At 40.6% G+C, this 113332-nt stretch carries 100 protein-coding genes and 1 pseudogene; 47 read left to right on the top strand and 54 right to left on the bottom strand.

Features of this window, described 5'->3' with window-relative positions; all coding sequences use genetic code 11:
* Positions 1 to 276, top strand: a pseudogene (locus CWB62_RS14745) (alpha/beta hydrolase); the annotation flags it as partial.
* 2 nt (positions 277 to 278) lie between these two features.
* Here CWB62_RS14745 and CWB62_RS14740 read toward each other — a convergent pair.
* The 5 genes from CWB62_RS14740 to CWB62_RS14720 all read right to left on the bottom strand — a co-directional run bounded on the left by CWB62_RS14740 (position 279) and on the right by CWB62_RS14720 (position 3530).
* The gene (locus CWB62_RS14740) at positions 279 to 1196 is read right to left on the bottom strand and encodes a homocysteine S-methyltransferase family protein (RefSeq protein ID WP_138528166.1); all 918 of its coding nucleotides are present in this window, start codon (positions 1194 to 1196) and stop codon (positions 279 to 281) included.
* Between the two features lie 166 nt (positions 1197 to 1362).
* A complete protein-coding gene (locus CWB62_RS14735) occupies positions 1363 to 1608 on the bottom strand; it encodes a DUF3297 family protein (protein WP_006792550.1) in 246 nt (81 codons plus the stop codon).
* A 161-nt stretch (positions 1609 to 1769) separates the two neighbouring features.
* Positions 1770 to 1979: a cold-shock protein gene (locus tag CWB62_RS14730; RefSeq protein WP_006792549.1), complete on the bottom strand. Its 210-nt coding sequence runs from the start codon at positions 1977 to 1979 to the stop codon at positions 1770 to 1772.
* Between the two features lie 187 nt (positions 1980 to 2166).
* Positions 2167 to 2376, bottom strand: coding sequence for a cold-shock protein (locus CWB62_RS14725; RefSeq protein WP_006792548.1), 210 nt, complete (start codon positions 2374 to 2376; stop codon positions 2167 to 2169).
* Positions 2377 to 2780: 404 nt separating this feature from the next.
* Entirely contained in the window at positions 2781 to 3530 is a 750-nt protein-coding gene (locus CWB62_RS14720) for a GntR family transcriptional regulator (RefSeq protein ID WP_058403665.1), read from the bottom strand.
* A gap of 170 nt (positions 3531 to 3700) precedes the next feature.
* Between CWB62_RS14720 and CWB62_RS14715 the strand changes: the two genes are divergently transcribed.
* The 9 genes from CWB62_RS14715 to CWB62_RS14675 all read left to right on the top strand — a co-directional run bounded on the left by CWB62_RS14715 (position 3701) and on the right by CWB62_RS14675 (position 12107).
* Positions 3701 to 4468: a sulfite exporter TauE/SafE family protein gene (locus tag CWB62_RS14715; protein ID WP_235591406.1), complete on the top strand. Its 768-nt coding sequence runs from the start codon at positions 3701 to 3703 to the stop codon at positions 4466 to 4468.
* Between the two features lie 516 nt (positions 4469 to 4984).
* Positions 4985 to 6568 (top strand): alkaline phosphatase, encoded by a 1584-nt coding sequence (locus tag CWB62_RS14710; protein ID WP_058403666.1) that lies wholly within the window; start codon positions 4985 to 4987, stop codon positions 6566 to 6568.
* An 11-nt stretch (positions 6569 to 6579) separates the two neighbouring features.
* Positions 6580 to 8370 carry an alkaline phosphatase gene (locus CWB62_RS14705; protein ID WP_138528164.1) on the top strand — a complete coding sequence of 597 codons (1791 nt, stop codon included), beginning with the start codon at positions 6580 to 6582 and terminating at the stop codon, positions 8368 to 8370.
* Positions 8371 to 8482: 112 nt separating this feature from the next.
* The gene (locus tag CWB62_RS14700; RefSeq protein WP_138528162.1) at positions 8483 to 9220 is read left to right on the top strand and encodes a hypothetical protein; all 738 of its coding nucleotides are present in this window, start codon (positions 8483 to 8485) and stop codon (positions 9218 to 9220) included.
* Positions 9221 to 9509: 289 nt separating this feature from the next.
* A complete protein-coding gene (locus CWB62_RS14695; RefSeq protein WP_138528160.1) occupies positions 9510 to 9944 on the top strand; it encodes a hypothetical protein in 435 nt (144 codons plus the stop codon).
* Positions 9945 to 10060: 116 nt separating this feature from the next.
* Positions 10061 to 10411, top strand: coding sequence for a hypothetical protein (locus CWB62_RS14690; protein WP_138528158.1), 351 nt, complete (start codon positions 10061 to 10063; stop codon positions 10409 to 10411).
* Positions 10412 to 10455: 44 nt separating this feature from the next.
* The gene (locus CWB62_RS14685; protein WP_138528156.1) at positions 10456 to 11136 is read left to right on the top strand and encodes a hypothetical protein; all 681 of its coding nucleotides are present in this window, start codon (positions 10456 to 10458) and stop codon (positions 11134 to 11136) included.
* A 63-nt stretch (positions 11137 to 11199) separates the two neighbouring features.
* Positions 11200 to 11721 carry a YcxB family protein gene (locus CWB62_RS14680; RefSeq protein WP_058403744.1) on the top strand — a complete coding sequence of 174 codons (522 nt, stop codon included), beginning with the start codon at positions 11200 to 11202 and terminating at the stop codon, positions 11719 to 11721.
* A gap of 14 nt (positions 11722 to 11735) precedes the next feature.
* Complete coding sequence (locus CWB62_RS14675; protein WP_082653589.1) at positions 11736 to 12107, top strand: hypothetical protein; 372 nt, start codon at positions 11736 to 11738, stop codon at positions 12105 to 12107.
* 97 nt (positions 12108 to 12204) lie between these two features.
* Here CWB62_RS14675 and CWB62_RS14670 read toward each other — a convergent pair whose 3' ends face one another.
* A complete protein-coding gene (locus CWB62_RS14670; RefSeq protein ID WP_138528154.1) occupies positions 12205 to 14094 on the bottom strand; it encodes a monovalent cation:proton antiporter-2 (CPA2) family protein in 1890 nt (629 codons plus the stop codon).
* A gap of 201 nt (positions 14095 to 14295) precedes the next feature.
* Between CWB62_RS14670 and CWB62_RS14665 the strand changes: the two genes are divergently transcribed.
* The 3 genes from CWB62_RS14665 to CWB62_RS14655 are packed head-to-tail and all read left to right on the top strand — an operon-like array spanning position 14296 to position 18482.
* On the top strand, positions 14296 to 14952 hold the full coding sequence (locus tag CWB62_RS14665; RefSeq protein WP_058403672.1) for an ABC transporter ATP-binding protein: 657 nt from the start codon (positions 14296 to 14298) through the stop codon (positions 14950 to 14952).
* Positions 14945 to 17374, top strand: coding sequence for an FtsX-like permease family protein (locus CWB62_RS14660; protein ID WP_138528152.1), 2430 nt, complete (start codon positions 14945 to 14947; stop codon positions 17372 to 17374). Before CWB62_RS14665 ends, CWB62_RS14660 begins: the two co-directional genes overlap by 8 nt.
* Positions 17375 to 17381: 7 nt before the next feature.
* Positions 17382 to 18482 (top strand): lipocalin-like domain-containing protein, encoded by a 1101-nt coding sequence (locus CWB62_RS14655; protein ID WP_138528150.1) that lies wholly within the window; start codon positions 17382 to 17384, stop codon positions 18480 to 18482.
* A gap of 106 nt (positions 18483 to 18588) precedes the next feature.
* On the opposite strand, the gene CWB62_RS14650 is transcribed toward CWB62_RS14655, so the two are convergent.
* The 8 genes from CWB62_RS14650 to CWB62_RS14615 all read right to left on the bottom strand — a co-directional run bounded on the left by CWB62_RS14650 (position 18589) and on the right by CWB62_RS14615 (position 27275).
* Entirely contained in the window at positions 18589 to 19482 is an 894-nt protein-coding gene (locus tag CWB62_RS14650; protein WP_138528148.1) for a DUF4097 family beta strand repeat-containing protein, read from the bottom strand.
* Positions 19483 to 19678: 196 nt separating this feature from the next.
* A complete protein-coding gene (locus CWB62_RS14645) occupies positions 19679 to 22210 on the bottom strand; it encodes a TonB-dependent receptor plug domain-containing protein (protein WP_138528146.1) in 2532 nt (843 codons plus the stop codon).
* Positions 22211 to 22500: 290 nt separating this feature from the next.
* On the bottom strand, positions 22501 to 23346 hold the full coding sequence (locus CWB62_RS14640) for a DUF4198 domain-containing protein (RefSeq protein ID WP_138528144.1): 846 nt from the start codon (positions 23344 to 23346) through the stop codon (positions 22501 to 22503).
* A 35-nt stretch (positions 23347 to 23381) separates the two neighbouring features.
* On the bottom strand, positions 23382 to 23891 hold the full coding sequence (locus CWB62_RS14635; RefSeq protein WP_138528142.1) for a DUF2271 domain-containing protein: 510 nt from the start codon (positions 23889 to 23891) through the stop codon (positions 23382 to 23384).
* The gene (locus tag CWB62_RS14630; protein ID WP_058403679.1) at positions 23891 to 24523 is read right to left on the bottom strand and encodes a PepSY-associated TM helix domain-containing protein; all 633 of its coding nucleotides are present in this window, start codon (positions 24521 to 24523) and stop codon (positions 23891 to 23893) included. Before CWB62_RS14630 ends, CWB62_RS14635 begins: the two co-directional genes overlap by 1 nt.
* A 328-nt stretch (positions 24524 to 24851) precedes the next feature.
* Positions 24852 to 25247, bottom strand: a complete 396-nt coding sequence (locus CWB62_RS14625; RefSeq protein ID WP_138528140.1) for a YbaN family protein — start codon at positions 25245 to 25247, stop codon at positions 24852 to 24854.
* Between the two features lie 126 nt (positions 25248 to 25373).
* Positions 25374 to 26687 carry a porin gene (locus tag CWB62_RS14620; protein WP_058403681.1) on the bottom strand — a complete coding sequence of 438 codons (1314 nt, stop codon included), beginning with the start codon at positions 26685 to 26687 and terminating at the stop codon, positions 25374 to 25376.
* Positions 26688 to 26792: 105 nt separating this feature from the next.
* Positions 26793 to 27275, bottom strand: coding sequence for a MarR family winged helix-turn-helix transcriptional regulator (locus tag CWB62_RS14615; protein ID WP_006792516.1), 483 nt, complete (start codon positions 27273 to 27275; stop codon positions 26793 to 26795).
* A 429-nt stretch (positions 27276 to 27704) separates the two neighbouring features.
* Here CWB62_RS14615 and CWB62_RS14610 point away from each other — a divergent pair, with 429 nt between their 5' ends.
* The 4 genes from CWB62_RS14610 (at position 27705) to CWB62_RS14595 (ending at position 33656) form a co-directional block, all read left to right on the top strand.
* Positions 27705 to 28556, top strand: a complete 852-nt coding sequence (locus CWB62_RS14610; RefSeq protein ID WP_138528138.1) for a D-hexose-6-phosphate mutarotase — start codon at positions 27705 to 27707, stop codon at positions 28554 to 28556.
* A 62-nt stretch (positions 28557 to 28618) separates the two neighbouring features.
* A complete protein-coding gene (locus tag CWB62_RS14605) occupies positions 28619 to 29152 on the top strand; it encodes a PH domain-containing protein (protein ID WP_058551203.1) in 534 nt (177 codons plus the stop codon).
* Positions 29145 to 30704 carry a PH domain-containing protein gene (locus tag CWB62_RS14600; RefSeq protein ID WP_138528136.1) on the top strand — a complete coding sequence of 520 codons (1560 nt, stop codon included), beginning with the start codon at positions 29145 to 29147 and terminating at the stop codon, positions 30702 to 30704. Before CWB62_RS14605 ends, CWB62_RS14600 begins: the two co-directional genes overlap by 8 nt.
* Positions 30705 to 30830: 126 nt before the next feature.
* Positions 30831 to 33656 carry a TolB family protein gene (locus tag CWB62_RS14595; RefSeq protein ID WP_138528134.1) on the top strand — a complete coding sequence of 942 codons (2826 nt, stop codon included), beginning with the start codon at positions 30831 to 30833 and terminating at the stop codon, positions 33654 to 33656.
* Positions 33657 to 33719: 63 nt separating this feature from the next.
* Here CWB62_RS14595 and CWB62_RS14590 read toward each other — a convergent pair whose 3' ends face one another.
* Together CWB62_RS14590 and CWB62_RS14585 are read right to left on the bottom strand one after the other, a co-directional pair.
* On the bottom strand, positions 33720 to 34874 hold the full coding sequence (locus tag CWB62_RS14590; RefSeq protein WP_138528132.1) for a tetratricopeptide repeat protein: 1155 nt from the start codon (positions 34872 to 34874) through the stop codon (positions 33720 to 33722).
* A gap of 48 nt (positions 34875 to 34922) precedes the next feature.
* Positions 34923 to 36056 carry a PepSY-associated TM helix domain-containing protein gene (locus CWB62_RS14585; RefSeq protein WP_058403687.1) on the bottom strand — a complete coding sequence of 378 codons (1134 nt, stop codon included), beginning with the start codon at positions 36054 to 36056 and terminating at the stop codon, positions 34923 to 34925.
* A gap of 284 nt (positions 36057 to 36340) precedes the next feature.
* On the opposite strand from CWB62_RS14585, the gene CWB62_RS14580 reads away from it, so the two are divergent.
* From CWB62_RS14580 to CWB62_RS14565, 4 genes are all read left to right on the top strand, one after another.
* Complete coding sequence (locus CWB62_RS14580; protein WP_058403688.1) at positions 36341 to 36955, top strand: SemiSWEET family transporter; 615 nt, start codon at positions 36341 to 36343, stop codon at positions 36953 to 36955.
* A gap of 64 nt (positions 36956 to 37019) precedes the next feature.
* The gene (locus CWB62_RS14575) at positions 37020 to 37841 is read left to right on the top strand and encodes a hypothetical protein (protein WP_058403689.1); all 822 of its coding nucleotides are present in this window, start codon (positions 37020 to 37022) and stop codon (positions 37839 to 37841) included.
* Positions 37838 to 38311, top strand: a complete 474-nt coding sequence (locus CWB62_RS14570) for a pilin (RefSeq protein ID WP_058403690.1) — start codon at positions 37838 to 37840, stop codon at positions 38309 to 38311. Before CWB62_RS14575 ends, CWB62_RS14570 begins: the two co-directional genes overlap by 4 nt.
* A 16-nt stretch (positions 38312 to 38327) precedes the next feature.
* Positions 38328 to 39125 (top strand): PhzF family phenazine biosynthesis protein, encoded by a 798-nt coding sequence (locus CWB62_RS14565; protein ID WP_058403691.1) that lies wholly within the window; start codon positions 38328 to 38330, stop codon positions 39123 to 39125.
* Here the strand turns inward: CWB62_RS14565 and CWB62_RS14560 are convergent.
* Both CWB62_RS14560 and CWB62_RS14555 read right to left on the bottom strand, forming a co-directional pair.
* Positions 39077 to 39694, bottom strand: coding sequence for a replication initiation protein (locus CWB62_RS14560; protein WP_201020855.1), 618 nt, complete (start codon positions 39692 to 39694; stop codon positions 39077 to 39079). The two genes, CWB62_RS14565 and CWB62_RS14560, sit on opposite strands and share 49 nt — an antisense overlap.
* Positions 39695 to 40117: 423 nt before the next feature.
* The gene (locus tag CWB62_RS14555; protein ID WP_058403692.1) at positions 40118 to 40315 is read right to left on the bottom strand and encodes a hypothetical protein; all 198 of its coding nucleotides are present in this window, start codon (positions 40313 to 40315) and stop codon (positions 40118 to 40120) included.
* 881 nt (positions 40316 to 41196) lie between these two features.
* Here CWB62_RS14555 and CWB62_RS14550 point away from each other — a divergent pair.
* Entirely contained in the window at positions 41197 to 41616 is a 420-nt protein-coding gene (locus CWB62_RS14550) for a hypothetical protein (RefSeq protein WP_058403693.1), read from the top strand.
* A gap of 136 nt (positions 41617 to 41752) precedes the next feature.
* Here the strand turns inward: CWB62_RS14550 and CWB62_RS14545 are convergent, their stop codons facing one another.
* On the bottom strand, positions 41753 to 44260 hold the full coding sequence (locus CWB62_RS14545; protein WP_058403694.1) for a zinc-dependent metalloprotease: 2508 nt from the start codon (positions 44258 to 44260) through the stop codon (positions 41753 to 41755).
* A gap of 288 nt (positions 44261 to 44548) precedes the next feature.
* On the opposite strand from CWB62_RS14545, the gene CWB62_RS14540 reads away from it, so the two are divergent.
* Together CWB62_RS14540 and CWB62_RS14535 are read left to right on the top strand one after the other, a co-directional pair.
* On the top strand, positions 44549 to 45727 hold the full coding sequence (locus tag CWB62_RS14540) for an efflux RND transporter periplasmic adaptor subunit (protein WP_138528130.1): 1179 nt from the start codon (positions 44549 to 44551) through the stop codon (positions 45725 to 45727).
* Positions 45728 to 45738: 11 nt separating this feature from the next.
* Complete coding sequence (locus CWB62_RS14535; protein WP_058403696.1) at positions 45739 to 48882, top strand: efflux RND transporter permease subunit; 3144 nt, start codon at positions 45739 to 45741, stop codon at positions 48880 to 48882.
* A gap of 70 nt (positions 48883 to 48952) precedes the next feature.
* Here CWB62_RS14535 and CWB62_RS14530 read toward each other — a convergent pair whose 3' ends face one another.
* Positions 48953 to 49405 carry a c-type cytochrome gene (locus CWB62_RS14530; RefSeq protein WP_058403697.1) on the bottom strand — a complete coding sequence of 151 codons (453 nt, stop codon included), beginning with the start codon at positions 49403 to 49405 and terminating at the stop codon, positions 48953 to 48955.
* 90 nt (positions 49406 to 49495) lie between these two features.
* Positions 49496 to 49966, bottom strand: a complete 471-nt coding sequence (locus CWB62_RS14525) for a DUF2721 domain-containing protein (RefSeq protein WP_006792500.1) — start codon at positions 49964 to 49966, stop codon at positions 49496 to 49498.
* A 236-nt stretch (positions 49967 to 50202) separates the two neighbouring features.
* Here CWB62_RS14525 and CWB62_RS14520 point away from each other — a divergent pair, with 236 nt between their 5' ends.
* Together CWB62_RS14520 and CWB62_RS14515 are read left to right on the top strand one after the other, a co-directional pair.
* On the top strand, positions 50203 to 53670 hold the full coding sequence (locus CWB62_RS14520; RefSeq protein WP_058403698.1) for a S8 family serine peptidase: 3468 nt from the start codon (positions 50203 to 50205) through the stop codon (positions 53668 to 53670).
* A 129-nt stretch (positions 53671 to 53799) separates the two neighbouring features.
* Positions 53800 to 55974 carry a S9 family peptidase gene (locus CWB62_RS14515; protein WP_138528128.1) on the top strand — a complete coding sequence of 725 codons (2175 nt, stop codon included), beginning with the start codon at positions 53800 to 53802 and terminating at the stop codon, positions 55972 to 55974.
* Positions 55975 to 56020: 46 nt separating this feature from the next.
* On the opposite strand, the gene CWB62_RS14510 is transcribed toward CWB62_RS14515, so the two are convergent.
* The 4 genes from CWB62_RS14510 to CWB62_RS14495 form a co-directional block, all read right to left on the bottom strand.
* Entirely contained in the window at positions 56021 to 57502 is a 1482-nt protein-coding gene (locus tag CWB62_RS14510; protein ID WP_138528126.1) for a sensor histidine kinase, read from the bottom strand.
* 10 nt (positions 57503 to 57512) lie between these two features.
* Entirely contained in the window at positions 57513 to 58238 is a 726-nt protein-coding gene (locus CWB62_RS14505) for a response regulator transcription factor (protein ID WP_138528124.1), read from the bottom strand.
* An 86-nt stretch (positions 58239 to 58324) separates the two neighbouring features.
* Positions 58325 to 59047 (bottom strand): spondin domain-containing protein, encoded by a 723-nt coding sequence (locus CWB62_RS14500; protein ID WP_058403702.1) that lies wholly within the window; start codon positions 59045 to 59047, stop codon positions 58325 to 58327.
* Between the two features lie 10 nt (positions 59048 to 59057).
* On the bottom strand, positions 59058 to 59759 hold the full coding sequence (locus CWB62_RS14495; protein ID WP_138528122.1) for a spondin domain-containing protein: 702 nt from the start codon (positions 59757 to 59759) through the stop codon (positions 59058 to 59060).
* 181 nt (positions 59760 to 59940) lie between these two features.
* On the opposite strand from CWB62_RS14495, the gene CWB62_RS14490 reads away from it, so the two are divergent.
* On the top strand, positions 59941 to 60306 hold the full coding sequence (locus CWB62_RS14490) for a DUF4870 domain-containing protein (protein ID WP_058403704.1): 366 nt from the start codon (positions 59941 to 59943) through the stop codon (positions 60304 to 60306).
* A 65-nt stretch (positions 60307 to 60371) separates the two neighbouring features.
* Positions 60372 to 60806 carry a YqaA family protein gene (locus tag CWB62_RS14485; RefSeq protein ID WP_058403705.1) on the top strand — a complete coding sequence of 145 codons (435 nt, stop codon included), beginning with the start codon at positions 60372 to 60374 and terminating at the stop codon, positions 60804 to 60806.
* Between the two features lie 12 nt (positions 60807 to 60818).
* Here the strand turns inward: CWB62_RS14485 and folX are convergent, their stop codons facing one another.
* The 7 genes from folX to ycaO all read right to left on the bottom strand — a co-directional run bounded on the left by folX (position 60819) and on the right by ycaO (position 69412).
* Positions 60819 to 61175 (bottom strand): dihydroneopterin triphosphate 2'-epimerase, encoded by a 357-nt coding sequence (folX, locus tag CWB62_RS14480; RefSeq protein WP_008129424.1) that lies wholly within the window; start codon positions 61173 to 61175, stop codon positions 60819 to 60821.
* Positions 61176 to 61178: 3 nt separating this feature from the next.
* Positions 61179 to 61733, bottom strand: coding sequence for a GTP cyclohydrolase I FolE (gene folE / locus CWB62_RS14475; protein ID WP_010557916.1), 555 nt, complete (start codon positions 61731 to 61733; stop codon positions 61179 to 61181).
* A gap of 17 nt (positions 61734 to 61750) precedes the next feature.
* The gene (folM, locus tag CWB62_RS14470; RefSeq protein ID WP_058403746.1) at positions 61751 to 62470 is read right to left on the bottom strand and encodes a dihydromonapterin reductase; all 720 of its coding nucleotides are present in this window, start codon (positions 62468 to 62470) and stop codon (positions 61751 to 61753) included.
* A 135-nt stretch (positions 62471 to 62605) separates the two neighbouring features.
* Positions 62606 to 63436 carry an NAD(+) synthase gene (gene nadE, locus CWB62_RS14465; RefSeq protein WP_058403706.1) on the bottom strand — a complete coding sequence of 277 codons (831 nt, stop codon included), beginning with the start codon at positions 63434 to 63436 and terminating at the stop codon, positions 62606 to 62608.
* A gap of 68 nt (positions 63437 to 63504) precedes the next feature.
* Entirely contained in the window at positions 63505 to 64134 is a 630-nt protein-coding gene (locus CWB62_RS14460) for a YceH family protein (RefSeq protein WP_058403707.1), read from the bottom strand.
* 51 nt (positions 64135 to 64185) lie between these two features.
* Positions 64186 to 67542 carry an ATP-binding protein gene (locus CWB62_RS14455; RefSeq protein WP_138528120.1) on the bottom strand — a complete coding sequence of 1119 codons (3357 nt, stop codon included), beginning with the start codon at positions 67540 to 67542 and terminating at the stop codon, positions 64186 to 64188.
* A gap of 109 nt (positions 67543 to 67651) precedes the next feature.
* Positions 67652 to 69412, bottom strand: a complete 1761-nt coding sequence (ycaO, locus tag CWB62_RS14450) for a 30S ribosomal protein S12 methylthiotransferase accessory factor YcaO (RefSeq protein WP_138528117.1) — start codon at positions 69410 to 69412, stop codon at positions 67652 to 67654.
* A gap of 147 nt (positions 69413 to 69559) precedes the next feature.
* On the opposite strand from ycaO, the gene CWB62_RS14445 reads away from it, so the two are divergent.
* The 4 genes from CWB62_RS14445 to CWB62_RS14430 all read left to right on the top strand — a co-directional run bounded on the left by CWB62_RS14445 (position 69560) and on the right by CWB62_RS14430 (position 74686).
* Entirely contained in the window at positions 69560 to 71842 is a 2283-nt protein-coding gene (locus CWB62_RS14445; protein WP_138528115.1) for a penicillin acylase family protein, read from the top strand.
* A gap of 57 nt (positions 71843 to 71899) precedes the next feature.
* Positions 71900 to 72748 carry an MBL fold metallo-hydrolase gene (locus CWB62_RS14440; protein WP_058403711.1) on the top strand — a complete coding sequence of 283 codons (849 nt, stop codon included), beginning with the start codon at positions 71900 to 71902 and terminating at the stop codon, positions 72746 to 72748.
* 88 nt (positions 72749 to 72836) lie between these two features.
* Positions 72837 to 74369 (top strand): bifunctional GNAT family N-acetyltransferase/carbon-nitrogen hydrolase family protein, encoded by a 1533-nt coding sequence (locus CWB62_RS14435; RefSeq protein ID WP_058403712.1) that lies wholly within the window; start codon positions 72837 to 72839, stop codon positions 74367 to 74369.
* Positions 74369 to 74686, top strand: coding sequence for a DMT family transporter (locus CWB62_RS14430; RefSeq protein WP_058403713.1), 318 nt, complete (start codon positions 74369 to 74371; stop codon positions 74684 to 74686). The genes CWB62_RS14435 and CWB62_RS14430 overlap by 1 nt, the downstream gene beginning before the upstream one ends.
* An 81-nt stretch (positions 74687 to 74767) precedes the next feature.
* Here the strand turns inward: CWB62_RS14430 and CWB62_RS14425 are convergent, their stop codons facing one another.
* On the bottom strand, positions 74768 to 75646 hold the full coding sequence (locus CWB62_RS14425) for an EamA family transporter (protein WP_171034598.1): 879 nt from the start codon (positions 75644 to 75646) through the stop codon (positions 74768 to 74770).
* A 250-nt stretch (positions 75647 to 75896) separates the two neighbouring features.
* Between CWB62_RS14425 and CWB62_RS14420 the strand changes: the two genes are divergently transcribed.
* Entirely contained in the window at positions 75897 to 76280 is a 384-nt protein-coding gene (locus tag CWB62_RS14420) for an MAPEG family protein (RefSeq protein WP_058403714.1), read from the top strand.
* Between the two features lie 86 nt (positions 76281 to 76366).
* Here CWB62_RS14420 and CWB62_RS14415 read toward each other — a convergent pair whose 3' ends face one another.
* From CWB62_RS14415 to CWB62_RS14405, 3 genes are all read right to left on the bottom strand, one after another.
* Positions 76367 to 77578 carry a M56 family metallopeptidase gene (locus CWB62_RS14415; RefSeq protein WP_058403715.1) on the bottom strand — a complete coding sequence of 404 codons (1212 nt, stop codon included), beginning with the start codon at positions 77576 to 77578 and terminating at the stop codon, positions 76367 to 76369.
* Positions 77579 to 77587: 9 nt separating this feature from the next.
* Entirely contained in the window at positions 77588 to 77962 is a 375-nt protein-coding gene (locus CWB62_RS14410) for a BlaI/MecI/CopY family transcriptional regulator (RefSeq protein WP_058403716.1), read from the bottom strand.
* Positions 77963 to 78061: 99 nt separating this feature from the next.
* Positions 78062 to 78754 carry a pseudouridine synthase gene (locus CWB62_RS14405; protein ID WP_058403717.1) on the bottom strand — a complete coding sequence of 231 codons (693 nt, stop codon included), beginning with the start codon at positions 78752 to 78754 and terminating at the stop codon, positions 78062 to 78064.
* A gap of 91 nt (positions 78755 to 78845) precedes the next feature.
* On the opposite strand from CWB62_RS14405, the gene CWB62_RS14400 reads away from it, so the two are divergent.
* Positions 78846 to 79151, top strand: coding sequence for a DUF6482 family protein (locus CWB62_RS14400; RefSeq protein ID WP_006792473.1), 306 nt, complete (start codon positions 78846 to 78848; stop codon positions 79149 to 79151).
* A 41-nt stretch (positions 79152 to 79192) separates the two neighbouring features.
* Positions 79193 to 79600, top strand: a complete 408-nt coding sequence (locus tag CWB62_RS14395) for a GNAT family N-acetyltransferase (RefSeq protein WP_058403718.1) — start codon at positions 79193 to 79195, stop codon at positions 79598 to 79600.
* Positions 79601 to 79637: 37 nt separating this feature from the next.
* Here the strand turns inward: CWB62_RS14395 and CWB62_RS14390 are convergent, their stop codons facing one another.
* The 7 genes from CWB62_RS14390 to lptM all read right to left on the bottom strand — a co-directional run bounded on the left by CWB62_RS14390 (position 79638) and on the right by lptM (position 84654).
* Positions 79638 to 79994 carry a HopJ type III effector protein gene (locus tag CWB62_RS14390; RefSeq protein ID WP_058403719.1) on the bottom strand — a complete coding sequence of 119 codons (357 nt, stop codon included), beginning with the start codon at positions 79992 to 79994 and terminating at the stop codon, positions 79638 to 79640.
* A 47-nt stretch (positions 79995 to 80041) separates the two neighbouring features.
* The gene (locus CWB62_RS14385; RefSeq protein WP_058403720.1) at positions 80042 to 80752 is read right to left on the bottom strand and encodes an HAD-IA family hydrolase; all 711 of its coding nucleotides are present in this window, start codon (positions 80750 to 80752) and stop codon (positions 80042 to 80044) included.
* A 9-nt stretch (positions 80753 to 80761) separates the two neighbouring features.
* Positions 80762 to 81706, bottom strand: a complete 945-nt coding sequence (locus CWB62_RS14380; protein ID WP_138528113.1) for a tyrosine recombinase XerC — start codon at positions 81704 to 81706, stop codon at positions 80762 to 80764.
* Positions 81703 to 82314: a DUF484 family protein gene (locus tag CWB62_RS14375; RefSeq protein WP_058403722.1), complete on the bottom strand. Its 612-nt coding sequence runs from the start codon at positions 82312 to 82314 to the stop codon at positions 81703 to 81705. The genes CWB62_RS14380 and CWB62_RS14375 overlap by 4 nt, the downstream gene beginning before the upstream one ends.
* Positions 82311 to 83141 carry a diaminopimelate epimerase gene (dapF, locus tag CWB62_RS14370; protein ID WP_010557932.1) on the bottom strand — a complete coding sequence of 277 codons (831 nt, stop codon included), beginning with the start codon at positions 83139 to 83141 and terminating at the stop codon, positions 82311 to 82313. Before dapF ends, CWB62_RS14375 begins: the two co-directional genes overlap by 4 nt.
* Before the next feature lie 64 nt (positions 83142 to 83205).
* On the bottom strand, positions 83206 to 84459 hold the full coding sequence (gene lysA, locus CWB62_RS14365; protein ID WP_058403723.1) for a diaminopimelate decarboxylase: 1254 nt from the start codon (positions 84457 to 84459) through the stop codon (positions 83206 to 83208).
* Positions 84460 to 84654 carry an LPS translocon maturation chaperone LptM gene (lptM, locus tag CWB62_RS14360; protein WP_058403724.1) on the bottom strand — a complete coding sequence of 65 codons (195 nt, stop codon included), beginning with the start codon at positions 84652 to 84654 and terminating at the stop codon, positions 84460 to 84462.
* 157 nt (positions 84655 to 84811) lie between these two features.
* Between lptM and cyaY the strand changes: the two genes are divergently transcribed.
* The 7 genes from cyaY to add all read left to right on the top strand — a co-directional run bounded on the left by cyaY (position 84812) and on the right by add (position 91966).
* Entirely contained in the window at positions 84812 to 85135 is a 324-nt protein-coding gene (gene cyaY, locus CWB62_RS14355) for an iron donor protein CyaY (RefSeq protein WP_058403725.1), read from the top strand.
* Positions 85132 to 85788, top strand: a complete 657-nt coding sequence (locus tag CWB62_RS14350) for an alpha/beta hydrolase (protein ID WP_138528111.1) — start codon at positions 85132 to 85134, stop codon at positions 85786 to 85788. Before cyaY ends, CWB62_RS14350 begins: the two co-directional genes overlap by 4 nt.
* A 22-nt stretch (positions 85789 to 85810) precedes the next feature.
* Positions 85811 to 86776 (top strand): DUF2914 domain-containing protein, encoded by a 966-nt coding sequence (locus tag CWB62_RS14345; RefSeq protein ID WP_058403727.1) that lies wholly within the window; start codon positions 85811 to 85813, stop codon positions 86774 to 86776.
* A 35-nt stretch (positions 86777 to 86811) separates the two neighbouring features.
* A complete protein-coding gene (hemC, locus tag CWB62_RS14340; RefSeq protein ID WP_058403728.1) occupies positions 86812 to 87750 on the top strand; it encodes a hydroxymethylbilane synthase in 939 nt (312 codons plus the stop codon).
* A complete protein-coding gene (locus CWB62_RS14335; RefSeq protein ID WP_138528109.1) occupies positions 87751 to 89583 on the top strand; it encodes a uroporphyrinogen-III synthase in 1833 nt (610 codons plus the stop codon).
* Positions 89580 to 90692, top strand: a complete 1113-nt coding sequence (locus tag CWB62_RS14330; protein ID WP_058403730.1) for a heme biosynthesis HemY N-terminal domain-containing protein — start codon at positions 89580 to 89582, stop codon at positions 90690 to 90692. Before CWB62_RS14335 ends, CWB62_RS14330 begins: the two co-directional genes overlap by 4 nt.
* Before the next feature lie 272 nt (positions 90693 to 90964).
* Positions 90965 to 91966, top strand: a complete 1002-nt coding sequence (gene add, locus CWB62_RS14325; protein ID WP_058403748.1) for an adenosine deaminase — start codon at positions 90965 to 90967, stop codon at positions 91964 to 91966.
* A 92-nt stretch (positions 91967 to 92058) separates the two neighbouring features.
* On the opposite strand, the gene CWB62_RS14320 is transcribed toward add, so the two are convergent.
* The 5 genes from CWB62_RS14320 to CWB62_RS14300 form a co-directional block, all read right to left on the bottom strand.
* Positions 92059 to 92469, bottom strand: a complete 411-nt coding sequence (locus CWB62_RS14320; protein WP_006792457.1) for a CBS domain-containing protein — start codon at positions 92467 to 92469, stop codon at positions 92059 to 92061.
* Positions 92470 to 92628: 159 nt separating this feature from the next.
* A complete protein-coding gene (gene fre, locus CWB62_RS14315; protein WP_058403731.1) occupies positions 92629 to 93342 on the bottom strand; it encodes an NAD(P)H-flavin reductase in 714 nt (237 codons plus the stop codon).
* A 148-nt stretch (positions 93343 to 93490) separates the two neighbouring features.
* A complete protein-coding gene (gene ubiD, locus CWB62_RS14310; RefSeq protein WP_058403732.1) occupies positions 93491 to 94957 on the bottom strand; it encodes a 4-hydroxy-3-polyprenylbenzoate decarboxylase in 1467 nt (488 codons plus the stop codon).
* Positions 94958 to 95030: 73 nt separating this feature from the next.
* Positions 95031 to 97061, bottom strand: coding sequence for a methyl-accepting chemotaxis protein (locus tag CWB62_RS14305; protein ID WP_058403733.1), 2031 nt, complete (start codon positions 97059 to 97061; stop codon positions 95031 to 95033).
* A 28-nt stretch (positions 97062 to 97089) separates the two neighbouring features.
* Positions 97090 to 97410 carry an MliC family protein gene (locus CWB62_RS14300; protein WP_058403734.1) on the bottom strand — a complete coding sequence of 107 codons (321 nt, stop codon included), beginning with the start codon at positions 97408 to 97410 and terminating at the stop codon, positions 97090 to 97092.
* Between the two features lie 388 nt (positions 97411 to 97798).
* Here CWB62_RS14300 and CWB62_RS14295 point away from each other — a divergent pair, with 388 nt between their 5' ends.
* Positions 97799 to 98710 (top strand): DUF808 domain-containing protein, encoded by a 912-nt coding sequence (locus CWB62_RS14295; RefSeq protein ID WP_138528107.1) that lies wholly within the window; start codon positions 97799 to 97801, stop codon positions 98708 to 98710.
* A 16-nt stretch (positions 98711 to 98726) separates the two neighbouring features.
* Here CWB62_RS14295 and CWB62_RS14290 read toward each other — a convergent pair whose 3' ends face one another.
* From CWB62_RS14290 to CWB62_RS14280, 3 genes are all read right to left on the bottom strand, one after another.
* Positions 98727 to 99677 carry a tetratricopeptide repeat protein gene (locus CWB62_RS14290; RefSeq protein WP_138528105.1) on the bottom strand — a complete coding sequence of 317 codons (951 nt, stop codon included), beginning with the start codon at positions 99675 to 99677 and terminating at the stop codon, positions 98727 to 98729.
* Positions 99678 to 99763: 86 nt separating this feature from the next.
* A complete protein-coding gene (locus CWB62_RS14285) occupies positions 99764 to 101167 on the bottom strand; it encodes a M20/M25/M40 family metallo-hydrolase (protein ID WP_058403736.1) in 1404 nt (467 codons plus the stop codon).
* 139 nt (positions 101168 to 101306) lie between these two features.
* Positions 101307 to 103385, bottom strand: a complete 2079-nt coding sequence (locus CWB62_RS14280; RefSeq protein WP_138528103.1) for a TonB-dependent siderophore receptor — start codon at positions 103383 to 103385, stop codon at positions 101307 to 101309.
* A gap of 196 nt (positions 103386 to 103581) precedes the next feature.
* On the opposite strand from CWB62_RS14280, the gene dbpA reads away from it, so the two are divergent.
* Complete coding sequence (gene dbpA / locus CWB62_RS14275; protein ID WP_171034597.1) at positions 103582 to 104970, top strand: ATP-dependent RNA helicase DbpA; 1389 nt, start codon at positions 103582 to 103584, stop codon at positions 104968 to 104970.
* Positions 104971 to 104975: 5 nt separating this feature from the next.
* On the opposite strand, the gene CWB62_RS14270 is transcribed toward dbpA, so the two are convergent.
* Positions 104976 to 105551, bottom strand: coding sequence for a DNA-J related domain-containing protein (locus CWB62_RS14270; RefSeq protein WP_058403738.1), 576 nt, complete (start codon positions 105549 to 105551; stop codon positions 104976 to 104978).
* Between the two features lie 76 nt (positions 105552 to 105627).
* Here CWB62_RS14270 and CWB62_RS14265 point away from each other — a divergent pair, with 76 nt between their 5' ends.
* Positions 105628 to 108438, top strand: coding sequence for a tetratricopeptide repeat-containing hybrid sensor histidine kinase/response regulator (locus tag CWB62_RS14265; RefSeq protein ID WP_058403739.1), 2811 nt, complete (start codon positions 105628 to 105630; stop codon positions 108436 to 108438).
* Between the two features lie 64 nt (positions 108439 to 108502).
* Here CWB62_RS14265 and rho read toward each other — a convergent pair whose 3' ends face one another.
* Both rho and trxA read right to left on the bottom strand, forming a co-directional pair.
* A complete protein-coding gene (gene rho / locus CWB62_RS14260) occupies positions 108503 to 109762 on the bottom strand; it encodes a transcription termination factor Rho (RefSeq protein ID WP_006792445.1) in 1260 nt (419 codons plus the stop codon).
* A 182-nt stretch (positions 109763 to 109944) separates the two neighbouring features.
* Positions 109945 to 110271, bottom strand: a complete 327-nt coding sequence (gene trxA / locus CWB62_RS14255; protein ID WP_006792444.1) for a thioredoxin TrxA — start codon at positions 110269 to 110271, stop codon at positions 109945 to 109947.
* Between the two features lie 91 nt (positions 110272 to 110362).
* On the opposite strand from trxA, the gene rhlB reads away from it, so the two are divergent.
* Both rhlB and gppA read left to right on the top strand, forming a co-directional pair.
* Entirely contained in the window at positions 110363 to 111640 is a 1278-nt protein-coding gene (gene rhlB, locus CWB62_RS14250; RefSeq protein WP_006792443.1) for an ATP-dependent RNA helicase RhlB, read from the top strand.
* A gap of 43 nt (positions 111641 to 111683) precedes the next feature.
* Positions 111684 to 113177 (top strand): guanosine-5'-triphosphate,3'-diphosphate diphosphatase, encoded by a 1494-nt coding sequence (gene gppA / locus CWB62_RS14245; protein WP_058403740.1) that lies wholly within the window; start codon positions 111684 to 111686, stop codon positions 113175 to 113177.
* The last annotated feature ends 155 nt before the right edge of the window (positions 113178 to 113332 follow it).

The following is a 113332-nucleotide window of genomic DNA, read 5'->3' as shown; positions in this document are numbered from 1 at the left end:
GGTAGCCCGTCTGTTTGGTTTAACAGCAACGCAGTCTTAGCGCCACAAGCAAATAAGCCTAAAGTGCCTATAAAAGTTTATATATCGGTGGGAGCAAAGGAAACCCCAGCCTTTGGTGAAGGACAAAATATGGTTGAGGGTGCCAAGCAATTGGTACAAAAAATTAATGCACTTAACAGTGACAATATACAATTAAAAAGTGTGGTTATTGAGGGCGCTAGCCATGCAACAGCATTTCCTACTACAGCAATACAAGGGCTTGATTGGTTGCAATAAAATCACAACCAATAACGCTGAGTGTTTTTGAGTTCATTTTTCCAGCTTACCAGTACTTCAATAAATTCTGGGCCTATACCACAGCAGCCGCCAATAATACTTGCGCCTAGGTTGTGCCATTTTTTTGCAAAGTCTAGGTATTCTGAAGGTGAAATATCGCGATACGCTTGCGAGCCTTGATTGGCTTGATAGTCATGGGCAATAGGTGTAAAGCCGTTTGCAAAGGCGCCCAACACCACGGTTTTATTAAGTTTCGACACGACCTTATTAGTATCTACCAAGGCTTGTTCTATTACTTCGGGGATCGAGCAATTAAATAAAATACCAGCAATATTGTATTCAAGTAGTTCTGTTATGGCGTCAGTTACTAATTCACCTGAGCGCAGGGTTGCTTGTTCGCTAACTTCATCATTTAAAGTAAATGCGTAATAGCATGGCTTGTTTGAATTTTTAAGTACACTTGCCATTACATGTGCTTCTTCAATGCTTGAAATAGTTTCGCCAATCCATAAATCTACATGCTCGTTTTGTGCGTCATAAAGTGTATTTAAAATAGTAAAACCACGTTTAGGTTCAAATAGCTCCGGGCGGTAAGAGCCAAATACCGGCGGAAGCGAACCTGCTACCATTACATTTTGCTGTGCACTTTGAGCTGCTTTTTTTGCAATGATTGCAGCTTGATTGGCAAGCGCGGCACCTTGTGAATTATAAAGCGCTTCGCCCAAATGAAACGGTACACATGCGTAACTATTTACAGTAATTACTTCAGCACCAGCGTCTATAAACCCAGTGTGTGCTTGAGTGACAAAGTGTGGCGCTTCTATAAGTGCTTGTGCACTCCAAAGGGGTTGCGTAAACGGAGCACCAATGCGCTTAAGTTCGCGCCCCATGCCACCATCTAAAATAATTACTTTATTCATAATAAGCTTCCGCTGTTCTATATAATATGGCGTCATTCAAACATGTTTTGCTTAAAAATATAGTGAAACTTCATCAGGTTTAACATAAAAAAAGCTCAATACTTTTTAATAGACACAAAAAAAGCGACTGCCCAAGGGAGTCGCTTACTTTTAAATAAGGTTTAACTTATTTGTAAAACGCTTCTACCTTGCCTTTTACTTTCATAAGTAATGGCTGGCCGCGGCGATCTAACGCTTTAGGTGCTGCTACTTTAATCCAACCTTCGCTAATGCTGTACTCTTCAACGTCAAAGCGTTCTTTGCCGTTAAGTGTAATACCAATTTCATGTTCAAAAACTTCTTCTACATAAAATTTGCTGCGTGGATTAATAGAAAGTTGATCAGGTAATTCAGGTTTATTTGTATCAGTCATAATAGGGATCTGCATAGAATATATTGTGCGCTATTGTAGGCAATACAGGAGTTATGCTCAAGCAAGACTGAAATAAATGTTTGAAGGGGCTTTAGTAATACTGATAGAAGGTAATTAAGGGAGTAATAAATGCGTTAAAAAACGCATTTATTTAAAACATGTTAAATGCTAACAATGTTCTCAGCTTGTGGGCCTTTTTGACCTTGAGTAACAGTAAACTGTACACGTTGGCCTTCAGCAAGGGTTTTAAAACCGTCACCAGAGATTGCGCTAAAATGTGCAAACACATCAGGGCCAGACTCTTGCTCGATAAAACCAAAACCTTTTGCTTCGTTAAACCATTTTACTGAACCAGTAGTTGTAGTAGACATAATATGTATCCTAAAAAATTAATATAAGTGTGCCTGAAAAGAGGCGATTGAGCCGGAAAAAATAGTTAACTTGAGGATAACGCGCAGGATTATTACTAAAACAACGGGGTACTAACAAATAAAACAAAACTTCTTTCAAACTAGTATTCAAAATGGGTTATTGCTAACCCATTTAATTGTTTAGCAATTAGATGCTAACAATGTTCTCAGCCTGTGGGCCTTTTTGACCTTGAGTAACAGTAAACTGTACACGTTGGCCTTCAGCAAGGGTTTTAAAACCGTCGCCAGAGATTGCGCTGAAATGTGCAAACACATCAGGGCCAGACTCTTGCTCGATAAAACCAAAACCTTTTGCTTCATTAAAAAATTTAACTGTACCAGTTGTTGTATTAGACATAATAGATCCTAAAAATAAATAAAAGTGTGCCCTAAATAGGCAATTTAACAGGAAGAAAACGTGCATTTAACTGAGGATAACGCGAAGGATTATTACTAATATCAACGAGGTACTTACAAATAAACTGGGTTTTCATCAACCCGATGCCGAGCAGGATAACAGCATGTTTGATAATACACCAAGCTTTATTGTTATTTTATTTTTTAGCTTAGGGTAGTTTACTCTTTAGTTTCGCCGTTCTTATTTATTATATGGGTATGAGTCAGTAGATTAATTAAATATCAGTTATCGATATTACTAGGTTAAAAACCTCACGACGCCATTAAATCTCGCCGTTAGATTCAACAAACTTTAATTCATACAGGGCAAAAGGCCCTAGTTATTAGCGGTTAAAGCGCGGTTTTTTAATCAAGTTCAATTTGGTAGTGGTAATGATCGCTTCTGCACTTGCTTTGGCGATATTCAATACGTTTACCTTCAATCGATTCTGTAATGCGCGACACCAGTAACAGTGGATCGCCAGTGTTAATTGCGAGCATTTTTGCATCGGTTTCATCCGCTAATACCGCTTTAATACTGTCTTGGGTTTTATGTACGGTTTGATTAAATTTGGTTTGATAGTAATGGTACAATGTATGCGGAATATCACTACTTTGATGTATATTAGGAAAGTAGCTTTGTGGAAGGTATATAGTTTCGCTCATACAAAATTCGTTATCAATAATACGCCTACGCACAAGCTTAGCGACTTTGTCTTTTTTATTAAGTTGCAGGGCTTCAATTACATCGAGTGGTGCAGGGCAAAGCTCAACCGATAACAGCTCTGCTTTGGGTAAATCAGTACCTTTACCGTCGGCTTGCAGTGGGAAAAACCTAAAAAGTGCGTCTTGCGGGGTATGCTCAGATACAAAGGTACCAACACCTTGGCGGCGGGTGACTATTTTATCGTCGGTTAATAAATTAAGTGCTTTACGAACAGTGCCTTGGCTTACATTAAATTCTTCAGCAAGGCGAAATTCGCTTGGTAATGCTTCGCCAGGCACCCAGCGTCTTCCAACAATGAGCTGTTTAATATAATCAGCCACTTGTAAGTAAAGCGGTTGAAAAGCCAAGCTTGGGCCACTTAATTTGTGATCAAACAAAGAGTTACTCATCGTTATTTACCGTTAAATTTAATCCACCTGTAGTTATAACATAGGTGGTACTTTTTGCGCACCTTGGCGTAAGCCCAATTAATTATGAGCAATTGCAATACAGCTTACATTTACTTTGTTCTTAAAAACAAATCGTTACGCTACAATAGCGCATATCTAGGAAATTTAAAGTGCTCAGTATCTCGTTAGAACTCATATTGCTTATGGCGCTTTGTCTAGGCATTGCCACCATAATGCAAACGCTTAGTGGGTTTGGTTTTGGGTTGCTGGTGGTTGCCAGTTTTACGCTCTTAGATGTATTGCCATTAACAGCAACCACGTTTTTAGTAAGTTTGTTAGGGCTTGTTAACTCAACCACTGTGGTGGTTAAAAACCGTAATGCAGTAAAAGTACCTGAACTAAAACTCATGCTGTATACGGGTATCCCGCTAATGTTGCTAGGGTTTGGTTTACTTGAGTATATGTCGGCGCATTTAACGCAGCTTTTAAACTTTATTTTAGGAGTTAGTATTTTGCTGTGTTGTGGCTTAATGCTAGTTGGCCGTGCAAAAGTAAATAAGAAAAGCGGGCGTGGATCATTTTTAATCGCAGGCGGCTTAAGTGGATTGTTGGGCGGGCTGTTTTCAACCTCGGGACCACCGTTGGTTTTTCAGTGCTATAAACAAAGTTGGTCTATTGAGGCTATACGCAGCACATTACTTGCTGTATTTACCATTAGCGGCTTTGTGCGTGTAGGTATTGCAACATTTGGTACCTTACCTGAGCCCGACATTATGTTTTTAATTGCAGCGGCAATACCTCTTGTGCTCTTAGTTACACATTTTGCCCGTAAATTAACCCATTACGTCGATGCAAAATGGGTTTATATAATGGCAATTACATTGCTCGGCTTAAGTGGTGTATCGCTGGTGGCCACATCAGCAGCGAGTATATTGTAAGTTAGTGGGTAACTTAAGTTTATTTACGTTGATATGGGAATTACAGTAGTTTAACTAGTATCTTATGAACAGTGAGTGGTTGGTTAAGAAGCCTCTTAAATGCATTGGAATGACGCAAGCCAGACTTTGAAGCCACGGCCTGTTAGTACATCAATCAGCATCAAGACGATGCCTTCAGAGTATCGCTTATTGCTAAAAACCTAACTGACGAAAGCTATGCAACAACCTACAGTGGCGATAACTTCCGTTACCAAATCCCGCGTGATGCAGAGCGCTACTTTGGGGTGTCGTTTAAGGCGCGCTTTTAATAATTAAAAATATTTTCCCTTGTATAACAACAAGCGCAGCGTTAAACCGCTGCGCTTTTTTGTGTCTTATTTTTGTCAATCTTTGGTCACTTTTTCTTCATTAAAACGTCCTTTATTAGTCATATGTATTTTCTATAGTGCAGCGGTTACTTATTTGAGGTTTTAGCTTCAAGCAAAAATAACCACTACATAATGGGAATAATAAAGGATGAAAATTAAAAAAGTCGCTGCGGCGGTTGGGCTAACATTTATGTTAAGCGCCGCTAGCCATGCCAATGTGTTACCACAAAGCCAAACAGATAATAACTGGTATACAAACGCACAAACTACGTTAGCTACTAAAAATACTCAGGCACAAAGTGCACAAGTTACAAAAGCAAAAAACGTGATTTTATTTGTGGGTGACGGCATGGGTATTTCTACCCTAACGGCAGCACGTATTTTAAAAGGCCAACGAGCAGGTAACCCAGGTGAAGAAGGCTATTTAAGCTTTGAAAAATTTCCATACTCTGCGCAAGTTAAAACCTACAACGTAGATGCGCAAACCCCCGATTCTGCAGGCACAATGACCGCAATGATCTCAGGTGTTAAAACCGATGTAGGTGTAATCGGTGTAGACGAAGACATTGAACGTGGTGTGTGTTCAACGGTTGCAGGTAACGAGCTTTTAACGGCAACAGAACTGGCTGAAATTAAAGGCCTAGCAACAGGTGTTATTTCTACAGCGCGTATTACCCATGCAACGCCAGCGGCAACGTATGCTAAATCGGCAGACCGCAACTGGGAAGATATTTCAGATATGCCAGAGGGCTCAGAAGGCTGTGAAGATATTGCCTCACAGCTAGTTAATTTTGAAAAAAATCTAGAAGCGCGCTTTTTAGGCACCGACGTAGACGGCCTTGATTTTGTAATGGGCGGCGGTCGTCGTCACTTTTTACCAAAAGATGCTGCGGCTAATTCAAGTGACGCAGTAAGTGCTGTTGAAGGCGACCGCACCGATGAGCGTAACCTAGTTACCGAGTGGCAAGCACAATACCCAGATGCAACGTATGTGATGGACCAAGCAGGGTTTGATGCCATTGCTGATGACGCTACTAAAGTATTTGGTTTATTTAACGAATCGCACATGCAATACGAAGCTGACCGCGCAAATGACGTGGCAGGCGAGCCGTCACTTACCGAAATGACCACAAAAGCGATTGATGTACTGGGTAAAAACGATAATGGCTTTTTCTTAACGGTTGAGTCGGGCCGAATTGACCACGCACATCATGCGGGTAACGCTTACAACGCACTTAACGACACCATTGAATTTGCCAATGCAGTGCAAGCGGCAATCGATAATACCAACCCAGAAGAAACCCTTATTTTAGTGACTGCCGATCACAGCCATGTATTTACTATTGCAGGTTACCCTAAACGCGGTAACCCAATTTTAGGCCAAGTAGTAGCCGTAGGCCAAACAGCGCCAAGCCTTGCTGCCGATGACATGCCATACACTACAGTAGGTTATGCAAATGGTTTAGGTTTTAGAGACCTAGGTGATGAAACAAACGCTGATGCAACCTACTTAAGCGGCCCAGTCGCAGGGCGTGTTGAGTTAAATGGTGTTGATACAACAACCCCAGGTTTTCACCAAGAAACAACCGTGCCACTCGGTTCTGAAACACATGCTGGTGAAGATATTTCACTGCACGCTAAAGGCCCGGGTGCGCAACTTGCTCAAGGTGTAATTGAGCAAAACGTTGTATTTCATCTAATTAACCAAGCTCTTGAATTAACTCAGCAATAATGGCGGCGAACATGAAAAAATTAACAGTACTTTCTTTAGCAGTAATGGTCGCGCTAGCGGGTTGTTCAAGTGATGATGATAAAAGTGATAACAACATTATCGCAGTAGACAACGCCATAGCCGTGGGCTCAGCGCAATGTATTAATGGCGGTGTAGAAACCCAAGTGGGCGTAGATACAAACGAAAATGGCGTGCTTGATAGCGACGAAGTTAATTCATCTAACCTAGTGTGTAATGCGCCGGCAACGTCGCTAACTACAGAGCAATTAGCTAACCTTACAGGTAACGCATGGTATAGCGACGCACAAACAAAGTTATCAGCAACACAGCAAGCTAATACCGAGGCGGTTACTGAGTCGGGTAAAGCTAAAAACGTAATTTTATTTGTAGGCGACGGTATGGGTATTTCTACCGTTACGGCTGCACGAATTTTAGCAGGCCAGCTTGAAGGCGGCATGGGTGAAGACTACCAACTTAGCTTTGAAACCATGCCTTACTCAGGCTTTGTTAAAACGTACAATGTAGATGCACAAACGCCCGATTCAGCAGGCACAATGACGGCTATGGTGTCAGGTGTTAAAACCGATGTAGGCGTCATTGGTGTAGACGAAGACATTGAGCGCGGTATTTGTTCAACCGTTGCAGGTAACGAACTGGTCACCTCGCTTGAGCTTGCTGAAATAGCAGGTAAAGCAACCGGCCTTATTTCAACGGCACGTATTACTCACGCAACCCCTGCGGCAACGTATGCTAAATCAGCTGATCGTAACTGGGAAGATAACTCAGATATGCCAGCAGGTTCAGATGCTTGTGAAGATATTGCATCGCAACTCGTAAACTTTGAAGCTAACCTAGAAGCACGTTTTGCAGGTATTGATGTAGATGGCATAGACGTAGTAATGGGCGGCGGTCGTCGTCACTTTTTACCAAAAGATGCCGCGGCTAATTCAAGCGATGCAATCAGCGCGGTTGAAGGGGATCGTACCGATGGTCGTAACCTAGTCACCGAGTGGCAAGCTACTTACCCAAGCGGCAACTACGTAATGGACCAAGCAGGGTTTGATGCTATTAGCAACGATGCTACCAAGGTATTTGGTTTATTTAACGAATCCCACATGCAATACGAAGCCGATCGAGCAAACGATGTAGCGGGCGAACCGTCGCTTTCGCAAATGACCGAAAAAGCAATTAACGTGCTTAATAACAACGATAAGGGCTTTTTCTTATCGGTAGAGGCCGGGCGAATAGACCACGCGCACCACGCAGGCAATGCATACAACGCGCTTAACGATACTATTGAATTTGCTAAAGCCGTTAAGGCCGCAATGGACAACACTAACCCAGAAGAAACCTTAATTGTGGTGACTGCTGATCACAGCCATGTATTTACCATTGCAGGCTACCCAAAACGTGGTAACCCAATACTAGGTAAAGTAGTTGCAGTAGGTCAAACCGAGCCAAGTCTTGCCGCCGACGACATGCCCTACACCACAGTAGGTTACACTAATGGTTTAGGCTACAGAGACTTAGGTGATGAAACCAATGCCGACGCCTCATACTTAGCTGCACCAGTTACAGGACGTGTTGATTTAACAAATGTTGATACAACCACTCCGGGTTTCCACCAAGAGTCATTAGTACCACTTAGTTCAGAAACTCACGCAGGTGAAGATGTAGGTGTATACGCAATGGGCCCAGGTGCACATTTAGTTACAGGCACAAACGAGCAAAGCTTTTTATTCCACGTAATGGACTTTGCCGCTGACCTAGTTAAAACAGCTGACGAAACAGTGGCTCAGTAAGTAGAGCCCATTAAAAGCCCGCATTATTTTGCGGGCTTTTTTGTGTCATAAAAATGCCACTGTTAGTGGGTATGTTATGGCAATAACAGTGACGTTAAATACAGAGAACTCCATGAAAACAGCATTATCACTATTCGCAACCATGTTGCTTACAACACTTACAACACTTACAAGCACCAGCGCACTTGCCACGCAGTGCAACCTAAATAGCCAGTATTTAAAAGCAGACTACACAATTACCAATACCCACAAAAACAAGCAAAGTAGTCAGATACTTACACTTTGGCGTAATAACAAGCAAGTAGCACATCAGAGCGATGTAACCACTGAGCTGTGGCAGCATTTAGCCAATAAACAAATTCGCCCAATACGTTATTTTAATGCCCAACAACGCGGAATTGAGTATCAGCCATCAGAGGTACGTGGCGTACAAAATTGGAGTGCTAAAAACCAGCTGGTGGATAATCAGTTAATTGAAAAAATGACTCTTAAAAAAACGCAAGGCACAGGCTGTGATGAAGTAAAAAACTACACCTACCAAGAGGGTGAAAATACCTATTCACTTGCTTTTTATAGCCAAACTCAGCTTGTTAAATCATTTACTGTAAACAACACAAAAAACCAAACAATGACGTTATTAAGCTTAAATAAGGTCAGCTACAACAAGCAGCAAGTTACTTCGCAATTTGCGCAGTGGGACCGCTTTCAAACTACTGACTACGCCGACATTGGCGATAACGAAAACGACCCGTTTTTAGCAAAAATGATCAACCTAGGTTTTATAGAACACGGCGCAACAGGGTTTTATAACCAACAAGGTGAAGCTATTCAAGGTGGGCACCACCACTAGGTTTTGGTGAGTTTTAATATGGTGTAAAACGAGCTTGCTGTGTTGGGGATAAATTTATACTTCAATCAGCAAGCTGTGGTGAGCTACCAAACACCCTGTAAAATAAAGTGCATTTAAAATATTTCTGCCCAGAAGACCTCGAATAATCACCTCTTCTTATAAATAAGCAGCCACTTACAGCCAAATATTTTTAGTTGGCAATAACTTAAGCTATTTGATATTAATAGAAGTCTACGCAATAGGGACGTTACATAAATGCCTCTCAACAAAGCTGTTATATTGGACTTAAATGCGAGCACTTTTAGTTATATGTTTTTTCTGGACTAACTCATTATTCGCCTGCGGCGATGATGAACTAGGTCAACTCGCATCTTTTGCAAAAATAAATGAAGACTATAGCGTAGGTAACGTTGCAGGCTATGATGTATATGTACCTGAAATATTTAAGAGCTATTATTTAACGTCATTCACTCTAGTGATAAAAGATACTTTTTTAGCAGACTTAAACTTTACTGAAGCTAATAGTTATGAAGGTTATTACAACGTTTTTTTTCAAGTTAATCCTGAAGAATTAGATTTACTAAATATAGTACTCGGTTACTCAACAACACAAGACAAAAAAGGAATAGTGATGTGTGGTGAAAGAATACAGTTAAATTTAAAAGAGTTGCTCAGAGCAAATCGGCCAGAAGCGATCATAGCAATCCCACCGCCGTTAAAATAAAAATTATTGTTCTTTTTTTTGCAACGTCGCTCAGAAAGTTTGAAGTAGCTTGGTTGAGTTTTTTTAAGGCGCTTTAATTGTTCGCAATGTTTGAACAAAGTTAGGAGTTATTCTTAATGGCAAAGTATATGTTTAGTCTTTTATTTGTTTTATTACTATCTGGTTGTGATTTTGAAGTACCTGGAGCCGATGAAAGGTTTGGTACGCAAAACTTTGTATCTGCTATTTCTCTCATTGAACTACATAAAACCCGCAATGGCGAATATCCAAACACTTTAGCCGAACTGGATTTTTTAGGTGATTGGGATGGTATTTGGTTGTCCGCTGTTAAATATGAAAAAAATGATGACGGCTACAATTTATACCTTGAGAGAGGATGGGCTGGTAAGCCCTCATTAGAGTTTTCTGAGAGGTTCAAGCAAGGCTTAGGTATTAAAGAAACCAATATTAAATGGGTAAAAAACTAATTACCAAAGCTTAAACAGTTGCTTATAAGGAGTTTGCATCAAATATGCGCATTATGAATTTTATTGAAAAAGCTAATAAGGTATTACTATTTATTGCTGCGTTAGTTGTAATTTTTGCTATTGGTAAGAGCCTTATTAGTGGTCTTTTTAAAAGTGGCTACTCTGCGCCTAAGGTTCAGGTGATTGAACATAGCGCAGCCTTTGATGAAGAACCAAAGTTACAAAAAAATTATATTGGTCAAATCAAAGATGTTCACATTTTAGAAATCACATCTGACAAAATAATAAATCAAAAGCCTTACAGGGCTAATGCTGAGATTATTGTTACCTCAGCACTGAGCTTGAGTCGTAATGCAGTAAATTTAATGTTTACTAAAACTGGCCAGAAAAATAAAGTGTTATTCAAGAATAACGGATTGATCGTAGGCTTTTCTCCGGTTCAATTAAAAGAAACCAGTTACCAAAGCGTTTTAAGTAAAAATATTTACTCAGTTGTTCAAAACGATACAAACAAAGATGGCTTTTTAAATAGTGAAGATAAAAAAGAGCTATTCGTTTCTGAATACGATGGCTCAGGCTTAAAATCCATTATGGATAATATTGAGGGCTATCAGTTGATTAGTAATAATACGGCCTTAATTTATACCAAGGCGGAGAGTGAAACACTTTATTATATTTTTGATGTACTATCAGGTGAGTTAGTTAAGCTTGATACACGCTTGTAGTTAGTAATTAACTTAAACACACAACCTAATTATGCGCTAAAGGCGTTCTATATGGACATGACAATGCTCAAATCTTTTACTGTTACTAAAAAGAATTATACCGACTATGCTGATTTTATAATAAAAAAGTTGTGTGCGCCTAAAGATAATAAAAGTTTAGGGTTTATAAAAAATGTGATTGCATGGTTTGTGCTAACCGTTGTTTTTATGACTTTTTTTCAGGTTGAGTCTATTCGCCTTTCTGACTTTCATTGGCCAAGTGGGTTAATTGTAGCAGTGCCATTTTTAATATTGATTATTGTATTTTTATACAATAATCATAAGTTAAAAAAGCAATCAATCCCCAATGAAAATGGCGTAATGATTGGTAATAAAACAATTGAGTTTCAGGCTGATGGCATTTGCGAAACTAATCATCTAGGACGTTACTTTTATAAATGGCAAGCCGTTGAAGCAATAGAAGAAAATAAAGGCGACTTATATATATTTGTAGACAAGCTATTGGCTTTAATAATCCCCGCGAGTGCTTTTACAAGCGAAGCCGAAAAAGAAGAACTAAAAGCTTTAATTAAAGCCCATATCTAGTCATGCGTTACTTTATGAATACTTGCAAAGCTTTAGCGCTTATTTTAATGCTTATACCTATTTCATCAATAGGAAGTGAAAAACAAGCTAACACTACCGATGAACAACGAGATAAGTATCTTGAGCATAGAGCTGCTTGGGAGAAAATGCTAAAAGAGCGCTATGAGAATGAGTTAAAGCACAACCCACCAATACCGCCTTGGATTAAATTTCCAGATTACCACCCAAGCGAAATTTTTTGGAGAATGGGGGAAGGCGAAAGCTACATAAATGACTATGTCTCTACCTATTTTCAATACGCCTCTAAGGCTGAAATAAATGCTTATAAGATTAAATATCCTGAACACTCAGATTGGCTAGGAATATATAAGCGTTTTGAACATTAGCTAAAGTAAGGCTATTTTTTTAGATAGCTTATTTGAGTGCGGTATCTATTAAAAGTGCTATTAACTCATGCTAATAGCACATATCAATTTATAGACACTACTCTAAATGAGTATCATCAGGCTTCTTAGGCCTATCGGCGAGCTCTGTAAGGCCGTCTTCACAGTCGCCGTGTTCACAGGTATTTAAATCGCTTTGTGCTTGCCTGTCTTGTTGTAATACCTGTTTTAAATCTTCCATACGTTGGCGCACAGCTACGCCGTAGCTTGCATCGTCGCCCCACAGTTCAGCAAGTTGCACAACCGCAGCGCGATCGTGTTCTCTAAACAGCTTACCAGCACGCTCAGCGTCTTGTTTGTTGTTTCCAAGTAGTTCGAGTGCTTCTACGGCTAAGTTAATAGCTGAGTCGACGGTTTCGCGGTTAAACGCATCTACTTTTAAATTAAGTAATTTGTATGCGTGGCGACGGTCTATTGCGCGGGCAACAATTTTTAATTGTGGGTAGTTTTTGTGGGCAAGCTCAATTATTTCAATGGTTTTGTCTGGATCATCAATGGCAACAACCAGCATTTGTGCGGTGTGTGCGCCTGCGGCTTCAAGGAGTTCTTGGCGGGCGGCGTCACCATAAAATACGGTATTACCAAAGCGGCGTAGTAATTCTATTTGGCTAGGACTGTGATCGAGTACCGTTATTTCGTAGCCTTGGGCGTGCAATAAACGCCCCATAATTTGTCCAAAACGTCCGTAGCCCGCAATAATAACGTGCTTAGCTGTGCTAATTTGCTCTGGCTTGTCGAACTCTGGTGCACTGGTATGGCTGCGTTTTTCGAGTTGTTCGTACACCATTAACAATAGCGGAGCCACTAACATTGATACAGCAACAACAAGGGTCACTAAGCCTGTTTGTGCTGGCGTTAAAATAGCCAGTGTTGTGGTTACGCTTAACAATACAAAAGCAAATTCGCCGCCTTGTGCAAGGGCTAATGCAAACAGTAATCGCTGTTTTTTACTAATATTAAAGGTGATGGCAAGGGCATATAAAATACAGGCTTTTACCACAATAAGTAACGCAACAAGTGCGATAACAGTTGAAAACTCATTAGCCAATAACTCAAAGTTGATAGAGGCGCCCACGGTTATAAAAAACAACCCCAAAAGTAGCCCTTTAAAAGGTTCTATATCGGCTTCGAGCTCGTGTCTAAATTCACTTTCGGCAAGGACTACACCCGCTAAAAATGTACCTAATGCAGGTGAAAGCCCAATACTTTGCATAACAAGGGCAATAGCCACCACTAAAAATAGCGCAAAAATAGTGAATATTTCACGCATGTGAGTTTTAGCTATGTACCTAAATAACGGGGCCGATACGTATTTACCACCGGCAATAATGGCAGCAATCACACCTATCGATACAGCGACTTGTTGCCACACAGGCCAGTTGGCAATGATAGAATGGCTTATTTCTTTAGAGCTACTTGGTGGGGCAAAGGCGAGTAATGGCAACAGCGCCAAAATTGGAATAATGGCAATGTCTTGAAATAATAACACCGAGAATGCATTTTGGCCGGCTTCGCGCTTTAGCCAGCCTTTTTCCTCAAGGCTTTGCAGCACAATAGCGGTTGAAGACAACGCAAGCATTAATCCAATAGCGAGGGCTGTTTGCCACTGCATGGTAAACACCCAATAACAAAATGCAAAAATAACGGCGGCAGTTAGCACTACTTGTAGGCCACCGAGCCCTAAAATAGAGTGGCGAAGTTTCCATAAGCGAGAGGGTTGTAGTTCAAGGCCAACTAAAAATAGCATCATTACTACGCCAAACTCAGCGAAATGCATTACATCGGTTTGATCTCCCACCACCCCTAATGCAAAGGGGCCAATGAGTATGCCGGCAATTAAGTAACCCAGTACCGAACCAAGACCAACTCGCTTGGCAATAGGAACTGCCACAATAGCCGCAGCTAAGTATATTAACGCTATTTCTAACACATGCTTACCTTATTAAAGTTTAGACAATTAGCATGGCTTAGGTACGTATAAAATACAATAAGTTACTCAGTCAAATTGCTTTAACTGAATGATAAAATTTATTGCAATGTGCTTAAATAAAGCACTTAAATGACCGAATTGCTGTTACTGTAACGTTTAAAACAAAACTAAAAACTTTGCTACTAGGACGAGCTACATTTTATGATTTCGCTAAATAATGTGTTTTTTACACGCCAAGATGGTGGCTTGAAACGACAAATAATTAATGATTTATCGTTAACTATTTCACCTGCTGCGCACATTGCCTTACTCGGTGATAGTGGCTCGGGTAAAACAACATTATTAAATTTATTAGCCGGTCTACTGTCTCCTGATGGAGGAACTATTACGGTTAATGAGCAAAAAATTAGTGAACTGAGTGCTAGTGAGCTTGCTCTTTATCGGCGTAAAATAGGGATTATTTTTCAGCACTATCAATTACTCAGCCCGTTAAATGTGAAAGACAATATGTGTTTTCAAGCAAGGCTTAATGGGTTATCGCCGAGCGACGATGAAGTAAATACAATGGCTAAAAAACTGGGTTTAGAAGGCAAGCTTACAGCAATGCCTGAGCAACTCTCTGGTGGCGAGCAGCAACGAGTAGGCATAGGTCGTGCGCTATTAAATAAACCCAAGCTACTATTGGCTGATGAACCTACGGGTAACCTTGATGCCGCTCGCTCACTCGATATAGTTACGCTATTAAAAAGCTTATGTGAAGAAGAGCAAATAATACTAATTATGGTCACGCATAGTCAGCGATTGGCCGACCAATTTGCTACGCAATTGTTTTTAAAAGATGGCCAAATTAATGGCTGAACTTAAACTTATTTTAATAACGTATATGCGGTTTTATCGCCGTCATGTTGGGCTGTTATTACTGTTTTTTATTGGTTTTAGTTTAGGCGCGGCGCTACTTACTGCAATACAGGGCTTAAATTTAGAGGCCGGTAAACGCTATCAACAAACCACAGCATTAATTGCAAACCCCGTGACGCATTTTGTACGCCCTGTGCTAGGTGAAAACAGGTTGCCCAACAGTATGTGGTCGCGTATTAGGGCAGCTGGCTTTACGCAGGTTCAACCGGTTTTAGAAGGCGTAATTGAAACCGATACGCAGCAAAAACTCGCGCTTAGGGGCGTCAATTTATTACAGTGGCTTACACAAAATACCAGCGGCTCAGCATCAACAACCAACAATCGTTATTCTGGGTTAGAACAGCTACTAAATACTGTTTATATCGATCCTAAATTAATGCAGCGGCTAAATTTAAAAAATAGCCGTATTAATATAAACATGGGCGATGCCACACGCACGTTAGCGGTAAGCGAGTTACAAGGTTTAGGCATGACCATGCTGGTGGATATTAGCCTTGCTGATAAACTACTGCGCGCAAATGGGGTAATTAGTTACTTTGAAGTAAGTGGCTTAAATAACAAACAAGCAGCCCAATTAAACGTATTGATAGGCGATCAAGCACGCCTTGAAGCTGCGCAAGAGCAGGCTTTTGATGCGCTCTCTGAGGCTTTTTTCTTTAATTTACAAGCGCTGGCTTTGTTAGGTTATGTGGTGGGTGCGTTTTTAAGTTTTAATGCAATTAAGCTGGCGTACAATGCGCGCGCTCACTTGCAGCAGCAAATGTGGGTGCTGGGTTGTCAAAGGTCGGTGTTAATTAAAGCGCTGGTTATTGAATTATCGGTGCTTAGTTTTTTTGCTGCGTTATTAGGTGCGTTATTAGGCGCGGCACTGGCAAATGCCTTAGTTATGGATGTATCGGCGACTCTTCGAGGGCTTTACCAGCTAGATAGAAGCTTTGTAGTAAGCCTTGATAGCAGCATGATTGCCAGCGGTTTTACACTTAATATTGTTGTTTTGTTGGGGTTTTTAGCCAGTCAATCGGCTCGATTAAGTGCTTTTTTAACGCGTATTAAATGGCTAATGTTTGCGTTAGCTATTTTTTCAGCCAGCTACTTAGCGTTAACGGCAAATACCAAAATAAGTGCCTTATTGCTGTGTGTTTGTGTGCTACTCCTCTTTTTTGTAATTACGCCACCGGTAGTTAAAGGCGTTTTTAAACTGCCATGGCCAACACAAAACCCTATTATTCAGTGGTTAAAAGCCGACAGCCTAGTGCAATTACCCGCATTACTAAGCTCGGTGCTCGCTATTTTAATGGCGATGGGGGCCGCCGTAGGTATGCAAATTATGGTTGGCAGTTTTAGCGACACCTTAGATACACACCTTGAAAAACGCCTAAGCGCCGATTTATACGTAAGGCCCGATCAAAACATTCAAGCGTTAGGGGCTAAATTGCGTGAACTCCCAGAGGTTGAAAAAGTAGGCGTATATTGGTCAGCTAACAGTGAGCTTAACACACCTAAAAATACGATAGCTGTTGATGTTATGGCATTTGGTGCAACGGCCAGCAATAACCAACACCTTACTTTGTTAAACAATAAAGCACCTACATCTGCAGTATTTGAAAAAAACAAAAACGGGGTGGTGGGTTGCTTAGTGAACGAACCCGCCTTGCTGCAGTATTCGCTTACAGTCGGTGATGTAATAACCCTAAAACAGCATATTAATACACTAACGTGCCAAGTACGCGCTGCCTATTTTGATTACGGCGAGCAAGGGTTAAATGTAGTAGTCACTACAGCAGCATTATTGAGTAGCAGCTTAAACTACACTGAGTATGGTTTATCGCTTTGGTTAAAGCCTAATACTGACGTTGACGCCATGGCCGAATATATTCAAAAGCAGCACCAATTAGATAGCCAACAAGTCATTGCTAATCAGCAGTTTAAACGCTTTGCAAAACAGTTATTTGGTAAAACTTTTTATGTTACTCAGGCGCTTAATATTTTCATTATGCTGATTGCATTATTTGGCATGTGGGTGAGCTTTTTAACTTTAGGGCGGGGGCAATTACAGCCCATGGCGGTATTGCAAACGCTGGGTGTCACCCAGCAGCAATTATTGGGGGCAAAAGTACTGCAAGCTGCACTTATTATTTTAACCACCTTGTTATTAGCTATACCACTGGGGCTTAGCCTTGGATGGGTACTATTAACTTACGTCATGCCAATTGCCTTTGGTTGGACCATGGCCATGACCGTTAATTGGCTACAGTTAGGTGGCTTTACGGTGCTTATGTTTATGTTAGCTTTATTTGTGAGCGCGTTACCGCTAATAAAATTAACGCGAAGCGCCGTTGCCGATAATGTTGCCAAGCACTAGGACTTACATGAATAGACTAAAAGCATCCGTTACCTTTATTTTTATTAGCGCATTAAGCGCATGTCAGCCCGAAGTAGAGCAAGTAAATCAAAATAAAAAAATGCATAGCGGGTTTGCGCAACAATATGGTGAACCTGTAAACAAAAAACAAGGGCTGAGCTTTCCACGCGATCATGGGGCGCATCATCAGCAAGGAATTGAATGGTGGTACGTAACTGCTAATTTAAAAGCAGATAATGGCGATACCTTTGGTGTGCAATGGACTTTATTTAGGCTCTCGGTTGATGAGCAAAACACACAAACAGAACCATCACCTTGGTGGAATGGGCAGCTTTACTTTGCTCACTTTGCAATACAAACCGATTCACAGCATCAAGCGTTCGAAAAGTATGGCCGATCGGGACAAGTAAATATAACAGCGCAGCCATTTGAAGCTCGCCTAGATGATTGGCAGCTAGCAAGTAAGGAGGTAACATTTTTACCGCTTAGCTTAAAGGCGCAGCAGGAAAATTACAGTGCTAACCTTGTGCTGGCTAATAGCCCGCTTGTAAAACATGGCGAGCAAGGTTACAGCCAAAAAACCCACCAGGGGCATGCCTCTTATTATTACAGCTATCCGTTTTTACACGCTAAAGGCGATATCACATTTGCGGGTAAAACTTTTAAAGTAACTGGAGATGCTTGGTTAGACAGAGAGTGGTCTTCGGCGCTAATCGATCCTACCCAAAATGGTTGGGACTGGTTTAGCATTCAGGCTGATGATAAAAAACAGGGGGGCTTAATGGCATTTTGTATTCGTAATGGTCAACAAAGTTATGATTACTGTAGTGCATCGCACATTACACAAAATGGACAAGTGCGCGCCATTGCAAATAACGACGTGACTTTACAGGTATTAAAAACATCAGAGCTCACAACCCAATCGGCGCAAAGTAGTAAAACCTACCCAGTTAAATGGCACCTCAAGGTTAAAGGGTTTGAACCTATTATAATCGAAGCACGTAACCCCGATTCACGAAATCAATTGAGCATTCCCTACTGGGAGGGGCGAATTAAAACCCAAGGCGGTTTTAAAGGTAAAGGTTATGCAGAGTTAGTTGGTTATTAGCGGGCTATAAAATGGCTTTCAAAAAGAAATGCACTTCAGCCAAGGCTAAGTGCATTTTATTATTCACAGTTCAGGTTATTTAAACCTGAGGTTGATATACTCGCGTTTATTGGTCGAATTTTACAGGGCCGTTAATATTATCAATACTTACATCGCCCGAGCCCGCTTCTGTAATTGTTAACCCTTTAGCATGATTAACGCGAATACTACCCGAACCATCTTCAATGGTAACGCTTGCATCAACATGTTCAATGGTTAAGTCGCCCGAGTTATCTTCAACGTCTACAGGGCCATTAATATGTTGTATTGTTATGCTGCCCGAGCCGTCTTCAACGGTTAATGTACCACGTACATTGCTTACACTCATATCGCCTGAGCCATCATCAATATTTGCATTGCCATTGACGTTATTAATAGTAATGCTGCCCGAACCATCGTTAAGGTCTAGGTTACCAGTGATGCTTTGAAGCGAAATATCGCCCGAGCCGTCGTCTATGTTTAGGTTTTTAGCGCCATTGATTGATAAGCTGCCAGAGCCATCTTTTACATCAATATTATTTTTCATGGCGTTAATAGTGATGTCGCCCGAGCCGTCATCAATATCTAGCATAAGGTTGTTAGGTACGGTGACCACTAAATCAATACTTGGCGATTGACCGCTGTAAAAGCTAACTCCATTATTGCTTTTTTTTTGTGCAACAAGCTTTGCTTTAGTGCCACTTTGATCAAGGGTGAGTTCGTATTCATCGTCTATGTCGGCTGTATAAATAGTGGCGTTAACACTAATACTGGTTGCTGTTGATGAACCTGTTATTTTAAGTGAACCCGCGCCGCTAAGTACGTCTAGGTATTCAAGGTTATTGCTAGGTAATGTTAGTTGTTGTGTTTGTTTTACCGACGCAACGCTTGGCGAAATATGAAACACGCAGCCACTTAATAATAAAATACCACTAATTAGTGAAAGTGGTTTAGCAATGGTAGATACAGTTGATGAGCTCATGGTTAGTCCTTTTAATGTGACAGTATTAGTTAATATAACAAGACTAGAGCAAAAATGGGGCCTAAATTTAAGTGTTTGTTTTATAATGAATTTAGTTTTTTGTTGAAAATTAAAAGACTAATTAGTGGTTAAAATTACTAATTATTAATAAAAAGGATGCATAAAGCATCCTTTTCGTTTTAAACGTCAGTTTTAATTAAAAACTGTAGGTAATGTTACCGTATAAAAAGCGGCCATCTAAACTGTATGGTGCATACGGTGTGTACGGAAATATTTGGCTAAAGGTAGAGTAACCAATATTATCGACCGTGGCTTGCGGGTATTGGTCAAATAAGTTGTTGGCACCGAGTGCAAATTTCCATTCATCATTAGGGCGATACGCAACTTCTAAATCGGTTATCCATTTAGCGTCTAGGTATTCATCACGATCGGCGGTAGTAGAAATATCGGCAACTTCACCATAACGTGTTGCACGCAAAGTTGTTTGCCATTCGTTAAAGTTCCACACTGCCGATAGGTTCCATTTGTTGTCTGGTGTGCCTTGCTCAAAACGACCCACTTCACGACGTGCAAATACAACATAGTCGTCACCTAATGAGTTTAATTGCTCAGGGTTATCGTCAACGTGTGTTACTTCGGTGTCGTTAAAGTTAGCCGCTGCGTTTAAGCGCACGTCGCCAAAGTTATCTAGCTGTAGTAGGTAAGTTGCAACAATGTCTACGCCTTGTGTGCGCGAGTCGATGGCGTTGGTAAAGTATCGTACGCTTTCGGTATTTAACTCACCAGCATCCGCTAAAATTTGTTGTACTGCGGCACCGCTTAAGTTTTCCGAGAGCACAATACGGTCATCAATATCAATACGGTAGGCATCAACCGTTAAGCTAAAGTTACCTTGGGTGTATACAAAGCCAGCTGTTAAATTAACTGAGTCTTCAGCGTCTAATTGTTTTGCGCCAAGGGCTTGTGCTGCTGGTGCATCTGTTGGGAATAAGCCCACTTCAAACGCTTGGTTGTTCTCAAGTACAGTAGAAATTTGACGGTACGAGCTCTGTGCAAGCGATGGCGCACGGAAACCTGTGCTAATTGCCCCACGTAGCGACAGGTTTTCGTTAACGCTGTAACGTGTTGCAAGCTTTGAGGTAAAAGTGTTACCAAAGTCGCTGTAATCTTCGTAGCGGCTTGCTAAAACCATGTTCCAATTTTCAGTTAGGTAGGTGTCAAACTCAACAAATAGTGCAACGTTATGGCGGCTTTCATCGGTTACGCTTTCTGGGCCAAAACCCGAAAGCACTTGTGCGCCACCGGCTGCAATTGGGTTGCCATTGCTATCAAGGGCAGTAATGTATGAGGCTTCTTCACCTTGTTCTATTTTATAGCTTTCGTGGCGGTATTCAGCACCTAGAGTAAAAAATACGTCGTCAGGTAACCCTAAATCAAGGGTTGTGCTGGCATCACCATTGACTATAAATTGGTCATAAACTAATGCGCCGTTATCAAATTCGGTGGGGCTGGTGGCGCCCAGAGACGTATTTAAGCTATTTACAACACCTAGTGCAAAATCGTTTCGACCGTAGTTGGTACTTACATCCCATGTCCAGTCACCCGTTTCACCTTCTAAGCCTAGGGCTAATGAGTAGTCTTCAACATCGGTTTCAATTTGCGGTAAAAAGCCATCTGGGTAAAGTGCTAATACGTTACGGCTGTCTTGTGAACGACGGTAAAAACCACCTGAGTTACCTTCTCGTTTTGAGTAGCTACCAAAAGAATACAGGTTTAGGCTGTTATCTAGCTCGTAACCCATATTGTAAAATAAAGCGTAATCTTCTAAGTCTGCTTTACCAAAACGATGGTTGTAACGATCAATAGTAAATTCGCGCGGATCTAGGCTGCCATCGTCAAGGCGGCTGTATTGTTCACGAGGGTCAAAGCCAGAGCGTTGTGTTGGGCTGTTATCGCGGTATTCAATCGATACGTTTACAAAACCGCTGTCTGATAATGCAAATCCAGAGTTAGCGCTAATAGTGCGTGTTGTGCCATCGCTAATTTCGCGGTCATCACCTAGGTTAAATGCAAGATCGCCGTTTGCATCTGCGTAGGTGCTTTCTAAGTTAGGTGCGCCTGCCATTTGTGTGTCGTATTCACCATAGGTTACGCTTACACTGCCGCCTTCAGAGGCGTCTTTTAAAACAATATTAATCACCCCGGCAATGGCATCTGAGCCGTATTGCGCTGCGGCACCATCGCGTAGTACTTCTACGCGCTTAATGGCTGATGTAGGGATCATGTTTAAATCTACCGCGGTAGAGCCTCTGCCTACAACACCTGCTAAGTTTAAAAGCGCACCAGAGTGACGACGTTTACCATTGATAAGTACTAAAGTATGATCGGGCGCTAAGCCGCGCAGTACAGCAGGTTTTGCGTGATCTGTTCCATCACCTAAAGTGGCGCTTGGAAAGTTAAAGCTGGGTACTTGGTTAGCAAGAACCTGGCTGATTTCAAGTTGACCTGTGCTTGCCATGTCGCTGCTAGTAATAATATCTACTGGCACTGAGCTTTCAGCAATACTTCGCAAACTACGGCGAGTCCCTGTTACTGAGATTACTTCTATATTCTCTTGTGCTTGGGTATCTTGTTCTGCCGCATTAGCTGTAACGAAAGAGCTGCTAAGTGCAGAGGTTACGACCAAGCTAAGTGCTAATTTATTGGCTGATAAACGCTTAAAAGTCATGAATGTTCCTTAAGAACGTCGTTGTTTTGGTGAGTTTGAAAAAGGAGAGAATCATATAGAAGCGCTCAACTACGTGCAAAGATAAAAACCATCTATGTTATTCACGTTTTTAATAAGTAAGGCCACTGTTTACGTACGTTATAGACGATTAGATCGTTACTGTTGTAATCTTGTAGCGAATGGTGACGAAATCAATAAAAGTAAAAGAGAGATTGCAAAAAAGTGATAGGCAGAAAAAAGCCAAGTTAAAAACTTGGCTTAAAAATATGTTTAAATGAGTGCCTAAATACTTACTCAGGCGCTACTTCAAGCGTTGTAAATAAAGCATAACGACCCGAATCTACGCCTTCTTCCTTCACATCAACTTCGGTTGCGGTTTCTATTAAATAAACACCAGGTGCGTTCCATGTTGTTGTAAAAAAGCCGTTTTTATCGGTGATTACTTTTACTTCGCCACGTTCGTTACGGTAGCGAGTATCGCCTCTTAAAATATTAACTTCAATGCCTTCGTCTGCTGGTTTTCCGTCTTGTAGTAATTGAAAACGTGCTTGCTCACCAACAAATAAGTCATTTGGGTGTGTAGGGCCACTTAGCTCTAAGCCTAAACCTAATAGGGCTGGCTTAGATGTACCGTTGCGGCTTACAAAGGTATCGACTGTTGAAATAACTTTAGTGGTGCGCACGCCTTGAGCGTTGTTAGGTAATTTAGCGTCTGTTTTTTTACCAAATACACGGTTACGCTTACCTTCTTCGTCTTTATAGAAGGTCATGTACATTGGCTTTTGTGTCATTGCAATGTGGTAGGTGCCTTGCTCAGTTAAGCTTATTGCTGCTGAACTTTTACGTTTTAAGTAATAAGCACGAATAGTGTCGCTAACAGGCTCGCCATTTGGCATAAGTGCCATTAGTAATGTGTCGTCCCATTGGGCGTCTTTTTCTTTTGGCTTAAAGGCTTTGTCGGGTGCAAACATTTCGTTAGAAATGCTGGCATCAATCATTACGTAATGCGCTTTATCGCCAGAAAGTGAGGTGTGTGATGGCAATAACCAACGGCCATGTGCGCTGGCTGAAGTAGATACCAGCGCTGATAAACTAAGTGCGCCAATTAATGCTGTTTTTAATAAATTAATTTTCATTTTTCTTTCCTTTAAATTCGTATTATAAATAGCTACTACTTAGCGTTTACGGTAACAAAACTGGTTGAAAACTCTTTTTTCCCATCGATGGTAATTTTACCTGGGTTTGTTAAATCGAGTTCAAGGCGTTGGTAATCACGGCCGCCTTCTTCACGAACTACTTCAATATTTAACAGGTATTTACCCGGCGCTACGGCATTGCCGTCTAAATCTTTACCTTGCCAGTCAATTGTATAAGTACCAGGTCGCTTAGTTGCACCACTTATGCCGTCAAAATTAATATCGGTTTTGCCTGCTTTACGCCACCATTGGCGTAAGTCTTTAAACCATTCTGCTTTTTGAACCCATAGTGCAAGCGTTGTTACGTGCTTGCGCTCTGGTGTTTCTAGCCATACGGCAACGTACGGTCGGTGGTAAGGTTGTACATCAAGCTCGGGTAGGGTGAGTTCAATTTCTAGCTGTGGCGCTTGTGCCTGAGCCGTTGTTTGAAATAACGCGGCAACTATTAATAATGCTGCGCTAACTACAGTACTTACTTTTAACATTAAGACACTCCTTTAATTTGAGGTACCCAGCACAAGTAAATAACCATAGGCGTGGCGATGCCTAAAACGGTTATCCATATACCTGCTAAGCGTTTTTTTCTGTTTTGAAATAAAATAATCATGCCGGTGATGGCAAAAATAATCATCAACACCGCTGAAATATCAATTACCCAGCTCCACACTGCACCGCTATGTCGGCCTTTATGCAAATCGCCTATTAGGCTTAAAAACCCACCTGTTTGGTACTCGAGGTTTAGCTCGCCAGTTGTAAAGTCAAGCTCAGCGTAAGCAAAACCCGCCGGAAGGGGGTAGTCGAGCATGACAAGTGCATCTTCTTTTTCCCACTCAATACTTTTCACTTTAGTAAGTGCATACTGCGTTGCTAAATAGGCTTCTATTTCTGGGTAAAGCGTAGGTAATGTGTTTAGCTGCGAGTTTGCCTTTGTTACAAGCTCAGCTGGAATAGTTGCGGTTACTTGCCCATTACTTTTATCGTTTTTAAGCCAGTCAACATGGTTAAGTACAATGCCACTAACGCAAAATAGAATGAGTAAAAAAAACAAAGCGGTAGAAATATAAATATGTAGGGCACGGCTTGTACTATACAAAGCTCGCTTATTAATAAACGGCATAAATAATTTAATGTAATGAAATTTGTCACATGATAATGATTTGCATTACTTATTACAAATTTACTTACGTAACTTTACATTATTACTTTAAATAACCTGAACCCTAGTTAAGAGACTTACTAAAATATTGAATTATAGTGGTACTTAAATTTGTTTTTTCTAGCCAGAGATTTTCAATGAAAATAAGGCAAATTTACGCGTCTATAGCTGGCCTATTGCAAGTATATTCAACGTAGTTAGCGCTGAAAATAGCGGCTAGAGACAGGTTTATTATACCGAGTTCAGGTCAAAGACGTTTTTTAACCTAGTTCGTGCGTTTAAACGAGGTTTAATGCTTAGGGGGTTGTGAGGGTCTTAAAATAAGGTAAATCATGACTGTAATTTCTATTGCTGCTACAAGGTATACAACCCAAATAGGCGCTGTAGAGTGCAGTAAAAATATAAATCCAATAAGCATACCGATAGCGGCATAGCACTTCGCTTTGGTTGGCACCACTTTGTGAGCCTGCCATTGTTGCAGGGTTATGCCATAACGAGGGTGGTTAAGTAACCAGTGTGCGAGCGCGGGGGACGATCGAGTAAAGCAGGTTAGCGCCAAAATAAAAAATATAGTGGTAGGCATGACTGGTAGCATAATTCCCACAATGCCTAGCGCCACTAAGGTTAAGCCTAGCATTTTTAACCCTACGTTTTTATAACAAATAAGTGACGATTTTATATTCATTGACGACGCTATAGTGAGTGGCGACTAATTTAAAGTGTAGGCCAATTTTACATGTATTATAAAACTAAAACGCTATTTCAATAAAAAAGGACATACCCAGTATGTCCTTTTTTGTAGACTTGGTTATTAAAAATAATAACCAATGTTTATATTAAAGCGTCTTTCTGTTTCGCTACTGTCCCCGGCAATCGATCCACCAACGAAAGGTTGGTTTTTGGCGTGAACTAAATCAAAGTAAGTAAACAAGCCCCCAGCCGCTACCGAAACACCGGTCACGTTCATCCACGTATCTGCGCTGTTGTCAGATTTATCGTAAATAACACCGTAATCGTTATAAAATTGTAGGTCTGTCACCGGACCCCATTCTACTGGCATGCTGTAAGCGATGTTTGCATTGGTCATGGTTGCTTCTGCGGCAATACTGTCGTAAAAAGAGTAAGCACCTACGGCCATACGATCAATATTATCTATGTCGTAGTTGTATTCACCATGTTGAAGTTGAAAGTTCCATGCATCAATATTGCTATTTAGGTGCATAGCCCATGCATAATAGTCGCCTGCGCGGTCATTACCATCATGCAACCCGCCAGATAACGCAGAAAAACCTAACTCGGTTGTGCCGCCCTCGTGTTCAAAGTGGTAACCGTAACGACCCGAGAACGTGTTGTATTCGCCTATTTGCGTTGCAGGCTCTGCGTAAATACCATCTTCGGCGGCTCTTACGCCAACTACATCGTATGAATAGCGATCGCTGCGGTTGTCAACGTAGCCATCTACGCCACCAAGCTCATCGTTTTTGAAAAAGCCAAGATCTAGTTGCCAGTTATCTGCAATTTTACGTTTAAACATAATGCCTAAATCGTGATCATCTTCTAAACCGATGTAATAGGTGGTGTTAAAAAACCAGTTATGTGAATTGTAAGGCCAGTTACCAAAAGGTACTTTGGTAATACCTGCTTGTACTTGCCAATCGTCTGCAAAGTCGTACGCTGCATAAGCATATTTTACTGCGGTCATGTAATCAAAAAAGCGAATTTCTGCGTTAAGAATAACGTCGCCTACATCACCAGAAAAATTAAGTCTAAAAACGTCAAAATCAAAGTCGCCGCCGCGATCTTCGTTATCGTCATCATACGATGCATAACTAAAGTTAGTACGAATAGCACCGCCTACCTTTATGCCGCTGCTTTTTTCTTTCGGTGCTTCTGCCACCACAACGTTTTGGTCAGCTTTTTTCTCGATAAGTGCAACTTGCTCTTGGTGTTGTTCGTTGATTTTTTGCTGTTTAGATTTTTCTTCAACTAGTTTTTGTTCAAGCAGCTTCATTTGCTGCTGTAGTTGTTTTAATTGACTTTGAAGCGTATCGATATCAGTGGCGTAAGAAGTACTCGAAACACTACCTAAAATAAATGCGAGCGATAATTTTGAGAGTTTGGTCATATTAGCTGCTTCTTTTTGTTTGGTTAAAAATTAAAACCCAAGATATTAATAACACCTTGGGTTAAGAGCTTAGTACAAAACCTTTATATTTTTATTGTTCGTTTTTTATTCTTTAGGCGCTTGTGTTAGTGCACCCACTTCAAGTAGTGGTGAGGCGTCTAATTTGTCTGCATCCATCATGGCTGCAATGCGCTGCATAGAGGAAAGTAATAAAGACTGCTCCCATTCGGCCAAACCAGAAAACTTTTCTATAAAGTGTTCTTGTAATGGTTGAGGGGCTTTAAGTAGTAATTCTTTCCCTTTTTCAGTGAGGTGTAAGCTCACTCGACGTTTATCCATTTGGCTTCGAACGCGCGTAACCAGCTCTCTGCTTTCAATTCTGTCGAGAATATTAGTTACGGTTGCTGGACTTAAATTTACATTTTGCGCAATGCGGCTAGCAGTGATGCCATCAGTTTGAGACACTTCGTGCATTATAAGCAACTGTGGGCCAGTTAAACCGGCTGTTTTATTAAGTTGCTTAGAATGTAAATCAATCGCTCGGATCACTTTACGTAAAGATACCAGTAACTCGTCATATTTTTGCATGTGTTTATCTCGTCGAAAAGCAATGCTTTGCCATAATCGCGAAATGTTACACATCAAATAAATTGAATTCAAATTAAAAATTTAATTTTTTACTGCAGTTACTCGTCTTTATTAATTAGAGTAGAAACTAATTTACCTTAAAGCAAGTGCACTTTAATTAAGTGTTTTTAATAGGTGGGGCGTTTAATTAAGCGTTTTAGCGCTGTTTTAAGTAATAGGTACACCGCTAAAATTGTCTTTTTTTAAAGTGTATTTTATGTGTTTGGTATGCAATTAATCAAAGTGTAGATTAAGTAAGCTTATGATATACAACTATCAATATGCTCACAATGATTACCTTAGTGAGCAAAAATTTATTTGATTGGTTTATACTTTACGTTATATGTAAGAGTATTGAACGTTGTGATTATTAACATTAAAGGGAAAGGCATGAAGTTATCGCCATCAGTGAGTATTGAACACACCGAAACAGGTCTTGAGTTTATTAACGTTGAAAGTGATTTATGCAATGCAAAAATATTTTTGCAAGGTGGCCAAATTACGCAATTTACACCGAAGGGTAAGCAACCTCTTATTTGGGTGTCGGGTAATGAAACGTTCTCAGAAGGCACGAGTATTCGCGGTGGTATTCCTATTTGTTGGCCATGGTTTGGCGCGCATGTAAATACTGGCTGGCCCGCACATGGTTTTGCTCGCACTAGTGTATGGCGAGCCGACGAGGTGCATGAATCTGACGAGTGTATTACGGTTAGTTTAAAGCTCCCTGTGAAGCTTATTAACTCTGAATATTGGCCGCACGAGTCGGCATTAAAAGTGGAATTTGTTTTAAGTGATTCTCTTGAAGTAAAATTAACCACAACAAATTTAGGCAGCAAGGCGTTTAGCTATACACAAGCGCTGCACACATATTTCCCAACATCAGATATTACTAATACACACGTTGAAGGCTTGCAAGGCGCGCAATATATTGAATTTGCTGAAGGGCCTTTTACGCAACAAGCGGTTGTTGGCTTTGAACGCGAAACCGATATGGTTTACACCCAAGCTGCACCTGTGCAATACATTAATACACCCGAAGGTGTTATCAAGGTTGGGCGAGCAAACTCTAGTTCGTGTGTGCTTTGGAATCCGTGGATTGAAAAATCAAAGCGCTTGTCTAATTTTGCTGACGATGAATACAAAACCATGTTATGCCTAGAAGCCGCTAATGTATTAGATGATGCGGTTACCCTTGAACCACAGCAAAGCCATACGTTGGTAACATCTATAGAATGGGCATAATAAGGTATGCTTGATTAGGATTCTTAAATTTTAAAATAATAAAAAACAATATAGGAAATAGTGTGTTTAATAATCAGCAAATAACGGATTTACCACAACACAAAAGCATTGAGTTTAAAGCGCTTGCCGATAAAGCACTGCTCCATGCTCAGCTTAACTGGTTAGTATTTTATATTCCTTTTAGCGCAATATTAGCCGCTATTTGTTACTTCAACGAAAACTTCGCCAATAATATGCAAACGTATTTATTAATTGGTATGCCTATTTTAATACTCATCTCTATGCTTTACAGCGTTGCGAGTATTAAATTGCAGGGTGTGGCTATGCGCCAGCACGACATTGCGTTTAAAAAAGGAATTATTTGGCAGCGGGTTACTATTTTACCGTTAGCACGCGTGCAGCACATTGAAATACACCGTGGCCCCATTGAGCGAAAGCTGGGTTTAGCTAGTTTAAAACTGTATAGCGCCGGTGGCATGAGTGCCGATTTGCAAGTAAGTGGGCTTACGCACACTGATTGTAAAAATATGCGCCAGTTTGTTCAAGATTACCGCCAAGAACACACGTCTACACAGGCTGTACCAGCCGATGAGTGATTTAACACCTCACCCCACACAAACGGATGCTGCTCACGCGCAACTGTGGCAAAAAGTATCGCCTTGGGCGCTTGTGTATTTTGTTGTCCATTTTGGTGTGCGTTTTGTGCGCGACGGCATATTTAACTTATTACCGCTTGGTTTTGTATTTGTTACACAAGTAGAAAATAAACTTTTTTGGGGGCAAATTGCAGCAGCATTGGCTGTAAGTGCGTTGCTTTTATACTCTATTTTATATTACAGAAACTTTAGGTTTTGTATTTCAAGCGATAACGAAATACTGCTTAATAAAGGCGTTTTTAAAAAAGAACGTTTAACGCTTAAATTTGAGCGAGTTCAAAATGTAAATATTGCTGAGCCTTTTTACTTTAAACCAGTAACGCTGGTTAATTGTATTTTTGATGCGGCAGGTAGTGCGGCTCAAGAAGCTGTATTGCCTGGAGTAACCCAAAGTTATGCAGAGCAAATGCGAAAGCAAATATTTGCTTACAAGGCCCAACAGCAGCTTGAGCCAGATACGGAAGTAGAAACCGACGAGACTGCAGAGCAAAGTAGTTTGTTTATTTCTAACAAAGAAATAGCCAAGTTTGGTTTAATGTCGAACATGGCTATTTTAGCGCTAGCAGCCATTGCACCGCTTATAAATGTGGTGGCCGATGTGCTTGAAAAGCAGCTAATCACAAAAGTAGAAGGCTTTTATGAGCAAGAACTTGGCCTTGTAGCCAGTGCGGCGTTATTTGCCATATTCACATTATTTGTATTTGTGGTACTTATTGCTGTTTTGCTGTCGGTAGGGATGTCGCTGATCCGCTTTTATAATTATCAGCTTTATTTTAAAGGTAAAAAGTTTAAACGCATTGCCGGTTTATTAGAGCGCCATCAGTTATCTATGAGCTTAGATAAAGTGCAGTCGATTGTCATAAAACAAAATATTATTGCCCGATTACTCAAGCGCTTTACCGTTGAATTTTTACAAGCGAGTAGCGGTGGTGCAATGGCGGGCATGGCCGCTAAAAAAAATAAACAAACCTTAGTACTACCTGTATTAAATAACGAGCAAGTTAACAGTGTATGCCAGTGGATTTACCCGTGGTTTAACAATAGCGCTCTGGCATTTAAGCAGGCAGAGCGCGCTCTTTGGTATAAAAACTTAGTTTTGTATGCATTGTTACCTAGCTTACTTGTGGCTGTTTTTTGTTATTTTAATGAGCTAAATTACTTTATTAGCTTGGGTGTACTTGGTGTATTTGCGGGCTTGGTTACTCTGTCGTATCAGCGTTATGGCTACTATTTACATGAAGATAATGGCCGATTTTATATGGTTGTACGCAAGGGCATGATTGGCGTACATTACCGCGTGTTTGAACTTTATAAAGTACAAAGTGCTAGCAGCGAAAGTACCTATTTAATGCGAAGATCAGGACTGAAAAGCCTGTATATACAACTTGCTCACGGCTTTGCGTTTATGCCATACATAAAAGAGCAAGATGCTGATTTTGTGATTGATTTTACGCTTAAGCAGGCTGAATCAGATACTCGTAGTTGGATGTAACTTCTGCAAACTATAAAGTATGTGCAAAAACACATTTGCACATGCTTTATTACACTTTTTTACTGCAAACCCAGTTAGTTTAATAATACTCTAAGCATTATTAAAGATACTACTTAAGGGATTATTGTGAAAAAGTCACTCATTGCCTCTGCTTTGTTGCTTACTACCCCCGCATTCGCTGCCGACTGGCAAACCATTCATACCGAACATTTTAATGTGCACTACAGCATTGAGCATATTGATTTTGCTAAATCGACCGCTGTTGAACTTGAAATAATACGCACCAAAGTGCTTGAGCAGCAAAATCGTGCACTCGATAAAGTAGTCGACGTTGTCGTGTTTGACCCCTTAAATGCAGCGAACGGATTCGCCTTGCCTACATCGAACAACCCTGTGATGGCACTTTTTACTACGCCACCGCAGTCTGACACGGTGATTTCGAATAGCCCCGGCTGGCAGCAATTACTGGTGTTGCATGAATATATTCATTTAGTGCATTTAGCGCAGCCTACACGTAACCACTGGCAACAAAAAGTGCGCGGTTTATGGGATATTTACGACTTAACCTACAGTGATACACCGCGTTGGGTTGCTGAAGGATACGCAACATTAATTGAATCTAAAATGACCGGACGAGGGCGATTATTTGATAATTACTCTGAGTCGATATTGCGTGAATTTGCCCAGCAAGGTGCGTTACCAACCTATGGCCAATTGAGTAGTGATAGTGGTTTTATGGGGGGCTCAATGGCTTATTTGATGGGCAGCCGGTTTTTATATTGGTTAGAGCAAACATTTTCAGAGCAAATTCTTGATAGTGTATGGACTCGAATGCAGGCGGTTAAGTTACGTGACTTTGATGAAGCGTTTGAAGGTGTGTTTGGCCAAAGCGCAGCCAAGTTGTATCGTCGTTTTATTGCTGAATATACGTATAAGGCCATGCAGCAAGAGCAAGAGGATCAACCACTTAATAGTGAGTTATGGCTTGAGCTTGATTTATACGCTAGTAATCCAGCACTTTCTCATGATGGCAGTAAGCTTGCGATAGTTGAGCGTAATGAAAAGCGTGATACTAAGCTGGTTATTTATAGCACCGAAGATAACACCAAAGCGATGAATAGCTTTGAAAAAGCGCAAAAAACGCTAATTGAACAAGATCCGCTCGATATACCTGATACGCCGCCGAGTGTATTTAAGCGTGAACAAAAACAAATACTTAATCAAATAAACCGGGCTGGTATAGCTAACCCTCAATGGATAAATAGCACGACACTGTATTTTAATGCCTATAGCACTGAAGAGTCGGGCATTTATAATCGGGTGTCTGATATATTTAGCTATAACATTGAAACCGGCAACGTAGAAAAGCTAACCGAGCTTGCAGGTATCAGGCGCTTTAGTGCAACAAGCAACGGTAAAGTTATGTATGCAGAGCAAATACGTGATGGGTATTCTGAATTAGTAAAAGTAGATATAGACACCGGTGCCATAACGCCTTTATTTAAAAAAAGTTTAAATACCGCATACGATTACCCCACGCTTAGTCCTAATAATAAAAAATTAGTTTATTTATCAGCTTCTTTAAACGAAAACTGGCAAATGTATATACAAGATGTTGACAGGGGGATTAGCCAGTCGGTGCCTATGCCAAACGGATATCAATATTTAACCCAACCTAGTTTTAGCATTAATGGCGAATCAATTTACTTTGTTGCGGGGTTAAATAATACGACTGATATTTATAACTATCATATAGCCAGCAATACCCTTAAGCGATTAACACAAGGGCAAGAAGCGGTTGCTCACCCCATAGAAATGCAAGATGAGACACTGCTTTATTTGTCGATTCATGCCGACGGCCCTGATATAAAAAGCCTAGCAAATACTAGTATTAGCACCAAGGTGACCGATTTAGCTATTAATAGCAAAGCCCCGCTATTAATGGTTAACGAGCATACGTTGCCAGAGGCTAAAGTATACACCCAAGACGTTGGCGAACAGCGCGATTATGCAGTACTTGATCAGCACGCAACCTTTGCGTTGGGTTCTCAGTATTATTCTGCATCGACCAGCTTATTAAGTCTGGGTATTAAAAGCAGTGACTTATTAAAGCAGCTAGACCTGCAAGCGGGTTATAGTATTGATTTAAACGATAGCGCATTACATGGCGGGTTTGTAAATGCTAAATATAATGCGCTTGATGTTAAGTTTAAACTCGCTTTGTATGACTACAACTTAGATACTTCTCGTCAATATCAAGCTGTAAGCCCCAGCAATTTAAATACAAAAAGAGATGCGCGTGGTGGGTTTGTAGCAATGAGCTATCCACTTAAGTTTGGACAATTAAGTCTAACGCCCGAGCTGGCTTATAACTATACCGATTATAAACAAAGCCATACCCGTTGGGCGCGTTTAGGTTTTGCTCAAAGTTGGCAATATGACCGCCAAACGTTTGCTATAGGGCAACGTGTTAATGCCCGTTGGTACGAAGGAAGAGGTGAAAACAATTGGCAGGGTTATGACCTAGATGCCAGTGTATTTGGTAAGGTATTTAACGCTCCTTTGTACATCAACTTTACACAAAGGCAGCGAGACGATGCACGCCTTGCGTTAGGCGGGTTTAGTTCAAACCTTATTAATCAAAACTACAGTAGTGAATTTGTGCTGGCAGCTGACCTGCCTTTTTACAGTGCAACTGCCGATCGTTACCAAGGGTATGGCGGTGGAGTTACTTATAAAGAGGGTATGCCATGGCTTTATTACACTCAACATCAATTAGATGACAGCGTTTATGCACAAAGTTACGGTTTAAAATACCAAGGTGATTTTAGCTTTGGCATGGGACCTGCGGGTGTTAACGATTTAACATTTAATGTGGGTGTGTCGCGGGTTGAGGGCAGTAGCTTTGACGATGAAATGCGTGCATGGCTAAGCTTCTATTATTCGCTTTAACTAGGATGAATGAGTTTACTTGAACTGTGGATTGTAAACCGATTGACCACAGTTCAATTCACCCTAATCTTTATATTGCAGCGACAACAACTTGGCTTGATATACGTCTAACTTTTTATCGTCTCGTTCGTATTCAATTGCTTTTTTGAGAAGTCGCTTTGAACGCTCAGTTTTACCTTGATGGTAGCGAACTTTAGCAAGTTCTAGGTATAGCTCAGAAATATAGGGGGCTTTAAATAAAGCGAGCTCTAAGTGGTCTTTTGCTCGATTAATATAACCGGTTTGTAATTCGTTTTTTGCTAGAGCAAGTAGTTCATAAGGGTCTCTTTCTTTGTAATTTAATTGGCTGCTTAGTTGCTCTGCAAGTACAGTTTTACCAAGTTGTTTAGCTAATAATTGATAGTTATTAACTAAATTGACGCTCGATAAATTATTGTTTATTGCTGTTTCGTAAATTACTTCTGCGTTTTTTAAATCTCCCACACGGCGATGTAACATACCCGCCATGTTAAAAAGCTCAGGATCATTCGGGGTAAATTTATTGGCTTGTAAAATAAAAGAATAAGCAGCGTTAAGATTTTCTTCAGCAAATGCTTTAGCTGCTAAGTTGCCATAAAATTTAGCCACTAAGTCGTTGTAGCTGGCGCTGCCAGAATAAAAACTACCGCGTGTAGGAAAATAATCGATAAGCGTACCTGGGCGAAAAACTTGAATAACGTTATCTTTTTTCTCAACTTTTGGTGCATATACCATGGTTCTAAAATGATTAGCTACATAGACCATTCCACTTTCTTTTGCGTACACAGGTTCACTAGTAACTTCTTGAAAGCTGGTTTCTAGCCCCAGCGCATTTGCATAACTTTGTGTAAGAACCGCTAAACTAATACAGTTGCCGTGTGCGCGAGTCAGAGTTTGCGAAGAAGTTAATGTGTCACCATGATAACTAAAATCGCTAAGTTGGTTTTCTAAATAGTTGTAAATAATACGATCGGTTCTAACACCGTTTAGTTGCTGCTGGTCGGCATAAGCTAAAAAGCGTTTTTTTTCGGCGTTTGGCAATTCAAAAATATTCACCTCGGTCGGAGTGTCTATTTGTTTAAAGCGGGTGTGATTAATAAGGGCAGTAAGCTGGGGTTGCTCAACTGTAGGCGTTGTTGGCGTGCTTTTACATGCACTTAAAAATACCAAAAATAACGTAACTAATACTATAGATTTCATAAGCCACCTCAATGTGATTTTTCACATTACATTGAGGTGACTTTTTAATCAAGCGGTTATTGTTCGTTGTTTATTATGACGATTTATTTGCGATTGTTTTTTACGTTTGCGGCGTGTGAACCATAAATAAAAGCCAGTAGCGCTTAGCCATAGTGGACTTAGCCCTATAAAACTCCACAGTATTTTACTTATTAGGCCACCAAAATATCCAAAGTGAAGCTTACGAAAACTGTCTAATACTTTCCAGCCAAGACCTACTTGGCGTATATCCCAATTGGCAATATGCTCACCAGTGATTTTGTTATACGAAACGGTATTAGCGTATTCACTTGCCAGTGGGTTATTAGAATTTACTTCACCAAATACAGTAATGTTGTCATCAGGCTCTAATGGCATAACCAAGTAAGTGCTGTTGAACGTGGCTATTTGTTGCTTGCTGTCATCTAAAATATCTTGGAAGGAAACATTTTTGCTATACAGGTTTTTGGTTAGGGCATAATGTTCTTCTTCAGCGTGTTCAAGTACTTCGTGATACCAAACGGCACCATTAAAATAACCACCGGTTATAGCTAAAACAATTAAAATAGGTGAACCAATAACACCAGTCATTTTATGAATATCACTTAATACGATTTGTAATGTTGCGCGCCAACGCACGGTAAATAGGCGTTGCCAAAACTTTCGGTAAATAATAAGGCCGGTTATTCCGAGCACCAATAAAAATAAAGCAAAAAAGAACCCCAAAACGGTGCCTGTTTGGCCTGGTAAGCTTTTTAAATCATTGAGTAAAAAGGTGTAATGGAGTTCTAAAAACCAATCTGTAAAATAATGGCTCGTTCCCACTGGGGCTGACAAAACATCACCAGTATATTGATTTAAATGAAATTTATACCAAACTTGCGACTCGCGCTCGATTAAGTAAACCCGATCAGCTGTATCGTCGTTAAAAATTTCCCAGCTACCAATGACATACTCAGGGTAAGCGTTCTGCGTGATAGAAATTAGCTTATCCATATCTAAACGTTCAGGTTGAGTGCTAATCACAAAATGACTTTCGGGCATAAGTAAGCCATCTATCTCGCTTTTAAATACAAGCACACTGCCAGTAATACTTATTACAATTAATGGAATAATTGCAATTAGAGCAATCCAGCTATGAATTTTAAAAAGTGTTTTTCTCACGGGTTGTCGTTATTTAAATTATTTATATACAAATGATATCAATTGTTATTTGCATTTAATAGTGGCAGTACAAGAATTCGGAAAACTGATAAACTGTGCACATTACATAACATATTTTGTAAATATAAGTTTCCAGTTACTAAAAAGGGTTTTTGCTGTTTAGTTGAGTTAAATTAACTTCACTCTACAATGCCGCGCTCACAGTAAAAGCCTTTTAAAACAGATGTTTAATAAATGTTTTTATTAAGTAATTAAAGTAATCGTTATGTAACAGCGAGGTTGTTTTGGCGCACTATTTGCCTATTTTGTCTTCATTTATTTTACTTTTTAGCTTTTTACCATTGCTAAATAAAATTAGAAAAAACAGAAGTGTTTCTGGTTTATCTTTGCTGATGATGACATTTGGAGTCGCACAAAGTCTCTATTTCATAACGTATAACATTTATTTTGAGCGATACTTTATTGCTTTACCTTTTTTTGTAACAGGCGTATTAAGCGGCTTGATCTTGTACTTTTTTGCCCGTTACAACGCCGCAAAGCAAGAGCGTCTTCAGTTGTTGCTCATGCTTGGTTTTTCGCTTATGCCGTTTTCGCTGTTATTAAGCCCAAACTTTGATACCGCATGGGTGCTTAATTCACTTACTTACGTAGGGCTGGTGATGAGCTCAGTGCGCGTAATGCCACAAACCTATAAAACGTTGCGCACAGGTGATGTAAGTAACTTAAGTGCTCGTTATTTTAGTTTGCAATTTATAGCGGGCATTTGCGGCTTAGTTGTTGAGTTAACAAATACCACACCAAGTACTTCACACTTACTTATGTTTATCATGTTGTTGCTGACTAATGCCGTGCAATTTGGTTGTATGCAATATTATAAAATGCGACCGATAATGGCTTAATGTTTTCATTTATATTTAGGTAAATATATGGCATGTTACTTTATCGTTATTCAAAGGATAGAGTATGAATTGGGAGCAATTTGGCTATTTATGCCGAATAAATAGTTCAGCACAGTTAAGCAAAAGCGATAAGCTAAGACTAAGTGAAAAGGCGAGTCTGAATATATATCAAGGCGATAACGACGATAGTGAACTTGCAAAAATGCTAGTTGCGGGTGTTGTGTCGCAAGACGAAGTAGCCGCACAAAAAAGTGCAACTTATTACCAGTGTTTACCCAAATTAATCAACGATTTTAAATTTGAGCATAAAGGCTGGCTTGTTTATTTGACGTTTGTTTTTGCGTTTTTTTGTTTATCTTCTCTTCTTTACCAACTTTTTGTTGTCCCTGCATTTGTAGACATGTACAGCATGAATCAACAACATGATCACAATATCTTTGATAGCTATTTTCGCTATTGGTATGTTCCGATCATATCATTATTTTTGCTGCTTAGTTTTATACTCAGCGTAATTTTAAAGCTCAAAAACGCCAGTATATTGAGTGAGTTAAAGCCGTTTTCAGGCTTGTTTAAAGTGTTTTTCCCACGAAAACTAGTCAAAAACTACGAAACACTAATTGCTATTTTATTCTTTCCATTAAGCTCAGTAAATTCAGGTGTTACAACCACAGAAACAAAGCATTTATATGAGTGTGAAGCGCTGGGGTTAAATGCTCAAAATGAGTTTGAAGTACTGTTACAGCAGCAGTTAAAACAGTTTAATCAGCGCGCAAAATACTTTATTAATAAACTTATAATCGTTTATGGTGCAGTGATTGTTGTCTCTATTTATTTGTTTATTTCAGCGGCCTATAAACCACTATTTATGTATGGAGAAGTATTATGAAAGCAAAAGGATTTACGCTCATAGAGTTAATGGTGGTTGTATCAATTATTGGTATTTTGGCTGCTGTAGCATTGCCTCAATACAGTAAATACATGCAAAAGGCAGAGCTTGTTGATCCCCTTGCTATGGCGGCTGCAATAAGAGAAGACGTAACTGTGTTTTACCTCGAGAATAAACGTTTTCCTAATAATAATGAAGAAGCGGGTGTGCCTGCTAGTCAATACTTAATAGGGAATAGGGTAACGGGAATTACTATTAAAAACGGTGCTATACATATTACTTTAGGTAACAAAGCATCTCGGCCTTTACAAAATACAACATTGACGTTTAGACCAGCTGTTGTTGAAGGTAGCCCTTTGAGCCCAATTTCTTGGTTGTGCGGCTTTGATCAGCCAGTCACAGGTATGAAAGCGATTGGTGAAAATAAAACCTCAGTGCCAAAAGATTTACTACCTTCGGCGTGTATTTAAAATACAAGGGAAGCTAATGCAATTAACTATTCACCAAATTGATGCGTTTACACACGCTTTATTTAAAGGCAATTATGCAGCTGTTATCCCACTTGAGTCGTGGTTGAATGATGACCTAATGCTAAATATAGGCGCTGAAAACAACGTATCTGAAACTGCGTTTACCTGTAAGCAAACCGATGGCCGTTTTGCTATTCGTTGGTTCTCACCGTTAATGGAAATAGACTTTTGTGGCCATGCCACTTTGGCTGCTGCATATGTTTTATGTGAAGAACATGATGTATCGCAAATCCGGTTTATAGCTGATGCAGTAGGCGAGCTTATTGTTAATAAAAACAATGATGGCAGCTTTGCTATGACATTCCCTAAGCAAGCACCAGTAGAGGTTAAAAACCCGCCACAGGCATTGTTAAATGGCTTGTCTATACAACCTGTTAAGGTACTTAAAAATCGCCAAGCTTACTTTGCAGTTTATGAATCGGCTAAACAGGTAGAGAACTTAACTACTGACTCTGCAGTATTAAAGATGTTAGGGCCACACGATGTAGTTGCAACAGCACCTAGTGATGAATACGACTTTATTTCTCGTTATTTTTGGCCAGCCAGCGGCGGTGATGAAGATTATGTTACGGGCTCTATTCATACAGGGCTTGCTCCATACTGGGCACAATTGTTAGGTAAAACACAATTAACTGCCTATCAGGCATCTAGCCGAGGTGGGCATTTACAGTGCGAGGTAGGGGAGTCAACGGTAACATTAACAGGTCATGCAGTTAGGTATTTAACCGGCCACCCCTGCCTAATCGCCTTGTAAGCCCACGTACTAAGATAATCGAATAAGTTACAGTTACGCCCTAACCCGTAGTCAGGGAGTCGTTTACGACCACTGTAGGCGCTCAAATCGACATAATCAGCGAGCCAATCCAAATTATATAAGCACGACTCCCATGTAGAGACCTGCCAATGTGGATTTAAAGGGTTCTTACAAATAAGGCCAGCGTAACCTATATCGGCACCGAGTTTTTCTCTCAGCGCACTTTCTACGGCTGCTGCGTAGCGAAGTGGCGCACTGCGGCCATCTGGCGCAGTTCGAATAGAGACTTCAAGGCCATAAATCAAATGTGCATGGCCATTTTCACGATTGGTTGCAATGATATTAGGTGCGGGTGCATCTGAATCATACCAATCTAAGGATGCATTCGGTTTGTCTACGTCAAACACTAACCAGTATTTATGCGTCGGGCCATTCGCTTGGATGTAGCGTGATTTAATCGCGTTCTGGGCACGCGCAATCGCTAAGCCATTCGCGAACTCATCGGTATGGTACGGTTTTTTGGGTAAACGCTGCTCAAAGAGTGAGAGCTGTTGGGCGTTGCTATTCAATTTCCACCGCGCTTATGGCGGTTTTGGCTTGTGAAGTATGATCCATGTGTTATCATTCTCTCTGAGATTTATCTCGAACCCTGATTATTCATATCCGCCCGCCAAGTTGGTAATGAATATCGGGGTTTTGTTTTATTAGGGCTTAGGTTACGCCAAATGACAGCACACAGCAAGACAGCCAAAAAGGCGCGTTTGGAGTCGAAATCCACCTGAACCACCAAAAAGGTCGCGATAGCCGATATCGGGCATTATGTTAAACACCTTTTCTTCGCCATATACGCGCTAAATAGCGTTTTTAATACGCCTTTATAGACCTTTCGCGCAAATCCACTAACCAAGCACATAAAACGGCTTAGAATCGCTCTCAGGCGGTTTCTGAACGGCTTTACGTGCCAAACAAGCAACGCGCGTTAGCTGTGCCCCTCAGACGTCTGTTTTTTTTGATACCCATATAGGCACGTTCAAGGGTATTTGCTCGGCCAGCCATGCTTCAACCGCTTCGCCTTCCTGTGGACTATTATTCTCTCCCTGCAGTTGCGCATAAAAATGACGCACACGCTCACTACTTAAATCCTGATTGATTGCATCACACAGCGTATCGATGTCGTGTTCTTCTGTCATGTTTAAATCTCCTAAAGTTTCACCGGTGAAACTTGTTTGAGCCACAGGCGAATTAACTATTTTGAAGTAGGCCTACTTCACCTGTCCTGCCCTTAACTTAACCATTATTTACACCATATGAAACACGATAAACTCGATATATGTACGTTATTTATATTTTATTTTAGCCGCTAAAATTAGTTATTTTTTATAATAAGTTGGGGTGTATCACATTTTGGCCTGAAAGGCCTATCCTGCCATACACCTCAACCACTGGGGTGATATGTAGCTTTTACCGACTCACGGCGATTTGTCACCTTGTCAATTAAACGCACTCACCACAAACTGAATAACCGCTAACACTAATGTTAAATCAATAACGAATTTACCCTTTAATTTAACGTTATAATCGACTTCAATTTTCATATTGGCTCCTCTCTTTTTAGCCTGGCTTATTCCTGGCCTAGATTTAGGCTATCAGAATTAATTAGCTCCAACGGGCGCAAAAAAATTAAAAATATCACTTTTTTTTGAGCCCCTGAAGAAAACGAAGAGAGTCGCACTTATCCGAAATGCAGTTAAGAGAAGATTTAAAAAGGGTTAAATCCTTTGCACGCGACTGTCGACGGCGTGCCTATTAAGTTTGGAGTGTAAAAGGGTGCATTAGCAAAACATCACTACCTCATTAGCAATAGCGTAGCTTTACAACAATAATATCGCGTTACAAGGGCTCTAGGTTACACTGTGAGATCAACCTAGAGACCTTATAATTCAAAGGTTAAATAAAATTGCACACGGAAAAGTTACACGCACAGCATGAGCTGTATTATTAAACTTGATTTACAATAATTGACTGCTAATCTTGTGAATGGATTTCACTTTCAAAATTAAGGAACTATTTAATGAAAACTTTTTTACCCATATGTATTGCGCTATCTATATTCTTATCTCACACAGTATCATCAGCAACTGTTGAAAATCATATAAAAAATAAAACTATAAATTGCTCATATGAGTGTACTGAAATTATTAAACTTAATGCTGGTTGGCATGTAGTAGCTAAAAACTCGAACGGAGATATAGAAAAAGTAATCCCTGTAGATGACATACCGATCAATGCTAAGAGAATAATAAACAACAATGGAATGATAAATACACTATCATCCGTTCCAGGTGTTGGAACAACATCAACCTCTTACGAAACTCCAACAGAAATAGTCGTTGTTTATATTACTACTTACAGAGATGCAGATGGTAACTTACTAGACGTCCAAGTAACAACGGTAAGAATACCAAAAGATACAACAACAATGCCAAAGTAGAGAACATTTGAATTTATCAATAGCCCTAACTGGGGCTATTATCTGATATGGAAGGCACAATTTACCTTTAATGGTGATTTGAGTTAAGTTTATAAAAAAGGCCACAATCAATGCGGCCTTTTTTTGTTACAACTATTTACGCTTCTAGTGCTTTTGCAATTAAGCGATCAATGTACTTTTTATGTGCTTTAGCTGCGGTATCTGCGCCCCATGACAGGCTTGTATCCGCTATTTCGGTTAGCTGATATAACGCAGCCGTTTTAGCGAGGTTATCAAACTTACTTGGTTTGCCTAAACCTGCAATGGCGATCAGTTGGTTTACATATTCAATTTGTAGGTTATGACTGATTGAGCTGGCTTCTGCGTCTTTAACAAAGATACTCGCTGTTAAATCCCCCATAAATTGATTTAAGCTATATTCGTTTCCGTATAGCGCGGTATCTGAAATACGCAGTAAAACCGCCGGATGCAATAGTTGTGCAAGCACAGACTTTTGCATTCCTAAAATCATTTTATGAGGTTTAGGGTCTTCATTTTTACCATAGTGATTAAACCCGCGGCGCTGTTGCTGCATGAAATTATAAAGCGGTTGCATGCTTTGTAATACATCAGGTGCAAACACGTATTCGGCTAAAATTTCCATGGCTTGGGTTTGTTTTTCAAGTGGCACTGGGGTGAAAGGTTTGTCGGCGTTTGCATCACCTACAACGGCGCGCTCTACATACACCCCACCAATTTGACGAGACACAATACCTGCCTGCGATCTGTATTGGCCAAATAAGCTATTGGCTGAGGTGACAAGTTGCTGGTAAGAGTCGCCTTCAACAGTGGCTTTATCTTTAAGCTCAGTAAACAGTTTATTAATAAGTGCCATACGGTCTGCACCATAGGCTGCTGGGTTTGATGATAAGTCACCAATCATAACACGGGGATCGATATGACGGCCCGGCGCACGCATGTCGTCAGCATCGTTACCAAACGCTAATGCATGCTCACTAGAGCGCGCAAGAATTTTATTCAGACGAGCTTGCTCGGCAGATGCATCAGCCAGTGCTGCACTGTACCCGTAGTTAATAGCCCAGTCATCGTAAGGACCTGGTTTAGTTTGAAAAATATCACCTTGCTGCATGCCAATTGGCGCAATATTAGCTGGTGCATAATCCATTACTGAGCCCGTTACGATACCTTGAGTTTTACTCTTATCGTGGACTTCTTTTTCATCCCACAAAATAGATGATTTCATGTTGTGGTTAAGGCCCAATGTATGGCCTACTTCATGCAGAATAAGCTGTGTTAACCCTTGGCGTATCATTTCGTTTTCTTCAATGCTGTCGCCAGCAGCTAAGCCTTTTGCAAGCATAAGGTTTTGTTGAATTTCATGACCTAATGAGCAGTTTAATTCACCAGTATGTGTATTATTGCCGTGGCTCATAGCGCCTTGAGTATAAAGGGTGTCGTAAATCCAGCGATTTTTCATAAATACAAACTCAAGCATGATGTCTGAGCCCAGTATTTCTCCTGTTAGCGGGTTTGCTAATGCAGGCCCGTAGCCACCAAAGGGAGGCTTAGGTGATGAGGTCCAACGCAGTACATTGTAATTAATGTCGCCTGCATCCCAGTCGGCATCATCAGGTTGTACTTTTACTTCTAAGGCATTTTTAAAGCCTGCTTTTTCAAAAGAGCTATTCCATGCAAGTACGGCGTCTTTTATTGTATCGCGCCACTCTATTGGTGTGGTGTTTTCTATCCACCATGTAATTGGTTTTACAGGCTCTGAAAGTGCAGCGCTTGGATCTTTCTTTTGTAAATCCCAGCGCTTAATTACATCTTCGTAAGGCGTCCAATCAGTTGACGTCATTTGATCAAACTGATTTGTGAAATAGCCAATACGCGCATCGTCTAAACGAGGCTGGTAGTTGTTTTTTGGAAGTGCTACAAATGAATGTTGAACCTTCACCGAAACACTACGCGGGTCACTTATTGCGCCAGAGCCACGAACGGTTGGACTTGCATTGGTAAATACGTAATCTACGACAACGTCTAAATTATTAGGGTAAGGACGCTGTTTAATTATGCGCGACTTTTTGCTGTCTAGTTTGCCTACTTTAAAACGTTTTTTAGCATTTTTATCTGCAGGGTTAATAGTTGGAGATACTTTATGAAGTGCTTCACTTAAAAATAACTTATTGACGTTAAATGCAATTTTACCGTCTTCTTCTTTTTCTATTTTAATACTCGCAAGCACGGCTTCACTAATGTTTGCATTGCTGGCTTTTGAAATGGCACTGTTCTCGTCAAATTTATAACGAGGTGTTTTACTTATAATATCGATACGGTCGAAGTACTTTCTAAACTCAATGAGTTTGGTTTCACGGTACGATCCACGAAAGTGTCCTGCATCAGTCACCCCATCAACAGTATGAGCAAAATAAACGAAAGGAGTATCAAGCTGTGATTCGTTAATGACCATTAAGTGCTTACCCGTTTTTTCGTCCTGATACAGGTTAAATACACCGGCAAATTCGGTTTGTCCTTTGATCATTTCACTTAATGTTTTTGGTTTTTTTTCGTCTTTTTTGTCATCGGCAAAAGCATGGCCGCTTAGGGCAATACTGAGCGCAAGAGTTAGGGTGGTTAGTTTCATAATGTCATCTTTTCGTTTGTTAATTTATTTTTACTGTACGTAATTTCAATTTGTTTCGTACAACAAATCGATGAAATAATACCTTTTTTATTTAATGTATTGATTTTAAATAGTAAAAGTTTGTAACAAAATATAATTTTATGGCTATATAATCTAATTTATAATTAAACAATTCATTATGAGAAGTATAATTAATGCACATTTGTAACAGTTGCTTACAAATGTCACGTAATTGTTTAATTAAGCTCTGTTATTATGGCGTTAATAGAAATTTGGGGTAATTAGGATATGCAAACAAATTCACTTAGATGGGTTTTTCCATTTGTTGCGCTTGCTATAGGTGTTGTTGGTTTTAAAGCAATAAACGCGCTTGCCAGTGAGCAAGAAAAAAAGGCGTTAGTTGATACGCGACCAACCGTTCAAGTTGAGCCGGTTTCGGCTAACGACCATCAGGTTATAATTAACAGCTATGGTGAAGTAAAACCGCTGGAAAATACACAACTGTCTGCACAGGTATCGGGAGAGGTACTGAGTTGGCATCCGAGCTTTGTTGCCGGTGGGGTTGTAGCGCGTGGTGAAACCTTATTTTCGATTGAAAAAGATAACTACGAAGCTGCAGTGCTCGTGGCTGAAGCTGAACTTGCTCGCGCCCAAGCGGGTTTAATTGAAGAACAAGCGCAAGCAAAAGTAGCTGAAGACGAAGCAAAACGCTTTCCAAGTAAAGCGCGTACCGATTTATTTTTACGTAAGCCTCAAGTGCTTAGTGCGCAAGCAAATGTTAAATCAGCACAAGCAGCATTAAAACGTGCGCAGCGCGATTTAGAAAACTGTGATGTTAAAGCACCTTACGATGCACTTATTGTGAGACGTAATGTAGGTGTGGGTCAATACGTGACAATGGGCTCTCAAGTTGCTGAGTTAAACAATATAGAAACGGCTGAAGTTATTATTCCTATTGCAGGCTTTGATAGTGTGTTTTTGCCTGAGCGTATTAAAGGGATTACTGCAACCGTTATTCAAAAAGGCCTTAATAGCTTTACCCGTGAAGGCGTTATTGACCGCGATTTAGGCATTGTAGATAACGCAACACGTATGAGCAGTTTAGTGGTGCGAATTGAAGACCCGTATGGCCTTAAAAATAAGCAGCCAGCAATTAAGTTTGGTAGTTACGTAAAGGTTAATTTTGCCGGTACGACATTAAATAATATCTATCGTTTACCCCAGGCGCTTGTTAACAACCAAACCGTTTGGGTCGTTGGTGAAAACCAAACCCTTGAACCAAGAAAAGTAACGGTAATACGAGAAGAAGGCGAGTACTTCTATATTAGTAGTGGCCTAAAAGCTGACGATAAGCTGGTGGTTACGTTACCAGAATACCCTCAAAAGGGAATGGAAGTTAAAATAGCAGGTGCGCAACCGGCACCTGAAAGCTCTGATGTGAGCACCTCAAATACGCAACAGCTTTAAGGTGTAATACAATGAGTGAATCAACACAAACAAAACAAACAGGGTTAATAGCTTATTTTGCTAATAACTCGGTTGCTGCAAACTTAATGATGTTGTTTATTATTGTTATGGGCTTTTTAAGCTACAAAACGATTCAGCGACAAATGTTTCCTAATATAGAAATTAACTATATTAACGTAAACGCTAATTACCCAGGTGCCTCTCCTCAGGAAATTGAAGAAAGTATTCTTATAAAAATTGAAGAATCACTTAAAGATATTACCGAAATAAAAAAAGGCGTGTATCGCGCATTTAGAAACGGCGGCTCTGCAAGTCTTGAAATTCATACAGACGCAGAGCTCACCGATGTGCTTGATAAAGTAAAATTGCGTGTTGACGGTATAGCTACTTTTCCAGCTGGGATGGAACCGGTCACCATAAGTCAGATTGAATTTAGACAAGATGTAATAGGCATGACACTGGTTGCTGACTTGCCTTTATTTGAGCTTAAGCCGATAGCAAACAATATCGAAGATGAATTGCTGCAATTATCGAATGTATCGCTTGTGGTCAATGATGTACCGCTTGATGAAATAGCGATTGAAATCGATCCAGATACATTACGCCAGTACAATTTAACAATTTCAGATGTTATGAATGCTGTGCGTCGTTACTCTGCTAACTTTTCGGCAGGTCAGTTAAAAACGGATGCGGGTGTTATTTCAGTTCGTGTTGAAAACCAGTTTTATTCAGGCGAAGAATTTAGACAAATTCCGGTAAAAATTGGCGAGTATGGTGCCAAAGTTTTGCTGCAAGATATTGCTACAATTAAAGATCAATTTACTGAAGGTGAGCGTTATTTTAAGTTTAATGGTGAAAATGCTGTTTATTTATCAGTAAAAGCAACGCAATCACAAAATATTATTCCGGTAGCTGAGTCGGTTAAAGCGTATATTGATCAAAAAAATAAAGAGCTCCCACCGGGTGTGCGTATAGAACCTTTAATGGATATGACGTACTACCTAAATGCACGCTTAGATATGATGAAATTAAACCTTCTTCAAGGTGCGATTTTAGTCGCAATTATGTTGTCGCTATTCTTACGCTTTAAGTTGGCATTGTGGGTAATGATAGGTTTACCGGTATGCTTTTTAGGCGCGATGATGGTGATGCCATTATTTGGTATTAGCATAAATATTATCTCGTTATTTGCGTTTATCATGGTGCTAGGGATTGTGGTGGATGACGCCATAGTCATCGGCGAAGCCGCATACAGCGAAGTTGAAAAAAGTGGCGGCGGTGTCGATAACGTTGTACGTGGTGCAAAGCGTGTAGCGACCCCAGCGACGTTTGGTGTACTTACTACCATTGCCGTATTTGCGCCGTTTACGCTTTCGAGCGGGCCTGAAAGTGCCTTTTTTTACGGTATTGCTGTTGTTGTAATGCTGTGTTTGGTATTTAGCTTAATTGAATCGAAACTCATACTACCTGCGCATATTGCACACACACACTTTACCCCTATAAAAAAAGGTGGCTGGCGAGATAGATTTAATACCCACTTTTTTGGTTTTGTAAATGGCCCATATAAACGGTTTGTTTCCAAGTGTGTTGAATGGCGTTGGACTGTTTTATTTAGTTTTATTGCTTTATTAGTCGTTACTTTTGCATTAATTGCTTCAAATCAGGTGCGCACTATTCCTTCACCTAAAGTTCCACATGATTTCCCACAAATTAATATTGAAATGAATGACAACGTATCCGACATTCAAACTATTAATGCTATTCGTGAAATAGAAGCGATGGTGCTTGAGGTAGACAATGAAACAGAGCGTCAAACAGGTCAAAAAATTATCCGCGACTTACTCGTGTTTAACCAAGGCCGTACTGAAGCGCAATTATTAGCCCCATTAGTTGATGAAGACTTACGCCCTTACGATGCGTTTGAATTGTCGCGCCGATGGCGTGAGGCCATGCCTACTATTGCAGGTGTTAAATCGTTAACTATCCAAGACGACGTAGGCGGCGGTGGCGGCAACGGTGGAGGAGAGTTTGGTTATCTACTATTTGGGTCTGACATTGATACATTAAACGAAGCTGGGCGCCGTTTTATTCAATTGCTTCAACAGCAAGAAGGGTTGTTTGATATAAGCTCAACCATAGACCCAGCCAGTAAAGAAGTGCAAATGAGTTTAAAACCCGTTGCATTTGACTTGGGGTTAGATCTTGCCAGTATTGCCAATCAAGTGGGAGCCAGCTTTTATGGTGGCGAAGCACAACGCGTAATTAGAAATGGTGAAGAAGTCCGTGTGATGGTTCGTTACCCTAAACTCACACGCGAAGCATTTTCATCGCTCAAACATACTGTGGTGACCACGCCAACTGGGCGCGAAGTGTTATTGGGTGATGTGGTTGAGCTAACCGAAACACCTGGTATTAGCTACATTCGCCGTGAAGGTGGGTACAGAACTGTTTATGTGTACGGCAGTATTGATGAAGAGCAAATTGAACCGGGCGAAGTGGTTAAACAGGTAAAAGATAACTTATTACCACAGCTTAAAGAAGAATACCCAAGCGTTAAATCAGAACTTGGTGGTGCCATTGAAGAGCAACAGGCGCAAGCCAATGAGCAAATGTTGTTTTTTGCAGGAGGCATGATATTAGTTTACATACTGCTCGCTGTACCGCTAAAAAGCTATTCACAACCGCTTATTGTTATGTCGGTTATTCCGTTTAGCTTAACGGGGGCTATTTGGGGGCACTATTGGTTTGACCTTGATATGAGCTTAATGTCTGGTTTTGGTCTTATTGCTGCGGCGGGTGTTGTAATTAATGACTCCTTGGTTATGACTGATTATGTAAACCAGGTGCGAAAGCAAGGGGTTAGCGTTAGAAACGCCGTAATTGAAGCCGGCTGTGCGCGTTTTAGAGCAATATTGCTCACCTCAATCACTACGTTTGCAGGTGTACTGCCTATTATGTTTGAAACGAGCCTACAGGCTAAGTTTGTAATACCTATGGCGGTTGCGCTGGGGTTTGCAGTTATGTTTGCAACCCTAATTACGCTTATTCTTGTACCTTGTTTGTACATTATATTAGGTGATATTGGGGCATTATTTAAAAACACTTACCGACGTATTTTTAAACGAGGAAGTGTAGAAGTGTCAGTTGATAGCTAATTTTTGCTAAACAATAAAAAAAGGACTGAGTGTTAACACTTAGTCCTTTTTTGTTTTTATTAATTTTTAATTAGTCTTTAAATTGCTTGTGGCAATCTTTACAACCTTTAGCCCATGCACCAAAGGCTTTACCAATAGCTGCTTTGTCACCAGATTGAGCAGCTAGAGCAAGTTTGTCTGCGTTTGCCGCAAACGCATTGGCTTTTTCAACAAATACCGTATTTTCAGACCACACAGCAGCAAGTGCCGATGTATCGCCTTTGTCTGTTCCTGCATAAAACGCTTCCCATGGCATTTTTGAAAGCGCTGCAGCATTATTAGCACGCATTTTGAATTGCTCAGCGTCAAACGGAACCTTGCCCTTAAGCATTGCGCCCATATCACCAATTTGAACTGATAGCATAGAGAATGCACTTTGACGGTATTCAATCGCGTCGCTTGGCTCTTTAAACGCAGAGTTTGCAGATACACTTAGCGCGCATGTTGTTAGTAATGCACCCGCTAGAATCTTTTTAAATTTCATATTATTGCCCCTGTTAACTATTTTTTGACTATCGCTTTGTATCTTAGCTATTGGTTTTATTCAAGCTAATACAGAAAAATTAACTAAAAGTTAATCGTTCATATCAATATCAGCAAATATCATCCCTCGTCGCATACTGCGAGTTGCTAAGAAAACTTCACCTAATAACGACATAAACGCACATATTAACAACGCCATAGCGGCCACAAAACAACTAGCGATAGTAACGCCTAAGTTTATTGATTGAATATGCGACAAAAATAATAGCATAACCACTGCGCATACAAGCAAAGCGCTCAAAACACTTAAACTAAAAGCTATGTGTATACAGCGGGATCGCTTTAATAGAGCGCGAAGTTCTGTTGCGAGTGATTTATTAAAATCTTCATCGGTGCTTACTTTTAACTTGCGCTCTAATTGCCTCGCACGGTCCGTAATACGAGCCAAGCGGTTTGATAAAACGCCAAGGGTTGCAGCAATACCCGTTATTAAAAACACGGGTGCAACGGCTGTTTGTATTACTTTAGCCATAGTTAAAATGTTGATTACATCATTATTCATAAAGTACCTAGTGATAATGTAGTTTTTGTTTACAAACATTCACAAAGGTGAAATGTATTTTTGTGTATATATATCAGTGGCTTGGTGTTTTTTTGTTTGTATTCTTTGTATGCTTTATGCTTATTTGTAACCAAAGTGTTGCTTGGTGGGTAATGAACGTTTTATATTCGTTCATACATTGTAATTTGCTTTATTAATGTGACTACAATAATACATAAAATATCCTAGGGGAACTCATGAGTAACAATATAATAAAAAAGACAGCGATAGCGACGGCTGTTTCTAGCGCATTTGTGGCAACACTTGCAAGTGCCGCTGAATTACCAAAAGCAAATGTTAACTACAAAAAAGTAGAGCAAGTGGTTGAAGTTGCAGCAGACAAAAAAGAGCCTTCAGCTCATATGATTGTTCTTAAAGCAGCAACATCTGTGGATGCAGTAACCGCTGGAACTTATCAGGCTTCAAGTAGTCGTGAAATAACAGCTCAGGTTGAGCAGCTTCAAGACATAATGACTGAAGAGTTGAGCAACTTAGATTTTGATGCAAAAGTAATTGGCAAAACAAAAATTCTTGCTCCAACGTTAATAGTTCAAGCAACACCTGAAGCTTTAAAGCAGATTGCAAAAGATGATCGCGTTGCAAAAGTATTACCAATGTTTGACCGTGAACTTCACGTTGCAGCAAGCTCTGATTATATCAACGCTAAACCATTAATTACTGATGGTATTGTAAGCGGTAAAGGCCAGCGCGTTGCAGTACTAGATACAGGTATTGACTATACTCACGCAGCATTTGGCGGTGCAGGTACTGTTGAAGCATACCTAGCAGCACAAGAAGATCCTACAACGGTTACATGGCCACAAGGCATTGTACAAGGTGGTTATGACTTCATTCGTGATGATGCAGATCCAATTGAAAATGACGCTGCAAATTCACCGTCAACAGGTGATCCAACAAATCACGGTACATCATCTGCAAACTCTGTAAACGGTATTGCACCAGAGGTTGAGCTATACGCATATTCTGTATGTGGTGGTGGTTGTCCAAGTGCAGCACAAGCAGCTGCATTAGAGGCTGCAATGGATCCTAACGGTGATGGGGATATTTCAGATCGTGTTGACGTAATGAACATGTCTCTTGGTGGTGAATTTGGTGACACTTACACTGGTGGTGGTACACAATACCTAGTACAACGTGCTGTTGAATTGGGTGTTAACATGGTAATTTCTGCAGGTAACGATGGTGACAACCCATTCCGTGTTGGTGGTCCAAGTACAACCCCTAACGCCCTGTCTGTTGGTGCAATGACACACCCAACAACAGAAGTTGGTATTGCAAGTGGAACAGTTGCAGGCGTTGAAGGCGATATTCAAGCGTCAGGTTTTGGCCCACAAGAAGGCTTTACCCTATCAGGTGCTGATATTGATTTAGTATACCCTACAGCAAATCAAAACGGCTGTGATGCTTTTGCAGAAGATGTTGACTTTACAGGCAAAGCGGTACTTATAGACCGTGGTGCCTGTGCATTCACACAAAAAGTACTAAACGCACAAGCTAAAGGTGCTGAGTTTGTATTTATTGCAAATAACATTGACGACGGCACACCAGCCCCAATGGGTGGTTTTGATGCTGCCGTAACTATTAAAAACGTTGGGATTAATTTTGCAGCGGGTGCTGCACTAAAAGCACAGCTAGAAGCTGGCGGCCCTGCAACATTTGATATTAGTGTTGAGATTAAAACAACAGCGGGTGCTGTGGCAACATTCTCATCACGCGGCCCTTCAATGGATGGTTTACTTAAACCAGAAATTACAGCGCCAGGTACAAGTATTGACGTAGCAGCAGCAGGAACTCAAACTGGCACTAACCCTGTGTCGGGTACCTCGTTCTCAGGTCCAATTACAGCCGGTGCGGTTGCTATGATCCGTGAAGCTCACCCAAATCGTAATGCGTTTGAAATTAAAGCAACGATTATGAACGCGGCAAACCTTGAAGTAACTAACGAACCTCTTGCTATCAATCCTGATTCAGAGCTTGCGCCTATTAGTATGATAGGTGCTGGTTTAGTAGATGTGACTAAAGCTGTTAACTTACCTGTTGCAGCATGGGTACACAATGCCGAGTTTGATACAAAACAAGCTGCGCTTTCTTATGGTTTAGTGAGCCTTGCAGAAGCCGGTTCTATTACTAAAACAGTCACTGTGAAAAACTTCTCTGCTGAAGCGAAAACATACAACCTTCGTACTGAAGCACGTTACCAAAGCGACGTAGAAACTGAAGCTGTTAGCTGGGATTTCCCAGAGTCAGTAACAATCCCTGCTGGGCAAGCTGTAAACTTTGACATCACAATGATGGTTGACCCAAGTAAACTACCTGCATGGGAATTAGAGAATCCATTTAGTGCTGATGATATTGCTGCTCGTAGTGCTGCACTAACATCGATTGAGTTTGATGGTGCGTTAGTATTTGATGATGCGTCAACAGATACAACCCACGATTTACATGTTGTGTATCATGCAATGCCAAAAGCAGCAACAGAGATAAGTTATACTGCCGAGCTGATTGACAATAAAGTATCATTAGTACTTGAAAATACTGGCCAGACTGAAATCACTCCTCAGGCTGAAAGCATTATTGCAGTAGGTACAGAGAAAACAATGGAAGAGGCAGAGTATAACATTCTGTCGAGCACATTCTCTGCATTTGGTGCAGACTTCTGTGATTCAGGTATTTACATCACTTCATCAATTCAATTACGTGACCCGCTAACGCATACATTCCAAGCAGGTTACAGAGTTGAAATCGATACAGATAATGATGGTGTTGCTGATCAGTTCTTACAAAACCTAAATGACCGTGGTCGCTCAACTGCGTCACCAGGTCGTAGCCGTACATTGATCGGTACTACTGACGGCGCTGGCAACGATGGTTGGGCGTGGGGTACACCACTTCTTCATTCAGCAGGTGAAGATACAATCACATTTACTGGTTGTTCTGAGCTAATGAACATCGATGGGTCGTTACTTGGTCAGCCAATGAACTTCAGAGTATCAGTGGGTTACCCAAGCTACCAATCAGGTGTGTTCTCTGAGACAGACAGTGTAACTGGTTCAGTTGTATTTGGTGTTCAACCAGAAGTTCAAATGACTTCGCTTGAAACTGGCGAAGCTGTTGCATCACTTCTACCTGGTGAAAAAGCAATGGTATCTGCAAGTGGTCCATTTGTTTTATCTCAAGGTGCTGGCACTAACATCATTAAAGCAATGACAAGTGAAGAGCTTACATTACCAGCTATTGAGGCGCCTATCTTAGTGGGTGGTGAATTCTCAGTTTCTGAAGATGCAGCCGATGGTACAGTAGTTGGCGCGCTTACAATTGAAGAAGCTGAGTTTGATTTAGCGGTTTCTGAGTACTACGTTCAATCAAACACCAATATAGGTTTAGGTGTTGATGAGCAAGGCCAAATTGTTGTTGCTGACACCAATATGTTAGCAGGTGATACCACTGCTGAAATGGAAGTTGTTGCGATTGATATTCGAGGCAATGTTTCTGAGCCTGTAACTGTAACTGTTAATGTAACTGCAGTAGTACCTCCGGCCGTTGTTACTCCAGAGCCAGAGAAGAAAAGTTCTTCAGGTTCATTAGCTTGGTTAACTCTTTTAGTTGCACCGTTCGCATTTATGCGTCGTCGCAAGCAAAAGTAAGCTTAAAAACGCTTAAGTACTAAATAAAGGGAGCTTCGGCTCCCTTTTTACATAGCTTCACAAACTAGATCACAAAAGGTATTAATTTTAGGTATATTTAGGTAACAAAAATAATAAGGATTTTGCCTGATGACACGTACTCCCTTTGCACTTGCTGCACTCTCGCTTGCTATTCTAAGTGGTTGTAATAAAGCCCCCGAAGAAACTCATAAAAACACGGTTCAAGTTGAGTCAGCTCAAGTAGTAACCGCGGTTGCACCTATTGCTAAAAAAGTACCCCATGAAATGACCATTCATGGTGATACACGTATTGATAATTACTACTGGCTTAGAGATGACGAACGAAAAGCACCTGAAATCATTAGCTACTTAGAAGCAGAAAATGCCTACTCTGAGGCTATGCTCGCCCATACTAAAACACTGCAAAGTAGTTTATTTGAAGAGCTTAAAGGGCGAATTCAAAAAGATGATGACTCAGTTCCAGTAAAGGACGGAGAGTACTATTACTCGTCGCAAACTCGCGGCGATAACGAGTATGCTACTTATTTACGCAGTAGTGATTTTGCAGGCACCGATCAGGAAGTTATTTTAGACGTAAATGAACTAGCTAAAGGCCATGACTATTTTGCGGTTAGCGGCCTAAATGTAAGCCCAAATGACAACTTAATGGCATATGGTGAAGATACGGTGAGTCGCCGTGTTTACAACATAAAAATTAAAGATTTAAGCACTGGTAAATTATTAGAAGACACGCTTGAAGGCACCAGTGGTTATGTTGTGTGGGCGAACGACAATAAAACGGTGTATTACATCAAAAAAGACGCGCAAACCTTACTCGGTTACCAAGTTTATCGCCATACGCTTGGTACACCACAAAGCGATGATGAGCTTGTTTACGAAGAAACAGACACAAGCTATTACACCGGTATGAGCAAGAGCAAAGACGGCTCAGAAATTTATATTTGGCATAGCAGTACCGATGCATCGGGTTTGTCAGTGCTGAGTGCAAATGATGTAGACGCTAAGCCTAAGCGTTTAATTGAGCGTGAAGCCAACCTTGAATACAGCATTTCAAAATTAGGCAATACTTATTACATTGTGACTAATTTAAATGCGGTTAACTTTCAGCTTATGAAAGTTGATATTGATAAAGCCGGTGATAAAGCAAATTGGCAAAGTGTGATCCCTGCTCGCGAGGATATTAAACTCGAAGACGTTGAGTTATTTGATGACTACTTGGTATATCAACAACGTGAAATGGGCCAATCAACACTGATTGCGCGTAATTTAACATCAGGCAAAGAGTTACCACTAAGCTTTAACGACAGTGCGTACACCATTAATACGTACGGTAATAACGAATTGAACAGTGATATGCTGCGTGTGTATTACACCAGTATGACGACGCCGGGTTCATCTTATGATGTTAATTTAGCCACTGGCGAAAAAACATTATTGAAGCAACAAACCGTATTAGGTGACTTTAACGCAGATAACTACGCGTCTGAGCGTATTTTTGTTACAGCACGCGATGGCGTAAAAGTACCGGTGAGTTTAGTGTATCGAAAAGAGCTATTTAAAAAAGATGGTACTAACCCATTATTGCAATACGGCTATGGTTCGTATGGTGCAACCATGGATCCGAGCTTTTCTTCTGCACGACTAACGTTACTTGACCGTGGTTTTGTATTTGCAATTGCTCACGTACGAGGCTCGCAAATGTTAGGGCGTCCTTGGTACGAAGCGGGTAAGCTACTTACCAAAAAGAACACGTTTAACGACTTTGTAGATGTAACTAAGTCATTAGTTGAGCAAAAGTATGGTGCAAAAGACAGCATATTTGCACAAGGCGGCAGTGCGGGTGGACTATTAATGGGGGCAGTGGCTAACCAAGCGCCTGAGCTTTATAAAGGCATGGTTGCACAGGTTGCGTTTGTTGATGTGGTGACCACTATGCTGGATGAAACTATTCCGCTTACAACGAACGAGTATGGCGAGTGGGGTAACCCTAACGAAAAAGAATATTACGATTATATGTTGTCTTATTCACCGTACGATCAAGTCAGTAAGCAAGACTACCCTAATATGTTAGTAACTACAGGCTTACACGATTCACAGGTTCAATATTTTGAGCCAGCAAAATGGGTTGCGAAGCTGCGTGACTATAAAACAGATGATAATAAGCTACTATTTAAAATAGACATGGAAGCCGGGCACGGCGGTGCTTCTGGCCGTTTTAAACGCTTAGAAGATGCTGCGTTAAATTATGCATTTATGCTTGATTTAGCCGGTATAAAAAAATAGCCACACCCAAATTCAACTAAGTAATGAGCCAAGGCGTAACGTTAAGTTACGCCTTTTTTTGTGGCAAATTAAAGCTAAACATAGTGCCTTTACCTATTTCACTTTGAACGTTTATTTCACTGTCCATGAGCTTTAATAGCCCGCGGCAAATAGCAAGCCCTAACCCACCTTGTTGGCGGTCCGCTGTATTAGAATTACTAGCTTGGTAGTGGGGATCAAAGATAGCTTGTAACTCCTCGTGTTTAATACCCACGCCGGTGTCCGAAACCTGCACAAATAATTGATTATGGTCACCGCGTTTTACACGTACATCAATACTACCATCACGCGGGGTATGCCTAATGGCGTTATCGATTAAGTTACTTAAAACACGCTCAAGCTTGGCTATGTCGGCAATGACAGGAAAGTCACAAATTTCTGGCTCAACCGATAAATTAATGCCTTTTTTCTCTACGGCCAAACTAAACTTAGCAATACAATCGTAAATGAGCTCTCCTAGGTTAAATGTTTCTTTGTTGATACTTATTTCGCCATTTTCTAGGTGTGCGAGTTCAAAAATTTGCTCTATTAGTTGCTTGAGTTGGCCACAGTTATTCAATGATACTAGCAAGTACTCTTGCTGCTCTTGCGCACTTAATTTGTCACCTGATTGATTTAATACCTCTAAAAAACCTTGTAACGAAGCCAGTGGCGTACGTAAGTCGTGAGATAAGTGAGTAAGTAGCTCTTTGCGTTGTTTATCGCCTTGTTCTAGTGCTTTAAATTGCTCGTTTATACGTGTGAGCATTGCTTGAATAGTTCGGCTTAAGCTGTGGACTTCATTACTTTTTTGAGTTGAATAGATACTCAGCTTTGTATCGGTTAGGCTATAATTAGCAGCCTCAATATTGCTCACATCTTTTGCAAGACGTTGAATAGGATTTGTAAAAAATCGCAGTAAAATAAGCATCGCAATAAATAAAAAAACGAGCGCTGAGCCTAGCCATATGGCAGCCACGAATAACGAGTCGTTACTTTTTATATTATTGAGTGAGGTGTCGTATGCCTCACCACCAATAATTACGTATAAATACCCTTGCAATGTGTTGTTATTAAAAACAGGCGCCACAGAAAATATTTTTTGTTGATCAGGGTTTCTTGGGTTGTCGCCATAAACCGGTGTAGCACTTGGGTTGGCTATAAGGTGCTTTAAAGGCGTTAAATTAATATGTGTACGCTTCACTTTTCCGGGCTCTGCGGAGTAAGTTAATATTTTTCCGTTTTCGTCTACAAAGTAAAATTCAAAGGCGGGGCCGAGTAACATTAAAGTATGAAATAGGTTTTCAAGGGCTTCGTAATCGTATACACCCTCTTTTATCAATGGATTGTCTTGTACTAAATGCTCAGCCAGCGCTAAATGTAAATTTTGTTCGCCATGATGTTTAGAGTTGAGTTCTAGCTGTTTACTCCAGCTATAAACCAGCGCGCAAATAAAACAAAAAATAACGGCTAACGACACTGCTAATTTTTGGTACAAAGAGAGTTTCATAATAAAAGTCTTAATTAAGTTGGCTTGGATTGAGTTTGTATCCCACACCCCAAACGGTTTCTATAATAGGTGTCGATTGGTGCAATTCAAGCTTTGCCCGCAACCGATTAATATGCGAATTAACGGTATGTTCGTAACCGCTGTGCTGGTACCCCCATACTTTATCGAGTAGTTGCTGGCGACTAAATACATGGTTAGGATGGCGTGCAAAATACACCAGCAAATCAAACTCGGTGGCAGTTAGGTTAATTGCCTGTTCGGCCAAATACACTTGATGGGAGTCAAACGCAATGTTTAATGAGCCAACTTTAAGGGTTTGTTCACTTACAACAGAGGGTTCATCGGTATTTTGGCTCGCAAGTAACTGTGCTCTGTGTCGAAGTTGGGTTTTTACTCTGGCTTGTAGTTCACGTGCAAAAAAGGGTTTACAAATATAGTCGTCTGCGCCCATTTCTAGGCCAATAACTCTGTCCATGTCGCTACTTAGTGCGGTGAGTAAAATGACTGAAGTGGCTGGGTAATGTTCTTTTATTTTACGACATAAACTCAATCCATCCATTTGCGGAAGGTTTATATCCAGTAAAATAAGCCCGTAGGGGTGCTTAGCTATTTTCTTTAAAGCCAGTTCAGCACTGACAACATGATCCACATGTAGATTTAGCGATGTAAGCTGTGTGGTAATTAATTTACCAATTTCTCTGTCGTCTTCAACTATGAGTAATTTTTCATGACGCATCGTTTATCCTCGTAAAAAGGGGGCTTCCATGCTCCCCAACTTCCCCATTACAAGCTGGTATATCGAGGTTGATATTGATAAACGAATTACTGAGTGCGGGTAATAACCACTTTTGCTAATGGGTTATCAAATTTATGTTCAGGGCTAAGCACTGAACTAGATAAACCATCTTCATTTGTAACGACACCTGGGTGTCTTGCTACAAAATTAACATCATCACGGGCTTCATTAAAACCTTCTCCGCCATCAGCAGGACCGGGTATCGTACCAGCTGCTTCTGTATTTGCTTCAGTACCTGCATCATAAGCAACGGTGGTGCGAGTTAAAGAGTCGCCCACGGCTAATGAAGATACGTCTAAAGCACTAAGACCGGTAAACCCATCATTTGTATTCACCATCATAGTGGCAAGCGACAGCTTAAGTGCTTCAAGTGAGTCTGTGGTTAATGTGATCGTGGTATTAGCACCAGGTCCAACAGGACCTTCGCTTGATGCGTTGGCAATGGCGTTTTCTAATGCAAGCAGTTGGCTGTTGTCGCCTCCTTCAGCCATGGTTTCTAATGCAACCGATGCCGCACTGCCAATTTGCCAAAGTGTGCCTTCTGTATGTGCAATAACAGCAATTGGCGATAGTGGCTGCCCTGCAGTTAAGTTGCTTACTGTTACATCAAATGTATAGCTTACAGGCTCAGGTGTTGGCGGTGTAACAACCTGAACAGGATCGTTACTATCGTTGTCGCCACAGGCTGCAAGTGAAGCTGCTAGTGCAACAACCACGATGCTTTTTTTAAAGTTATTTAAAGATGCCATGATTACGCTCCTACTTAACCGTAACGGTTAGCTTAGCCACTGGGTTTAACCATCTGTGAACCGTATTACTTAAATCGCTATTACCAGCGGTTAAATCGTCGTCACCTAATGTGCCTGGGTGAATATGCACGTTAATGTTGCTATCGGTACTTGTTAAGCCTGCGCCACCTGTACCCGCATTATCACCTGGTGCTGCAGGAATACCTGGCGTGCCCGATGCACCAGAACCTTCAACCACTAGCTCGTTATTTTGCTCAGTGCCCGCATCGTATGCATTTAAATAAACCGTGTAGGTGCCTGCTTCGGTTGGTATTTTCCAGCTATCAAGGCCAACAAAGCCATCGTTTGTAGGTAGTAACATAGCGGTCACCGATAAGTAATCGTTACCGTCAGTCGTTATTAGTGTTGTCATGGTTGATGACGATGGCGCTAATAAACCTTCTGCTGGGTTTGCAGCCATATCGCTACCTGCTGCAGTGGCTTGTGCCATTAGCTCAGCAATATTGCCACCTTCAGCCATTGTTTGTAATGCGGTAGAAGCTTCAGTTGCAACTTCAAAAAGCTTATCTTCACTGTTGTGTGCTGTAACTAGTAGCGGAGTGAAGTGAATGCCTTGGGTTAGGTTAGTTATTGTTAAGTCTAACTCTGCAGCCATGGTTGACTGGCTAGCTACCGCTAAAAGAGTTGCAAGTGTAAATGTTGAAGCTTTCATTTTTTATTTCCTGTAAGTGATGATTCGAGATAAGTATTGAATAATCGTCTCCAGAAACTCTCACAAACTTATCACTTTTTTATCACAGACATTTAGGCTGTGATTTTTGTAAATAAATACGCCAGAAATTTATATACCTGTGTATAATTAAACCGCATTATAAAAATTAAAGGATTGTGTTATGGAAGAAAATCAACAGGTTAAAGTAGTAAATAAAGATGAGCGTACATGGGCAATGTTGTGCCATTTAAGCGCATTTGCTGGTTTTATAGTGCCGTTTGGTTCAATAATAGGGCCATTAATTATTTGGTTAATTAAAAAAGATGAAATGCAAATGGTCAATGAGCACGGTAAAAAAGCGCTTAATTTTCAGATAACCATGGCCATTGCCTATATTATTTGTTTTGTGTTGATGTTTGTTGTGATCGGTGTAATTTTACTTCCTATTGTGGCTATATTTGCTTTTGTGATGGTGGTTTTAGCGAGTATAAAAGCAAACGAAGGGAAAGAGTTTAATTACCCACTGAGTTTAAATTTGATAAAATAAAGCGTTAGCTATTATTCTGCAAACCCAGCTATAAGCTGGGTTATTACGTTTAGCCTAAGGGCATTATGCTTTATTTTACTTTGTTTATTAGTGCGTTTATTTCGGCCACTTTATTACCAAGCTCCTCAGAAGTCGTTTTAATAACGATGATTACCCAATCAAACGCAAACATCTGGCTTTTATGGTGCACAGCTACGCTGGGTAATGTGTTAGGCAGTTGTGTGAATTATTGGCTAGGTACGCAAGTATTACGCTTTAAACATAAAAAGTGGTTTCCGGTATCAGAGCAAGGGCTTGAAAAGGCGCAAAATCAGTTTAATAAATACGGCGTGTACAGCTTATTGTTTGCATGGCTGCCTATTGTTGGCGATCCACTAACAGTCATTGGTGGTATTTTTAAAGTAAAGTTTAGCGTGTTTTTGGTTTTAGTAACACTTGGCAAAGGCGCACGCTACTTAGCGGTTATTGCCCTTGCCGTGGGGATAGAAGCTCTTATTTAAGCTATACGCACGCTACTTTGTCCAATCAAGTGTTAGTGATACAGAGTCCGCGAAGCGAAGCGCATGCGGTTTATCTACACGGGCTTTAGCGTAATTTACACTTGGATGAGAATGACAAACCGCAAGAATTTCAGCTACGAGCTTTTCTAGTAATAAAAAGTGCCCTTGCTCAACTAAACTAATTACCTCTTTGGTGATCACTTTATAGTTAAGTGCTTGGTCTACTTCATCGGTTTTACATGCGTTATCCGCAGGGTAGTGAATCTCTAAATTAATGACTACGTCTTGCTTTTTTTCACGCTCTTCAGGATTAAAACCAATAAATGTACGCAAGCGTAAGTTAGTAACATTAATAATTGCGTTGGCCATAGATTACCCTTTAATAAGCTGCAAAAATTCGTTGCGTGTTTTAGGGTCGCTTCTAAAGTTACCCAGCATTACCGATGTACGCATGCTTGAGTTTTGCTTTTCTACACCACGCATCATCATACACATGTGCTTAGCTTCAACAATAACACCTACGCCTTTTGCGCCGGTTACTTCTTCAACGGCTTTGGCAATTTGATGTGTTAACTGTTCTTGTATTTGAAAGCGACGCGAAAACATATCAACAATACGCGCAAATTTAGATAACCCCAGCACTTTGCCATTTGGAATATAAGCAATATGGCAGCGACCAATAAATGGCAGTAAGTGGTGCTCACACATAGAGTAAAGTTCTATGTCTTGTACTAATACCATGTCGTCGGCATCAGAGGTAAATACTGCATTATTGGTAATTTCATCAAGCGTTTGGCGATAACCTTGTGTTAGGTATTCCATTGCTTTTGCCGCACGTTTTGGTGTGTCTAATAGACCTTCACGTTCAGCGTCTTCGCCTACGGCGGTTATAATTTTTTGGTAGCTGTCTTTTAATTCGTTATGCATAGGTGTCTCAGTGTTTTTTACTTTAAATGACGTCCGCCATCAACAGGAATAGAGCGCCCTGTTATGTACTGACTTTGTAAGAGTAAATCAATGCTGTTTACAATTTCTTGGCACCCAGGTTCGATGCCCATCAATGATTTTTTGAGTGTTTTAGCGCGGTATTGTTCGTCGTCGTGCTCGTTAAAAATAATAAGCGAAGGCGCAACCGCATTTACTTTTATATTGGGTGCATATTTAGCACTAAACGATTTCGTTAGATTATCAAGTGCGCCCTTGCTTGCCGCGTATGCCAAATGCTTAGGGCTACCTGTTTCAACTACATAGTCAGTAAGGTGCACAATATCTGCGGCGGTGCCACTAGCTTGCTGGTACGCTAAAAGTAAGTCAGCGCACTGCATATTAATTAAGTAAGGTGTTTTGGCATGTATGCGCATCATGTTATCAAAAAGCTTAGCGTGGTCTGGGTTATTTGCTTCACAGTCCCAGCTAGATGCGTTGTGTATAACAGCCTTTAAAGACTGGGTATGGGCTTTCAATGTATTAATAAACTCATTAATTCCCGCATCAGTACTAAAATCGGCATGAATACAGGTCACCCCTTGCTGCGCTAGTTTTTCTACAGCATTATGGCGAGTACGGTAAGTAATAATGACTTCTTGCCCTTGAGTAAGGTAGTGCTTAGCAAGGGCTAGGCCGATTCGTTGGCCAGCGCCAGTGATTAAAATGGGCGATGTCATATAATGCGGTGTTCTCTTTGGTAAGTTTTTAATAAATATTAATACGTTGAGCGTAATGTGTACGTAATATTTGAATAGGGCGATCAAAAAAGCAAATAAACCCAATACGGTTAATTGCTTTTTATATCACTTATATCAATCGTAAATTGTTGGTATTGGCTGGCGCTTATGTTGCGTACGCAGATAAATGCCAATTAACTTTTGTTCTACCTCTTCAGAGACAGGTTTGCCCTCTAAAAAGTCATCAATTTGATTGTAACTTAAACCAAGCGCTTCTTCGTCGGTGAGGCCTGGTCGGTCGCTTTCTAAATCGGCTGTAGGGGCTTTTTCAACAAGCAATACTGGCGCGCCTAAAGCAGTCGCTAGTGCGCGAACTTGGCGCTTAGATAAGCCAAAAAGAGGCGCCAAATCACATGCACCATCGCCAAATTTAGTGTAAAAGCCTGTAATATTTTCAGCGCTATGGTCGGTGCCAACCACTAAACCTTGACTAAAACCGGCAATTTCGTATTGGGAAATCATGCGTTGGCGCGCTTTAACGTTACCTTTAATAAAATCTATTTGTGCTTGTTCTGGTAATGCGTCACCGCTGCTAGTCATTGCCATTAACACTTGCTCATGCAATGCATCGGCAGCAGGCTGAATGTTAACGGTCATGCGCTTACTTGGCTGAATAAAATCAACCGCCATTTGCGCTTCGTCTTCATCAGCTTGAACACCGTAAGGTAAGCGCACAGCAATAAATTGGTATTTATTAGTGCTGTGTTCTTCATTTAATTCGTTAACAGCTAATTGGCATAAACGGCCGCAAGTTGAAGAATCAACCCCGCCACTAATACCAAGCACAAGCGATCGTGAGTGAGCCGCAACTAAACGTGCTTTTATAAAGTTAACTCGACGAGATATCTCAGCGTTTACATCAATGGTTGGCTGAACTTTCATTTCAGTCATTATTTCGGCGCGCATTGCCGGCTCCTTGTAATATTTTAAATGTGATACGCAATAAACTTATTATGTGATTTAGTTTTACTTATTTAAAGCCCTAAATGTGCTTTTATCTGGTTAAGTTCTGCTTTTAGCTCTTCTACTTCGCGTAATAAATCGTTTAACTCTTTATCTTTAATCGCTTCGCTGGGTAAATTAATGGTATCGCTATCAGGTGTAATTTGTTGCTCACCAAATAAATGAATATATCGGCTTTCACGTTTACCTGCTTCGCGCGGTAGTTTGGCGACTTGCTCGTTTTCAATTAGTTTATTTAGGGCGTTTTCAACCTCATCTACATTATTAAAATCAGCGAGGCGAGCGCTGCGAGTTCTTAATTCGCCGGGTGTTTGGGCACCGCGTAACAGCAATAGGCAAATAACGGCACGTTGTTGTGCTGAAAACTGTAAGCTACTAAATTCGGTATTACAAAAGCGGTGGTCGTACTTATTTACCCGCCCTGAAGGCGCTTCATCAACAGTAACTAGGCGTATATCTATAAGTTCATCTAGCGCATTTTGAACATCACTTTCTGTTAAATTAAGAACAGGATCGCGATTCGATTTTTGATTACATGCATTGGCTAGCCCATTGAGTGATAAAGGGTAATGCTCTGGCGTAGTGCTTTGTTTTTCTAGAAGGCAACCAATAACACGTTGTTGATTTGGTGATAACTGCATAAGTACCCTTAAAAATATTAATTATTAATGCTAACTAGTGGTAAGCCTTATTTAACTGTCAAGCCAGTGCTGCAACTTAGGTTTTAAGGCGGCCATATCAAGCGGTTTAGTTAAATAGTCATCCATACCTGCAGCAATACATTTTTCTCTATCGCCTTGCATGGCATTAGCCGTTAAAGCAATAATTGAAACGCGACTGTATATTTCACCTGCTTCGCCTTGCCTAATTGCTTGCGTGGCTTGGTAACCATCCATTATTGGCATTTGGCAATCCATTAAAATAAGTTTATACGGGTTATTTTGTTTGGCGTTTAGTTTACTAATTGCTTCCTCGCCATTTTCGGCAATATCAAAGGTCACACCCGCTTCTTTTAGTAGTGCAGAGGCCACAACTTGGTTTATTTTATTATCTTCTACTAATAATAAAACGGGTTCTGATGAGTCTGTAATAGGGGCTTTTGTAAGCGTATTAGTGAGTTGCGCCTGATTTAATTGCTGCTCTAAAAACTTTTCATTAGTAAGTGAGTCGAATAAATCCGATGGTGTTAAAGGTTTAAAAATCATGCAGTCAACGTTCATTGCAAGCGTTGAATTTTTTTGCGAGTAACTCATTGGCGCCATAATCACCGACTTACATTTAGATTTGTAAATGAAGTTTTGTAAGGCGGTTGTTTGCGCTTTAGCAGCAATAGAGAAAAAGTGATAATCAACTAAAATTGCATCGTATAAATGAGTCGTATCCGCTAAGTGTGTTAGTACTTCACCGTAGTCATTTATAAACTCGACATGAGCACCCCAAATCAGCAGCTGTTTAGTGGCAATACTGGTATTTAAGTGGCATTCATCAATAATTAAAATACGCTTATTGTTTATTAGATGGCTTGGTAAATCCTGCTCTTTACTTAATCTAGGTTGTATTTTTATATTAAATGAAAACGTACTGCCCTCGCCTTCAACACTGTTAACACTGACACTTCCACCCATTAATTCACACAGTTGTTTTACTATAGTTAAGCCAAGGCCTGTGCCGCCAAATTGGCGCGTAGTTGAAGCGTCAGCCTGTGTAAATGAGTTAAACAGCAGTGATTGTTGATTTTTATTGATGCCAATACCGGTATCAATTATTGAGCACTCTAGAAATGAGCCATCGGTGGAGTCGTCCACCCTGGCTATAATAATGACGTCACCGTTTTTAGTAAATTTAACAGCATTACCAATCAGATTATTAAGAATTTGCCTAAGCCTATTCGGATCACTAATTATTTCACTTACTGTAATCTGAGTTGCGTCTAAAATTAGTTTTGTATTGTTTTGCTCCACTTTTAGTGCAAACGATTCAACCACTTCACCTAATAATTTAGGGAGGTTAAATTGAATACTATCAATGTTAAGTTTACCTGCTTCCATTTTAGAAAAGTCTAGTATGTCATTAATAATATTAAGCAATGATTCGGCAGATGATTGCGCAAGCTCTATATGATGCGCCTGTTGTTGATTTAAGCTCGTTTGTTTAATTATATTTAGCATGCCTAGCACCCCATTTATAGGAGTGCGAATTTCGTGGCTCATAGTTGCTAAAAATTCACTTTTTGCTGCCACCGCTTGTTCGGCTAATTCCTTAGCTTCTACTAATTCCTGTTCTGCTTCTATGCGTTGCTGGCTTGAATGTAAACTGCCTATAAGCGTAGCCACTGTGATTAAAAAACTTTCTTCGTTTTTTGTCCACAAGCGTGTGGTTTTGCATTGCTCAGCACATATTATTCCTAATACCCCGTTGCCGGCAGGGATTGTTACGCACAGCATCGATTTTATTCCCAATGGCAATAAGTAATATGGCGACAAAGGAGATAGCGCTGAATTATGAATAACGTCGGGAATATTAAATACAGCTTGGTTATCAAGCATATTAAAAAAGTCAGGAAGATGTTTTCTAAGCCAAGTTAGTTCAACGTTTTCGGCTTGTGTTAACTTATTATGTAGTGCGAACGGAATTAACTGTGTGTGATCTTCGTTATAAAAACGAATGCTAGCGCGTTCAATTTTTAAAGCGTGGCAAATAGCTTCAGTGAGTATATCTTTTGATTGGCTAAGTTTACCGTTTAAAATTAGCTTATTAACCGTTAATGAGGCTAACGTTTCATTGTGTAGTGCCGTAAAGCTATTTTCTAATTCAATTTTTTTACGGGTATCAATATTTTGTAGCGAACCAAAGATGCGCACGCATCGACCATTTTTATGTTCAGCTTCTGCATTAACAAGTACCCATACAGCTTCCCCTTCAGCGTTTATTACCTCTAGTTCAACTTCATAACTATGGCCATATTTAATAGCACGTTCGAGTAGAGGTTTGATGGTTTCTCTGCTTTCACCTTCTTTAAAATAGCTTAAATCTTCAGGCCATTGTGGCTGGGTATTGAGTGGGTATTTAAACAGTTTTTTAGTCATATCTGACCAATAAACTTTTTTCGTTTCTAAATTAAACGACCACGCACCTATTTGCGCCAAATCGCTCATGGTTTCTAGCATTTTTTCATTTTTTTGCTGGCGCTCAAGCATTTTTAAAAAAAACCAAAATGCCCATGTAAGTAAGGCACAAATAATGATAATTGCTAAACGTAATGGCCAAATTGCTGAGTTGGGTGGGCTCCAGCCCTGCTTTGGTGCAACATATAGCTGCCAGTTACCGCCTTGAAAGTTTAGCGAAAATGCGAGAGGGTTTTGACTCAGTATTGTGGCGTCACCAAAAAAAAACTCGCCTTTATCACCCAGCCCATTTCGGCCTTGAAGTGCAACGTTATAATTGTCTTCTAGATCTAAAATACCGGCGTTTTTATAAATTTTATTGATATCTAAAACAACCGATAGTAATCCCCAAAACGTATTCTCTGGCGGAGTATATACAGGCACACGCGCTATGAGTGCTTCTCCACCTTGCACAAGTGTTAATGGGCCTGCCATTATAATTGTATTGGTATCGCGTGCTTTTATTGCATCAGCGCGTTGGTTTTTATTGGTCAGTAAGTTAAGGCCCAGCGCACCTTCGTTGCCTTTAATAGGGTAGGTCATTTTTATAATCATATTGGGTGCACCGCCAATATTTCGAAGTTCTTTTGATGTATTAAAAAGAGGGGCTGCAATTTGTGCAAAGCGTTCTTGATTTAAGTTAGGCTCTGCAGAAACCGCAACGCCTAAACCACGGACTAATTGAATGTTAGAAATTAAAATGGCTTCTAATTGTGCTCTGTAGGTGCTTACTTCAAAGAGTATTTGTAGGCGATGAGCGTCTTTCACGCGATTGTAATTAATGCGCTCTAGTACAACACTAATAAGCAGTAGTAGTGTCATCGATAACCAGAAGGTTCGTTTGTAGTTATGAATATTCGTTTTTTTATTATTAGTTGGCGGCATTAGCTACATTGGCTTGGGTTAGGCTACTCAACTATAGCTATTTATTGTACAAATTAAAATGACGCTTAAACATAAGCGCCATTTTATTTTTATAAATAGCAGTTTAAAACTATGAGTCGCTTACTTCACGTGCCCAATGGTTTTGTTTAGCTACATGTAGTTTACGGTAGCCATCTAGGAGTGCTGCATGCTTTTTAAAGCCATTAAGCGACAAACCAGGGAAGGTTAAACCATTAAATAATGTACGGCCTTCGGCAATTTCAATCGCAAGCGTTACGTTGTCGCTGCCAAACATTAAACCAAGTGCATCTTGGTAGTCGGCGTATTCACGCTCGTCATCGTATTTAATTTCAAGAATGGCTTTTAAGCAGCGGAAATGGCGCATTGCCTCTTCGTTTACTTGGCCTGTATGCAGTATCCAATCAACCCAATCAATAGCTTCTTCGCTGCCTGCGGCTAAACAGAGATGCGCTTTAAGCTCACCAATACGTAGCGTATGCCAAGGTGTATCTGCATCGGTTGCAAGGCCAATAAACTCTGCTGCGCGAATAATATCGCTGTGGCCAGCTTCTTCTAGGCTGTCGTAAATGTCCATCCATTGCTCAGCATCGTACTGATCAAGCGATAGGAATGCTTCACGGAATTTAGCGCCTTCGTTGTTGTTACGCCAAATAAGCTCATCTACTGGGTAAATGTCTGACATGCCCGGTACTAAAATACGACATGCATACACGTTTAAGTGCGTGTAATCCATAATGTAAATGTCGTGGTTCATGCTATGAATTAGGTCAGTACAGAAGTTGTATTCTTGCTCTGTTGTACCGCTAAAGTCCCAATGTACAAAGTCAAAATCGGGAGTTGCACGGAAAAAGTCATGCGATATTAAACCGCTAGAATCAATAAAGTGCAGTTCAATGTTTTCAGGCGTTGCTACTTCGTCGTTATCAAACGTGGCTGGCTGGAATACATCAAGCTGATCAAGGCGGCGACCTTGTAGTAACTCGGTAACGGTACGCTCAAGAGCTACTTCAAATGAAGGGTGAGCACCAAACGAGGCAAACACAGAGCCATCTGTTGGGTTAATCAGCGTTACGCTCATTACTGGGTATTTACCGCCTAGTGATGCATCGGCAATACGTAAATGAAAACCATGGCTGCGTAGCTCTTCACATGCTTCGTGAATTTGTGGGTATTGCTTAACAACCTCTTCAGGCACGATTGGCAAACAAATGCCTTCAGCGATGATGCGGTTTTTTATTGCGCGTTCAAATACTTCTGATAAACCTTGTACTCGCGCTTCAAATTTGGTGTTACCCGCGCTCATACCGTTAGATACAAAAATATTACCAATCACGTTTACCGGAATGTACACGTCTTGGTTATCGCGTTGGCGCGTGTATGGCAATGTACAAATGCCGCGCTCGTTATTACCTGAGTTAAAATCAAAAAGGTGTGATGCGTTAAGTTCGCGCTCTGGGTCAAAGTAATCCCACAGGCTTTCGTCCATTATGCCTTCAGGTACTTCTTCACCTTCAACTTCAAACCATTTTTCGCTTGGGTAATGAGTAAAGTCGCCGTTGGCAAATTCTTCACCTAAGTAAAAGTCAGCAAAAAAGTAGTTACAGCTTAAACGCTCAAAGTATTCACCTAGCGCAGAGGCAATAGAGGCTTTATCGGTTGCGCCTTTACCATTGGTAAACATAACACCGCAGTCGCTGTCTTTAATATGAACCGAATAACAGTTAGCTACAGGGTTAAGCCAAAGCGCTTCTTCAACATTAATATTCAGGGCTTTAAGCTTGTTTTGCATGGTAGAGATTGACGATTCTAGATCGCGGTCTTTACCTTTGATAAACGTTTTTTCAGTCATATTGATCTCAACTAGTTCTGCACGATGTGTGGAAGTGACATTATCGTGGATTTTGATGTTTATTTCATCCTTTGCGAGCAATATCATGATTATTTAATAAAACTGTGGTTATTATATAGGCAACGTAAAGGGGGGAAGGGCAACTCAATGTATAAACTAATCAAACGCTTGTTGTTATTAATTGTAATTTTAGGGCTGGGTGGCACCGCTGTGGTGTATGGGGTACTTAGCTTGAGTTTACCAGCACTTGATGGCAACGGGCGCAGTATGGCAGTAAATGAACCTGTTAAAATTTCTCGCGATACATTGGGCCAAGCTGTTATCAACGCTAAAAACCGCAACGATGCCGCTTACGGATTAGGTTATGCGCACGGACAGGACCGATTCTTTCAAATGGATTTATTAAGGCGCAACGCCGCAGGTGAGCTAAGTGAATTATTTGGCAAAGCGGCCCTTGGGCTTGATAAAAAAATGCGCTTTCATCAACTGCGTAAGCGTAGCCGCGCTATTTTACAAACTCTTCCTGAAACCGATAAGCAATTATTAAAAAGCTACGCACAAGGCGTGAACGAAGGGCTGGCACAAGTAGGGTATGCAAGCTTTGAATACCTACTAACGGGCGGGGCGCAAAAACCTTGGCAAAGTGAAGATAGCTTATTAGTGATATTTAGCATGTACTTAGATTTACAAAGCATGACATTTAATCGCGATCAAACTCTGATTCAGCTAGAGCAAATATACAGCAAGAATATGGTTGATTTTTTAACGCAACCTAGTCAATACCAAGCAGCGCTTGATGGTAGCAAATTAGCCCCGTTTTTAGGTGAAATGCCGGTTCTTGCAACGCAAACGGCTCATGTTACAACCCACATTGAAGCCCCTCAAGAGCTTGGTAGTAATAATTGGGCAGTCACCGGAGAGCTTACAAAAACCGGCGCAGGAATGGTGTCTGACGATATGCACTTATCAATGGCAGTACCGGTTATTTGGTACCGAGCACAACTCAATTATATGTTAAATAACAAGCCTATGCAGATAACGGGTGTATCACTTCCGGGTACTCCAGCCATAGTGGTGGGAACAAATAATAAAATTGCATGGGGGTTTACTAACGGTTATTTAGATACCGCCGATTGGATAGCGCTTAATAACGATAGCAAAACATGGCTTGTTGATGAGCCTATTTTATTATCAGAGGGAAGCGCTGAACCTTACTCGTTAATAATGAGCGAATACGGTCCAGTAAAATACATTAACGAAAAGCCTTATGCACTTAGTTGGGCGGCGCATCAACCTTATGCAGTCAACATGCAACTATTAAAGCTTGAGCAGGCAAATACTGTAGACGATGCGCTTGCTCTTGCAAGTGATATTGGTATTCCGGTACAGAATTTAATGGTCGTTGATAGCCTAGGCAATGCGGCATGGAAAAATATAGGCGGTATTCCGGCACGAACAACTGCGAGTGAGTTAAGTGTAAATGCAACGCAGTATTCGGCACTTTTTGAACAAAACGAAATTAATCGCCCATTTGTTAAAAACCCGTCCAGTGGGCGATTATGGACGGGGAATTCTCGGGTTGTATCCGCCAGCGATAACGCACGCTTTGGTAATGGCGGCTATGCATTAGGTGCACGTTCAAGTCAAATTAGAGACCGCTTATTTGAAAAAAACACATTTGCAGAGTCTGACTTTTACGCGCTACAGCTTGATAACCAAGCCCGTTTTTTAATGCCATGGTATGAGCTGTTACTCAAGCAGTTAAACACCAATAAGGTTAAAAATGCGCAGTATATAACAGAGCTTGAAAACTGGCAGCAATGCGCATGTGCTTCTTCGGTAGGTTATACCTTGGTTAAACGCTATCGCGACGAAGTTATTAACCTCGTGTTTAACAATATTGAAGTCACTCTTAATGAGCACAAAGGCACTCTTAAACCTATAAAACGAGGATTAGAGCCTGCGCTTTGGCAACTTATTAACAATAAACCTGCATCTTGGGTTAATTTTCAATTTAATAGTTGGGATGAACAATTAGTGGGTGCTTTTGATAAAGCTGTAAATAAATTGAGTGAGCAATTTGGTACTAATATAAAGCAATGGCAGTGGGGTAAAGTAAACGAGCTGGTAATAGAGCATCCTTTTGCAAAACAAATCCCGCTATTGGCAAAGTTACTTAATATGCCAACTGCTGCAGGGTTTGGTGATACTTACATGCCCGCGGTGCAAGGGCGAGATTTTGGTGCATCGCAGCGTTTTATTGCTCAACCTGGGCATTTAGAGCACGCTATTTTAAGTGTGCCGGGTGGGCAGTCGGGACATCCGCTATCAGAGTTTTATAGAGCTGGTTTTAGCGACTATATTGAAGGTAAGCAAACCCCGCTATTGCCACAAACTACAGCGCATCAAATAGTTATCTCACCAAAATAGTGTGAGCCAAAATGCAAGTAATAACGTTCTATATAACTCTAACAATGGAGAACTAAAATGAAAAAATTACTACCCGCGTTAATGACCAGTTTGCTACTGAACACATCGGCTCATGCAGACGACAACCCCGTCACCGCAGAAAAACTCAGTGAAAGCGTCTATGTATTATTTGGTCAAGGTGGCAACATTGCTGCAAGTGTTGGTGATGACGGTATTTATATTATTGACGACCAATTTGCTAAGCTCTCAGATGATATTAAAAAAACCATTAGTGATTTAAAACCCGGTAGCGCCGAGTTTGTAATTAATACACATCATCATGGCGACCACACCGGCGGTAACGAAAACTTTGCTAAAGCGGGTGCACATGTCATTGCGCACGACAACGTACATAAGCGATTAGAAGAAAAACACGGTGCAAACTCAGATTACCTGCCACGTATTAGTTTTGGCCACGATTTAAAACTTCATTTTAATAACGAACACGCACATGTTGTGCATTATGCGCATGCCCATACCGATGGTGACTCAGTTATATTTTTTAGTAACGACAACATAGTGCACATGGGCGATATTTATTTTAACTTTGGCAGCTTGCCGTTTGTTGATGTAGATAGCGGTGGCAGTGTTGATGGAGTATTAGCGGCGGTTGACGATGTTATTAACCAAATTGACGATAATACTCAAGTTATTCCGGGGCATGGTCCAGTAAGTGACCGTTCAGGGCTGATAACGTATCGTAAGCTGGTGCAAAAGGCCAAAGGTGTTATGCTTAAGGCAATGCAAAACGATGCGAGTTTACAGCAAGTGCTTGACGCTGACCCACTATCAGAACTGGGTCTTAAATACGCAAATTGGCTACCAAAAGAGCGAGTAACCACATTGTTTTATCGTAGCTTAAAGTAACTTGTAAAGTGAGTTAGCACGCATAATATAGTTTATTAAGCTGAGCATTTGCTCAGCTTTTTTGTTCCCATGCCCCAAGGAGTTGTGTATGTCGGCAGAAAAAACCCACCTAGAAATTTGTAACTTGACCAAAGAGCAGTATCCACAAATAAAAACGCTAATGGATCAAGCCTATCCAGACTTAGGTGGCGCATGGCCAAGCCATACCATTTTTAGATTAATAGACCAGTTCCCTGAAGGGCAAATAGGCATAGTAGATGATGGCGTGCTGGTGGGCTTAGCGCTGAGCGTGCAAGTAGATTACACGCGTTTTTCAAACCCACATACCTACGAAGACATAGCCGATGGCCATGACCGCGTATTTAGCGATACCGATGGCGATGCTTTATATGGCTTAGATGTTGCTATTAGCGAAACTCACCGGGGCATGCGTTTAGGGCGTCGGCTTTATGATGCCCGTAAAGAATTGTGCCGCCAATATAACTTACGCGCTATTTTAGCCGGTGGGCGTATTCCACGTTATTACAATCACAGCAGTGAAATGACGCCAATGGAATACATTGAAAAGGTTGACCAAAAAGAGCTTTACGACCCCATTTTAAGCTTTCAGCTTTCTAACGACTTTCAGGTAAAGCGGTTACTTAAAAAGTACCTGCCGGAGGATCAAGAGTCTGTAGGTTACGCCACCTTACTTGAGTGGAATAACATAATGTATGAGCCAACCGATACGGTGCTCGAGTCAACTAAATCGATAGTGCGTATAGGCGCAGTGCAATGGCAAATGCGTTGTGTAGAGTCGGTTGAAGAAATGCTAAAGCAGGTTGAATACTTTGTAGATACGGTATCTGACTACAAAAGCGATTTTATATTATTTCCTGAGTTTTTTAACGCGCCACTTATGGGCTTAGGCGATCAAAATAATCAAACCGAAGCCATCCGCTATTTAGCGGAATATACAGAGACGTTTAAAAACGCGATGTCGCGTATGGCAATAGAATATAACGCCAATATTATTACCGGCTCTATGCCGCTTGCCGAAGACGATAAAATTTATAACGTAAGTTACTTATGCCACCGAAGCGGTAAAATAGACGAGCAGCGCAAAATACACATAACCCCGCATGAGCAAAATGATTGGGTTATTCAAGGCGGCGACAAAATTGCCGTGTTTGATACCGATGCTGGGCGTGTAGGTATTCAAATTTGTTACGATGTAGAGTTCCCAGAGCTTTCGCGCATACTAGCTAAGCAAGGGCTTGATATACTGTTTGTTCCGTTTTGGACCGACACTAAAAATAGTTATTTACGGGTTCGCCATTGTGCGCAAGCGCGCGCAATCGAAAACGAATGTTATGTGGTTATTGCAGGCTCAGTAGGTAACTTACCTGAGGTAGAAAGCTTAGACGTACAGTACTCGCAATCGGCAGTATTGACGCCGTCTGATTTTTCTTTTCCGCACGATGCAACACTCAATGAAGCCACACCGAATACCGAAATGTTATTATTTAGCGACCTTGATATGGATAAGCTAAAAATCCTTCATAGCGAAGGGACGGTGCGTAATTTAAAAGATCGCCGTGAAGATTTATACGACGTAATTTTGAAAAAGAGAGATGTTTAATGGCATGGGTTTATTTAGTCATTGCAGGCCTGCTTGAAGTAGGCTGGCCAATTGGTTTAAAAATTTCACAACAACCCGACACTCGCTGGCAGGGTATTGCAATGGCTGTGGCGTTTATAGCAGCCAGTGGCTTTATGTTGTGGCTTGCACAAAAGCAAATATCAATGGGTACTTCCTACGCAGTATGGACCGGAATAGGTGCTGCGGGTACGTTTTTAGTGGGTATATTATTTTACGGTGATGCAGCCACGTTTGGCCGCATTGCAGGTGTACTCATGATTATTTGCGGTGTGATAACGCTAAAAATAAGTTCTTAAAAATAGCGCTTAACACTCGCTTTAAAAGTTATAAGCAGCTTTATAGTAGCGCAGGTTTAAAAGCCTGCGTTTTTTATGTTCTCAATTTGGCAGCATCACTAAAATAGCGGCAATGGCTATAAGTATTAAGCCAGCGGTGTCTTGTTTTTTGAGTGGTTGCTTTAGCCAAAGTACGGCAATTAGCATAGTAAAAAACACTTCTACCTGACCAAGCGTCTTAACGTAAGCAACATGTTGTAAGCTCATAGCACTAAACCAGCCAATAGAACCGACACAACTAAAAGTACTAATTGCTGTAGTGGTGCCTTTATATTGCCAAAGTTTACTCAGAGTATGTGGCTCTTTTAGTAATAAATAGCCAAGTAATATAAGCGTTTGCAAGCTTATTACAAACAGTAAAACCCATGCAGCCGAGTGCGGAAATAACAACCCCGAATTTAAACTCGCTTCACGTACCCAAAGCGAGGTAAGGGCAAAGCTTGTGCCGCAGGCTAGGCCAAGTAACGCTGTTTTAGCATCAAAGTGTTTTACGCTGGTTATACCGCTAAGTAAAAGCACCGCAATAGCGCCTAAAAATACTCCTAACCAGCCAAGTACACTGAGCGCAGAGCCAAAAAATAATACGCCTAAAATAGCCGCGACTAACGCTTCACTTTTTGCAAGCCCTGCACCTACGGCGTAATTGTTCATTTTAAATAGCTTTACCATTAAACCCGTGGCAAGTATTTGCATAACGCTTGCACCAATAATAAATCCCCAAAAGGCATTATTAAACGTAGGCATGGCGGTATCTTGATATTGATAAAGGCCATATAAATACACGGCAGCAATGGGGCCCGCTAAAATAAAACGTGAAAGGGTAACGCCAGCAACACTTACATTGTTACTTAATTTACTTTGCAGGGCATTTCGCCAGGCTTGCATAAAGGCAGCTAAAAAAGTGAAAAAGATCCAAGTCATGGTATTCGTCGATTAAAAATAATGCCTTTAAGTTAACAATCTTTAGTTATTAATGCGATGCATTAAGGGTGATAGTGAATATTCATCATCTGCGACATTATGCCGCACTGTTTTATGAGTAAACTTAGCTATAGTAAGTGTGATGTTATTGTTTAGCCGCCAGCGTTTGTCATAAAACGTTTGGGCGGCTTTTTTTATGTGTGTAATATGTATTGCTAAATAATCAGGTTTTATAATAAGAGAATAAACTATGACAACATTAGTGGTGTGTGCATTATTAGCTGTATTAATGCCTTATTTTGCAAAAGTACCTGTGGCCGTTGCGATGGCAAAGCTTGGCCGGTACGACAATAAACACCCTCGTTCCCAGCAAGCAAAACTAACGGGTTTTGGTGCGCGGGCGCTCGCTGCTCATCAAAATTGTTTTGAATCACTTACTGTTTTTGCCGTTGCTATAGCAGTGGTATTGGGTACTAACTCGGTAAATGCAGTAACCGAAACTTTGGCAGTTACTCATATAGTTTCGCGTACTTTGTATTGTATTTTTTATTGGTTGAACCTGGATATTATACGTTCGCTTGTATGGTTTATTGGCTTAGGCACTACCATTGCCATGATTGTAGTGAGTATCTAATTTTATTGTTAAAACCACAAAGCAAGCGGCCTAAAAGGGCGCTTGCTTTGTGCTCTTGCATTACTTAATGGCATAATTCGATAGCATTAATGCGATACTTTAATTCGCTCGATTAAATCGGTATGTGCAACCTCGCTGTTTATAGCAAAATCTAGCTGTACGAGTACATCATCAAAGCCTGCCTCAGACATTTTATATTCCCACTTTGCCAAGGCTTCTTTAGCTGATTTATCAAAAACGTCTGACGGCCTAGATTGAATTACGCTAATGTTTTTTGTTCTGCCATTGGCGGCAATATCGTATTTTAATACTACCGAGCCGCTAATGCCTTGCTTAGCTGCTTGGGCAGGGTAGCGTGGCTCAATTCGAATTATTGGTGAAATGTGATCGCTTTTAGCACCTTCTACTTGCGGTTGCTTTGCAATAGCGAGCGTACTTAACATGCTTGCTGCAACAAGCAGTAAGCCACCTTTGGCAAAGCGAGAGCGATTGCCACTGTGCTTTATATTGGTAAGTCGTTGTAACATGGTTTTTTTATCTCCGTAGTGTGAATAGGCCATTAGGCCTGTGGGCGTTGTTGCCGCGCAGTTAACTAAGGCTCTGCTGTATAAAATGTGTTGGTGTGTGGTTTTATTGGCAAGTACCCGTTCATCACACGTGAGCTCTTGTAAGCGCCTACAGCTTGCGTATGCCATCCACGCGAGCGGGTTAAACCATAATAAAATAGTAGCCAGTAACAGCAGGGCATTTATTAGGTTATCTTTGCGTTTTATGTGCACAGATTCATGCTCTAAAATAAGCGCCAAAGTGGCTTTATCAAACTGGCTTTTATAATTGCTGGGCAGTATGAGCTTGCTTTGAAAAATTCCCACTACCATTGGCGACGCAATGTGGTTACTGGTATAGGTTTTAATGTGTGAAGTGATAGCGTGTTCGCTATCAATTAAATAATTGATCTGTAGATTTTTAATAAAGCGAGTGTGAACAATAAACGCAATGGTCAAAAGTAGTAGAGTAACTAATACATAAAGCACAGCCCAATTTAGGCTTAAATTATTAATAAGCGACTGGTTAGGCGTGATCAAATAATGGCTAATAGCACTATTTTGCAGTGGTTTAATGGAGCTCGGTAAGTTTGTAGCCAGTAATGAAGCTGGAATCAGCCATACTAATTTATACACAAAGCATGGGCCAAGCAGCCTTAAACTAAAACGCTCACATACAATAAAGCCACCAAGCATTATGCTGAGCAATAATTGCTGCTCTAGCAACCAGTTAAATAGTGTTTGAATATCCATAGCCAGTCCTTACTTTTGGTTTTTTTCCCAGTCATCAATGACTTTTTTAAGCTCATTTATATCTTGCTGAGAAAGCTGCTCCGATTTAGCAAACCCGCTTACCAGCGGCGCTATGCGGCCACTAAAAAAGCGCTCAATAAAGTTTTGGCTTTCTTTTAAAGTGTAGTCGACGCGCTCCATGCAGGGGGTATAAATATATTGGCGACCGTCTTTTTCAAACGACAGTGCACCTTTTTTAACTAATCGACCGAGTAAGGTTTTAATGGTTTTTTCGTGCCATTGTTTGTCATCGCTTAAGCGCTCAATAATTTGGCTGGCGGTGGCAGGGTAATTAATCCAAAGTGCGTCAAGTACTTCAAATTCTGCTTTTGATAACTCAATCATTTTATTGCCTACAAATGTAATCTTTAATTTAAGACTACGCCTGTAATCTGTTTTTGCAAGGTTATTTTTTAATTTTTTTGTGTGCTACTTAAACGAAGGTTAGATTTTTGAAATATCAGTTTTATTAATTTGTATGTAGTGGTTTTCAGAAAGGTTTAGTTTTGAAAGGGGTAGATCGCTAAATTGCACTCTAAATAAATCAGTTACTTTAAAGCCGCAGTAATGCGCCATTTTACGTATTTGCCTGTTAAGCCCTTGTTTTAAAATAATACTAAATTGGTTGTCAGCTATTTTAGTTACTTCACACGGTAAGGTTACTTGTTTATCAACAGGGACGCCTGCGGCCATTTCTTCACAAAACGCGTTATTTATAGGTTTATTTACTGTGACTATATAATGCTTAGGCTGGTGGAAGTTAGGATGGATTAGCTGGTTACAAAAATCGCCATCGTTGGTCAAAATAAGCAGGCCCCGAGAGTCTTTATCTAATCGGCCAATAGGGTAAACACGGGTAAGTGTAGGCAAATGGTGAATAAGGCTTGTAGGGTCATTTTTATTTAATTTACAGTCAATACCTACAGGCTTGTGGTACGCAAAATAAACCAAGTCGGCCGCGCCTTTAACTACTTGGTCATTAACTATGACTTCGTCTTGCTCATTAACGTGATCAATATGATTAGCAGGGCGATTATTTACTGTTACCACCCCTTCATCAATTAAACGCGATGCCTGTTTACGTGAGCACACACCGGCATGAGCAATGTATTTAGCCAGTCGGATTTTGGTGCTCATAAAATATACTCGTTGGTTGGCAATAAAAAACTGATCGCGATTATAGCAAAGCTGCGTATCGATATAGCAATATTTAATTTAGGTGAACAAAATGGGTATGAAATTTTCTGAACTAAAAAATCATGAGCCACTACAAAAAGTAGTTGTTCACTCACTAGAAATGGCGCTTTACCAGGTGTCTGTGATTATTAATAACGTTGAATATTACGTAACAGAAGAAGATGGCGAGTTTGTAAGAGCAGTAAGCCCGCTACATGTGCAAAAGCGATTTGAAAAAATAGCGTACGCACAAATGATGCTCCGCCATACAAGTGCTTATGACGAAATGTGTGGTCAACCAGAAAAAACCTCAAGTAATCTACTTGAAGTTCCCTTTGGTAAAAATAACCTGTTTTGACGGTATGAGTTTGTTAGTATCTGCTTTTTAAGAAGCGCAATATGTACCAATTACAAGCAGACAATAGTGATGCGTTAAACTCAACGTTACGTAGTGAAATGGTTGAATTTAATGCCCAGCATTTCGATGCGCAAAGAGTGCCACTCGGCTATAAATTTGTTGACGATAGTAACGAATTGGTGGCTGGTATTAGTGGTTGCGTATTTGGTAATTGGCTAATTATAAACTGGCTTTGGTGCAGTGAAAGAGTGCGCAATAAAGGCCTTGCTGGACAGTTACTCGCTGAACTAGAGCAAGCTGCAATATTGCTTGGCGCCAAAAAAGCTCAGCTTGATACACTTGATTTTCAAGCCAAACCTTTTTATGAAAAACGCGGATACAGTGTGAAGTATCAACTTGATAATTACCCACTTTGCGGCACCCGCTACTTTATGGAAAAATTACTTTAATTGATTCCTGTATTCAAATTTTTTATTTAGCCCCTAGTTATTTGGCTGTTAACGGCTCGCCTTCAAATGTAACGCCCAAAAATGGGGTCGCCTCTGGCGATAACATAAACGTGCGAATGTTCATATGATCGTCACCGTTAGGGTTTTGTAGTACTTCTTCGCGATAAAACTTACCAAAGCAATCTAATGTGTTTTGCTTGCTAAGCCCATTGAGTTTGGCAAAAGCAAAAATTTTACATGAACCGTTATTTTCACTTGCTGAGCTCAGTAACCCGTGGTTATTAAAGGCGCAAGCAGTAAAACCGTAATTGGCTTCGATCACCGCCATTGTATCGGTAAATTGAATGTTTTTTGGGTTTTCAGCAAGTGATTTAAGGTATTCGTTTAAAGTCATCATTGTTCCCTAAATTTAATGGGTAAGGCTAATTTACTTAACGCATTTTATGAACGAATAAAATGCGTTAATGCGTGAATATTCTCAATTTCAACATCGGCCAGCCCCTTGTACGTATACTTAGCGCCTTGATCGTTTAACCACACTGATTGACAACCTGCGTTATTGGCGCCTTGTACGTCGGTATCTAGGCTGTCACCAATATGGAGTATGTCGCTTTTGGCGACTTTTAAGTGCGCAGCTGCTTTGTCAAATAAGGTGCTATGAGGTTTAGCTTTACCATGCATGCCCGCTTGTAGGACTAGCTCAAACTTATTGTGTAAATTAAAGCGTTCTATTTCAACATTGCCATTGGTTATGGCGATTAAGGTAAAATGTTGCGCTAAGTTATCAAGTAGCGCTAATACGTCGTCGCTGACTACAATGTTACTGCGTGCATCGGCAAAAGCGTTATAGGCACTACTAGCGTGCAGTTCTACTTCTTGTTCAGTAAATCCCAACTTAGATAGAGCTAAACGCAATGTATGCTTGCGCCACTGCGTTACATTATCTTTAAGCTCGGGTTGTTGTTGAGCGGCAAGTTTTCGGCATTGTTGCCAGTATTGTGGGCCTTGTTCTTGGTAGCGTGGTAATGCATTTAAGTAATTTTGTTGGGCGTTAACAGCTGCTTTTATAATCGGGTGGTTGTTGTATAAGGTGTCGTCTAAATCAAAGCTCATGACAGAAAAAGGGCGTATTGCACGATTAAATCGGATCATTGTAATTTCCTAATCAGTTTGTTTTTTAGCGCGCGGGTGTGTGTTGTCGTACACCTTGGCTAAATGCTGAAAATCTAAATGGGTATACACTTGTGTGGCCGACAAGCTGCTGTGGCCAAGCAGTTCTTGTACAGCGCGTAAATCACCCGACGATTCTAAAATATGTGATGCAAATGAATGGCGTAACTTATGCGGATGCACCTGTGAGCTAATCCCTTGCTTTATTCCCCACTCTTGCATACGCAAACGCACTTGGCGAATTGAGATACGATTTTTTTGGCTACTTAAAAATACGGCGGGCTCGTCTTGTTTTGCAAATTGAGGCCGCACGGTTAACCATTTTTTTAATGCTTCTAATGCCTTCGTTCCCACAGGAATAAGGCGTTCTTTGTTACCTTTACCACGCACTAATATTTCACCACTTTTGGCATTAATATCTTGCATGTTAGCGCCAACTAACTCGCTAATACGTAAACCTGATGAGTACATAAGTTCCATCATGGCTTTATCTCTGACTGCTAAAGGGTCGTCGTCGGGTATTTCGAGCAAACGCGCCATTTGATCAACATCAAGGTTTTTAGGTAAAGGCTTGGCAAATTTAGGCCCTTTAATGCCGGTCGCAGGGTTATGATAATGCGATTGCTGTGCAATATTTTTGGCTTTTAAAAACTTATATAAACTCCGTATACAGCTTAATTTTAAGCTAATGGTTCGGCCACTTAATTGTTTGGCGCGTAAAGCCATACTGTAGCGGCGAATATGCTCTGCTTGTACGCCAAACCAGTCATCGCATAATTTATTGAAATAAAGCGCTGCAAAGCCAAGTTGGCTGACATATTGATTGACGGTGTGCGCTGAATATTGTTTTTCAAATTTTAGGTAGTCGCTAAATAGCGTAATGGGTGTGCGCCAGTTGTCACTTAATTCGCTTATATTAGGCGCATCATCACTCATGCGAGTTTTTGTAACCTTAGTTGCAGGGCGCTAATAAAATCCAACATAAATAGGTTGTCTTGTGCGGGTTCAAAATGGTTAACGTTGTTGCTGCCAAATGCCAGTATGGCACTAGGCTGCTTTGCATCGCCAATTAAATAAATAGCCGCAGATTGCGTGTCATCTCTAAAAAGTAATGCACGCTCTTGCGTTGTAATACGCCCTAAATAATACCCAGAACCGCTGAGGCGATGTTCTATGAGCTCGTCAAAGTCAGGAGTGTATTTTAATAATTTGAAGTCACTTATGTCGTCATTTGAGCACACAATAGCGTGTAAGTTTTTAGCGATTGCATCAAAGTCATCATGGCGCCAAAGTTGGCGATGGCATTGGCTAAGTAAACAGTACACTCGCTCATTTTGAACAGCGTGTTTACTCATGGTGTCGATTTGCTTTTTTAAACGTGTATTGTGCTCACGCAATTGGCGCTGTTGAATATGCACGAGTGACGTTGCCCCTTGCGCTTGCTGTTGAAGCTCTAGCTGAGCAAACACATCTGGGTGTTTAACTAAAAAGTCAGGGTTTGCGAGTAAGTAGCTAGTAACTTGCTCCTCGCTCAGCTTACTCATAATGCAACTTGTCCGTCGAACACGTGCTCAGCGGGGCCTGTCATTCGTACCGGATGACCTTCTCCACTCCAGCGTATTTGAAGAGTGCCACCAGGGAGGTCGACTTGTACTGCGCTTGAAAGCTTACTTTGCATATGCCCAATGACCATAGCTGCACACGCGCCAGTGCCGCATGCGAGTGTTTCATTTACGCCGCGCTCCCATACTCTTAGCTTTATATGCTCTTGCGATATAACTTGCATAAACCCAATGTTAGCGCGCTGTGGAAAACGTTCGTGGTTTTCAAGCAGTGGACCTAATACATCGACCTGCGCTGTCGTAATATCGTCAACTTCAAGTACACAGTGTGGGTTCCCCATAGAGACTGCGCCACTAAATACGGTGTGTTCTTCTGCCCTTATAATGTAGGTGAGTTCACGTTTGCTGGCTTTAAGCGGTATTTTGCTTGGCTCGAAATTAGGGTGCCCCATGTTAACCGTGACTTGGCCGTCTTTTTCTATGTATAGCGTTAAATTACCCGATTTGGTTGATACGCTAATTTTGTGTTTGTTAGTCAGGCCTTTCATACGAACAAAACGTGCAAAGCAACGTGCGCCATTCCCGCATTGTTCTACTTCGGTACCATCGGCATTGAAAATACGATAATGAAAATCGAGATCGGGGGAGTATGGCGCTTCAACCATGAGTAATTGGTCAAAGCCAATGCCAAAGTGGCGATCAGCCAGCTTTTTAATTTGATCTCGTGATAAAAATACATTTTGTGTAATATTATCAATAACAACAAAGTCGTTGCCTAAGCCGTGCATTTTGGAAAAATTAACTAACATAGCGCTCTAATTCGTGTTTGCTCTGTGGTAATCATGCCACAGAGCAGCTAGTTGGCAAAAACGTTTATGGTAAAATTTTCTCACCTTGATAAAGACTCTCAATGGTTTCACGTTCGCGGATAAGATGGTGCTGCTGACCGTCTACCATTATTTCAGCTACGCGTGGGCGAGAGTTATAGTTTGAACTCATTGTAAAGCCATATGCCCCAGCACTGCGCTGCGCGAGTAAATCGCCTTGTTTAAGCGCTAGTTCTCGGTCTTTTCCTAAAAAGTCACCGGTTTCGCATACGGGCCCAACAATATCAAAGTTGTGAGTTGGCGTATCGTCATCACGAACCGACACAGGAATAATTTTTTGCCACGCTTGATAAAGAGAAGGGCGAAGCATGTCGTTCATGCCAGCATCAACAATGGCAAAAAACTTACTTTGGTTTTGTTTAATAAACTCAACCTGCGTAATTAATACCCCTGCGTTTGCTGCAATCGCACGACCTGGTTCAAAAATAAGTTCTAAATGGCGGTAGTTTTCTAGGCGAGCGGTTACTTGCTCAGCGTATTCACTAGGATGAGGTGGTTGTTCGTTGTCGTAAGGGACACCTAACCCACCACCTATATCTAAATGGCTTAATTCTATCCCGACATTTTTTAGCTCATCTATTAACGCAAGGAGTTTGTCTAGCGCTTCTAAAAATGGTTTTACTTCGGTTAACTGCGAACCGATATGGCAATCTACGCCTATTACGTTTAAGCCTGGTAAAGCATCAGCTTGTTGATAAACACTTACAGCGGTTTGAATATCAATGCCAAATTTGTTTTCTTTCAGACCTGTGGAGATATAAGGGTGCGTTTTAGCATCTATATCGGGATTTACGCGAATAGAAATTGGCGCCACTAAGTTAAGCTCGCACGCAACCTCTGAAATACGCTCTAATTCAGAGGCTGATTCAACGTTAAAGCATTTAATCCCTAATTTTAATGCGTACGCTATTTCGTCAGCGGTTTTAGCAACGCCTGAAAAGACCACCTTACCGGCGTCTCCTCCGGCTTTAATTACACGCGCTAGCTCACCTTTTGAAACAATGTCAAAACCCGAACCTAAGCGCGCTAAAATATTTAATACGGCAATATTAGAGTTTGCTTTAACGGCATAGCATACCAAGCTTTTATGGCTTTTAGTCGCATTAGCAAACGCAAGGTAGTGGCGCTCAAATGTTGCGCGAGAATACACATAGCAAGGCGTACCATATTGCTGAGCAATTGCGGCAATACTCACATCTTCAGCAAACAATTGGTTGTTTTTATAGTTAAAAAAATCCATTTATTGCTCCTGCTTTACTGGGGTAGTGGGTTGCTTGGCCTGCGTGTTAGGCGTCATCGTGTTTTCTGGTTGGTTTTGCTGGGCCTGTTGTTCAGGCAAATATAACGGGCCGCTTTGTCCGCAGCCAGCTAATGCGCCAAATAGGGCCGTGCTAATTAATAGTTTTTTTAATTGTAAGGTATGTGTCGCTTTCATTAGATTAATATTGTTGCTGGCTTTATAATCGCAGAGTAACAGAATATCTAAAAAATGCAGCTATTCGCGGATGATTTTATTCCTGTTACACTAGCTGCATGTTTTTAACGCAATTACGTACCCAATATTAGGCGGCTCGCCTGCAAAGGAATCAACAATGACTGAACACGAATATCACCAATTAGCCGAAGCTCTTATGTTCACAATTGAAGAGCAAGTTGATGATTGTGAAGCCGATTTAGATTACGAATCAGCGCAAGGTATTTTAGAAATTATTTTTCCTGATAAAAGTAAAATTGTGATCAATAAGCAAGCGCCTCTTCATCAAGTGTGGGTAGCAACTAAATTTAATGGTCATCATTTTGAAATGCGTGACGGTCAATGGATTGATAACCGCTCTGGTGCAGAGTTTTGGGAGTTCATTAACGAAGCGTCAACTCGCCAAGCTGGCCAAGAAATTAAATGGCAATCGTCACTATGAGTTTAGAATTTGTTCAATACCCTGCACAGAGCGCTCATAAAGCTACCGTTATTTGGTTACATGGGTTGGGTGATTCGGGTGATGGGTTTGCCCCTGTAGCGCCGCAATTAAACTTACCAGATGAGTTAGGTGTGCGTTTTGTTTTTCCTCATGCACCTGTGCAACCGGTCACCATAAATGGCGGTATGGAAATGCGCTCTTGGTACGATATTAAGTCAATTGAGCTTGATAAACGTGCCGATGAAGAAGGTGTTAGAGAGTCTGCCGAAAAGGTAGAAGCCCTTATAAATACAGAAATAGCAAACGGAATACCAGCTAACAAAATTATTTTGGCAGGCTTTTCACAAGGTGGTGTTGTGTCGCTTCACTTAGCACCACGTTTTGAGCAAAAGCTAGCGGGTGTTATGGCATTGTCTACTTATATGTGCGCGCCGCATAAATTCACAGATGAAGTAAAGCATACCGATTTAAATGTATTTATGGCACATGGTAGCCAAGATAACGTGGTACCAATGAGTGCGGGTAAAAGTGCATTTGATGTATTAACAGCACATAACATGGATGTAAGCTGGCAAGAATACCCAATGGCACATCAAGTATGTGCAGAAGAGTTACACGCTATTCGCCACTGGTTAATTGCCCGTTTAAGCTAATTTTGGAGCCGCTGAGGTCAATATGAGTCAAAAAATAGTTATTAAAGCAAATGTAAAACGCGAGCCACAAAACAGCCTACCTACGGTAAGTTATGAATGGCATTGGCGTCGTATTGTGAGTTTGGCTATGTTGATAGTAATGACATCTGCGGCCGTGATATATGGTTTAACCAGCTCAGTAAATGCAGATCAAGGCGCTCACCCCAATGAACAAACAGAGCTTTTAATTTCTAATAGCACACAAAGTAATGAGGTCATTGAAAGCCCAATACACGATGAACCCAATAGCCAGTCGCAAATAAGTGCTGCCAATACTGACGGGTTAACTGCAAAGCAAATGGTCTCTGCTGAAGATGTTGTTAACATCGATATCTCAAACAAAAGTAACCCAGAGCCAGTGACCGTTCAGCCTGAGTTAGATAATGTAATAGTAGCTCTGCAAGCTGCTGAGTTGGCTAACACATCTAACAGCGAAATAATTTCATCAACACAAAACAGCGATGCACAAAGCGAAGTTAACCCTTTACCCGAGCAATCTGCGGATATAGACACCTTACTAGACGCTCCGCAAAGCGATGATGTTACCTTATTTGGTACAGATAGATTTCCTGACAATGCGCATATTGCAAGTGTTGCATTAGGGGCCCAAATTGATACTGGTAAAATAAGCCGTGCGGTTCTGACTCGCAGTGTTGAAAAGCGAGAGCCTGTAAATGTGTTTGCGGCAGATGTGCGTATGAGTCAATTTGAAGGAACATTATCGTTTTTTAGTGAACTAAAAGGGCTTCAAGGTCAGCAAGTTAAACATATTTGGTATTTTGAAAGTGAGACAATGGCCGAAATTACACTTAATGTTACTTCGCCGCGTTACAGAACTTATTCAACAAAAAATATTATGAACACGCAAACAGGCCATTGGCGTGTAGACGTTGTTGACGAGCAAGGTAATTTAATTGCCCAAAAAGAATTTAGAGTGTTAGCTAACTAAATAATGCTAACCGCAGTAATTAATTGGATACCCCTATGACAGAAAAAACAAAATTAGTACGTATAGCAACTCGCAAAAGCGCCCTAGCGTTATGGCAAGCTGAGTTTGTAAAAGCTCAGCTAGAGCATTTTCATGATGATGTACGTGTTGAGTTAGTCCCTATGTCGACACAAGGGGATATTATTTTAGATACGCCATTGGCCAAAATAGGCGGCAAAGGGTTATTTGTAAAAGAGCTTGAGCAAGCCATGTTAGATGGCCGAGCTGATATTGCCGTGCACTCAATGAAAGACGTGCCTGTTGAATTTCCGGAAGGACTAGCGCTTCATACCATTTGCGAGCGTGAAGATCCTCGTGATGCATTTGTATCAAATAACTTTGCCAACTTAAATGAGTTACCGAAGGGGGCCATTGTAGGTACATCTAGCTTACGTCGTCAGTGCCAAATTAGAGCGCTAAGACCTGACTTAGAAATCCGTGATTTACGCGGAAACGTGAATACACGCCTAGCTAAATTAGATGATGGGCAATACGATGCCATTATTTTAGCAGCGGCAGGGCTTATTCGTTTAGAGATGGGCGAGCGTATTGCGGATTACATTGAACCAGAAGTATCGTTGCCTGCAAATGGCCAAGGTGCTGTAGGTATTGAGTGTCGAATTGAAGATGACGTAACTAAAGCGTTATTAGCACCGCTTGAACACGCACACACGCGTATTCGTGTTAACGCAGAGCGTGCCATGAACCGTCGTTTAGAAGGCGGTTGCCAAGTACCAATTGGCGCTTATGCGTTAGTTGATGGCGAGCAGGTTCATTTACGAGGGCTTGTAGGCGCAATTGATGGCAGCGAAATTTTACGTGACGAAGTTGCGGGTAATATTAACGATGCCGAAAAACTCGGAATAGAGCTGGCTGAAAAATTACTTGCTCAAGGCGCAGATAAAATTTTAGCTGACGTATACAGAGACGCATAAATGACACATATTCTGATAACTCGGCCCGAAGGAAAAGGCGTAGCCCTTGCAGAACAACTTGAGCAAGCGGGTTATCAGACGTCGTTGTTTCCTGTTTTAAATATTAACTATTTAACGCCTTCTAGTACTCAACTAAGCCCACTTATTAATGCAGATAAAATTATTTTTATCTCTCAGGATGCTGTTAAAGCACTGGCACAATTAAAGCCCGATATAAACATTAAAGCGCAGTTTTATGCTGTAGGGCAGCAAACTGCCGATACAATATATGAATTATTTGGTGTGCGTGCAGCAACTCCTAAACAGTTCGATTCTGAAGGGGTATTGGCTCTTAAGTCGTTGGCTCAGGTTGATGGCAGCAATATTGTATTGGTCAAAGGGCAAGGTGGTCGACCCGATATAGCCAAGGTCCTAAAAGAGCGCGGTGCGTTTTTAAATAATTGTGTTGTTTATGAACGTGAGCCAGTATCCGATTTAACTAGTAACTGGACTGACCACTGGCAAAGCAACAATGTACACGGTATAGTCATAACAAGTAATGCAGCAGTTGATGCCATATTTACCCCCCTTGCTGCACAACAATTACAATGGTTACAACAGTGCCACTTTTATGTTGCCAGCGAGCGTATAGCCGCATATTTACAGCAACAACACGTAAGTTTGGCAAATATACATATTGCAGCAGGGGCTAGCGATAACGCTATGTTTACCTGTATTAATCAGCAAGGTAGCAGCATGAGTGAACAACCTAAGTCAATAACAACAGAAAACACAACATCAACAGCTTCGAGTTCAGCATCAGTTAAAAATGAGCCAGCAAGCGTAAAAAACAAACCAGCAAATGACAAACAAAAAGTTAGTAAAGTGGCTTCTCTTGCATTGTTAATATCGTTGGTTGTGGCCTCTGGAGTTGGTTACGAGTTTTATCAAAAGCTAAATGCAGGTAAAGCGCAAAATACATTTGTTAACGAACTTAGCGAGCAAAATAAGCTACTTCAGCAAGAGCTAGCGGTTCTTAAGTCTTCTCAAGTGAGCTTGCAACAAGCGCTATTTAATAGCGAAGAAAAAGTATCTGAGGCGTTAGCGCAAAGCACTCTTGAAAATGAGCAAGCATTAAAAAACGCACTACAAAAAGCGCAGCAACAAGGCTCATCTTTAAACCCACAAGAAGTAACTAGTTTGCAGCGTATGGCTGAATTTAAACTGTGGGCAGAAAAAGACTACCAAGGCGCAAGCGCTGTACTAAAGCGTTTAGACGGACTGTTAAGTGAGCACCCTGGTACAATTGAACTTCGCCAATCTATTATGCAAGACATACAAACGCTTGATAGTTTAAAACCGGTTGCTACCGAGGCTATTTATTTGCAGCTAAATAGTGTTCTTAACCGAATTGATGAACTGGTGTTTAACGCGGTCAATTTACCAGAGGAACCACGGGAAGTTGATGAAAATGCACTCAGCGAAGATATTAACGATTGGCAGCAAAATATCAGTAACAGTTGGAATAAAATTGTTGATAGTTTTATTAAAATTAGGCGCCATGAAGGTATAGCTGTTGAACCATTACTAACTGATCAAGAGCGCAATTTAATTAACCAGCGAATTAAGCTTAATATAGCGCAGGCGCAAGATGCGCTACTAAGTAAACAAGCCAGTATATATTTTAATGCATTAAGCGAAGCAAAGCGCTTAATTGGTGAATACTTTAAGCAAGATGATGCAGCGACTAAATCAACACTAAATACGCTATCTAAATTAGAAAAAGAACCACTTAATTTCAGCCAAGAGGTCACACTGCAAAGCACACAAATGGTTAAGGAGTGGGCGCAATGATAGGGCTAATTATTTTAATTGTAGCTGTTGTTGTTGTAATTGCGGTTACCCCTTTTGTACTTGACGAAAAAGGTTATGTGCTAATTTCGTTCAATAATACGACCATTGAAGGCACCATTGTTTCGTTTTGTATTATGGCTGCATTGTCTGCGGCAGTTTTATATTTTAGTTACAAACTAATACGTTATTTATTATCAATTTATAGAAATACCAAGCATGGTTTTTTTGCCCGCAGTGAAGAGCGTAAATTCGCCGCAATTGAACAAGCCCTTTTCAGTGCTATAAACGACGATTACGAACAGGTAGAGCGCGCACTTTCTGGTAACAGTGTGCCAGAAAAATTTGACGATATTCGTTTAGCGCTTTTAGCTAAAGCAGCACTTGCTAACAACGAGGCAGATAAAGCGCTTGAGCGATTATTTGAAATAAGCCCAGAGCAGCAATTAAAAGTAGCAAAGCTATGGTTGGCAAGTGGCGATAGCAGTGCGATTGAATCGCAGTTGCGTGTGAATGCAGAAGCTAAAAAAGCCACCGCCCTTGAACTTAAACTGTACACTGAGGTATTAGTACAACAGCAGCACTTTAGTGCACTTGAAGAGTTTTTACCCAAGCTACTGCGTAAAAAAGTGTTTTCTAGTGAGCAGTGGACGCGTGTATTTTCTGCCTATTTTACGGCCCAATCAGCTGATGAATTAACAAATAAATACAAACAATTACCACGAAAACTACACACTCATGCACAGACTGCATATTTAACTCAAATGGCTGCAACAGGTCAGCTTGCCGTTATTGAGGGCGATTTAACTAAAATGGTTAAGCAAGCCAGCCAACATGATGAGCTTGCTGCTATTTTAAATAATGCAAACCATGGTGAAGCGCACAAGTTACAAGCCAGTATCCAAGATCGCCTTAAAAAAGACGACACCAATACAGCGCTGCTGTTGTCGCTGGCATGTCTTGCTAATGCACAAAGTGATTATGACTTAGCGGCACGTGTATTTGATAAAGCGCTTAATGGTGATAATAAACACCAATTTGCAGACCAAGCAGCCTTGAGTTATAAAAACACGGCACAGGCTGAAAAGGCACTCGTTTTATATAACAAATAAGTTTACTAGCTGATTAGTTATATATTTTAGGCACAGGTTATAGGCGTTTTATAAATGCTTTACCTGTGCTTTTTTATAGGTATTTTTTAAATTTAGCGAAACAATAAAAAAGTAAGGCGATACTATTTTTATACAGATTATTGTTAAGTGCGTGAATATTTTGCACAAAAAGCAGACATATGACCGCTTAATAATATTACAAAGCGTATAGACTTGAAAAATACCTCTATCTGCGTATTATGCGCAAAAATTTAATTAAACTGGGTGCTACTATGATCAATAGAAAACTACCTTTGCTAGATATTCACCGTCATTTAGATGGTAATGTTCGCGCGCAAACCATACTAGAACTTGGTCGTCAGTTTAATATTGATTTACCCGCAGATAACGTTGAACAATTAATTCCTCATGTTCAAGTTATAGATCCAGAGCCAAACCTAGTGGCTTTTTTACAAAAGCTAGACTGGGGCGTAACGGTACTTGGCGATTACGATGCATGCCGCCGTATTGCTATTGAAAATATTGAAGATGCGCAAGCGCAAGGCCTTGACTACGTTGAACTTCGTTTTAGCCCTTACTACATGTCGCAAAGCCAAGGTTTACACCCACAAGGTGTTGTAGAAGCTGTGGTTGATGGTATTAAATCAGCAACAAAGAATACCAATATTAAAGCAAACTTAATTGGTATTTTGTCGCGTACTTATGGTGTTAAAACGTGCCAGTATGAGCTTGATGCATTACTTGCGTTTAAAAATGACTTAGTGGCGGTTGATTTAGCGGGCGATGAAATTGGCTTTCCGGGTGAATTATTTATTGAGCACTTTAAGCAAGTGCGTGATGCGTATTTAGCGTCAACAATTCATGCTGGCGAAGCACTTGGCGCTCCAAGTATTTGGCAAGCAATTAATGAATTAGGTGCAAGTAGAATTGGCCATGGTGTAAAAGCAATTGAAGATCCAGGATTAATGGATTACCTGCGTGATAACCGCATTGGTATTGAATCGTGTTTAACCAGTAATATTCAAACCAGTACAGTTACCGACCTAGCTACGCATCCACTTAAACAGTTTTTAGATCATGGTATTCTTGCTTGTCTTAATACAGATGACCCGGCTGTTGAAGGTATTGAAATAGAGCATGAATATACCATTGCAGCACCCAAAGCAGGCCTATCTCAGGCTGATATAGAAAAAGCCCAAGCTAATGCCTTAGAAATTGCATTTTTAAGTGACGGCGATAAAAAAGCACTACTAGCACAAGTGAGTGCACGTTAAGTAATGCAAATAAATATGCGGCTTTAAAGCTGCATATTTATAGATTTAACTTGAGCGATAGTTAAGAGATTTACTAACGCTCAGGTTTTAAATTAGTGCTCTTGGCAGCTAAGGTAGTTATCGTAAAGCGCTTTGAGTACGTCGGCACGATTTATCATCCCCACTACTTTTACGCCTTCTACTACAGGGTAGTTTTTTGGCTTACCTGGCTGCATTTGTTCAGCTAGTTCAATAATGTTTAAATCGCTACTCACTGTGACTACATTGGTCTGCATAAGCTGCGACACTTTTACAACCCCTTCGCAAAAATAACTACTTTGCATTAAAGGCTTTAATAGCTCTTGTTCTGAAATAAATCCGACTAGGCATTTTTCGTTATCGAATACAGGCGCACCAAGTAATTTAAATTTTTGTAACTCGGCTATGGCAGTTGTCATTTCAGTGTCTGGTGTTATGTTTGGCAACTTGCGTTGCATAAAATCTTTTACTTTTGTATTTAGCATTTGGGTCTCTCCCGCTGATGTTCTGTACAAAGTATGGTTTATAGATTGGATTTTAGGAAATTGTTTATATTGATGTGTTTGATAGGTTTAAGCTATTAAAACTTTAAAGTCATAAAAAAAAGCACCCATAGGTGCTTATCATTAAATGATGCGATGAGTTTACTTTATAAATGCAAATGCATCGGCGTACATGTTTTCACGAATAGCGCCATGAGCTATAAAATCATCACGTACAATCCCTATCATGTCAAAACGACCTGCCATGTAAATGTCGTAAGGTTCTAGTGATACGATGTCTTGCATTACTGCTTTGTGCACAAAACCCGTGTGACCTTGCCAATTAGCTGATGGGTTTTCGACGACAGGAATAAATTCAAAATGCTCGTGGCTTTCTGCCCATAATTTCATTTCTTCATGTGCATATAATGCCGACTCTTCTTTAACACCCCAGTAAAATAGCACAGGGCGATCACAGTTTATTTCAGCTAGGTGATCAGCCATTGATTTTACATACGAAAAGCCAGTGCCACCTGCAAGTAAAATAATAGGTCGGTTACATTGCAAACGAAGTTGGGAAACACCTAATCCAGCCTCTATATCAACCATTGTTTTGTTTGAATGCGCATTACGTAAATGTTCAAGCGATTGCATTGCGTATGAGTCTGCACCAGAGGCACCAATGTGCAGCTCTATTTCATCACATTGTGATGGCCGGCTAGCAATAGAAAAAGCGCGTTTGTCTTTTTCACTTAACACCAGTTGCATGTATTGGCCCGCTTCAAAGGTCACAGGCTCTTGTGGCTTTAAAGTTACTTTGTTAACAAATTCTGTTAGTGGGCTGATAGCTACAACTTCAGCTTTTAATGTTTGCATTTTTTACCTTTTAGCAGCGCTTTTGATAGCAGATACGCAATTGAATGGATCGATTCTAGCATACCTATAGGATTATTTTATAGCCTGTTTATAGCTTACCCGAACGATGGTGAATAAATTATTGACCATCGCTGGGTTTGTTTAGTTGCTAAAGAATTTTAAGGCTATCCCAAATATCGTCAACACGTTCTTTGGTGGCTTTATCCATTACTATTGGTTCACCCCATTCACGGTCGGTTTCGCCTACCCATTTATTAGTCGCGTCCATACCCATTTTAGATCCAAGGCCCGATACAGGAGAGGCAAAATCTAGGTAATCTATTGGAGTGTTTTCAATCAACGTTGTATCACGCGCTGGATCCATGCGCGTTGTGATGGCCCAAATAACATCTTCCCAGTCGCGAGCATTTATATCGTCATCGCACACAATTACGAACTTGGTATACATAAACTGGCGCAAAAACGACCATACTCCCATCATTACGCGCTTAGCGTGACCAGGGTATTGTTTTTTCATTGTGACTACCGCCATGCGGTACGAGCAACCTTCAGGCGGCAAATAAAAGTCCACAATTTCGGGAAACTGTTTTTGTAATATTGGTACAAATACTTCATTAAGTGCAACACCTAAAATAGCGGGTTCATCAGGCGGACGGCCAGTAAATGTGCTGTGATAAATAGGATCTTTACGGTGTGTAATGTGAGTTACGGTCATAACAGGGAAGTCATCAACTTCGTTGTAGTAACCTGTATGGTCGCCATAGGGGCCTTCTGGCGCCATTTCGCCAGGCATAATATGGCCTTCAAGTACGATTTCGGCACTGGCAGGCACTTGTAAGTCGTTTGAAATTGACTTTACCACTTCAGTTCGGCTTCCACGCAATAGCCCTGCAAATGCATATTCGCTAAGCGTATCTGGTACAGGAGTTACTGCACCTAAAATGGTCGCTGGATCGGCGCCTAACGCCACCGATACTGGATAAGGCTGACCAGGGTTTTCTTTACACCACTCTTGAAAGTCGAGCGCGCCGCCGCGGTGCGACAACCAGCGCATAATTATTTTATTTTTACCTAATAATTGTTGGCGATAAATACCCAGATTTTGACGTTTCTTGTATGGCCCTTTTGTGACGGTTAAACCCCATGTAATCAAAGGGGCTGCATCACCTGGCCAGCAGTGTTGAATAGGTAGTTTTGTTAAGTCGACGTCATCACCTTGTAAAATCACTTGCTGACAAGATGCTTTTTTGATTTCTTTAGCGGGCATGTTCAGCACTTTTTTAAATACAGGAATAGATCCAAGTGCTTCTTTAATGCCTTTTGGGGGCTCGGGCTCTTTTAAAAACGCGAGTAGTTTACCCACCTCACGAAGTTCATTTACGTCTGTTTGGCCCATACCCATAGCCACTCGCTTCGGTGTTCCAAATAAATTGGTAAGCACCGGCATGCTGTGCCCTTTTGGGTTTTCGAATAATAAGGCAGGACCTTTTGCACGCAGTGTGCGGTCAGAAATTTCGGTCATTTCAAGATACGGGTCAATTTCTTGGGTGATGCGTTTAAGCTCACCTTTTTTTTCAAGTAAATTGATAAAATCGCGCAGATCTTTATATTTCATTATGGGCCGCTATTAAGCAAAAGAGTTGAACTATTATACCCATTTCATGCAAAGCAAGTCATTACACCTGCACTTAAAACTTAAAGCGCTCTACGGCACTTGTTAAAGAGTGTGCAAGTTGATTTACGTCTTCACTTTCGCTTGCTAGGGTGGTTGCGTTATTGGCATTTAAAGTGGCATGTTCGGTCACCTTAGCCATTATTTTTTGAATATCATCACTGTTTGTTAACTGTTCATGAGAAGCTGTAGCAATTTGCTCACTCATTTGGTTAATTGACAGTAACGTCCCTTTTATACGCTCAACCGCTTTATTTAGTTCAGCACTGTTTTCAACACACTGTTTAGCTTGTTGTTGGCCATCGTTAATTTCTTTCTGCGTTGTTTTTGTGTGTTGCTGCAGCGTTTGGATCATGGTGTGAATTTCGCTTGTGGAGCTCTGTGTACGTGCCGCTAATGAGCGAACCTCGTCAGCAACCACAGCGAAGCCTCGGCCATTTTCTCCGGCTCTTGCCGCTTCTATAGCTGCATTTAATGCAAGTAGATTAGTTTGCTCTGCAATGCTGCTAATAGTATTTACAATTGCGCCAATTAAATCTGTAAATTCGGCCAGCTCTTCTGTGCTACTTACCGCTTTATCTAATCGATTTAAGAGTGCTTCAATACTTAAACTGTTGTCGTTGGCTATTTGGTTTACGTCGTTAGCAAACTGAGAGGCGTTGGTAATTTCGTTAGATGCATTATCGGCCTGCTCATAGACCGCTTGCGAATTGTTTAGCATGCTATGCGCAAGCTCTGTGGCTTGTGCGCTTCGTTCTAATTGCTGCTGAGCAACAATGGTCATCTGTTGGCCCTTTTCACTTGTTTGAATGGCCGATTTATCAAGCTCGTGAGCATCATTACTAATCGCTTTTATAAGGTGGGTCAAATCATCGCTGAGCTTATTGATGTTGTTAAGTAAAGTGCCAAATTCATCTTTGCTACGCGGTTGGCTGCGTTTAGAAAAATCACCTGAGGCAATACGTGCTAAATCGCTATTTACTTTTTTAAGTGGTTTTAGCATGGCATTAGTTGTAAAAATTGAAATAACAATAAGTAAACCAATAAGTACAATCGCAATTATAATGACAGAGCTAGAACCCATATTAATTGCCGACTTAGCACTGCTTTGCAGAGTTTTAAAACGCTCGTCAGCCAGTTTATTAAGCTGTAATAATTGGCTTTCTGTGTCTATAAACTCTTGTTGAAAACGCTCAAAACTTTGCTGTGCCATTTGGGTGTTTTCAAGCGCTTTATTTTGCTGGGCGTAAATACCGTCGGGCCCATTCAATCGTGTTCTTAAGTTATTAAATTGCTCGGTAAATTGAGCCGCGTTTAAACGCTCACCTAAGGGAGTGGCTTGCTGCTCTAAATACACAAAGTTTGGCTGGATGTTATCAAGTAAAAATTGGGTATCTTGTTGGTGGACGTTTAAGTCGCTGACACTGGTCGTTTGCGTAATACTTTTAATATTGTTGCTTAAATTAAAGAGTAAGTCGTCAATGCGTGTTGCTGTGCCAAATACAGAGTTTAGTAACGACTGCTGCTTTGCATTTATCTCTATGAGTTCTATATCGAGTAAGGCATTACTGAGGTTACTTAGCTCATCACCAAACTCTTTAATTAGTGAGGTAGCAGCCGACTGCGCCGTAAAACGCTGTTCTTTGGCATTAAACATGTTTGCGCTTGTTTTGCTTAGTTGCTCAAAGTTTTTTGAAGCGTCAACTAGCAAAGTTTGCATGTTTTGCTGACCTGTCAATTGTGGCTTAAGTGCATTGAGCATATTACTGAATTCTTGTTGCTCGCTAAGCGCTTCTTTTTTATTGGTCAGTAATAAATCAGGTTTTGTTTGACTATAGGCTAGTGCATTGAATTTGGTTATAGAGAGAAGCGATAATCTTAAGTCTTTACTGACTTGTTGAGCTGGAACAGCAAGGTTCTCTATTCGTGAGGTAGTCGTGCTTATTTTATTTAAGGACCAGTAAAAAAATAAGCTACTGATAAGCATTAATAGACCTATAGCACAAAAGGCTAAAATTATTTTATGTTTAATGGCAATAGAACGCATAACTTCATCAACAAAATTAAGACTTTTTTTAGTGTAGCAAGTTTTTTAATTTGTTGTTAGTAGCTTGTTGTTTTAAGGTGCAGTGATATTTTTTGCCTAAAATTATAAGCATCGCTTCAGCGCCTTTTCCCCAAAAAAGTACTTTTTTATTTATATACTTATTTCCAGACGCGCTTTCTTCATGAGAAAGGTTGTATATTTTATTATTGAAGGTGAGCTCTGCTTCTTGGTTTTTTAACGTACTCAGTACTGCTTTCTTGTTATTACATACGTAGTGTGTGCTTGTTGTTTTTTTACTACATCCAATTAAACTGAGTAAGCAAGCCATTAAAACAAGTGTTGCTTTCATTTTCCCTTCCTTAATATATTTTACCCGCTATTTTACTTAAGAATAACAGGGCAAAATTAACCGTTGGTGAAAGGCGCGCTTTACGTTATGTTGATTAAATTATTTATAAGCTAGGGTCTGTTGATCTTTTCGGATTGAAATTTGTTCAAACTAGGGGCTATTTAATCGTGGCGCGAGGTTTGTAACCTAGTGGACTAAGTAAAAGCCGAGCAACAAAAAGTAAGTAGCCCCTAGGAAGAACCCATCGGGCAGCGCCTGTTTGGTATTAATGCTACGTTATCGCCAATTTATGGGGAATAACCACACTGCATCGGCTCTGCCTTGCCTAAATACCAAACAGGCTGCTGCAAATTTAACATTGAAAGAACAACAGACCCAAGGAAGCAAAATGGCAGGCACTAACCTTTTAACATTATTAGATGACATAACGGCTTTACTCGATGACATTGCAACCATGAGTAAAATAGCGACAAAAAAAACAGCAGGTGTTTTAGGAGACGATTTAGCGCTGAATGCACAGCAAGTAACGGGTGTGTCAGCCGACAGAGAGCTGCCCGTTGTATGGGCGGTAGCAAAAGGATCATTTTTAAATAAAGCAATCCTTGTTCCTGCGGCGTTGATGATCAGTGTTTGGCTTCCATGGCTCATTACACCACTTTTAATTTTAGGTGGGTTGTTTTTATGTTTTGAAGGAGCTGAAAAAATATTTGCGCGATTTTTACCTCATCATGATGAGATTGCAGATGGCGAAAAAACACTTGATTTAGTTGAATATGAAAAACAAAAAATAAAAGGTGCGATACGGACAGACTTTATTCTATCGGCCGAGATCATTGTTATTACGCTTGGTACTGTCGCGGGCCAAACATTACTCAATCAATCCTTAGTTCTTTGTGTAATAGCGATTGTTATGACTATTGGTGTTTATGGACTTGTAGCTGCAATTGTAAAACTTGACGATGCAGGCTTGTATTTGGTAAATCAATCTAAAGTGTCTGGCAGTGCGGTTAAAGAGTTTCTGGGTAAAAGCTTGCTTGCGGCAGCACCACGACTTATGCAGTTTTTAGCTTTTGCAGGTACTGTGGCCATGTTTTTGGTGGGAGGCGGTATTTTATCTCATGGTATTGAGTTATTACATCATGCACAACTTAATGTGATTAGTTATGCGCAGTCAATACTAGGCAATATAGGTGAGCTATTAGCCCCGCTAGTCTTTGATGGAGTGCTAGGGGTTGTTGCAGGGCTAGTTATTGTGCTTTGCAATGTGGTTTATACAAGGTTATTTAAAACAGATAAGTAGAGCCGTGCTTTCTGCCCTACATAATTGATTCACATGTTATAAATTTACACAACTGCTCAAGTTCGTAGGTTGCTTTACTATTACCTTGAGCAATTGCTTTTTTATACCAGTAAATAGCTTGTTGTGTGTTTTTGTCTGCACCTTGGCCGTCTCGGTACATTTGTGCAAGGTTAAGCTGCCCCCATTGAGAGCCTGACTCTGCAGCAAGTTTAAAGCTTTCTAAGGCTTCTTCAAATTGCCCATCTTTAAAGTACATAATGCCTTGCTGGTTGTTTTTATCTAGCTTTAAACCTTTGTATAAAGGCTTAGGTTTAGGCGGAAACATCACAAACCCACCATACAAGCTATTAGCGTGTGGGCGCAGCACATCGTAAATCACGTCATTATTATATAAGCGCTTTACCTCATCACGGGGTAAGGTAATTGTGCTTGTTGAAAAATAATCGCGTTGTACTAATAAACTGGTGCGCATTGCCGTGGTTATGCCTCGGTTGCGTTTATAGCTGTAATTGCTTACTTGAAAAGTAATAAATTGCTCGTCAAAGCTGAGTACTTGGGCCACTTTTAAATTTGTTAGCGTCCATGGTTCGTGAGTAAATTTATCAGCGTGAACTAAATATGTATCAAATGCCTGTGGGTTACTTAAGTAGTTGTATTTGAGTGCTTGGTTGTCGGTGTATTGTTGGAAAAAATACACTATTACCCACAATAATAAAATTAAGCCAATCCCGTATTTTGGCAGGCTTAGTTTTTCAATTAAGGGGAGTTTTTTTATATTAATGGCTTCGTTATGGCCACATTGGTAGCACTCGCGCTTGTAATTTAGCTTTAATGGTACGATAGGAATAATCGTAAAACGTAAGTAGCGGCTATGGTTTACTAAGTGATAGCTATCGCTTTGGCAGCTTGGGCAGGACTGCGTTTGTGAAAAATGAGGAAAAGACTGACCGGTGTTGAAAAGCAGCATGCAATAATGCCCCGAGTTTTAATTTCTATTAAAGTAAAACAAGGGGCATATTTTTTAAAGCAACAAACTGTAAGTAAGTATGTCTGTTACTCTTTTGTTGTTATTTTTGGTTTAATTGTTGTTTTTGCGTCTGCTGCCATAAGCGCAAATACCGCATAGGTTGCTGTATTTTGACGAAGCTTTGCTGGCGTTACTTTATCAAGCGTGTCGTCAGCGGTGTGGTGATAATCAAAGTAGTCTGTACCATCTTGGGCCAGCTCAAAAATAGGTGCCGACACCGCATTTTTAAATGGAATGAGATCAGGTCCGCCGTTAGCTTGGTTTTTACCAATGTACTCAACATTTAAAGGGGCAAGCTCTTTTGCGATAGCACGTACTACAGGCAGTGACGCTGCATCTACATTTGATTCAAAACCGTAAACTACATCAGCGCCAAAATCAGACTCTGCAGCAGCGACAATATTGTGTAAATTGTTTTTATGTTTCGCAAAGTACGCTTTTGCACCCCATAAACCAAGCTCTTCAGCGGCAAAAAGGACAACGCGAATACTGCGTTTAGGGCGTTTTACATCGCTAATATGTTTAGCAGCCGCCATAGTCAATGCAACGCCGGCACCGTCATCAAGTGCGCCTGTGCCTAAATCCCATGAGTCTAAATGCCCGCCAATTAATACGTATTGCTCTGGGTTTTCGGTACCGTTAAATTGGCCTATAACATTGTAACTAGTGCCTTCGCCAAGGTTTTCGGTTTGTACATTTATATTGACCGATACATCTTTGCCTAAAGCGACTAAGCGAGCAATTTGATCGGCATCGGGGTTAGCAATGGTTACGTTAGGTATTTTTTTAACGCCTTCTTTATAATAGCTTCCGCCGGTGTGGGCAAAACGGTGATGACCTGTACTTACTGACCGCATCATGTAGGCAACAGCCCCTTTTTTAGATGCTTCAATTGCTCCGGTGGCACGTGCTTTTACAGCGGGTCCATAACCATTGCCGTCTATATCGCGATTCATTCTGTAGTTAATGTAAGCAATTTTGCCTTTTAAACTATTAGCCGGTGCTGCTTTTAGTTCATCAAGTGTTTCGAATAATTTAATCGGTGCGCTGATACCTCCTTTAGGTGTGCTTATGCTATTACCTAGTGCAGTTAAATGAAGGGGTTGTTCGCTAGGTGTTAATATTTTTCCACTTTCGCTGTAGCGGCGCCATTCTGGAAAGGTCGCTTCTTCAAGCCATACTTTATCAAAGCCCAGTTCTTTAAATTTAGCTTGCGCCCAAGCAACGGCTTTTTTATCGTTTTCGGTGCCAGGTAAACGCGGGCCAACTTCGGTTGTTAGTGACTCTAATAGCTCATAGCTTAAGTGGCTATTAAGGGCTGTGGTACGCACTTTATCTACTTGTTGTAATTGATTGCTTGTAAATTCGTTGCTGCTGGCAGTAGCTGCCATACTACTGGTAAGGAGTAGTGCGGTGATGAGATTTTTCATGGTAATTAGCCTTATTTATGATTGCGGCTATTAAAACATGTAATAAAGACGTAAAAAAATAGATGAGATGAATGAGCTGCTTTAAGTGATCAAAAAAGCCCGCGTATTTTAAGCGCGGGCTGGTAATTAAAGCGCTTAATTAAAAGCTAAACTGTGCAGCTAGTCTTACGTTAGTGCCTTCACCTATTGTTACGTTATTTGTTCCACCACCGGCTAGGTATTCTTCGTCAAATAAGTTTTCTATGTTTAGGCGTAAGTTAACATCGGTTTTGCTTACTTTAAGTTTGTAAGTTGCACCTACATCTACGCGTGTGTAGGCATCTTTAATAATCGTGTTGTCACTATCTGCAAAACGCTCACCTTCGTAAAATGCACCGGCATTAAATGCAATCGCGTCGTTAAATTCGTAACGAGTCCAAAGTGATGCAGACCATTTAGGGGCATCGGTAGGGCGCTTACCTTCTAACTCTTCGTCACGTTCGTAATTTGCATCTAGGTACATAGTCGATGCCATTATAAATAAACGGTCGGTTGCCGCACCTTGTGCTGTTAGTTCAATCCCTTTATGGCGTTGTTCACCAATTTGGTTTGTTTCAGAAGTTAGATCACCCACTGGTACTTCAAGCGTTTCTGTAACTAGTGTGCCATTTTTACTTATATCGAAAAGCGCACCACTTAGCATTAAGCGATCATCAAATAACTGCCACTTAATACCAATTTCTTTTTGCTCAGAGGTAACGGCATCTAGCTTCATCCCATTATTTATATCGTCTTCGTTTACAAGAGTATCACTGCCTTGAGGTTCAAAACCTTCAGAGTAACTCGCGTATACCGTCGCTGATGCATTAGGATGATAAAGCACACCTATTTTTGGCACAAACGATTCATTATTGGCATCTTCACGTGTTTGTTTATCGTAGCGGCCACCAAGCGATAGCTGCCACTGTGGCGAAAACGTGATTAAGTCTTGAACATAAATACCGTAGTAGTCGTATTCTGTTTCGCTGATAGTATCATCTGTTTTATAGCTGACAGTTGGGCGACTTGGCTCTGTTTGACCAGATATAAAATTAAATGAATCAGCTGAGGTGCGACGCTGTCCATAATAATAATCAAGCGAGTTAGCACCAATGAGTAATTGATGATGAACGCCTGCTGTTTCAAATTCACCGATAAAGTCGATAAATGCGGTTTTAAATTGCCAGTCGTCAAATCGGTCGTAAGGGCGAGACTCATAGCTGTCGCCTTCAACAAAATTACTCGGCTTACGTGGAGCTGACTCAAAACGTTGGCGTTCAAATGTTTGTTCGTTATAACCCAGCTTTACTTGCCAGTTATCGTTTAAAAATACTTGAAAATCAATGCCCGCATTTTCTACCGTTATGTCGGTAAACGCCCAAGACATATCGCGAATAGTTTTATCGCCGCCAATAACGTTGGCGTTGTCGTCTATCCATGCACCTGTGTCTAAACCTGCTTCGTCGTCTGTGCGGTCATAATGAACTCGAACAAGAGCATTGTCGCTAATATCGTAATCAACAATCAACGCACCTAAAAAGCGGTCACGCTCGCGGTTTTCACCGTTTTGGTATTCGCGCCAGTAATCAACATCTTGCTTAACTAAAATACCGCGTGCACGTAAATCTTCTGCATCCGTTAAAGCGCCTGCAGCATCTATCATAAAGCGTGTTGAACCATGCTGATCTACATCGGCACTGGCATTAAATAATGTGTGTGCTGTCGGCTTTTTAGTGACCATATTAATTAGGCCACCAGGACCTGATTGACCATATAAAATGCTTGATGGGCCTTTAATAACCTCTACTTGTTGTAAAATTTCAATGGGTTGTTGATAGTGCGACCAATGCTGATGCCCGTCGCGTAAATAACCGGTTGATGAGCTGAGTTCGAATCCACGTAAGTTAAATACTTCACGGTTACGTTGTTTTGAACCGGCCGTTAAGCTTGCATCGTTTGAAAGTACTTCACCTAATGTTGTTGCAAGTTGTTCGTTGATAATAATGTCGCCAATTACAGTCACTGATTGAGCTGTATCGAGTAATGAAGTTGACGTTCTCATTGCACCATTTGCGTTATCTACTTTGTAGTCATTAAAGTAACTTCCTTTGACTTCTATATGTTCAAGGTCGGTAGAATTTGCATATGTATTTGTTGTTATTGTTGCCAATAGTGCGATGTAAAGGGAACTCAGTTTCATTTGATGCTTCCAGCTCAGTATTTAAATAAAAAGTGAAGCGCAATCTTAATGAAAATAAATATCATTTGCAATATGTTTTTATTAACAATATTTTATAATGTGTTTGCTAATGGTTGCCAATAACGAATTCTGCTATTATTAGCGACATATTTAGTGGGACTTTTCCCGCGTTATTTTTACTGCTATGGAATTTACTGTGACTTCAACTGCTTTTTCATCTTTGGCTTTACCAGCTGGACTTGTTGATAATTTATCGACGCTTGGCTACGCCCACATGACACCTGTACAGGCACAAAGTTTGCCTCCTGTACTTGAAGGTAAAGACATCATTGCTCAGGCAAAAACGGGTTCAGGTAAAACGGCTGCGTTCAGTTTAGGTGTGCTTGCTAAATTAAACGTAAAACGTTTTCGTATTCAATCGTTAGTATTATGCCCAACACGTGAGCTTGCCGAACAAGTAGCTGTTGAAATGCGTAAACTTGCTCGCGGTATTCATAATATTAAAATATTAACGCTATGTGGTGGTGTATCAATTGGCCCACAAATTGGGTCGCTTGAACACGGTGCACATATCATTGTTGGTACACCAGGGCGTGTAGATGACCATATTCGCAAAGGGACATTACGGTTAGATGATGTAGAAACATTAGTACTAGACGAAGCCGATCAAATGCTTGATATGGGTTTTCAAGATACCCTTGATGCGATTATTGAATGCATTCCACAAAACCGCCAAACGCTTTTATTTAGTGCTACTTTTCCACGCGCAATCGAAGCGATAGCAAAGCGTGTACTTAGTAACCCTGAAATGATTAAAGTAGAAGAAGAGCAAGAAAAAAGCACAATAAAACAGTACTTCTACAAAATGGATAATAACAAACAGCGCTATCCAACACTTAAATTACTATTACTTAAATTTACACCACAAAGCTGTGTTGTGTTTTGTAATACCAAGGTAGAAACGCAGCAAGTGTGCGACGATTTAGCCGATGAAGGCTTCAGCGCTGTGGCATTGCATGGTGATTTAGAACAACGTGACCGAGAGCGCACTCTGATTCATTTTGCTAATAAAAGTGCGTCTATTTTAGTTGCGACAGACGTTGCAGCACGTGGTTTAGATATTGACGATATGGATATGGTAATCAACTACCATTTAGCGCATGACCCGCAAACACACGTTCACCGTGTCGGGCGAACGGGTCGCGCGGGTAAAAAAGGGATTGCTTGCTCAATTTATGGTGATGCGGAGCAATTTAAAGTAGCGCAAATTGGTGAGCATTATGAACGCGACTTTGAGCCTGAACCAATGCCTTCATATAATTTGTTGGATAAACCACCGTATAAACCAGACATGGTCACTCTGATGATAGACTCAGGTAAAAAGCAAAAAGTGCGTGCTGGTGATATTTTAGGTGCGTTAACGGGTAAAGACGGTATTGCTGGGCGTCAAGTAGGTAAAATCAATGTTCTTGATAACGTCGCATTTGTAGCTGTTGAACGTAATGCGTCTAAACCGGCACTTCGTAAATTAACCGAAGGTAATATAAAAGGGCGCAAAATTCGTGCTCGTCGCCTAACGCGTTAATCAAGTTATGAGCGAGCAGCCGGTTTAAGCTGCTCGTACTCTACTTTTATTTGCTTAAATGCATTCTCGCAGCCAGTAGGTTTGTCTGGGTGGTTCGCCAGTGCAAGCTGTCGCCAACGTTTTTGTAATTCTTTAAGTGAAAAATCATTTGTTAGCTGCCACTTTGCCAAAAGTGTGTCAAAGTGATCTTCTGTTAAAGCTGGCGCGCTATTTACCCTCTTAAACTTTTGCCAAAAACTTGTGAGTAGCTCATTAATTTGCTCTTCGCTTGCTTCGTAATTCCCCCAGTCTAAATAATAATCTTTTAAGTTAGATTTAAGCGTTGCTGGGTTTTCTATATCCGTTTCAATGAACTCTATATGAAGTGTTGATATTAAGAGACTTTTAGGGTGAAGTTGTTCCTGTAGTTGATACAATGCATTCATAATTAAAAAATTACGCTTAAATAAATCACGTTCAGGGTTTTTATCAAGTGGCTTAATTGTACCACAATTAATAAGCTCAGCTGCTAGGATATGAACTTGCCACACTTTTTGGGTTAATATTAAGTCAAATATTCGGTCAATCAGTGGGTTAAGCATTGTTTAGGTCCTAGTATTTAGTGTATCTTCAGTACAGATTACATTGTTACACGTAACAATTTGAAGGATTAAAATTATGCATGGCAAGCTCAAGTGCCTCTTATTCATTGTATGCAGTTTGTTCTATTTGCCAAGTTATGCTCAACAATCAGAACCATTATTAGAAGAGTTTAAACAACAACAACAATGGGATGCAAAGCTTGAATTGGGTAACGCCTTACTTAATAACCAACGTATTACAGCTCAAAGTCGTGCTGAAATATATGCAGGCCTTGCCGATACTGCGCTGTCGAGCGGCCACTATAGTGATGCTTTTAATTACTTTAAATTATTAGAGCAAGAAACTTCTGGATCACTTTTTCCTAGCGAGCACTTTCGTGCGATTAAAATGCAAGGTGTTGCACTTTTTTATCAAGGCTTGTTTAAACAAGCAATTACTCAATATACCCGCGCACTTGATATTGCAAAAATTAATAACCAACCATTAGAGCAAGCAAACTTATTGAATAATATTGGTTTAGCTTATTTTAATATGCATAAATTAGTAGCAACGCTTGATTACTACCTAAAAGCAAAAGAGATTTACGAAAAAGTGGGTAGTGAACAGGATAAAGGCGATATTTTAATTAACATAGCGGGCGTGTATATACGCTTATCTCGTTATGAAAATGCCATGAGTATTTATCAAGACGTGTTAAAAATTTTTCGCAAGTTAGATGATAATTTGGGTATTGCTATGGTGCATAATAATATGGGGGTGGTTTATTTTGAAAGCAACCAGCTAGATTTAGCGATGCATTACTACCAATTAGCAACCCGCTATTACCTATCCGTCAACAATATGAATAAGTTAGCGACTCAGTACACTAACATTGCAAACGTTAATATTATTCTTAATAAAGTGGAATTAGCGTATGAGCAAGCGCAATTAGCGATAGAGTACTCACTTAAAATTGATAATAAAAACTTAGAGCTCACTGCACTGCAAACTCTCGCAAAAGTCCAGCTTGTAAGGGGAATGTTAGATGAGGCAAAAACGAATATTGAACGCGTTTTTGAATTACTCAAAGAGCATAGTAATGATCGCATTATGCGAGATGGACTTGGCACCCATGCTTTGATTGAGGCAAGTAGGGGGAACTACGAAAATGCAATGCAGTTGCATGAAAAGTACAATAACGAACTACGCAAATTAAGAAGTGACTCTATTGTTAAAGCCTTAGCCGTGCTAGAAAAACAATTTAAAGCCACACAATTGAATCAAGAAATTAAAGAGCTGAAACAAGACCGTAAATTACAAGAGTTAAAAATGAAGCAGCGTTCGCAGTTAACGGTGTTTATTTTTGTACTGTTATTTTTAGTCATAGTGACAGGGGTTGCTTTATATCGACGCGGCGCAGAAAAACGGGCAAAACAATATTTAGCTGAACAGGTGGCGCAACGCACAGCAGAGCTTCAAGGTGTTGCCCAAGAGTTGAGAGCAGCTAATGATGTTAAAAGTCAATTTTTGGCTAATGTTAGCCATGAAATAAGAACACCATTAACGGCGATTCTCGGACAAACAGACGACTTAATGAATGGTTTATACGAGCCTGAACAGCTAAAAGATGAGTTAGCTATTATTCAGCGGCACAGTAATCATCTAAAAAGCTTGATAAACGATGTACTCGATTTAAGTAAAATAGAGGCGAATAGATTAGAGCTTAATGTTTCGTGTTTCGACATGGTGCAACTGGTAAATGATGTGCACGCTATGTTCAGTCCTCAGGCAAAAGCAAAAACCCTTCGGCTTGTGCTTGAAAATAAGGTGGGCGATGAGTTTTACACCCGCCTTGATTTAATGCGAGTAAAACAAATTCTTATCAATTTGTGTGCTAATGCAATCAAGTTCACTCAATCAGGACAGGTGGTAATTGTATTAAATAAATCAGAGCAAGGTATTGTTTTTATTGTTAAAGATACCGGTATAGGTATGAACTCCTCACAATTAAAACTCATTTTTGAATACTTTAGCCAAGCAGATAACAGCATTAGCCGGCGGTTTGGTGGTACAGGTTTAGGGCTTAGTTTATCGCAGCAGCTCGCTTCTATGATGGGCGGATATATAAGCGTACAAAGTGAATATAAAAAAGGAAGTCAATTCTCGTTCTTTTTACCTTGTGCGCAAGTATCCAGTGAACACAGTGATATTGGGCAAATAGAGCAAAATAAAAAGCAGCTAAGCGGTACTGTGCTTCTTGCAGAGGATCACGCAGATAACCGCAGATTCATTAGCCGTTATTTGCGCTCTTTAGGGCTTGATGTAATTGCAGTCGAAAACGGCGAGCAAGCTGTAGAGCAATGCTTACAAATATACCCAGACCTTGTACTTCTTGATATTCAAATGCCAATAATGGATGGGCGAGCTGCCTTTGAGTTATTGAAAAAATGTGGTTTTCAACGGCCAATATTTGCGCTCACTGCAAACGCAATGAGTCACGAAATAGACGACTACCTTACATTAGGGTTTACTGGTTACCTTGCAAAGCCATTGGATAAAGACTTATTTTATAAAACCTTGTCAGAAAATTTAGACCAAGTGCATTCAGACGGACCTAATGTATCAAGTGACATAGATATCAGTGACTTAGTAATAAGCTTTAAACAAAGTTTCAGCTTAGAAAGCGACAACATTACACAGCATTTTTTAAGTGAAGACTTTGACGCTTTGCAAAAAGATAGCCACCGAATATTAGGTGCGGCACAAATGTTTGCCTTAGAGGAAATAGCTTCAGCTGCGAAAAATTTAGACAGCGCCTTATTGCAAAAAGGCGAAAAAGATATGAAATATATTAATCAGCTTGTGTCAGAGCTCCAGGCTGTATTACACAAATATAATGAAACGTAAGTACACATTATAACAAATATAAAAAAAGCGCCCAGGGCGCTTTTTTTGTATTACTTAAATGCGTTTATTGACGTTTCATCGAATCAAAAAACTCATCATTGGTTTTACTCATTGATAGTTTATCGATTAAAAATTCCATGGCGTCAATCTCTGACATTTCATGAACGATTTTACGTAAAATCCATAGCTTTTGAAGCTCATCTGGCTTAGTAAGTAGTTCTTCACGGCGAGTACCAGAGCGGTTAAAGTCGATAGCTGGGAATACACGTCTTTCCGCAATTTTACGGTTAAGGTGTAATTCCATGTTACCAGTACCTTTAAACTCTTCGTAGATTACTTCATCCATTTTTGAGCCAGTATCGATAAGCGCAGTGGCTATAATTGTTAAGCTACCACCTTCTTCAACATTACGTGCTGCACCAAAGAAACGCTTAGGTTTGTGAAGTGCATTAGCATCAACACCACCGGTAAGTACTTTACCTGATGAAGGGATCACCGTGTTATAAGCACGCGCTAAACGCGTGATTGAATCAAGTAAAATAACAACGTCTTTTTTATGCTCAACTAAACGTTTTGCTTTTTCGATAACCATTTCGGCAACTTGGACGTGACGAGACGCAGGTTCGTCAAACGTTGATGCAATTACCTCACCTTTAACAAGGCGTTGCATTTCAGTTACTTCTTCCGGGCGTTCATCAATAAGTAAAACCATTAATGTAACGTCAGGATGGTTATGTGTGATTGATTGTGCAATGTTTTGCAGTAGCATTGTTTTACCCGCTTTTGGCGGTGCTACTAATAAACCACGTTGACCGCGGCCAATTGGTGATGCTAAATCAAGTACACGAGCAGTAATGTCTTCTTTACTACCGTTACCACGTTCCATGCGGAAACGTTCGTTTGCATGTAATGGGGTTAAGTTTTCAAAAAGAATTTTAGTACGAGAATTTTCAGGTTTATCAAAGTTAACTTCGTTTACTTTAAGTAATGCAAAGTAACGTTCGCCGTCTTTTGGTGGACGAATAAGGCCTGAAATTGAGTCGCCAGTACGCATACTGAAACGGCGAATTTGGCTCGGTGATACATAAATGTCATCTGGGCCAGCTAAGTAAGAAGCTTCTGATGATCTTAAAAAGCCAAAACCATCTTGCAAAATCTCAAGCACACCGCCGCCGAAGATATTTTCTCCGCCTTTGGCATGGGATTTTAATATGGTAAAAATGATATCTTGCTTTCTTAAGCGGGCTACGTTTTCGAGCCCCATGGACTCAGCTAAGTTTACAAGTTCTTTTATAGACTTGTCTTTTAATTCGCGTAAATGCATATTGGTGGGTTCTTTATTACAATTGTCATACTCAAAGTCGCTTTGATCGTTGAGTGAGGTTGGTTGAATATAACTAAGGATTAGTTGGCTTTATAAACTAGCAGTTCACTGGCATAGCGTCCAGTGTTTATACAAAATAAATTCAAAAAAAGGGCAAAAGCCCTTTTTTTAGTTCTAGTCTATTAGATGTTGTTATCTAAAAACTCGATAAGTTGTGTTTTTGAAAGTGCACCAACTTTAGTTGCAGCAACTTGGCCATCTTTAAAAAGAAGCAAAGTAGGGATGCCACGAATACCAAATTTAGGCGGAGTGCCAGCATTTTGGTCAATATTAAGTTTAGCAACAGCAACACGACCGTCGTATTCATCAGCAACTTCGTTAAGAATAGGGGCGATCATTTTACAAGGTCCGCACCATTCAGCCCAGAAGTCTACTAGTACAGGCTTGTCTGATTGTAATACGTCAGCTTCAAAGCTATCGTCAGTAATTTGGATTATTTTCTCGCTCATTGCGCTCTCCGATTTAGTTAGGCGAAATATTTAGTGCGTATTTAAACACTCTTGTTTCTTATTGCAAGTTTAAACGTTATGCTTAAACGCTATGACTAAGACACATTTAACCGATAAAAAGTTTTCAGACTTTGCTATCGCACCGGAAGTGGTTGCCGGTCTAACCGAGAATGGGTTTGAATATTGCACACCTATTCAAGCAAAATGCCTACCTTTTATTTGTGACGGACGCGATATTGCGGGCCAAGCACAAACGGGTACTGGCAAAACGTTGGCATTTTTAACTGCCACGTGCCATCGGTTATTACAATCTAGCAAAGCACCTAGTAAACATCCAAGAGCCCTGATCATGGCCCCTACTCGGGAGCTTGCGATTCAGATACACAAAGATGCAAAAATTTTAGCGCCACACTGTAATCTTAACTTAGGTTTAGTATATGGTGGCGAAGATTACGAAAAACAACGTGCACAATTAGAAAAAGGCGTAGATATTTTAATTGGTACGACAGGTCGTTTAATCGATTTGTACAAGCAAGGCTGTTACACCCTTAATGAAATAGAGGTTGTCGTGCTTGACGAAGCCGATCGTATGTTCGATTTAGGCTTCATAAAAGATATACGTTATATGTTTGATCGTATGCCAGATACATCAAAGAGATTAAACTTATTATTTTCTGCGACTTTATCGTACCGCGTACAAGAGCTTGCGTTTGAACACATGACCAACCCAGAACATGTACAAATTGAGCCTGACGTAAAAACTGGTAAACGCATAAAAGAAGAGCTGTTTCACCCATCGCAAGAAGATAAAATTAAGCTTTTATTAACTTTGATCGAAGAAGAATGGCCAGATAAAGCCATTGTATTTGCAAACACTAAGCACAGTTGTGAAACCGTGTATGCGTGGTTAAAAGCTGATGGCCATCGTGTTGGTATGCTAACAGGTGATGTAAATCAGAAAAAACGTCAAAGCATCTTAGCGCAATTTAGCAAAGGCGAATTAGACTTTTTAGTTGCAACCGATGTTGCCGCGCGTGGTTTGCATATACCAGAAGTAAGTCATGTATTTAACTTTGACTTACCTGATGACTGTGAAGATTATGTTCACCGCATTGGTAGAACAGGTCGTGCGGGTGCATCAGGGCATGCAATAAGCTTTGCATGTGAACAATATGCTTATAACCTACATGAAATTGAAGAATATATAGAGCACAGCATTCCTTTATCTCATTACGATAAAGCCGCTTTGTTAGACGACCTAACTAAGCCTATTATTCAAAGAAAGCGCAACTATTCAAATGGTCCTCGTAATCGTAGTAATAACAACGGACGTCGCCCAAATAATAGTTACCAAAAAGGACGGTCGTAATAAACCGTTTGCATAAGTAGTAGTAACTAGAGGTTTTTGAACGGTGGGGCAACTTATACCGCAAAAAAATGTATACGCAGTTATTGATTTGGGATCAAATAGCTTTCATATGCTTATTGCCAAATCAGTGGCTGGCGGTTTACAAACGATTGGTCGCGTAAAACGCAAGGTTAGGCTAGCCGCCGGGCTTGATAAAGATAATGTATTAAGCACCGAGGCTATGCAGCGAGGCTGGGAATGCCTCGCGCTTTTTGCTGAGCGTTTACAAGATATTCCAAATCAAAATATTACCATAGTAGCTACAGCTACATTACGCTTGGCAACTAATGCTGAAGTGTTTAAAGCGCAAGCTGAAAAAATTCTTGGCCATAAAATCAACGTTATTAGTGGTGAACTAGAGGCGCGTACCATATACAAAGGTGTAGCGCACACTTCAGCATGTACCGGCAAACAGCTCGTTATTGACATTGGTGGTGCAAGTACCGAAGTAGTGATTGGTAAAGAATTTGATGCCCTTTTATACAAGAGCCTCAACATGGGGTGTGTTACTTACCTTGAGCGTTATTTTAAAGATTGCTTATTAACACATAGTAATTTCAATACCGCTATAAAGGCCGCTCGAGCTGTTATCGATAATATAGCACCTGAATACAAAGCCGCAGGGTGGCAAATTGCATCAGGCGCATCAGGTACAGTGCAGGCTATTCAAGAAATAATGGTGGCACAAAACCTTGATGACCTTCTTACTTTAGAAAAACTAAATTCAATAAAAGAGCAATCAATTGCATTTAAAACCATTGCTGCGTTAGACCTTCCAGGTTTAAGCGAAGACCGTCGATTAGTCTTTGTATCGGGTCTTGCTATTTTGATTGCTTTGTTTGAATCATTAAATATTGAAAAAATGGGGCTTGCAGGCGGTGCACTTCGTGAAGGTGTTTTATATAGCATGGTGCCAGAGTTTCATAATAGCGATATAAGAAAGCGAACAGTTGATGGGTTTATGAGTCGCTACCATGTTGACCAAAAACAAGCATCACGAGTTTCTAGTTTAGCTATTGAACTCGCACAAAGCATTAATGAAGATTGGCCAATTAATCACTTAAATGGCTTACCCCTGTTAAAAGCCGTTGCGCAGTTACATGAAATCGGCTTACTAATAGAGTATAAGCAGTATCATAAGCATACAGCGTATATTCTAGAAAATACCGACATGCCTGGTTTTTCGCAATCAGAGCACAGGTTAATTGTGGCAGTAGCCGATGCGCATCGCTCTGATATACCAAAAGACAGCTTTAGTACGTTAGGTGCAAACAACCTTCTTGCGCAGTACATCGTAAGATTACTGCGTGTATCTGTTATTTTGTCAATGAGACGACAAGATGATGTCCTGCCAAACTTTGAATTAACTGCTAAAAATGAAGTTTTAACACTAACATTCGAAAATAACTGGTTAAAAGAACATCCATTAATGGCTAGTGAGCTACAGCAAGAGTCTAAACAGCAAAGTAAACTTGGTTGGAAGCTAGTCGTTCATTAAGTAAAAAGGCCCTTGCGGGCCTTTTTAGTGTTTAAAGTAATCGTTTCGATTAAAATACGTGCGAACAGCATATTTTTTCAAGTTTTCTTCAAAAAAGGGTTGATCTGTTTTTGGATCTCCCTATAATGCGACCCCACTGAGACGGCAGAGCAGGC

Source organism: Pseudoalteromonas sp. S408 (assembly GCF_005886645.1).
Taxonomy (GTDB): Bacteria; Pseudomonadota; Gammaproteobacteria; order Enterobacterales; family Alteromonadaceae; genus Pseudoalteromonas.
This window is presented reverse-complemented; position numbering and strand designations above follow the sequence as displayed.

Bases quoted from the DNA above. Each gene is read 5' to 3' on its own strand.
- CWB62_RS14705 (WP_138528164.1), top strand. From the start codon at position 6,580: ATGAAAAAATTAACAGTACTTTCTTTAGCAGTAATGGTCGCGCTAGCG.
- CWB62_RS14440 (WP_058403711.1), top strand. From the start codon at position 71,900: ATGAAAAAATTACTACCCGCGTTAATGACCAGTTTGCTACTGAACACA.
- CWB62_RS14570 (WP_058403690.1), top strand. From the start codon at position 37,838: ATGAAAGCAAAAGGATTTACGCTCATAGAGTTAATGGTGGTTGTATCA.
- CWB62_RS14485 (WP_058403705.1), top strand. From the start codon at position 60,372: ATGCTTTATTTTACTTTGTTTATTAGTGCGTTTATTTCGGCCACTTTA.
- CWB62_RS14300 (WP_058403734.1), bottom strand. From the start codon at position 97,410: ATGAAAGCAACACTTGTTTTAATGGCTTGCTTACTCAGTTTAATTGGA.
- folM (WP_058403746.1), bottom strand. From the start codon at position 62,470: ATGACATCGCCCATTTTAATCACTGGCGCTGGCCAACGAATCGGCCTA.
- CWB62_RS14330 (WP_058403730.1), top strand. From the start codon at position 89,580: ATGATAGGGCTAATTATTTTAATTGTAGCTGTTGTTGTTGTAATTGCG.
- CWB62_RS14590 (WP_138528132.1), bottom strand. From the start codon at position 34,874: ATGAAATCTATAGTATTAGTTACGTTATTTTTGGTATTTTTAAGTGCA.
- CWB62_RS14600 (WP_138528136.1), top strand. From the start codon at position 29,145: ATGAGTGATTTAACACCTCACCCCACACAAACGGATGCTGCTCACGCG.
- ubiD (WP_058403732.1), bottom strand. From the start codon at position 94,957: ATGAAATATAAAGATCTGCGCGATTTTATCAATTTACTTGAAAAAAAA.
- CWB62_RS14550 (WP_058403693.1), top strand. From the start codon at position 41,197: ATGAAAACTTTTTTACCCATATGTATTGCGCTATCTATATTCTTATCT.
- trxA (WP_006792444.1), bottom strand. From the start codon at position 110,271: ATGAGCGAGAAAATAATCCAAATTACTGACGATAGCTTTGAAGCTGAC.
- CWB62_RS14320 (WP_006792457.1), bottom strand. From the start codon at position 92,469: ATGCTAAATACAAAAGTAAAAGATTTTATGCAACGCAAGTTGCCAAAC.
- nadE (WP_058403706.1), bottom strand. From the start codon at position 63,436: ATGCGCGCCGAAATAATGACTGAAATGAAAGTTCAGCCAACCATTGAT.
- CWB62_RS14400 (WP_006792473.1), top strand. From the start codon at position 78,846: ATGGGTATGAAATTTTCTGAACTAAAAAATCATGAGCCACTACAAAAA.
- CWB62_RS14700 (WP_138528162.1), top strand. From the start codon at position 8,483: ATGAAAACAGCATTATCACTATTCGCAACCATGTTGCTTACAACACTT.
- lptM (WP_058403724.1), bottom strand. From the start codon at position 84,654: ATGAAAGCGACACATACCTTACAATTAAAAAAACTATTAATTAGCACG.
- CWB62_RS14265 (WP_058403739.1), top strand. From the start codon at position 105,628: ATGCATGGCAAGCTCAAGTGCCTCTTATTCATTGTATGCAGTTTGTTC.
- CWB62_RS14430 (WP_058403713.1), top strand. From the start codon at position 74,369: ATGGCATGGGTTTATTTAGTCATTGCAGGCCTGCTTGAAGTAGGCTGG.
- CWB62_RS14495 (WP_138528122.1), bottom strand. From the start codon at position 59,759: ATGAAAGCTTCAACATTTACACTTGCAACTCTTTTAGCGGTAGCTAGC.
- cyaY (WP_058403725.1), top strand. From the start codon at position 84,812: ATGACTGAACACGAATATCACCAATTAGCCGAAGCTCTTATGTTCACA.
- dapF (WP_010557932.1), bottom strand. From the start codon at position 83,141: ATGTTAGTTAATTTTTCCAAAATGCACGGCTTAGGCAACGACTTTGTT.
- CWB62_RS14520 (WP_058403698.1), top strand. From the start codon at position 50,203: ATGAGTAACAATATAATAAAAAAGACAGCGATAGCGACGGCTGTTTCT.
- CWB62_RS14655 (WP_138528150.1), top strand. From the start codon at position 17,382: ATGAATAGACTAAAAGCATCCGTTACCTTTATTTTTATTAGCGCATTA.
- CWB62_RS14295 (WP_138528107.1), top strand. From the start codon at position 97,799: ATGGCAGGCACTAACCTTTTAACATTATTAGATGACATAACGGCTTTA.
- CWB62_RS14345 (WP_058403727.1), top strand. From the start codon at position 85,811: ATGAGTCAAAAAATAGTTATTAAAGCAAATGTAAAACGCGAGCCACAA.
- CWB62_RS14350 (WP_138528111.1), top strand. From the start codon at position 85,132: ATGAGTTTAGAATTTGTTCAATACCCTGCACAGAGCGCTCATAAAGCT.
- CWB62_RS14625 (WP_138528140.1), bottom strand. From the start codon at position 25,247: ATGAATATAAAATCGTCACTTATTTGTTATAAAAACGTAGGGTTAAAA.
- CWB62_RS14285 (WP_058403736.1), bottom strand. From the start codon at position 101,167: ATGAAAAATCTCATCACCGCACTACTCCTTACCAGTAGTATGGCAGCT.
- rho (WP_006792445.1), bottom strand. From the start codon at position 109,762: ATGCATTTACGCGAATTAAAAGACAAGTCTATAAAAGAACTTGTAAAC.
- CWB62_RS14455 (WP_138528120.1), bottom strand. From the start codon at position 67,542: ATGCCGCCAACTAATAATAAAAAAACGAATATTCATAACTACAAACGA.
- CWB62_RS14525 (WP_006792500.1), bottom strand. From the start codon at position 49,966: ATGAATAATGATGTAATCAACATTTTAACTATGGCTAAAGTAATACAA.
- CWB62_RS14660 (WP_138528152.1), top strand. From the start codon at position 14,945: ATGGCTGAACTTAAACTTATTTTAATAACGTATATGCGGTTTTATCGC.
- CWB62_RS14675 (WP_082653589.1), top strand. From the start codon at position 11,736: ATGAATACTTGCAAAGCTTTAGCGCTTATTTTAATGCTTATACCTATT.
- CWB62_RS14335 (WP_138528109.1), top strand. From the start codon at position 87,751: ATGACACATATTCTGATAACTCGGCCCGAAGGAAAAGGCGTAGCCCTT.
- CWB62_RS14395 (WP_058403718.1), top strand. From the start codon at position 79,193: ATGTACCAATTACAAGCAGACAATAGTGATGCGTTAAACTCAACGTTA.
- CWB62_RS14640 (WP_138528144.1), bottom strand. From the start codon at position 23,346: ATGAAAATTAATTTATTAAAAACAGCATTAATTGGCGCACTTAGTTTA.
- CWB62_RS14510 (WP_138528126.1), bottom strand. From the start codon at position 57,502: ATGAAACTCTCTTTGTACCAAAAATTAGCAGTGTCGTTAGCCGTTATT.
- CWB62_RS14425 (WP_171034598.1), bottom strand. From the start codon at position 75,646: ATGACTTGGATCTTTTTCACTTTTTTAGCTGCCTTTATGCAAGCCTGG.
- CWB62_RS14460 (WP_058403707.1), bottom strand. From the start codon at position 64,134: ATGCAGTTATCACCAAATCAACAACGTGTTATTGGTTGCCTTCTAGAA.
- CWB62_RS14380 (WP_138528113.1), bottom strand. From the start codon at position 81,706: ATGAGTGATGATGCGCCTAATATAAGCGAATTAAGTGACAACTGGCGC.
- CWB62_RS14490 (WP_058403704.1), top strand. From the start codon at position 59,941: ATGGAAGAAAATCAACAGGTTAAAGTAGTAAATAAAGATGAGCGTACA.
- CWB62_RS14290 (WP_138528105.1), bottom strand. From the start codon at position 99,677: ATGCTGCTTTTCAACACCGGTCAGTCTTTTCCTCATTTTTCACAAACG.
- CWB62_RS14735 (WP_006792550.1), bottom strand. From the start codon at position 1,608: ATGACTGATACAAATAAACCTGAATTACCTGATCAACTTTCTATTAAT.
- CWB62_RS14690 (WP_138528158.1), top strand. From the start codon at position 10,061: ATGGCAAAGTATATGTTTAGTCTTTTATTTGTTTTATTACTATCTGGT.
- ycaO (WP_138528117.1), bottom strand. From the start codon at position 69,412: ATGACTGAAAAAACGTTTATCAAAGGTAAAGACCGCGATCTAGAATCG.
- CWB62_RS14535 (WP_058403696.1), top strand. From the start codon at position 45,739: ATGAGTGAATCAACACAAACAAAACAAACAGGGTTAATAGCTTATTTT.
- CWB62_RS14720 (WP_058403665.1), bottom strand. From the start codon at position 3,530: ATGAGTAACTCTTTGTTTGATCACAAATTAAGTGGCCCAAGCTTGGCT.
- add (WP_058403748.1), top strand. From the start codon at position 90,965: ATGATCAATAGAAAACTACCTTTGCTAGATATTCACCGTCATTTAGAT.
- CWB62_RS14555 (WP_058403692.1), bottom strand. From the start codon at position 40,315: ATGACAGAAGAACACGACATCGATACGCTGTGTGATGCAATCAATCAG.
- CWB62_RS14305 (WP_058403733.1), bottom strand. From the start codon at position 97,061: ATGCGTTCTATTGCCATTAAACATAAAATAATTTTAGCCTTTTGTGCT.
- CWB62_RS14505 (WP_138528124.1), bottom strand. From the start codon at position 58,238: ATGCGTCATGAAAAATTACTCATAGTTGAAGACGACAGAGAAATTGGT.
- CWB62_RS14615 (WP_006792516.1), bottom strand. From the start codon at position 27,275: ATGCAAAAATATGACGAGTTACTGGTATCTTTACGTAAAGTGATCCGA.
- CWB62_RS14530 (WP_058403697.1), bottom strand. From the start codon at position 49,405: ATGAAATTTAAAAAGATTCTAGCGGGTGCATTACTAACAACATGCGCG.
- CWB62_RS14740 (WP_138528166.1), bottom strand. From the start codon at position 1,196: ATGAATAAAGTAATTATTTTAGATGGTGGCATGGGGCGCGAACTTAAG.
- CWB62_RS14710 (WP_058403666.1), top strand. From the start codon at position 4,985: ATGAAAATTAAAAAAGTCGCTGCGGCGGTTGGGCTAACATTTATGTTA.
- CWB62_RS14665 (WP_058403672.1), top strand. From the start codon at position 14,296: ATGATTTCGCTAAATAATGTGTTTTTTACACGCCAAGATGGTGGCTTG.
- CWB62_RS14405 (WP_058403717.1), bottom strand. From the start codon at position 78,754: ATGAGCACCAAAATCCGACTGGCTAAATACATTGCTCATGCCGGTGTG.
- CWB62_RS14695 (WP_138528160.1), top strand. From the start codon at position 9,510: ATGCGAGCACTTTTAGTTATATGTTTTTTCTGGACTAACTCATTATTC.
- CWB62_RS14565 (WP_058403691.1), top strand. From the start codon at position 38,328: ATGCAATTAACTATTCACCAAATTGATGCGTTTACACACGCTTTATTT.
- CWB62_RS14385 (WP_058403720.1), bottom strand. From the start codon at position 80,752: ATGATCCGATTTAATCGTGCAATACGCCCTTTTTCTGTCATGAGCTTT.
- CWB62_RS14730 (WP_006792549.1), bottom strand. From the start codon at position 1,979: ATGTCTACTACAACTACTGGTTCAGTAAAATGGTTTAACGAAGCAAAA.
- CWB62_RS14515 (WP_138528128.1), top strand. From the start codon at position 53,800: ATGACACGTACTCCCTTTGCACTTGCTGCACTCTCGCTTGCTATTCTA.
- CWB62_RS14390 (WP_058403719.1), bottom strand. From the start codon at position 79,994: ATGACTTTAAACGAATACCTTAAATCACTTGCTGAAAACCCAAAAAAC.
- CWB62_RS14575 (WP_058403689.1), top strand. From the start codon at position 37,020: ATGAATTGGGAGCAATTTGGCTATTTATGCCGAATAAATAGTTCAGCA.
- CWB62_RS14650 (WP_138528148.1), bottom strand. From the start codon at position 19,482: ATGAGCTCATCAACTGTATCTACCATTGCTAAACCACTTTCACTAATT.
- CWB62_RS14680 (WP_058403744.1), top strand. From the start codon at position 11,200: ATGCTCAAATCTTTTACTGTTACTAAAAAGAATTATACCGACTATGCT.
- CWB62_RS14685 (WP_138528156.1), top strand. From the start codon at position 10,456: ATGCGCATTATGAATTTTATTGAAAAAGCTAATAAGGTATTACTATTT.
- CWB62_RS14540 (WP_138528130.1), top strand. From the start codon at position 44,549: ATGCAAACAAATTCACTTAGATGGGTTTTTCCATTTGTTGCGCTTGCT.
- folX (WP_008129424.1), bottom strand. From the start codon at position 61,175: ATGGCCAACGCAATTATTAATGTTACTAACTTACGCTTGCGTACATTT.
- fre (WP_058403731.1), bottom strand. From the start codon at position 93,342: ATGCAAACATTAAAAGCTGAAGTTGTAGCTATCAGCCCACTAACAGAA.
- CWB62_RS14725 (WP_006792548.1), bottom strand. From the start codon at position 2,376: ATGTCTAATACAACAACTGGTACAGTTAAATTTTTTAATGAAGCAAAA.
- CWB62_RS14620 (WP_058403681.1), bottom strand. From the start codon at position 26,687: ATGACCAAACTCTCAAAATTATCGCTCGCATTTATTTTAGGTAGTGTT.
- hemC (WP_058403728.1), top strand. From the start codon at position 86,812: ATGACAGAAAAAACAAAATTAGTACGTATAGCAACTCGCAAAAGCGCC.
- CWB62_RS14445 (WP_138528115.1), top strand. From the start codon at position 69,560: ATGTATAAACTAATCAAACGCTTGTTGTTATTAATTGTAATTTTAGGG.
- CWB62_RS14280 (WP_138528103.1), bottom strand. From the start codon at position 103,385: ATGAAACTGAGTTCCCTTTACATCGCACTATTGGCAACAATAACAACA.
- CWB62_RS14635 (WP_138528142.1), bottom strand. From the start codon at position 23,891: ATGTTAAAAGTAAGTACTGTAGTTAGCGCAGCATTATTAATAGTTGCC.
- CWB62_RS14500 (WP_058403702.1), bottom strand. From the start codon at position 59,047: ATGGCATCTTTAAATAACTTTAAAAAAAGCATCGTGGTTGTTGCACTA.
- CWB62_RS14435 (WP_058403712.1), top strand. From the start codon at position 72,837: ATGTCGGCAGAAAAAACCCACCTAGAAATTTGTAACTTGACCAAAGAG.
- CWB62_RS14630 (WP_058403679.1), bottom strand. From the start codon at position 24,523: ATGCCGTTTATTAATAAGCGAGCTTTGTATAGTACAAGCCGTGCCCTA.
- rhlB (WP_006792443.1), top strand. From the start codon at position 110,363: ATGACTAAGACACATTTAACCGATAAAAAGTTTTCAGACTTTGCTATC.
- lysA (WP_058403723.1), bottom strand. From the start codon at position 84,459: ATGGATTTTTTTAACTATAAAAACAACCAATTGTTTGCTGAAGATGTG.
- CWB62_RS14610 (WP_138528138.1), top strand. From the start codon at position 27,705: ATGAAGTTATCGCCATCAGTGAGTATTGAACACACCGAAACAGGTCTT.
- CWB62_RS14420 (WP_058403714.1), top strand. From the start codon at position 75,897: ATGACAACATTAGTGGTGTGTGCATTATTAGCTGTATTAATGCCTTAT.
- CWB62_RS14545 (WP_058403694.1), bottom strand. From the start codon at position 44,260: ATGAAACTAACCACCCTAACTCTTGCGCTCAGTATTGCCCTAAGCGGC.
- CWB62_RS14270 (WP_058403738.1), bottom strand. From the start codon at position 105,551: ATGCTTAACCCACTGATTGACCGAATATTTGACTTAATATTAACCCAA.
- folE (WP_010557916.1), bottom strand. From the start codon at position 61,733: ATGCATAACGAATTAAAAGACAGCTACCAAAAAATTATAACCGCCGTA.
- CWB62_RS14645 (WP_138528146.1), bottom strand. From the start codon at position 22,210: ATGACTTTTAAGCGTTTATCAGCCAATAAATTAGCACTTAGCTTGGTC.
- CWB62_RS14415 (WP_058403715.1), bottom strand. From the start codon at position 77,578: ATGGATATTCAAACACTATTTAACTGGTTGCTAGAGCAGCAATTATTG.
- CWB62_RS14410 (WP_058403716.1), bottom strand. From the start codon at position 77,962: ATGATTGAGTTATCAAAAGCAGAATTTGAAGTACTTGACGCACTTTGG.
- CWB62_RS14375 (WP_058403722.1), bottom strand. From the start codon at position 82,314: ATGAGTAAGCTGAGCGAGGAGCAAGTTACTAGCTACTTACTCGCAAAC.